114 protein-coding genes, 1 tRNA gene and 3 pseudogenes (2 of these 118 running past the window's edge) are annotated in these 110,077 nt (G+C 59.6%); 64 read left to right on the plus strand and 54 right to left on the minus strand.

The window, feature by feature from the left end; translation table 11 throughout:
- Positions 1–956: the 3' portion of an alanine--tRNA ligase gene (alaS, locus tag AC1DK3_RS19290; protein ID WP_477193862.1), read on the plus strand. 1,744 nt of this gene lie to the left of the window's left edge; 956 of the gene's 2,700 nt are visible here — the last part of the coding sequence; its start codon lies beyond the left edge, outside the window; it ends in the stop codon at positions 954–956.
- A gap of 134 nt (positions 957–1,090) precedes the next feature.
- Entirely contained in the window at positions 1,091–1,564 is a 474-nt protein-coding gene (locus tag AC1DK3_RS19295) for a hypothetical protein (RefSeq protein WP_477193863.1), read from the plus strand.
- A gap of 134 nt (positions 1,565–1,698) precedes the next feature.
- Here the strand turns inward: AC1DK3_RS19295 and AC1DK3_RS19300 are convergent, their stop codons facing one another.
- Positions 1,699–2,061 carry a YybH family protein gene (locus tag AC1DK3_RS19300; protein WP_477193864.1) on the minus strand — a complete coding sequence of 121 codons (363 nt, stop codon included), beginning with the start codon at positions 2,059–2,061 and terminating at the stop codon, positions 1,699–1,701.
- Between the two features lie 274 nt (positions 2,062–2,335).
- A complete protein-coding gene (locus tag AC1DK3_RS19305; protein WP_477193865.1) occupies positions 2,336–3,556 on the minus strand; it encodes an NADP-dependent isocitrate dehydrogenase in 1,221 nt (406 codons plus the stop codon).
- A gap of 204 nt (positions 3,557–3,760) precedes the next feature.
- Here AC1DK3_RS19305 and AC1DK3_RS19310 point away from each other — a divergent pair, with 204 nt between their 5' ends.
- From AC1DK3_RS19310 to AC1DK3_RS19325, 4 genes are all read left to right on the plus strand, one after another.
- Positions 3,761–5,041, plus strand: a complete 1,281-nt coding sequence (locus tag AC1DK3_RS19310; RefSeq protein ID WP_477193866.1) for an RNA methyltransferase — start codon at positions 3,761–3,763, stop codon at positions 5,039–5,041.
- Positions 5,042–5,185: 144 nt separating this feature from the next.
- A complete protein-coding gene (locus AC1DK3_RS19315; protein ID WP_477193867.1) occupies positions 5,186–5,824 on the plus strand; it encodes a hypothetical protein in 639 nt (212 codons plus the stop codon).
- 210 nt (positions 5,825–6,034) lie between these two features.
- Entirely contained in the window at positions 6,035–6,652 is a 618-nt protein-coding gene (gene rpsD / locus AC1DK3_RS19320; protein WP_477193868.1) for a 30S ribosomal protein S4, read from the plus strand.
- 264 nt (positions 6,653–6,916) lie between these two features.
- A complete protein-coding gene (locus tag AC1DK3_RS19325) occupies positions 6,917–8,617 on the plus strand; it encodes an MFS transporter (RefSeq protein WP_477193869.1) in 1,701 nt (566 codons plus the stop codon).
- Between the two features lie 233 nt (positions 8,618–8,850).
- Here the strand turns inward: AC1DK3_RS19325 and AC1DK3_RS19330 are convergent, their stop codons facing one another.
- The gene (locus tag AC1DK3_RS19330; RefSeq protein ID WP_477193870.1) at positions 8,851–9,948 is read right to left on the minus strand and encodes a paraquat-inducible protein A; all 1,098 of its coding nucleotides are present in this window, start codon (positions 9,946–9,948) and stop codon (positions 8,851–8,853) included.
- Positions 9,949–10,093: 145 nt separating this feature from the next.
- Here AC1DK3_RS19330 and AC1DK3_RS19335 point away from each other — a divergent pair, with 145 nt between their 5' ends.
- Positions 10,094–11,200 (plus strand): DmpA family aminopeptidase, encoded by a 1,107-nt coding sequence (locus AC1DK3_RS19335; RefSeq protein WP_477193871.1) that lies wholly within the window; start codon positions 10,094–10,096, stop codon positions 11,198–11,200.
- Positions 11,201–11,265: 65 nt separating this feature from the next.
- Here AC1DK3_RS19335 and grxD read toward each other — a convergent pair whose 3' ends face one another.
- Both grxD and AC1DK3_RS19345 read right to left on the minus strand, forming a co-directional pair.
- Positions 11,266–11,610 (minus strand): Grx4 family monothiol glutaredoxin, encoded by a 345-nt coding sequence (gene grxD / locus AC1DK3_RS19340; protein ID WP_477193872.1) that lies wholly within the window; start codon positions 11,608–11,610, stop codon positions 11,266–11,268.
- Between the two features lie 82 nt (positions 11,611–11,692).
- Positions 11,693–11,929: a BolA/IbaG family iron-sulfur metabolism protein gene (locus AC1DK3_RS19345; protein WP_477193873.1), complete on the minus strand. Its 237-nt coding sequence runs from the start codon at positions 11,927–11,929 to the stop codon at positions 11,693–11,695.
- A 196-nt stretch (positions 11,930–12,125) separates the two neighbouring features.
- Here AC1DK3_RS19345 and pqqA point away from each other — a divergent pair, with 196 nt between their 5' ends.
- A complete protein-coding gene (gene pqqA, locus AC1DK3_RS19350; RefSeq protein ID WP_015598411.1) occupies positions 12,126–12,215 on the plus strand; it encodes a pyrroloquinoline quinone precursor peptide PqqA in 90 nt (29 codons plus the stop codon).
- 160 nt (positions 12,216–12,375) lie between these two features.
- On the opposite strand, the gene AC1DK3_RS19355 is transcribed toward pqqA, so the two are convergent.
- Positions 12,376–13,356 (minus strand): DUF2147 domain-containing protein, encoded by a 981-nt coding sequence (locus tag AC1DK3_RS19355; protein WP_477193874.1) that lies wholly within the window; start codon positions 13,354–13,356, stop codon positions 12,376–12,378.
- Between the two features lie 151 nt (positions 13,357–13,507).
- Here AC1DK3_RS19355 and AC1DK3_RS19360 point away from each other — a divergent pair, with 151 nt between their 5' ends.
- From AC1DK3_RS19360 to AC1DK3_RS19370, 3 genes are all read left to right on the plus strand, one after another.
- On the plus strand, positions 13,508–13,801 hold the full coding sequence (locus AC1DK3_RS19360; RefSeq protein ID WP_477193875.1) for a hypothetical protein: 294 nt from the start codon (positions 13,508–13,510) through the stop codon (positions 13,799–13,801).
- Positions 13,802–14,195: 394 nt separating this feature from the next.
- A complete protein-coding gene (locus tag AC1DK3_RS19365; RefSeq protein WP_477193876.1) occupies positions 14,196–14,516 on the plus strand; it encodes a hypothetical protein in 321 nt (106 codons plus the stop codon).
- A gap of 21 nt (positions 14,517–14,537) precedes the next feature.
- On the plus strand, positions 14,538–14,807 hold the full coding sequence (locus tag AC1DK3_RS19370) for a hypothetical protein (RefSeq protein ID WP_477193877.1): 270 nt from the start codon (positions 14,538–14,540) through the stop codon (positions 14,805–14,807).
- A gap of 192 nt (positions 14,808–14,999) precedes the next feature.
- Here AC1DK3_RS19370 and AC1DK3_RS19375 read toward each other — a convergent pair whose 3' ends face one another.
- The 4 genes from AC1DK3_RS19375 to copM (AC1DK3_RS19390) all read right to left on the minus strand — a co-directional run bounded on the left by AC1DK3_RS19375 (position 15,000) and on the right by copM (AC1DK3_RS19390) (position 19,048).
- Positions 15,000–15,458 (minus strand): FKBP-type peptidyl-prolyl cis-trans isomerase, encoded by a 459-nt coding sequence (locus AC1DK3_RS19375; RefSeq protein WP_477193878.1) that lies wholly within the window; start codon positions 15,456–15,458, stop codon positions 15,000–15,002.
- Between the two features lie 188 nt (positions 15,459–15,646).
- Entirely contained in the window at positions 15,647–17,875 is a 2,229-nt protein-coding gene (gene purL / locus AC1DK3_RS19380; RefSeq protein ID WP_477193879.1) for a phosphoribosylformylglycinamidine synthase subunit PurL, read from the minus strand.
- 213 nt (positions 17,876–18,088) lie between these two features.
- Positions 18,089–18,502, minus strand: coding sequence for a CopM family metallochaperone (copM, locus tag AC1DK3_RS19385; RefSeq protein ID WP_477193880.1), 414 nt, complete (start codon positions 18,500–18,502; stop codon positions 18,089–18,091).
- Between the two features lie 156 nt (positions 18,503–18,658).
- The gene (gene copM / locus AC1DK3_RS19390; RefSeq protein ID WP_477193881.1) at positions 18,659–19,048 is read right to left on the minus strand and encodes a CopM family metallochaperone; all 390 of its coding nucleotides are present in this window, start codon (positions 19,046–19,048) and stop codon (positions 18,659–18,661) included.
- Between the two features lie 313 nt (positions 19,049–19,361).
- Between copM (AC1DK3_RS19390) and AC1DK3_RS19395 the strand changes: the two genes are divergently transcribed.
- Positions 19,362–19,751, plus strand: a complete 390-nt coding sequence (locus AC1DK3_RS19395) for a hypothetical protein (RefSeq protein WP_477193882.1) — start codon at positions 19,362–19,364, stop codon at positions 19,749–19,751.
- A 446-nt stretch (positions 19,752–20,197) separates the two neighbouring features.
- On the opposite strand, the gene AC1DK3_RS19400 is transcribed toward AC1DK3_RS19395, so the two are convergent.
- From AC1DK3_RS19400 to purC, 5 genes are all read right to left on the minus strand, one after another.
- On the minus strand, positions 20,198–20,449 hold the full coding sequence (locus AC1DK3_RS19400; RefSeq protein ID WP_477193883.1) for a hypothetical protein: 252 nt from the start codon (positions 20,447–20,449) through the stop codon (positions 20,198–20,200).
- 573 nt (positions 20,450–21,022) lie between these two features.
- Positions 21,023–21,727, minus strand: coding sequence for a phosphoribosylformylglycinamidine synthase subunit PurQ (gene purQ, locus AC1DK3_RS19405; protein WP_477193884.1), 705 nt, complete (start codon positions 21,725–21,727; stop codon positions 21,023–21,025).
- Between the two features lie 198 nt (positions 21,728–21,925).
- Positions 21,926–22,273 carry a hypothetical protein gene (locus tag AC1DK3_RS19410; protein ID WP_477193885.1) on the minus strand — a complete coding sequence of 116 codons (348 nt, stop codon included), beginning with the start codon at positions 22,271–22,273 and terminating at the stop codon, positions 21,926–21,928.
- A 102-nt stretch (positions 22,274–22,375) separates the two neighbouring features.
- Positions 22,376–22,615 carry a phosphoribosylformylglycinamidine synthase subunit PurS gene (purS, locus tag AC1DK3_RS19415; protein ID WP_477193886.1) on the minus strand — a complete coding sequence of 80 codons (240 nt, stop codon included), beginning with the start codon at positions 22,613–22,615 and terminating at the stop codon, positions 22,376–22,378.
- 59 nt (positions 22,616–22,674) lie between these two features.
- Positions 22,675–23,490, minus strand: coding sequence for a phosphoribosylaminoimidazolesuccinocarboxamide synthase (gene purC / locus AC1DK3_RS19420; protein ID WP_477193887.1), 816 nt, complete (start codon positions 23,488–23,490; stop codon positions 22,675–22,677).
- 378 nt (positions 23,491–23,868) lie between these two features.
- On the opposite strand from purC, the gene AC1DK3_RS19425 reads away from it, so the two are divergent.
- Entirely contained in the window at positions 23,869–24,195 is a 327-nt protein-coding gene (locus AC1DK3_RS19425; protein ID WP_477193888.1) for a DUF1476 domain-containing protein, read from the plus strand.
- Positions 24,196–24,333: 138 nt separating this feature from the next.
- On the opposite strand, the gene AC1DK3_RS19430 is transcribed toward AC1DK3_RS19425, so the two are convergent.
- Complete coding sequence (locus AC1DK3_RS19430; RefSeq protein ID WP_477193889.1) at positions 24,334–24,918, minus strand: RBBP9/YdeN family alpha/beta hydrolase; 585 nt, start codon at positions 24,916–24,918, stop codon at positions 24,334–24,336.
- Between the two features lie 202 nt (positions 24,919–25,120).
- Here AC1DK3_RS19430 and AC1DK3_RS19435 point away from each other — a divergent pair, with 202 nt between their 5' ends.
- On the plus strand, positions 25,121–25,609 hold the full coding sequence (locus tag AC1DK3_RS19435) for a YciE/YciF ferroxidase family protein (protein ID WP_477193890.1): 489 nt from the start codon (positions 25,121–25,123) through the stop codon (positions 25,607–25,609).
- Positions 25,610–25,684: 75 nt separating this feature from the next.
- Here the strand turns inward: AC1DK3_RS19435 and AC1DK3_RS19440 are convergent, their stop codons facing one another.
- The 5 genes from AC1DK3_RS19440 to purB all read right to left on the minus strand — a co-directional run bounded on the left by AC1DK3_RS19440 (position 25,685) and on the right by purB (position 31,449).
- Positions 25,685–27,214, minus strand: a complete 1,530-nt coding sequence (locus AC1DK3_RS19440; RefSeq protein WP_477193891.1) for a glycosyltransferase family 39 protein — start codon at positions 27,212–27,214, stop codon at positions 25,685–25,687.
- A complete protein-coding gene (locus AC1DK3_RS19445; protein WP_477193892.1) occupies positions 27,211–28,380 on the minus strand; it encodes a glycosyltransferase family 2 protein in 1,170 nt (389 codons plus the stop codon). The genes AC1DK3_RS19440 and AC1DK3_RS19445 overlap by 4 nt, the downstream gene beginning before the upstream one ends.
- Positions 28,374–29,252 (minus strand): phosphatase PAP2 family protein, encoded by an 879-nt coding sequence (locus tag AC1DK3_RS19450; RefSeq protein WP_477193893.1) that lies wholly within the window; start codon positions 29,250–29,252, stop codon positions 28,374–28,376. Before AC1DK3_RS19450 ends, AC1DK3_RS19445 begins: the two co-directional genes overlap by 7 nt.
- A gap of 17 nt (positions 29,253–29,269) precedes the next feature.
- The gene (locus AC1DK3_RS19455) at positions 29,270–30,040 is read right to left on the minus strand and encodes a phosphatase PAP2 family protein (RefSeq protein WP_477193894.1); all 771 of its coding nucleotides are present in this window, start codon (positions 30,038–30,040) and stop codon (positions 29,270–29,272) included.
- 101 nt (positions 30,041–30,141) lie between these two features.
- Positions 30,142–31,449, minus strand: coding sequence for an adenylosuccinate lyase (gene purB / locus AC1DK3_RS19460; RefSeq protein WP_477193895.1), 1,308 nt, complete (start codon positions 31,447–31,449; stop codon positions 30,142–30,144).
- Positions 31,450–31,884: 435 nt separating this feature from the next.
- Here purB and AC1DK3_RS19465 point away from each other — a divergent pair, with 435 nt between their 5' ends.
- On the plus strand, positions 31,885–32,088 hold the full coding sequence (locus AC1DK3_RS19465; RefSeq protein WP_477193896.1) for a hypothetical protein: 204 nt from the start codon (positions 31,885–31,887) through the stop codon (positions 32,086–32,088).
- Positions 32,089–32,337: 249 nt separating this feature from the next.
- On the opposite strand, the gene AC1DK3_RS19470 is transcribed toward AC1DK3_RS19465, so the two are convergent.
- Positions 32,338–32,580 carry a CDGSH iron-sulfur domain-containing protein gene (locus AC1DK3_RS19470; RefSeq protein WP_339083423.1) on the minus strand — a complete coding sequence of 81 codons (243 nt, stop codon included), beginning with the start codon at positions 32,578–32,580 and terminating at the stop codon, positions 32,338–32,340.
- Positions 32,581–33,001: 421 nt separating this feature from the next.
- Here AC1DK3_RS19470 and AC1DK3_RS19475 point away from each other — a divergent pair, with 421 nt between their 5' ends.
- Together AC1DK3_RS19475 and AC1DK3_RS19480 are read left to right on the plus strand one after the other, a co-directional pair.
- Complete coding sequence (locus AC1DK3_RS19475; protein WP_477193897.1) at positions 33,002–34,402, plus strand: APC family permease; 1,401 nt, start codon at positions 33,002–33,004, stop codon at positions 34,400–34,402.
- A 236-nt stretch (positions 34,403–34,638) separates the two neighbouring features.
- The gene (locus tag AC1DK3_RS19480; protein ID WP_477193898.1) at positions 34,639–35,640 is read left to right on the plus strand and encodes a magnesium transporter CorA family protein; all 1,002 of its coding nucleotides are present in this window, start codon (positions 34,639–34,641) and stop codon (positions 35,638–35,640) included.
- 56 nt (positions 35,641–35,696) lie between these two features.
- Here the strand turns inward: AC1DK3_RS19480 and AC1DK3_RS19485 are convergent, their stop codons facing one another.
- Positions 35,697–36,071: a hypothetical protein gene (locus AC1DK3_RS19485; protein WP_477193899.1), complete on the minus strand. Its 375-nt coding sequence runs from the start codon at positions 36,069–36,071 to the stop codon at positions 35,697–35,699.
- A gap of 132 nt (positions 36,072–36,203) precedes the next feature.
- Positions 36,204–37,178, minus strand: a complete 975-nt coding sequence (meaB, locus tag AC1DK3_RS19490) for a methylmalonyl Co-A mutase-associated GTPase MeaB (protein WP_477193900.1) — start codon at positions 37,176–37,178, stop codon at positions 36,204–36,206.
- 159 nt (positions 37,179–37,337) lie between these two features.
- Here meaB and AC1DK3_RS19495 point away from each other — a divergent pair, with 159 nt between their 5' ends.
- On the plus strand, positions 37,338–39,344 hold the full coding sequence (locus AC1DK3_RS19495; RefSeq protein WP_477193901.1) for an acyltransferase family protein: 2,007 nt from the start codon (positions 37,338–37,340) through the stop codon (positions 39,342–39,344).
- Positions 39,345–39,360: 16 nt separating this feature from the next.
- On the opposite strand, the gene AC1DK3_RS19500 is transcribed toward AC1DK3_RS19495, so the two are convergent.
- The gene (locus tag AC1DK3_RS19500; protein ID WP_477193902.1) at positions 39,361–40,014 is read right to left on the minus strand and encodes an LOG family protein; all 654 of its coding nucleotides are present in this window, start codon (positions 40,012–40,014) and stop codon (positions 39,361–39,363) included.
- 197 nt (positions 40,015–40,211) lie between these two features.
- Here AC1DK3_RS19500 and AC1DK3_RS19505 point away from each other — a divergent pair, with 197 nt between their 5' ends.
- The gene (locus tag AC1DK3_RS19505; RefSeq protein WP_477193903.1) at positions 40,212–41,927 is read left to right on the plus strand and encodes a LysM peptidoglycan-binding domain-containing protein; all 1,716 of its coding nucleotides are present in this window, start codon (positions 40,212–40,214) and stop codon (positions 41,925–41,927) included.
- 42 nt (positions 41,928–41,969) lie between these two features.
- Positions 41,970–43,877: an ABCB family ABC transporter ATP-binding protein/permease gene (locus AC1DK3_RS19510; protein ID WP_477193904.1), complete on the plus strand. Its 1,908-nt coding sequence runs from the start codon at positions 41,970–41,972 to the stop codon at positions 43,875–43,877.
- 47 nt (positions 43,878–43,924) lie between these two features.
- Here the strand turns inward: AC1DK3_RS19510 and AC1DK3_RS19515 are convergent, their stop codons facing one another.
- Positions 43,925–44,110: a hypothetical protein gene (locus tag AC1DK3_RS19515; protein WP_477193905.1), complete on the minus strand. Its 186-nt coding sequence runs from the start codon at positions 44,108–44,110 to the stop codon at positions 43,925–43,927.
- Positions 44,111–44,481: 371 nt separating this feature from the next.
- Between AC1DK3_RS19515 and AC1DK3_RS19520 the strand changes: the two genes are divergently transcribed.
- The 8 genes from AC1DK3_RS19520 (at position 44,482) to AC1DK3_RS19555 (ending at position 52,149) form a co-directional block, all read left to right on the plus strand.
- A complete protein-coding gene (locus AC1DK3_RS19520; RefSeq protein WP_477193906.1) occupies positions 44,482–45,177 on the plus strand; it encodes a hypothetical protein in 696 nt (231 codons plus the stop codon).
- A 283-nt stretch (positions 45,178–45,460) separates the two neighbouring features.
- On the plus strand, positions 45,461–46,798 hold the full coding sequence (locus tag AC1DK3_RS19525) for a carbohydrate porin (protein WP_477193907.1): 1,338 nt from the start codon (positions 45,461–45,463) through the stop codon (positions 46,796–46,798).
- A gap of 80 nt (positions 46,799–46,878) precedes the next feature.
- Positions 46,879–47,817: a tRNA (adenosine(37)-N6)-dimethylallyltransferase MiaA gene (gene miaA, locus AC1DK3_RS19530; protein ID WP_477193908.1), complete on the plus strand. Its 939-nt coding sequence runs from the start codon at positions 46,879–46,881 to the stop codon at positions 47,815–47,817.
- Between the two features lie 82 nt (positions 47,818–47,899).
- Positions 47,900–49,666, plus strand: coding sequence for an acetolactate synthase 3 large subunit (locus tag AC1DK3_RS19535; RefSeq protein WP_477193909.1), 1,767 nt, complete (start codon positions 47,900–47,902; stop codon positions 49,664–49,666).
- Positions 49,667–49,716: 50 nt separating this feature from the next.
- The gene (locus tag AC1DK3_RS19540; RefSeq protein ID WP_477193910.1) at positions 49,717–50,202 is read left to right on the plus strand and encodes a hypothetical protein; all 486 of its coding nucleotides are present in this window, start codon (positions 49,717–49,719) and stop codon (positions 50,200–50,202) included.
- 5 nt (positions 50,203–50,207) lie between these two features.
- Positions 50,208–50,882: a glutathione S-transferase family protein gene (locus AC1DK3_RS19545; RefSeq protein ID WP_477193911.1), complete on the plus strand. Its 675-nt coding sequence runs from the start codon at positions 50,208–50,210 to the stop codon at positions 50,880–50,882.
- A gap of 34 nt (positions 50,883–50,916) precedes the next feature.
- Complete coding sequence (gene ilvN, locus AC1DK3_RS19550; protein ID WP_291167164.1) at positions 50,917–51,462, plus strand: acetolactate synthase small subunit; 546 nt, start codon at positions 50,917–50,919, stop codon at positions 51,460–51,462.
- A gap of 81 nt (positions 51,463–51,543) precedes the next feature.
- Positions 51,544–52,149, plus strand: a complete 606-nt coding sequence (locus AC1DK3_RS19555; protein WP_477193912.1) for a LysE family translocator — start codon at positions 51,544–51,546, stop codon at positions 52,147–52,149.
- 17 nt (positions 52,150–52,166) lie between these two features.
- Here the strand turns inward: AC1DK3_RS19555 and AC1DK3_RS19560 are convergent, their stop codons facing one another.
- Positions 52,167–52,649 (minus strand): DUF1190 domain-containing protein, encoded by a 483-nt coding sequence (locus tag AC1DK3_RS19560; protein WP_477193913.1) that lies wholly within the window; start codon positions 52,647–52,649, stop codon positions 52,167–52,169.
- 268 nt (positions 52,650–52,917) lie between these two features.
- Here AC1DK3_RS19560 and ilvC point away from each other — a divergent pair, with 268 nt between their 5' ends.
- From ilvC to AC1DK3_RS19575, 3 genes are all read left to right on the plus strand, one after another.
- A complete protein-coding gene (gene ilvC, locus AC1DK3_RS19565) occupies positions 52,918–53,937 on the plus strand; it encodes a ketol-acid reductoisomerase (protein ID WP_477193914.1) in 1,020 nt (339 codons plus the stop codon).
- A gap of 567 nt (positions 53,938–54,504) precedes the next feature.
- On the plus strand, positions 54,505–55,293 hold the full coding sequence (locus tag AC1DK3_RS19570) for an NUDIX hydrolase (protein ID WP_477193915.1): 789 nt from the start codon (positions 54,505–54,507) through the stop codon (positions 55,291–55,293).
- Positions 55,294–55,457: 164 nt separating this feature from the next.
- Positions 55,458–56,369: a PhzF family phenazine biosynthesis protein gene (locus AC1DK3_RS19575; protein ID WP_477193916.1), complete on the plus strand. Its 912-nt coding sequence runs from the start codon at positions 55,458–55,460 to the stop codon at positions 56,367–56,369.
- A gap of 4 nt (positions 56,370–56,373) precedes the next feature.
- Here the strand turns inward: AC1DK3_RS19575 and AC1DK3_RS19580 are convergent, their stop codons facing one another.
- A complete protein-coding gene (locus AC1DK3_RS19580) occupies positions 56,374–56,940 on the minus strand; it encodes a cytochrome b (RefSeq protein ID WP_477193917.1) in 567 nt (188 codons plus the stop codon).
- A gap of 231 nt (positions 56,941–57,171) precedes the next feature.
- Here AC1DK3_RS19580 and AC1DK3_RS19585 point away from each other — a divergent pair, with 231 nt between their 5' ends.
- The 8 genes from AC1DK3_RS19585 to AC1DK3_RS19620 all read left to right on the plus strand — a co-directional run bounded on the left by AC1DK3_RS19585 (position 57,172) and on the right by AC1DK3_RS19620 (position 64,910).
- A complete protein-coding gene (locus tag AC1DK3_RS19585; RefSeq protein ID WP_477193918.1) occupies positions 57,172–57,306 on the plus strand; it encodes a hypothetical protein in 135 nt (44 codons plus the stop codon).
- A gap of 106 nt (positions 57,307–57,412) precedes the next feature.
- Complete coding sequence (locus AC1DK3_RS19590) at positions 57,413–58,984, plus strand: 2-isopropylmalate synthase (RefSeq protein ID WP_477193919.1); 1,572 nt, start codon at positions 57,413–57,415, stop codon at positions 58,982–58,984.
- A gap of 202 nt (positions 58,985–59,186) precedes the next feature.
- On the plus strand, positions 59,187–60,227 hold the full coding sequence (gene mreB, locus AC1DK3_RS19595) for a rod shape-determining protein MreB (RefSeq protein WP_477193920.1): 1,041 nt from the start codon (positions 59,187–59,189) through the stop codon (positions 60,225–60,227).
- Between the two features lie 39 nt (positions 60,228–60,266).
- The gene (gene mreC, locus AC1DK3_RS19600; protein WP_477193921.1) at positions 60,267–61,202 is read left to right on the plus strand and encodes a rod shape-determining protein MreC; all 936 of its coding nucleotides are present in this window, start codon (positions 60,267–60,269) and stop codon (positions 61,200–61,202) included.
- Positions 61,199–61,714, plus strand: a complete 516-nt coding sequence (gene mreD, locus AC1DK3_RS19605; RefSeq protein WP_477193922.1) for a rod shape-determining protein MreD — start codon at positions 61,199–61,201, stop codon at positions 61,712–61,714. The genes mreC and mreD overlap by 4 nt, the downstream gene beginning before the upstream one ends.
- Positions 61,711–63,504, plus strand: coding sequence for a penicillin-binding protein 2 (gene mrdA, locus AC1DK3_RS19610; RefSeq protein WP_477193923.1), 1,794 nt, complete (start codon positions 61,711–61,713; stop codon positions 63,502–63,504). Before mreD ends, mrdA begins: the two co-directional genes overlap by 4 nt.
- Positions 63,501–64,637: a rod shape-determining protein RodA gene (gene rodA, locus AC1DK3_RS19615; protein WP_477193924.1), complete on the plus strand. Its 1,137-nt coding sequence runs from the start codon at positions 63,501–63,503 to the stop codon at positions 64,635–64,637. The genes mrdA and rodA overlap by 4 nt, the downstream gene beginning before the upstream one ends.
- Positions 64,638–64,834: 197 nt before the next feature.
- A tRNA-Lys gene (locus tag AC1DK3_RS19620) sits at positions 64,835–64,910 on the plus strand.
- Positions 64,911–64,970: 60 nt separating this feature from the next.
- Here AC1DK3_RS19620 and AC1DK3_RS19625 read toward each other — a convergent pair.
- Both AC1DK3_RS19625 and AC1DK3_RS19630 read right to left on the minus strand, forming a co-directional pair.
- Positions 64,971–65,240 carry a tyrosine-type recombinase/integrase gene (locus tag AC1DK3_RS19625; protein ID WP_477194009.1) on the minus strand — a complete coding sequence of 90 codons (270 nt, stop codon included), beginning with the start codon at positions 65,238–65,240 and terminating at the stop codon, positions 64,971–64,973.
- Between the two features lie 129 nt (positions 65,241–65,369).
- Positions 65,370–65,675, minus strand: a complete 306-nt coding sequence (locus tag AC1DK3_RS19630) for a hypothetical protein (RefSeq protein WP_477193925.1) — start codon at positions 65,673–65,675, stop codon at positions 65,370–65,372.
- 237 nt (positions 65,676–65,912) lie between these two features.
- Between AC1DK3_RS19630 and AC1DK3_RS19635 the strand changes: the two genes are divergently transcribed.
- Positions 65,913–66,059, plus strand: coding sequence for a hypothetical protein (locus AC1DK3_RS19635; RefSeq protein WP_477193926.1), 147 nt, complete (start codon positions 65,913–65,915; stop codon positions 66,057–66,059).
- Between the two features lie 432 nt (positions 66,060–66,491).
- Here the strand turns inward: AC1DK3_RS19635 and AC1DK3_RS19640 are convergent, their stop codons facing one another.
- The 5 genes from AC1DK3_RS19640 to AC1DK3_RS19660 form a co-directional block, all read right to left on the minus strand.
- Positions 66,492–66,737: a hypothetical protein gene (locus AC1DK3_RS19640; protein ID WP_477193927.1), complete on the minus strand. Its 246-nt coding sequence runs from the start codon at positions 66,735–66,737 to the stop codon at positions 66,492–66,494.
- 60 nt (positions 66,738–66,797) lie between these two features.
- Positions 66,798–67,037, minus strand: a complete 240-nt coding sequence (locus AC1DK3_RS19645) for a hypothetical protein (protein WP_477193928.1) — start codon at positions 67,035–67,037, stop codon at positions 66,798–66,800.
- Entirely contained in the window at positions 67,024–67,296 is a 273-nt protein-coding gene (locus AC1DK3_RS19650) for a hypothetical protein (protein WP_477193929.1), read from the minus strand. The genes AC1DK3_RS19645 and AC1DK3_RS19650 overlap by 14 nt, the downstream gene beginning before the upstream one ends.
- Positions 67,297–67,396: 100 nt before the next feature.
- The gene (groL, locus tag AC1DK3_RS19655; protein ID WP_477193930.1) at positions 67,397–69,031 is read right to left on the minus strand and encodes a chaperonin GroEL; all 1,635 of its coding nucleotides are present in this window, start codon (positions 69,029–69,031) and stop codon (positions 67,397–67,399) included.
- Between the two features lie 40 nt (positions 69,032–69,071).
- Complete coding sequence (locus AC1DK3_RS19660) at positions 69,072–69,386, minus strand: co-chaperone GroES (RefSeq protein WP_477193931.1); 315 nt, start codon at positions 69,384–69,386, stop codon at positions 69,072–69,074.
- A 159-nt stretch (positions 69,387–69,545) separates the two neighbouring features.
- Between AC1DK3_RS19660 and rsgA the strand changes: the two genes are divergently transcribed.
- A complete protein-coding gene (rsgA, locus tag AC1DK3_RS19665; RefSeq protein WP_477193932.1) occupies positions 69,546–70,502 on the plus strand; it encodes a ribosome small subunit-dependent GTPase A in 957 nt (318 codons plus the stop codon).
- 40 nt (positions 70,503–70,542) lie between these two features.
- Here the strand turns inward: rsgA and AC1DK3_RS19670 are convergent, their stop codons facing one another.
- On the minus strand, positions 70,543–70,791 hold the full coding sequence (locus tag AC1DK3_RS19670; protein WP_477193933.1) for a hypothetical protein: 249 nt from the start codon (positions 70,789–70,791) through the stop codon (positions 70,543–70,545).
- A 638-nt stretch (positions 70,792–71,429) separates the two neighbouring features.
- Between AC1DK3_RS19670 and AC1DK3_RS19675 the strand changes: the two genes are divergently transcribed.
- Positions 71,430–71,936 (plus strand): hypothetical protein, encoded by a 507-nt coding sequence (locus tag AC1DK3_RS19675; RefSeq protein WP_477193934.1) that lies wholly within the window; start codon positions 71,430–71,432, stop codon positions 71,934–71,936.
- 147 nt (positions 71,937–72,083) lie between these two features.
- Here the strand turns inward: AC1DK3_RS19675 and AC1DK3_RS19680 are convergent, their stop codons facing one another.
- Genes AC1DK3_RS19680 through AC1DK3_RS19690 form a run of 3 tightly spaced genes read right to left on the minus strand, consistent with a single transcriptional unit; the run spans position 72,084 to position 73,474 of the window.
- Positions 72,084–72,629, minus strand: coding sequence for a carbonic anhydrase (locus AC1DK3_RS19680; protein WP_477193935.1), 546 nt, complete (start codon positions 72,627–72,629; stop codon positions 72,084–72,086).
- 58 nt (positions 72,630–72,687) lie between these two features.
- Positions 72,688–73,218: a hypothetical protein gene (locus tag AC1DK3_RS19685; protein ID WP_477193936.1), complete on the minus strand. Its 531-nt coding sequence runs from the start codon at positions 73,216–73,218 to the stop codon at positions 72,688–72,690.
- 46 nt (positions 73,219–73,264) lie between these two features.
- Positions 73,265–73,474 carry a hypothetical protein gene (locus AC1DK3_RS19690; protein WP_477193937.1) on the minus strand — a complete coding sequence of 70 codons (210 nt, stop codon included), beginning with the start codon at positions 73,472–73,474 and terminating at the stop codon, positions 73,265–73,267.
- Between the two features lie 832 nt (positions 73,475–74,306).
- Here AC1DK3_RS19690 and AC1DK3_RS19695 point away from each other — a divergent pair.
- From AC1DK3_RS19695 to AC1DK3_RS19710, 4 genes are all read left to right on the plus strand, one after another.
- Positions 74,307–75,137: a D-alanyl-D-alanine carboxypeptidase family protein gene (locus AC1DK3_RS19695; protein ID WP_477193938.1), complete on the plus strand. Its 831-nt coding sequence runs from the start codon at positions 74,307–74,309 to the stop codon at positions 75,135–75,137.
- A 151-nt stretch (positions 75,138–75,288) separates the two neighbouring features.
- Positions 75,289–76,182 (plus strand): hypothetical protein, encoded by an 894-nt coding sequence (locus AC1DK3_RS19700; protein WP_477193939.1) that lies wholly within the window; start codon positions 75,289–75,291, stop codon positions 76,180–76,182.
- A complete protein-coding gene (locus AC1DK3_RS19705) occupies positions 76,170–77,417 on the plus strand; it encodes a glycosyltransferase (RefSeq protein ID WP_477193940.1) in 1,248 nt (415 codons plus the stop codon). The genes AC1DK3_RS19700 and AC1DK3_RS19705 overlap by 13 nt, the downstream gene beginning before the upstream one ends.
- 38 nt (positions 77,418–77,455) lie before the next feature.
- On the plus strand, positions 77,456–78,067 hold the full coding sequence (locus tag AC1DK3_RS19710; RefSeq protein ID WP_477193941.1) for a GNAT family N-acetyltransferase: 612 nt from the start codon (positions 77,456–77,458) through the stop codon (positions 78,065–78,067).
- A gap of 574 nt (positions 78,068–78,641) precedes the next feature.
- Here the strand turns inward: AC1DK3_RS19710 and AC1DK3_RS19715 are convergent.
- Complete coding sequence (locus AC1DK3_RS19715; RefSeq protein WP_477193942.1) at positions 78,642–80,201, minus strand: alpha/beta hydrolase family protein; 1,560 nt, start codon at positions 80,199–80,201, stop codon at positions 78,642–78,644.
- Between the two features lie 653 nt (positions 80,202–80,854).
- On the opposite strand from AC1DK3_RS19715, the gene AC1DK3_RS19720 reads away from it, so the two are divergent.
- The 4 genes from AC1DK3_RS19720 to AC1DK3_RS19735 all read left to right on the plus strand — a co-directional run bounded on the left by AC1DK3_RS19720 (position 80,855) and on the right by AC1DK3_RS19735 (position 84,063).
- Complete coding sequence (locus AC1DK3_RS19720) at positions 80,855–81,223, plus strand: VOC family protein (RefSeq protein WP_477194010.1); 369 nt, start codon at positions 80,855–80,857, stop codon at positions 81,221–81,223.
- Positions 81,224–82,289: 1,066 nt separating this feature from the next.
- Positions 82,290–83,234 (plus strand): glutaminase A, encoded by a 945-nt coding sequence (gene glsA / locus AC1DK3_RS19725; RefSeq protein WP_477193943.1) that lies wholly within the window; start codon positions 82,290–82,292, stop codon positions 83,232–83,234.
- A gap of 69 nt (positions 83,235–83,303) precedes the next feature.
- Positions 83,304–83,639, plus strand: coding sequence for an STAS domain-containing protein (locus tag AC1DK3_RS19730; protein ID WP_477193944.1), 336 nt, complete (start codon positions 83,304–83,306; stop codon positions 83,637–83,639).
- Between the two features lie 13 nt (positions 83,640–83,652).
- A complete protein-coding gene (locus AC1DK3_RS19735; protein WP_477193945.1) occupies positions 83,653–84,063 on the plus strand; it encodes an ATP-binding protein in 411 nt (136 codons plus the stop codon).
- Here AC1DK3_RS19735 and AC1DK3_RS19740 read toward each other — a convergent pair.
- A pseudogene (locus AC1DK3_RS19740) lies at positions 84,060–85,377 on the minus strand (PP2C family protein-serine/threonine phosphatase). The gene AC1DK3_RS19735 and the pseudogene AC1DK3_RS19740 sit on opposite strands and share 4 nt — an antisense overlap.
- Complete coding sequence (locus AC1DK3_RS19745; RefSeq protein ID WP_477193946.1) at positions 85,331–86,194, minus strand: CHASE2 domain-containing protein; 864 nt, start codon at positions 86,192–86,194, stop codon at positions 85,331–85,333. Before AC1DK3_RS19745 ends, AC1DK3_RS19740 begins: the two are co-directional and overlap by 47 nt.
- Before the next feature lie 48 nt (positions 86,195–86,242).
- Here AC1DK3_RS19745 and AC1DK3_RS19750 point away from each other — a divergent pair, with 48 nt between their 5' ends.
- On the plus strand, positions 86,243–86,872 hold the full coding sequence (locus AC1DK3_RS19750; protein WP_477193947.1) for a FecR family protein: 630 nt from the start codon (positions 86,243–86,245) through the stop codon (positions 86,870–86,872).
- Positions 86,873–87,236: 364 nt separating this feature from the next.
- Here AC1DK3_RS19750 and AC1DK3_RS19755 read toward each other — a convergent pair.
- Positions 87,237–87,452 (minus strand): annotated as a pseudogene (locus AC1DK3_RS19755) (PepSY domain-containing protein); the annotation flags it as partial.
- 368 nt (positions 87,453–87,820) lie between these two features.
- On the opposite strand from AC1DK3_RS19755, the gene AC1DK3_RS19760 reads away from it, so the two are divergent.
- Positions 87,821–88,510: a glutathione S-transferase family protein gene (locus AC1DK3_RS19760; protein WP_477193948.1), complete on the plus strand. Its 690-nt coding sequence runs from the start codon at positions 87,821–87,823 to the stop codon at positions 88,508–88,510.
- On the opposite strand, the gene AC1DK3_RS19765 is transcribed toward AC1DK3_RS19760, so the two are convergent.
- On the minus strand, positions 88,507–89,430 hold the full coding sequence (locus AC1DK3_RS19765) for a LysR family transcriptional regulator (RefSeq protein ID WP_477193949.1): 924 nt from the start codon (positions 89,428–89,430) through the stop codon (positions 88,507–88,509). The two genes, AC1DK3_RS19760 and AC1DK3_RS19765, sit on opposite strands and share 4 nt — an antisense overlap.
- A gap of 118 nt (positions 89,431–89,548) precedes the next feature.
- On the opposite strand from AC1DK3_RS19765, the gene AC1DK3_RS19770 reads away from it, so the two are divergent.
- The 3 genes from AC1DK3_RS19770 (at position 89,549) to AC1DK3_RS19780 (ending at position 91,468) form a co-directional block, all read left to right on the plus strand.
- On the plus strand, positions 89,549–90,001 hold the full coding sequence (locus tag AC1DK3_RS19770; protein ID WP_477193950.1) for a YHS domain-containing (seleno)protein: 453 nt from the start codon (positions 89,549–89,551) through the stop codon (positions 89,999–90,001).
- 37 nt (positions 90,002–90,038) lie between these two features.
- Complete coding sequence (locus AC1DK3_RS19775; RefSeq protein ID WP_477193951.1) at positions 90,039–90,653, plus strand: pyridoxamine 5'-phosphate oxidase family protein; 615 nt, start codon at positions 90,039–90,041, stop codon at positions 90,651–90,653.
- Positions 90,654–90,949: 296 nt separating this feature from the next.
- Positions 90,950–91,468: a sigma-70 family RNA polymerase sigma factor gene (locus AC1DK3_RS19780; protein ID WP_477193952.1), complete on the plus strand. Its 519-nt coding sequence runs from the start codon at positions 90,950–90,952 to the stop codon at positions 91,466–91,468.
- A 233-nt stretch (positions 91,469–91,701) separates the two neighbouring features.
- Here AC1DK3_RS19780 and AC1DK3_RS19785 read toward each other — a convergent pair whose 3' ends face one another.
- The 3 genes from AC1DK3_RS19785 to AC1DK3_RS19795 are packed head-to-tail and all read right to left on the minus strand — an operon-like array spanning position 91,702 to position 94,024.
- Positions 91,702–93,036, minus strand: coding sequence for a sensor histidine kinase (locus AC1DK3_RS19785; RefSeq protein WP_477193953.1), 1,335 nt, complete (start codon positions 93,034–93,036; stop codon positions 91,702–91,704).
- Positions 93,033–93,698: a response regulator transcription factor gene (locus tag AC1DK3_RS19790; protein WP_477194011.1), complete on the minus strand. Its 666-nt coding sequence runs from the start codon at positions 93,696–93,698 to the stop codon at positions 93,033–93,035. The genes AC1DK3_RS19785 and AC1DK3_RS19790 overlap by 4 nt, the downstream gene beginning before the upstream one ends.
- Entirely contained in the window at positions 93,698–94,024 is a 327-nt protein-coding gene (locus AC1DK3_RS19795; RefSeq protein ID WP_477193954.1) for a PepSY domain-containing protein, read from the minus strand. The genes AC1DK3_RS19790 and AC1DK3_RS19795 overlap by 1 nt, the downstream gene beginning before the upstream one ends.
- Before the next feature lie 161 nt (positions 94,025–94,185).
- Between AC1DK3_RS19795 and AC1DK3_RS19800 the strand changes: the two genes are divergently transcribed.
- The 5 genes and pseudogenes from AC1DK3_RS19800 to AC1DK3_RS19820 all read left to right on the plus strand — a co-directional run bounded on the left by AC1DK3_RS19800 (position 94,186) and on the right by AC1DK3_RS19820 (position 97,922).
- A complete protein-coding gene (locus AC1DK3_RS19800) occupies positions 94,186–94,458 on the plus strand; it encodes a PepSY domain-containing protein (protein WP_477193955.1) in 273 nt (90 codons plus the stop codon).
- A 116-nt stretch (positions 94,459–94,574) separates the two neighbouring features.
- Complete coding sequence (locus AC1DK3_RS19805) at positions 94,575–94,871, plus strand: PepSY domain-containing protein (protein WP_477193956.1); 297 nt, start codon at positions 94,575–94,577, stop codon at positions 94,869–94,871.
- A gap of 5 nt (positions 94,872–94,876) precedes the next feature.
- Positions 94,877–95,440 (plus strand): cytochrome b/b6 domain-containing protein, encoded by a 564-nt coding sequence (locus AC1DK3_RS19810; protein WP_477193957.1) that lies wholly within the window; start codon positions 94,877–94,879, stop codon positions 95,438–95,440.
- Between the two features lie 44 nt (positions 95,441–95,484).
- Positions 95,485–95,604, plus strand: a pseudogene (locus AC1DK3_RS19815) (VIT1/CCC1 transporter family protein); the annotation flags it as partial.
- Positions 95,605–95,816: 212 nt separating this feature from the next.
- Positions 95,817–97,922: a heavy metal translocating P-type ATPase gene (locus tag AC1DK3_RS19820; RefSeq protein ID WP_477194012.1), complete on the plus strand. Its 2,106-nt coding sequence runs from the start codon at positions 95,817–95,819 to the stop codon at positions 97,920–97,922.
- 147 nt (positions 97,923–98,069) lie between these two features.
- Here AC1DK3_RS19820 and AC1DK3_RS19825 read toward each other — a convergent pair whose 3' ends face one another.
- The 6 genes from AC1DK3_RS19825 to AC1DK3_RS19850 all read right to left on the minus strand — a co-directional run bounded on the left by AC1DK3_RS19825 (position 98,070) and on the right by AC1DK3_RS19850 (position 102,343).
- A complete protein-coding gene (locus AC1DK3_RS19825; protein ID WP_477193958.1) occupies positions 98,070–98,891 on the minus strand; it encodes an alpha/beta fold hydrolase in 822 nt (273 codons plus the stop codon).
- 26 nt (positions 98,892–98,917) lie between these two features.
- Entirely contained in the window at positions 98,918–99,250 is a 333-nt protein-coding gene (locus tag AC1DK3_RS19830; RefSeq protein WP_477193959.1) for a nitrile hydratase, read from the minus strand.
- Positions 99,247–99,915, minus strand: a complete 669-nt coding sequence (locus tag AC1DK3_RS19835) for a nitrile hydratase subunit alpha (protein ID WP_477193960.1) — start codon at positions 99,913–99,915, stop codon at positions 99,247–99,249. The genes AC1DK3_RS19830 and AC1DK3_RS19835 overlap by 4 nt, the downstream gene beginning before the upstream one ends.
- Positions 99,916–99,917: 2 nt before the next feature.
- Positions 99,918–100,256, minus strand: coding sequence for an SH3-like domain-containing protein (locus AC1DK3_RS19840; protein ID WP_477193961.1), 339 nt, complete (start codon positions 100,254–100,256; stop codon positions 99,918–99,920).
- 130 nt (positions 100,257–100,386) lie between these two features.
- Positions 100,387–101,280, minus strand: coding sequence for an alpha/beta fold hydrolase (locus AC1DK3_RS19845; RefSeq protein ID WP_477193962.1), 894 nt, complete (start codon positions 101,278–101,280; stop codon positions 100,387–100,389).
- 103 nt (positions 101,281–101,383) lie between these two features.
- Positions 101,384–102,343: an MBL fold metallo-hydrolase gene (locus AC1DK3_RS19850; RefSeq protein WP_477193963.1), complete on the minus strand. Its 960-nt coding sequence runs from the start codon at positions 102,341–102,343 to the stop codon at positions 101,384–101,386.
- A 292-nt stretch (positions 102,344–102,635) separates the two neighbouring features.
- Between AC1DK3_RS19850 and AC1DK3_RS19855 the strand changes: the two genes are divergently transcribed.
- The 3 genes from AC1DK3_RS19855 (at position 102,636) to AC1DK3_RS19865 (ending at position 108,589) form a co-directional block, all read left to right on the plus strand.
- Positions 102,636–103,544: a LysR family transcriptional regulator gene (locus AC1DK3_RS19855; protein ID WP_477193964.1), complete on the plus strand. Its 909-nt coding sequence runs from the start codon at positions 102,636–102,638 to the stop codon at positions 103,542–103,544.
- 547 nt (positions 103,545–104,091) lie between these two features.
- The gene (locus AC1DK3_RS19860) at positions 104,092–107,274 is read left to right on the plus strand and encodes an efflux RND transporter permease subunit (protein WP_477193965.1); all 3,183 of its coding nucleotides are present in this window, start codon (positions 104,092–104,094) and stop codon (positions 107,272–107,274) included.
- 1 nt (position 107,275) lies between these two features.
- The gene (locus AC1DK3_RS19865; RefSeq protein WP_477193966.1) at positions 107,276–108,589 is read left to right on the plus strand and encodes an efflux RND transporter periplasmic adaptor subunit; all 1,314 of its coding nucleotides are present in this window, start codon (positions 107,276–107,278) and stop codon (positions 108,587–108,589) included.
- Between the two features lie 118 nt (positions 108,590–108,707).
- On the opposite strand, the gene AC1DK3_RS19870 is transcribed toward AC1DK3_RS19865, so the two are convergent.
- Positions 108,708–109,583: an SDR family oxidoreductase gene (locus tag AC1DK3_RS19870; RefSeq protein WP_477193967.1), complete on the minus strand. Its 876-nt coding sequence runs from the start codon at positions 109,581–109,583 to the stop codon at positions 108,708–108,710.
- A gap of 217 nt (positions 109,584–109,800) precedes the next feature.
- Between AC1DK3_RS19870 and pdxR the strand changes: the two genes are divergently transcribed.
- Positions 109,801–110,077 carry the start of a MocR-like pyridoxine biosynthesis transcription factor PdxR gene (gene pdxR / locus AC1DK3_RS19875; protein ID WP_477193968.1) on the plus strand. The gene runs 1,145 nt beyond the window's last position, so the window shows 277 of its 1,422 coding nt (coding positions 1–277); it begins with the start codon at positions 109,801–109,803; the stop codon falls past the right edge of the window.

Genomic DNA, 110,077 nt, shown 5'->3' on the forward strand with positions numbered 1-110,077 from the left:
AAGCTTTGCGGCAGGTGCTCGGCACGCACGTTGCGCAGAAGGGCTCGCTCGTTTCGCCCGATCGTTTGCGCTTTGACTTCTCGCACACGAAGCCGATGTCGGCCGAAGAAGTGAAGACAGTCGAGGATATCGCGAACGCCGTGCTGCTCGAGAACACGCCGGTCGTCACGCGACTGATGAACATCGACGATGCGCGCGCGACGGGCGCGATGGCGCTCTTTGGTGAAAAGTACGGCGAGGAAGTTCGCGTCGTGTCGATGGGATCGACGCGCCCCGGCGCCAACAAGGCGTGGTCGGTCGAGCTTTGCGGCGGCACGCACGTGTCACGCACGGGTGACATCGGTCTCATTCGCGTCGTCGCCGAGAGCGGAAGTGCGGCCGGCGTCCGCCGCCTCGAGGCGCTGACGGGCGAAGGCGCGCGGGCCTATCTCGACGAGCAGGATGCGCGCGTGAAGGAAGCGGCGAGCGTTCTCAAGACGCGGCCCGAGGATCTGGTCGAGCGGCTGAAGCATCTCGTCGAGGAGCGTAAGACGCTCGAGAAGCAGCTGGCGGATGCGAAGCGGCAGATCGCACTCGGTGGTGGCGGCGCCGGTGCGGGCGCGGCAGCCAACGGCGAAGCCATTCGCAGTATCGGCAACGTGAAGCTGCTGGCGCGAACCGTTCAGGGCCTCAACCCCAAGGATTTGCGCGGCCTCATCGATGACGGCAAGAAGCAGGTCGGCTCGGGCATCGTTGCCGTTGTCGGCGTGACGGAAGACGGCAAAGCGGGTCTCGCGGTCGGCGTCACCGACGATCTCGTCAAGACATGGAGCGCGGTCGATCTCGTCAAAGCGGGCGCCGAAGCGCTCGGCGGCAAGGGCGGCGGCGGACGGCCCGACATGGCGCAGGCCGGTGGTCCGGATGGCGCGAAAGCGGGCGACGCGCTGAAAGCGATCGAGGCGCGGCTCGCGAGCTGATCCTAACGGATCATCGGCGGGAACATTGCTGCACTGCGAAGCGGCGGAGCCTTACCTTTCGGGCATTTCACTAATGACCGACGGGAAAAATGCGCTATATAGCCGCCGCTTTCCAAACCCGAGGACCACTGCAGATGACACGCACGCGTTCGCTCAGTTTCGCCGCCTTTTTGCTTGTCACGACATCAGCATGGGCTGACGACGCCATCGTCAAGCTGCCGGCGACACCGGCGCCTTCAGCCGGTCCGACGATGTCGGCTGCGACAGAGTTTTGCGGCGACGCTTCCGGTAAGGCGGAAGAATTGATCGCGCGCTATTCGACGAAGTCCGGTTTGAAGCAGGTTTATACGAGCGATCTGTATACGGCCTTCAGCGACGATCCGAAGAACGCGACCGTGATGTACACGTTCACGACCAAGCACAATCCGGCTCATCCCGCCGCTGTCTGCCGCAAGGTGGTGCATGAGGGGAACGCCCTCACGGTGCAGATGAAGGTCGTTTGCGACGGCAAGGACGAGGCATGCGCCAAGCTGCAGAACGACTTCAACGTGATGACGGCGAAGATGCAGGCCGAGGTCGATCAGCAGATCGCGGCGCAGAAGAAGTAAGTTTTTACCTGTGCCTGGCGACGCCGCTTCGCGGAGCCCGCGGCGGATGACAATTGAAAACGCGGCGCACTTTTATGCGCCGCGTTTTTTATTTCTGAGAAAAGTCTTGTGGCGCCGTTGGTGCCGAAGCTTCCTCAGTTCCAGGTGTGGAGGAGGATCTGCAAGTCGCCGCCGTTGCGTTTGACGACATTCACCCAGTTGCCGCCGTACTGCTTTGACGCTCCGTTCTCGCCCGGTCCGTTCAGCTGCCACTTGCCGCTGGCTATCAGCGTGTCGCCGTTTTCGATGACGTTATCGACGGCGATCTTGTGATCCGAGAAGCCGTTGGCTCGAAGATCCTTGAAGAAGTTGCCGATCGCTTCAGGGCCTTTGACCGGCGAGCCGCCAGCGGGAATGACCAAAGCATCGGACGCGTAAAAGCTGCCGAGGCTCACCGTGTCCCCTTGGTTGAATGTGTCGTCCCACTTGGCAGCTTTATTCGCTACTTCGCTTGTCATCGATTTCTCCTTGTCTTCACGTGTAAACTCAAAGAGCCCACTCTAGCGGGGCCTTCGTGCACTTGCCGGATGTAAAGGGGCTCCGATACGCTTCGGCGCGGATCTCCACGAATTGCCGCCGGTGGAATGGAAGGAATAACTCGCGCGGCGGCTATTTGTGCCGCGCGAGCCGTATGTGGCCGACGTGGCGGCGTGCCGGTCATAGAGACCGACGATGTGGTCGTCGCGGATGGCGCGGACGGCTCGCGCTCAAATTGCCGGTGAGGCTTTCTGCTTATGCGGTCTTCGCCATCGCGGCTTTGAGGTTGGCGTCGACCTTTTCGAGGAAGCCGGTCGTCGACAGCCACTTCTGATCGGGGCCGACGAGGAGCGCCAAGTCCTTCGTCATGTAGCCCGACTCAACGGTTGCGATGCAGACGCGCTCGAGCGTCTTGCAGAAGTTCAGTAGCTTTTCGTTGCCGTCGAGCTTGGCGCGGTGTCCGAGGCCGCGCGTCCAGGCGAAGATCGACGCGATCGAATTGGTCGACGTTTCCTTGCCCTTCTCATGCTCGCGGTAGTGGCGCGTGACCGTGCCGTGGGCTGCCTCCGCTTCGACGGTCTTGCCGTCCGGTGTCATCAGCACGCTCGTCATCAGGCCGAGCGAACCGAAGCCCTGCGCAACCGTATCGGACTGGACGTCGCCGTCGTAGTTCTTGCACGCCCAGACGTAACCGCCCGACCACTTGAGTGCGCTCGCCACCATGTCGTCGATGAGGCGATGCTCGTAGGTGAGCTTGCGCTTCGTGAATTCGGCTTTGAACTCCGCCTCGTAGATTTCCTGGAAGATGTCCTTGAAGCGGCCGTCGTAGGCTTTGAGGATCGTGTTCTTCGTCGAGAGGTAAACGGGATAGTTGCGTGACAGACCGTAATTGAGCGAAGCGCGCGCGAAGTCGCGGATCGATTCATCGAGATTGTACATCGCGAGCGCGACGCCCGCGTCCGGCGCCTTGAAGACTTCCTTCTCGATCACCGTTCCGTCTTCGCCGACGAACTTGATCGTCAGCACGCCCTTGCCGGGGAACTTGAAATCGGTCGCCTTATACTGGTCGCCAAACGCGTGGCGGCCGACGATGATCGGCTGGGTCCAGCCGGGGACGAGGCGCGGCACGTTCTTGCAGATGATCGGCTCGCGGAAGATGACGCCGCCCAAGATGTTGCGGATCGTGCCGTTGGGGCTCTTCCACATTTCCTTCAGGTTGAATTCTTTGACGCGCGCTTCGTCGGGCGTGATCGTCGCGCATTTGATGCCGACGCCATGCTTCTTGATGGCGTTGCCGGCGTCGATCGTCACCTGGTCGCTGGTCTTGTCGCGGTTTTCGACGCTCAGATCGTAGTATTCGAGATTAACGTCGAGGTAGGGATGTATCAGGCTGTCCTTGATCAGCTTCCAGATGATGCGGGTCATCTCGTCGCCGTCGAGTTCGACGACGGTGCCTTCAACCTTGATTTTTTGCATGGGATGTCTCGCGAAGAAGAATGGAAGCTGGAAATTAAGACCATAGCGACACGGTCGCGGCTCACGAAGTGAACCTTCGCCGCAGTCGTGCGGCAGATCTCGGACTGGTTCAAGTTCGAAGCGAAAAGAAGCGTGGATGTTGGGCACGATCCCGCCTAATTGTACGCCAACAACGGCAAGCACTTACGGCGCGCGGAGGCGTCATTGAACGTCGAAACCGAAACGATGAAGAACGAGGCCTCGCCCGAGATCCGCATCGGGGGCGGCGTACCTGTGATCGGTCCCCGGGACACTGCGGTCGCCGAGGTCGTGCACGCCTGTCATTCCGCGTCGATCGACCAGGGGCTCGCGGCGCTGGCCATCCCGGGTCTCGACCGCGAAACGCTCGAGCCTTTGCTGCAGTATTGCGCCGGACTGAGGTGCGTCGCGGACAACGTGTCGTGCCCGGGCTGCAAACGGCGCACCGAGGCCCAGGGGATCGAGACGCTCGACCAGTTCATCCTCAGCAAGAAGGAAGTGATCGTCGGGGATGGCCGCGTTCGCCTCAAGGGCGAGGGAACGGAGACGGTTGCGACGCCGTGCCTCGAAACGCTCTCCAAGCAGTGGTCGGGCGAAAATTACTGGTTCTGGGCGCGCCGTGTCATTCGCAAGCTGCGGCATGGGTTGCGGCGCGCGCACATGCGGGGCGAGCCCGTTGCAGCTGAAGGCGAGACGCCGTCCGTCATTCTGATGGAGCCACAACTCGCCGATAACATCGGCATGGTGGCCCGCGCCTGCGCGAACTTCGGGCTCGACGATCTGCGCCTCGTTAGCCCGCGTGACGGCTGGCCGAATGAAAAAGCGCGGATCGCGGCGTCGGGGGCGAACTACATCATCGACGATGCGCGAGCGTTCAGTACCCTGGAAGAGAGCATTGCCGATCTGAACTGGGTCGGGGCCACGACGGCGCGCCAGCGGGATCTTCGCAAACCCGTTCTGACGCCGGAGCAGGCCATCGTCGAAATGCGGAAGCGGATCGGCCGCGGCGAGCGGTGCGGGGTGCTGTTCGGGCGCGAGCGTAACGGTCTCGAGACGAACGAGGTCGCGGTGGCCGACGCGTTCATCATGATTCCAGTAAATTCTCGTTTCGCTTCTCTCAACCTGGCGCAGGCGGTGCTGCTGACGGGATACGAATGGATGCGCAGCGACGCCGGGCGAAGTCTTGGCCGGGTTACAACCTACGAGAAGCCTCTCAGCGAGGGGCTGTACCTCGGACGGGACCGGCCGGCCACCAAGGAAGAACTGTTTGGTTTATTTGAACATTTGGAGCGTGAGCTGGAGGCCAACGGGTTCTTCAATCCCGCCCATCGCAGATCTGCGGTGTCACAAAATCTGCGTACACTCTTGACGAGGCTCAATGCGACAGAGCAGGAAGTCCGCACCCTTCGTGGCATAGTTGCCACTCTTTCACAGGGCAAAGGAAGAGCCCGAAAAGGGGGAGAGTAGGTGCCTTCATATAGCCAAGTTTTGGGCCGAGCGATGCCAAGTCGATAGTCTACTGGCAATATGCAACGTGGCTACTGCAAGGGCCGCGCCTGGATTTCGCATTCACTAAAAAAGAAAATCGAAGAGGCGCTACTGGAGATGTGGATGAACACGAGGGCGGGGGCAGTGTTTGCGGGTGCGATGGCGTTGTCGCTTATGGGTACGGTGGTGCCCGCTGGCGCGCAGGAGCTCAGCGAGCATGCCGTGAGATCATTTATGGAGTATGCGTGGTCGCTTACGCCGCAGCAATTCTCCAAGCCTGACGGGTCGGTCATTGTGATCGACAAAACGAAGAAGGCTGAAGTCGAGGTTCCGCTCGACGTCGCGCGCGATGTGATCAAGGCCGGCCGGCTTTCGGCCCATGCCCAGATCTGCGATCTGCGTGACGATCAGGTGCTCAATCACCGCGCCATGATGCGCCGGGAAGAGGCCAAGAAGAAGTGGACCCAGCAAAACCTGGTCTACATCAGTCAGTTGCACCTGACGACGGTCATGCTTCTGACGGGCCGGATCAAGCTCGTCGAGAAGGAGGGCGACAAGGAAGTCGTCGTCGACGAGAAGAAATCGCCCGCTCAGACGTGCTCGGACGAGCAGCGCAAGAAGGTTAAGGAAATGATTGCGGCTTACGTCGCCGCCAGCCCGCCGCCTAATTTCGCTGCCGCGCCGCCTGCGGCCCCGGCTCCGGGCGCTCCTGTCGCAACCGGCTCGACTTCAGTCACGGAAACGACGATTGATAAGAAATAAGCGGCAGATAGGCCGTTGACGAGGCGGCCGGACGCCGGTAAAACCCTGTCTTCTTCGCGGGTCCTTTGGGGCCCGCGTTTGATTTGTGCGCACCCGTGGCGGGACTGTCGAAGGTCCATGCCTGTCGGCCCTCAAGTTGAGGGATGAGGAGGGGGCGCTCCAAAGTCACGGTTCAACCGAGCCGTGCCATAACTCATGGAGTGCTAGACGATGACTAAGCGCATTCGCGCCAAGCATAAGATCGACCGCCGTCTCGGCGAGAACATCTGGGGCCGTCCGAAGAGCCCGCTCAACCGCCGCGAGAGCCGTCCCGGCCAGCATGGTGAGCGTCGCGCGGGCAAGCTTTCCGATTTCGGTCAGCAGCTCAAGGCCAAGCAGAAGCTCAAAGGTTATTACGCATCGATTTCGGAGCGTCAGTTCCGTGCGGCTTACGATGAAGCTTCGCGCCTCAAGGGTTCGACGTCGGAGCACCTGATCGGTCTTCTCGAGCGCCGTCTCGACGCGCTCGTCTACCGCGCCAAGTTCGTGCCGACGGTGTTCGCCGCTCGCCAGTTCGTCAGCCATGGCCACGTTACCGTCAACGGAAAGCGTGTCACCGTTCCGAGCTATCGGCTCAAGATCGGCGACGTCGTCGAAGTTCGCGAGAAGGCGAAGCAGCTTGCTCTCGTTCTCGAAGCCATCAAGAGCGCGGAGCGCGATCTGCCGGATTACATCAACGTCGATCACAGCAAGATGACGGCATCGCTGACGCGCGTTCCGGCACTGAGCGACGTGCCGTATCCGGTCCAGATGGAACCGAACCTCGTCGTCGAATTCTATTCGCGATAGTCTTTGTTTTGGCGCGGGCGACTCCCCTCCGGGGAGCCGGCCGCCCGCGCCGGGCTCTCGGCCTTCGGCCGAAGTGTCGTCGGATTTTGAAAAGGCTGCCGTTGAGGCGGCCTTTTTTGTTTTTGCCCGCCCGTCCGCGCAATCGAAGCCGTCACCGTCAAAGCTCTCTTCGTCATTTCCTTATGAATAACGGTCACTCGCTCTCGCCGCGCGGTGTGCGTAGAGTTGCGTTCATAAGAACAATGCTCTGTCGGGGGAATACGCATGGCTGTCGCCGAAACGGGAACGGTTGCCGACCGGACGAAAGGAATCAGCGGCGAGGAGCGCCGCGTCATCGTCGCTTCTTCGCTCGGGACCGTCTTCGAGTGGTACGACTTCTATCTGTACGCCACGCTCGCGCCGTTCTTCGCCGCGCTGTTCTTCCCGCCAGGAAACGACACGGCGGCGCTGCTCTCAGCGTTTGCGACTTACGCCGCCGGATTTCTCGTGCGTCCGTTCGGCGCCATCATTTTCGGCCGCGTCGGCGATCTCGTCGGCCGCAAGTACACGTTTCTGGTCACGATCGTGGTGATGGGCTTGTCGACGTTTGCCGTCGGCCTGCTGCCGACGTTCTCGGACTCGACTATCTTGGGCTTCACCGTGCCGGGCATCGGTTGGGCGGCGCCCGTTCTGCTCGTGACGCTGCGACTGCTGCAGGGCCTCGCCCTTGGCGGCGAATACGGGGGCGCCGCGACCTACGTCGCCGAGCACGCGCGGCCGGGTGGACGCGGATACGCGACTTCCTGGATTCAGACGACGGCGACCGCCGGCTTCTTTCTCGCGCTTTTGGTCATCGGCCTCAGCCGATTTTACTTCTTCGATGCACAGACTTTCGCCGAGTGGGGGTGGCGCGTGGCGTTTCTCGTCTCGCTGATCCTGTTGGCGTTCTCGGTCTATATCCGGCTGAAGCTCAACGAAAGTCCGCTTTTCGCGAAGATGAAGTCCGAGGGCAAAGCGTCGAAGGCGCCGCTTACCGATAGCTTTCTCCGCTATCCCAACAATAAGTACGTGCTGCTGGCGTTGCTCGGGGCGACGGCGGGGCAGGGTGTGATCTGGTACACGGGTCAGTTCTATGCCCTGTTCTTCCTGACCATTACGACGAAGGTCGATCCGCTCTATGCCTATTCGCTTGTCGGCCTGTCGCTTATCATCGGGACGCCGTTCTTTGTTTTCTTCGGATGGCTGAGCGACAAGATCGGGCGCTTAAAGATCATCCTGGCCGGCTGCCTGATCGCAGCGCTGACGTACTTCCCGCTGTTTGCGACGCTTGCCAAGGCCGTCAACCCTGACCTTGTCGCCTTCCAGGAGAAGACGACCATAGGGCTGGCCGTCGATCCGGCGCAGTGCAACTTCCACATCTTCGTTGGGCCGTGGTCGAAGTTCACCGAATGCGACAAGGCGAAGGACCACATCATCAAGCAGGGGTTGTCCTTTAAGACGACGGCAGGGGCGCCCGGCTCTCCGGCCGTCCTTACGATCAACGGCCAAGAGGTGAAGCCCTTCACGGCGGATGCCTATAACGAGGCTCTCATTACGGCGGGCTATCCGAACCTCAAGAAGGAGGAGAAGGACGGCAAGACGGTCTACAAGCCGGTACCGGCCGATCCTGCCAAGATCGATTGGGGCACGGCCATCGGGATTCTCTCGCTGTTCCTGATCTACGTTGCGGCGGTGTACGGACCGATTGCGGCGTTCCTCGTCGAGTTGTTCCCGACCCAGATTCGCTACACGTCGATGTCGTTGCCTTATCATATCGGCAACGGCTGGTTCGGCGGCATGCTTCCGCTGCTTGCAACCGCCATCGTGGCATCGGCCGGGAATATCTACGCCGGTCTCTGGTATCCGATCATCGTCGCGCTCGCGACGTTCGTTATCGGTCTTCTCTTCCTCAGAGAGACCAAGGACCGCGATATCTCCGCGATCTGACGGCAAATCGCGGGCGTCGACGCCAGTTGCAAATGGAAAGGCCGCCTCGCTGGCGGCCTTTCTAGGTTTAAGCTTCCGTCATTCTCGAACGGAAGAGGATCGCGAAACCGTTCGGGAATCCAGCGTGAAAAGCGCTGAAGTCCCGACATGGCGTCTTCGACGACTCTTACGCTGGATCCCCGGCCGTCGACGCAGCTTCGCTGCGCTCGGCCGAGGATGACGAAGAGGTGTGATCAGGCCGCGCGTTGGTGGCGGGGGCGGGCGATCGCGACGCCGGGACTTGGCGCGATGGCGGGACCGCCTCCCGCCCTGCGTTTCCGGCGGCCGGACGGAGGCTCGGCGTTGGCCCAGCCGTACGCAAGGATTGTCATCAAGGCCGAGGCGGCGAAGAAATAGACGCCCGGCAATACGCGAGCTTCCGTGTAGCCCGACGAGTTGACGTAGAAGATCATCAGCGCCAGCACCATGACGTCAGTCATCGAATAGCGGCCGATCCATTCCATCGTTGCAAACGACTTTCGGCGGAAATCATCCGGCATGTCGTGCGCGGTAATCAGCGTCAGCAGATAGAAGAGCTTCAGGAATGGGAAGAACACGGACACCGCGAACACGATGGCGCAGAGGAAATATTCGTTGTTCTCGAAGAGCGCGTACATGATCGTCAGGATCGAGTGCTCGTTCGTCCAGACGTAGACGGTCGTGAAGCGGATTGTCGGCAATATGAGGCCGAGCGCGAAGAATACGGTCGCGAGAATGATCAGGAAACTCAGCGCGAAGTTGCGCCAGCCTGATGTCCGGGTCGCTTGGCCGACGTCGGGTTGAGGCAACACGGGGACGAGTTCAGGTGCAGCAGCCATCCCATCAGTGCGTATCCAAGCATAAGAGAGGATCATCAGCATGACGGCGGCCGTGAAGAAGTAGACGCCGTTGAGGCTCGAGGCATCGTAGACGCCTTGGCTCTTGATGAAGAAGATCGTGAGGGCGAGCACGAGCACGTCATGCATCGACCATTTGCCGAGCCATTCGAGCGCGCGCAGGCGGCCCTGGTGGCGGACGATTTCAGCCGGCGGCAAGGTTGAGACGAGCAGCAGGTAGAGAAGCTTCGTCACCGGCAACAGGATCGAGAAGATCAGGACGATCAGTCCGAGGAACGTCTGGCCGTCGTGCAGCAGGACGCCGACAGTCGAGAGCAGCGAATGCTCCGTCGTCCAGAACGAGAAGGTCGTGAGCTTCAGGATCGGCATCGTGATGCCGAGCGCGAGACAGACGCTGGCGGTCAAGATGGTCAGTGAGAGAATGAAGCGCGTGCCGCCCAACCACTTGCCTCGCACTATCCGGCTCCTGTTGCGGCCACGGAGAGCCGTTCCGCTATTCTCGCGAGGCAGCACTTCCGTTCGGCAAAATTGAGACAGCGGCCGGTCAAGCCGGATGCGCGCTGGGGCGGTACGATGGTGCTCGTGTAACGGAGGTGGGATCATGGCTGAGAAAGGGCGTTCGCCGGGGAACTTCAATCCGGCGACGCATGTGCCCGATGGCCGTCCGCGGGCGCGTGGCCTCGAACTGCCGATGCCGGGTGTTACGGGGCCGCTGAATTCCATCACGGATGTCGGCGGGGTGACCGTCGGTTTCACGACGCTTCGCAACAACGGGGGCGCCGTCCATACGGGCGTCACCGCGATCCTGCCGCGCGCGCCGGCCGATCTCCTGCACCCCGTCTGGGCGGGCGTCTTCTCGATGAACGGAAACGGCGAGATGACGGGCGCCCATTGGGTGCGCGATGCGGGGTGGTTCACCGGGCCGATCACGATCACCAATACGTTTTCGGTCGGTCTTGCCCATCACGCAACGCTGAAATGGATGTCAAAACGCTTTCCCGCGCTCGGAGAAGATCTTTGGGCGCTTCCGGTCGCTGCCGAGACCTATGACGGGTATCTGAGCGACATCGCGGGCTTTCACGTCAACGAAGAGCACGTGCTGGACGCGATCGAGGGGGCGCGTTCCGGGCCGGTCGCCGAAGGTTGCGTCGGCGGCGGCGCGGGAATGATCGCTTACGAATTCAAGGGCGGCACGGGAACGGCCTCGCGGCGCACGGCGACGCGTCTCGGAGAACACACAGTCGGTGTGGTCGTTCAGGCCAATCACGGCATCCGGCCGTGGTTGACGGTCTGCGGCAAGCCGGTGGGCGACGCCTTGCCGGGGCGTCGCTGCCATAACGTGGAGCGGGGTTCGATCATCGTCATCATCGCGACCGACGCACCATTGTTGCCCGGTCAACTCGAACGGCTGGCCCGGCGCGCTTCGATCGGCATAGGCCGCGGGGGAACGCCGTCCGGCAACAGCTCGGGCGATATTTTTCTGGCGTTCTCGACGGCCAACGATCCGGGGCCACTGCCGGAGCCGCCGGCGTTGTCGTTCACGGCCGTCAGCAATGACGATCTGGATGGCCTTTATCTCGCCGTCGTGGAAAGCGTCGAAGAGGCGGTGCTGAACGCGATGCTCGGCGCGGATACGACGACGGGCAAATACGGCCGGATCGTCGAGGCGATCAATGCTGAAAAACTAAAAGCGCTCGTGCTTGGATGAAGCAGCGAGCGCTTTGAGTGTAACGTCGACGACTGAAACGCCGGACCCGGCGTCCCCAGAACGCCTTATGCGTGCTGGTGGGAGTGGGGAATGCCCTTCTCGCAGATGAGGTCGTGCAGCTCACCCGCGGAGAACATTTCGCGCATGATATCGCAGCCGCCGACGAACTCGCCCTTGACGTAGAGCTGCGGAATTGTCGGCCAATTCGAGAACGTCTTGATGCCGTCGCGAATGCCTGCATCGTCGAGAACGTTCACGTCCTTGAACGGCACGCCGAGATGCTCGAGGATCTTCACGGCGGTTGCCGAGAAACCGCACTGCGGGAACTGCTTTGTACCCTTCATGAACAATACGACGTCGTTATCGGCGATCGTTTTTGCGATGGTATCCTTGACCGGATCAGAGGCCATCCTGAGGCTCCTTATTGGTGCCGGGGCAGCCCAAACGGCGCACCCGCTTCGTTTTGAGATGTGGGCGAGACAGGCCGTTTAGTCAATCGGGCGGCAGCGCGGTGGTAAGCTGCAGGGCGTGCAGAACGCCGCCCATATTGCCGCCCAGGGCGTCATAGACCATCTGGTGCTGCTGAACGCGGCTTTTGCCTTTGAAGGCGGCTGAAACGACGTGCGCTGCCCAGTGGTCGTTGTCGCCTGCTAGGTCCTTGAGCGCGATCTGGGCGTCGGGAAAGCGGGCTTTTATCATCCGTTCGATGTCGGCCGCTGGCATTGGCATTTACGTGAACTCCGGTTCGTAGCAGGGGGATGGTTTCGTTCAGCAATCTTTGCCCCGTTCGATCAGTTAGGGCAAGGCATGCGATCAGCCAAACTTATCGTATTGTCACGCGATTGCGATTGGACGTTATCAAGGAGCGTAGCTATCTTTCTAGTTATTGGGGACGTCAAGTTCCCGAAGTCTAATGGAGGACACCATGAAGACCTGGACCAAGCCCGCAGTTCGCGAGCAGGAAGTCGGCCTGGAAGTTACGTCGTACCTTCCGGCTGAGATCGACCTCATCTAAGTCGATACTTCGTATTTGAATTCGAACGCGGCGGCAGGAAATCTGCCGTCGCGTTTTTTTGTGCGTGGATATCTCGGGAATACAGAGACACCCGCTGCAGACAGACGCAGCGGGTGTCTCTCTTTGGCCGAGGAGGGGGGAACGCCTCGGTTCTGCGAGCCTACTGCTCGCAATCGATGGTGACCTTCACCCAGGGAAGATCGAGCTTGCATTTTCCGGATTTGGTTCGCGTCAGGACCTTGTCCAGCTGCAAGTCTCCAATCTTCATTTTGCCAAGCGCGCCGCCGATGTCGTCAGCATTGCCTTCGTTGCCGGCGGTGTCATTCTTTGCCGTATCGGCCGTCGCTTCAGATGACGACGGCGCGGGCGCTTTCGTTTCATCGGATTTGTGCGTATCCGCAGCAGGAGCAGGTGAAGCCGGCTCGGCGCTCGCTTCCTTTACTGCAGTGGACGGACCTTCAGCCGACGCAGCCTTCGGTGCAACAGGAGCCGCGGGCTGAGCTAATGCAGCGGTCGCGACATCGGGTTTCTTGGCTGCGGGCGTATTGGCATTTGCGTCGTTCTGATTACCGGGCTCACCACAGAGCTGCAAATCTTGCGGCGCGCGTTTCCAGATCATCGTCTTCGACAGGAATTTCATCCCCGCGTAACCGAGGACCTTGAGGTCACCGTTTTCGAGCGGGGTCAGCTCGACATTGTACTTGCGGCCGCGTTCCGGCGAATAGATCCATCCGTTGTCCCAACGGCCGCCGCCGACGGGGGCAACATCGCCGATGATTTGCTTGCCGCATCCGTCCGCGTCACTTGCCGATTGAACCCAAACGACATTGCCGCAAAGCAAGTCGCCGCAATGCTTGATCTCGACCGCACCGCGGCCGGTATCATTCAACCAGATGCCGGTTGGGTCGGAAGCTGCCGATGCGCTCCCGGAGACGACCGGCACTAAAAAGGCGACGAACGCCGATGCGATGTATTTCCCTGCGCGCATGACATGATCCCTTTGGTGAATGATCTGCTTCGTTTCATCTCTCGGGCCTTTGTGCCTCAATCCTTGCAGGAACGATGTTCCGGAGGAGACAACCCGTTTCGGATCGGACGCCAATATTTCGGTATCGCTGTGCGGAATTTCCCGAATGGGCATGAAACGATCTTCCAGCCCCTAACGTAACGGATTGTGAGAGACCGAAAAACACCGGCGCCCGTTAAAGCGTCGACCGGTCGCACTATTGGCTCGGCGCTTCAATTTCTCGCATTGGAGCGCGGTTTAACCTTTCAAAACAGGAGATTTCCCGATGATGAAGCCATTTCTGGCTGCGACGATGCTTGTGCTGTCGGCCTCGGTTGGGTTCGCAGCAGACGACCTATCGACGAAGGAAATGAAGGATAATCCCGGCGTTTCGGGCGGTGGTTCGACGTCCACACCGACGGCCAAGCCAAATTCAGGCAGTCTCTCGGAAGGTCAAATGCAGCATCAGCCGGGCGTCAACAGCGATAAGACTGGCAGGACCGACATGCCGAACGCGAAGCCGGCCGACAGTTCTCTTTCGCGCGAGGAGATGGATCAGAACCCAGGCGCGCGGAAATAGCGCGCAATGGCGAAACGCCGGTACTGCCACGGTACACGGCGTTTTTTTTCGTAACCATTGTTGAAGTGAGGAGGGAGGCGAGCGCGGAGCGTCGCTTCCTTTTTCTTTTGTGCGAACGAGCTTCGATATCGGGCTCAAGTCCAAGCGAAGCTTCGCTTGGACTTCGCGACCAATCGTTCTGTCGAGAATCGAAAATTCGCGATGCGGTTTAATGCGATGTGCACATCGCATTGCTCCGCGTTTTCGGGCGTTCGGTGAGGCGCCCGTCCCGGTTCCGGACGATGCTCAAGTCGCGCTTATGAGATGCTTATATTTTCGTTCTCGCGCTCCAGTCGAATCTTTATGCGCGACTCCCTACGTTGATCTTGCATCCGATGCGCTGCAGGAGCGTTGAATGGTAATGCCCTTTGATTTTCGTAAACACGCCGATTTTCCGAACCGCTTCACCACCGAAGCGGAGCAACGCATGAAGGAGAAGGAGCGCCACGACCGGCAGGCGGCGCTCATTTTCGCGCTTCTCATCGGGGCCTTCGCGGCGCTCGGCATCCTGTTGGTCATGAACAGTGGTTCGCGGGTCGGGCCCAAGGAGATGAGCGATTGCTCGTCCGTCCAGCCGGAGAGCGCGCGCCTTGCCTGCTTCGACGAACTTTCCCGCCATTCGAAATCCGAGCCCTTCAAGGGCGCGCCGCCAGCGGAGCTTGGCGGCAAGAAATAACTTTCGAAAAGGACATCCCGCATGCCCGCTAGCCGGCGTCGCGCGCAGCTGCTCGACTATTGCATCCTTCCCAACACAGAGTTTCAGGGCCCGGTCATCGGCAGGCTCGATGGACGCGATTTCTCGGAATTCGTTCGTGACGAATTCGGCCGTCTCTTCGTCTATTCCGGCGTTGCGCCGCGCCGGGGCGATGGGCAGTTCGATCAGGACGCTTTGAAAACCGGCGAATTCATCGTCCCGCCGGGTTTGATCTACCGGTACCGCGGAAAAGCGCGGCGACGAGCGGCGTAGAAGAAATACTTAGGCAATATCGATTGCTCATCGGCCGCGATGCAGGGACCTGAGCGCGGTGATTGCGAAGCTCGCAAGCTACCAAGGTTACGGGCAGCTCGCGTTCGAAATATTTGCGCAGCACGCGGATGAACGGACGAGGCGGGATGAAAGCGAGAGTTGACGATTTTTCGCCTACTCTCGCACAAGGCCTTATTTGATATCGAGCAACTCAACGTCGAAGATCAGCGTCGCGTTGGGCGGAATGACCCCGCCGGCGCCGCGTGCTCCGTATCCCAACGCTGCGGGAATGATGAGCGTGCGCTTGCCGCCGACCTTCATAGAAGCGACGCCCTCGTCCCAGCCCTTGATGACGCGCCCTGTTCCAATCGGGAATTCAAATGGGCTGCCACGATCGAGAGACGAGTCGAACTTGTTGCCCTTTTCGCCGTCCTTATAAAGCCAGCCCGTGTAGTGCATGACGCACGTCTGTCCCGTTTGGGGCGAGGCGCCGGTGCCGACGACGGTGTCTTCGAATTGCAGGCCGGAGGGGGTAGTGGTCATTGTCGATCCTTGTGGTTCAGCGAATGCTTGATTTTCGGATGGGAAAGCTCCGCCTAGGGCTAGAGCTGCGGCTATGGCCATCATCGTCGGGAATCGAGAGCGGCGCATTTGGATTCCTTTGTTTTTTGCGTCCTGGCGTTACGCGGCGCCATGTGGTGGCTTTGCGGCTAGGTTGCTGTATGTCCCTCAACGTCATCCCGGCGTAGGCCGGGATCCAGCCAGGCGTCGATATCCGAAATGATGCCCATCGTCTGGGTGCCGGCCTTCGCCGGCATGACGATGCTTGGATATTGAGTTTACACTTCCAACTCGCCCTGCATCAGCTTCGGCAGGAAGCCTTCGTGTGCGCTGCGGAGTTCCGATAGGGGCAACGGCTTCTCACCCTTGAGGCCGATGGCGTCGCCACTGACGCGGCCGACGATGCGTGCGGGCAATTCAAGGAGGCGCGCGCGTTCCAGGACTTCCTCGGCCTTCTGCGGCGTCACCTCGGCGACGTAGCGGCCCTGGTCTTCACCGAACCAGATTGCGTGGGCCGGAAGCTTGCCTTCATAGGGATAGAGTTCGACGCCGAGGCCGTTGTTGGCGCCTGCGAGCGCCATCTCCGCGACGGCGACGAGAAGACCGCCGTCAGCGCAATCGTGAACGGCGAGCACGCGGCCTTCGCGGATCAGCGTGCGGATCAGTCGGCCGGCCTTGATCTCGTCTTCGAGATCGACGGGCGGCGGGGCGCCATCGAATTTGCCGGTTGCGTGCTTCTGATAGAGCGACTGGCCGAGGTGTCCTTCCTCGCGGCCGATCACGATCAGCATATTGCCTTCGCTCTTCAAGCGAATGTCGGCGATCTTCGTCCAATCCGGCACGAGGCCGACGCCGCCGATCGCGGGGGTCGGGGGAATGCCGACGCCGTTCGTTTCGTTGTAGAGCGAGACGTTGCCGGAGACGACCGGATAGTCGAGTGCGGTGCAGGCTTCGGCCATGCCGCGGACGCTTGCCACGAACTGGCCCATGATCTCTGGCCGCTCGGGATTGGCGAAGTTCATGTTGTCGGTGATCGCGAGCGGATCGGCGCCGACGGCCGTCAGGTTTCGCCAGGTTTCGACGACGGCCTGCTTCGTGCCTTCCTCGGGATCGGCGGTGACGTAGCGGGGCGTCACGTCACAAGCGACGGCGATGCCCTTCTTCGTTCCGTGGACGCGGACGACGCCCGCGTCGCCACCCGGGCGGCCGACGGTGTCGCCCATCACCATGTGGTCGTACTGTTCCCAAATCCAGCGGCGGGATGAGAGATGCGGTCCGCTCATCAAATCCTTCAGCGTGCCGAGGATCGAGTTCGGCGCGGGGACCCATTCGGGCAGTATTTTCGATGGCTTCTTCGGCTCGATGTAAGGACGTTTGTACATCGGCGCAGAGTTCGCGAGCACGGGCACGGGCAGATCGGCTTCGACCTTGCCCTTGTGCTTGATGACCATGCGCTGGGTGTCTGTCGTCCGGCCGATCACGGCGAAGTCGAGACCCCATTTGGTGAAGATAGCTTTCGCCTCCTCCTGGCGCTCGGGCTTCAGGATCATCAGCATGCGCTCTTGGCTTTCCGAGAGCATCATCTCGTAAGCGGTCATGCCGGTTTCGCGCTGGGGGACGAGATCGAGATCGAGCTCGATGCCTACGCCGCCCTTGTCGGCCATTTCCGACGTCGACGAGGTGAGACCGGCAGCGCCCATGTCCTGAATGGCGATGATGCTGTCCGTTGCCATCAGTTCGAGGCAGGCTTCGATCAGCAGCTTTTCGGTGAAGGGGTCGCCGACTTGAACGGTCGGGCGTTTCTCATCGCTCTTCTCGTCGAACTCGGCGGAGGCCATCGTCGCGCCGTGGATGCCGTCGCGGCCGGTTTTCGAGCCGACGTAGACGACGGGCAGACCGACGCCCTTCGCGGCCGAATAGAAAATTTTGTCGGTCTTCGCGAGGCCGACGCACATGGCGTTGACGAGGATGTTGTTGTTGTAGCCTTCGTCGAAATTCGTCTCGCCGCCGATGGTCGGAACGCCGGTGCAGTTGCCGTAGTGCGCGATGCCGGCGACGACGCCGCCGACGAGGTGGCGGGTTTTCGGATGGTCGGGCGCGCCGAAGCGCAGTGCGTTCATGTTGGCGACGGGGCGGGCGCCCATCGTGAAGACGTCGCGCATGATGCCGCCGACGCCGGTCGCGGCGCCCTGGAACGGCTCGATGTAGGATGGGTGGTTGTGGCTCTCCATCTTGAAGACGACGGCATCGCCATCTCCGAGATCGACGACGCCCGCGTTCTCGCCGGGGCCCTGGATCACTTTCGGGCCGCTCGTCGGCAGGGTTTTCAGCCAGACGCGCGAGGATTTATACGAGCAGTGCTCGCTCCACATGACGGAGAAGATCCCAAGCTCGCAGATCAGCGGCTCCCGGCCGAGGATTTCGAGCAATCGCTCGTATTCGTCGGGCTTGAGGCCGTGCTCGGCAACGATCTGAGGGGTGATCTTTCGCGTAGTCGTATCGGTCATAAGGATCTCGTCGGGCGCTCGGATTGCGTCCGCTTATATGGGCTCGGGAACGGTTTGTCGCCTTCGCGGTCGGACAGGTCCAACGGCCAAACGTCGCGATAACGCCGGCGCCCTCATAGCGGGATGTGAGGCGGCCGCCCAGCCCTATCGGCGGTCAGCCGTTTCATTTGGCCTTTCTGGCCAAAAAACTCAGCATAAGAGGGCCTATCGGCGTCAGTTGACCGGGCTCGCGGCCTGGCTGTGCTTGGCGAGCCAGCCCTGTATCTCGGCGATCTGCTTGTCCTGGGACTTGATGATGCTCTGAGCCAGCTTTCTGATCTTGGGATCCGTGCCGTACTCGAGCTCAGCCCTGGCCATGTCCAAGGCGCCTTGGTGGTGGGGAATCAGATTGGTGACGAAGTCGACGTCGGCATTGCCCGTGTAGGTCAGCGCGTGCATCGCCTCGTCCATTTTGTAGATCGCGGTGGCCAGCGCGCTCGCGGCAGGCGGCGCCGTAATGGCAGCTGCCGTATCCATTTTGAAGGTCTTGTCTTTTTTCACCCTTTCCGCGGTCATGGCGCGCGGAACGGGAGCGAGGCCCAGGCAAGTCAGAGCTGTGAAGTTTTTCATAGCTGTGAATTTTTTCATGAGCCTTCCTTTCGAGCAAAAGGGCCGCTGGAAGCTCACAGCGCTATCTTACCCGCGTTGGGGATCTTGAAATCTGGACCCTCGCATTTGATCCGAATTTTGCGCGGATTGATACATCGCGGCCGCTCAGGGCCGGGCGCTGACGATGCGCAGCTCTTACTTTTTATGCTTGGCGAGCCAGGCATTCATGCTGGCGATCTCTTGCTCTTGCGCTGCGATGATGTCCTCGGCCAGCTTACGCATCTCCGGGTCTTTGCCGTACTGCAATTCCACCTTCGCCATATCGATCGCGCCCTGGTGATGGGCGACCATGCCGTTGACGAAATCGACGTCGGCATCGCCCGTGTAGGGGATCGACATGGCTTTGTGCATCTTCTGATTGGCGGCTTCAAAAGCCTTCGACGAGTCGGACCCTTCGGCGGTTTTGGCCGTGCCCATGTTCATGTGATCCATGCCCTTCATTTCCATGTCTCCGGCGACTGCGGGCGTGATGGACGCGAGGCCGAGGCAGATGAGGGCCGCGATATTTTTCGCGATATTTTTCATGGCCGTTCCTTTCGGGAATCGTCGTGCGCGAAGGCGGAGGGGACGCGATCTATCTGGTGGACGTAAGGCACATCGCAAACTCGCAATTTCGAATTTGAAGATTCTTCTGCGCGCATTGGATGTGGCACTTTCCGTCCTACCCGTCCGGGCTGTGACCGTTCCGCGCTGCAAAACTCGCAGTTCGGAATTGCGCAGTATGGGGATTTTTCGCAAGGAGTCAGTACCTTATCTGTGATCTCCAGCGACGACGTCACGTCCAGACAATTGTGCGCGGATTTGAACTCGGACGCTCTTGGACGGTGGAGATACTGTCATGACACGTTCCGCAAAACTCACGGGTATCGTGCTTCTCTCGAGCTTGGCTTTGCTTCCTGGTGCCAACATTTCGTCTGCTGACGAGGCACCCGGGTATCGCGTTGAGCCGCTTAAGGGCATCACCTYGGCGGTCGGGCAGAAGCGTGCGGTTGGCTATTACAAGAATGCCGGCGGTTCCTGCCATCTGACGCTCATGTTGGCGGATCCTTATTCCGAATCCGACAGGTCGGCGTCGGAGCCGGTACGGGTCAATTTGACGGTTCGGGAAGGCACGTCGGCGCAGGTCGACGCTCTGAAAGGATCAGTTGCGTTCGCATGTTCCACCGGCGCGTCAACGATGACCATACAACCCGTTCAGCAGTTCGCGTATAGCGCAGTTGCGAAATAAGTCAGAAGAGTTCCTCGTCGGTTTCAAGTCCACGCTTGCAAACTGTTCGAGTTGGGGCGGGAGCTACAACTCCCGCCCTCTTTTTTGATTTGCTAATGCGTTGTAATTGCGAACGATTTCATGGTTTTCTGGGCATTGTGCGGTGCGCATAAGAGACCTGCCATTTTGCCCCCTGGCGCACGTCGTGCGGATCACATATCTACACCGTAGAAGAGGCGACCCGGGGGCCTATCCCGGGAGCCGGCTTGGGATTGAGCCCAGCCGGTTAGCTCCAGACAGGTGATGTTATGAAGGCCTTCGTGTTCGCTATATTTAGCTCGATGAGTTCTGCGTACGCAGACTCTCACAAATATCAGCGGCGCGGGAACATCCGCTAATAAGCGGATCGTTCGACTGCATGGAAAAGGGGCCTCTAGGCCCCTTTTTTGTTGCTTGCTCGCTGGAAGTTACCAGCGGCCCGAATACGCGGGACCGGAGTGCGCGGAGTGGAAGATCCGTTCGGACCTGAAGCGCGGCGCCGATGCCATCCTGATGAGCTGTTGCTTCGTCATGCGGCGAAGCTTTTCGGAAAGGCTGAGATAGAGCTGCTTCATGCGGATGAGGCGTACGGGGCTCGCTGCGTTCGAACGCTGCTCGCGGTCGATCATTTCACGAACGCGGCTGACGCGTTCGAGAAGGGTCATAAAACGTCGGGACATAAATTTTCCTCCGGATCGAACTGGAGGTATGTCCGGGGCAATTCGACTCAGCACCGGGCACACCCGATGCGGTCCGACATCGCAGCACCGTTATGGCGCTGCCAGAGGGGCCCGGCCCCGCAATCATTAAACAGATGGGAAGGGTGGCGGCGGCGGCCAAGAGGGCAAACGAAAATGCCACGAAATGATCACAATGAACGACGGAAGCCCATAGTTGTGCAGTCGGGGCCAGCTGAGTACCCAGCCCCCCCGTCATCATCGTCATTCTCGATCGAGCGGAAGCGAAGATCGGGAATCCAGCGTGAAGGTAGTCGAAGACGCAATAATGAGCCTTCGGCACGTCTAACGCTGGATCCCCGGCCATCGACGCAGCTCCGCTGCGCTCGGCCGAGGATGACGAAGAAAGAATACGCACCGTCATCCCGGCGAAGGCAGGGATCCATGCAACGGGCAGCGGACTTGTGCGCGCGGTCCACGCTGATTAGGCCGCGCCTATCGTTTTGCTGAAGCTTGACTGGATCCCGGCCTGCGCCGGGATGACGGTGTTGGGTGTTATGGAGTGCGACGACTCAATCAAGCTGCGGCTTCGAGCGTGGAGAGCAGCATGCTTTCGAATACGCGCTTGCCGTCCGTGCCGCCGAGCGCTTTTTCATAGAGACGTTCGGGATGGGGCATCATGCCGAGTACGCGGCCCGTTTCGTTGACGATGCCGGCGATGTTGCGCTGGGCGCCGTTCGGGCAGCTCTCGAGCGTCGTTTCACCTGCCTCGTTGGCATAGCGGAAGGCTACGCGGCCTTCGCCTTCGAGGCGGTCGAGCGTCTCGCTGTCGGCAAAGTAGTTGCCTTCACCGTGCGCGATCGGAACCTTGATCACTTCGCCCTCGCGATAGCACTTGGTGAAGAACGTCTGATCGTTCTCGACCTTCAGGAACACGTCGCGGCAGATGAAGTGCAACGATGCGTTGCGGAGCAGCGCTCCGGGGAGCAGGCCCGACTCGCAGAGGATCTGGAAGCCGTTGCAGATGCCGATAACGGGCGTTCCGGCTCTCGCCTTGGCGACGACGTCCTTCATGATCGGCGAATGCGCGGCCATCGCACCGCAGCGAAGATAGTCGCCGTAGGAGAAGCCGCCGGGCAGCACGATGACATCGGAAGAGGGAACGCTTGCGTCGCCGTGCCAGATCATCTTCGGCGCGAAGCCTGTCACCCGCTCAATCGCGGTCTGAACGTCGCGATCGCAGTTCGATCCCGGGAAAACGATGACGGAAGCGCGGAGCATTCGGCGTTGCACCTTTTGGAGAGCGTTGGCTTGTTACGGACCTAAATATAGGGACTCGAAATCCAAGTCACGGGTGTTCCTGGCAACGAACGTCATCCCAGCGAAAGCCGGGATCTATCCAGGCCAGATATTTGCGCTGAACCTCGACTTGGACGGATCCCCGCCTGGGCGGGGATGACGTCGGAATTGATGCGGCCCTTACGGAGAGCCGAGCGGCGAAAGCTTTTTCTTTTGTTCCTCGACTTCAGCCCGGGACAGGTTGGTCAACCGGCTATCTTCTGCTTTCGCGGCCGCGACGAGCGCGGCGAAATCAGTCTGGTTGCCATAGCCACAGACCTTGCTCTGGGCCGTCCAAACGCCTGTCACCTGCTTGACGAACTTGCGCAAGGTGACGGCGGGGTGCGCGGATTCGCCGGGCCCGGTGAAGGTGATCTCGACGCGCCAGACGTCCGGCTGCGCGACCGTGACGACGTTCGGGTTGCTGCCGCTTACCTGTTCGGCTCCGGGAACCCAGGCAGCCCAGTTGCGGAGCGCCTCGAATCCCATGCTGCAATCGAGATCGGGTGGCGCAAGCGCGGGCTCAGAGAGCGCAGGCCAAGGCCAGAGCGCGACCAAGGCAAGCGCCATCCGCAACCTTGGCGACATCGCTCAACCGATTTCGTAGCTGTAATTCTCGATGACAGCGTTGGCGAGCAGGTCCTTGCACATCTGCTCGACGATGGCTTTCGCCTTCGCCGGGTCGCTCTCGGCAAGATCGACCTCGATGTACTTGCCCTGACGGACGTCACCGACGCCCGTGATGCCTAATCCCTTGACTGCGCCTTCGATGGCTTTGCCCTGGGGATCGAGCACGCCGTTCTTCAATGTGATTTTGATGTGGGCTTTCATGGCGTCCTTTATTCTCTCTCCCCGCGCGAAGCAGGGAGAGAGAACAGAGTGTCAGTTCGTTAGTTCGGCTTGCCGTTTACGGGCGTGACCGGACCGTTGATCGGCGTGTTCGAGGCGACGAGGACCGGACCCGCACCGCGCGGACGCGGTGTTTCGGTCAGCACGCCGAGGCGGCGAGCAACTTCCTGGTAGGCTTCGAGAACGCCGCCGAGATCGCGCCGGAAACGGTCCTTGTCGAGCTTGTCGCCCGACTGGATGTCCCACAGGCGGCAGCAGTCCGGGCTGATCTCGTCAGCGAGGACGAGGCGGATCTGCTCGTTGTCGTAGAGACGGCCGAATTCGACCTTGAAGTCGACGAGGCGGATGCCGATGCCGAGGAAGAGACCGACCAAGAAATCGTTGATCCGCAGCGCGAGCTGCATGATTTCGTCGATCTCTTGCGGCGTTGCCCAACCGAACGCCGTGATGTGCTCTTCCGAGACCATCGGGTCGTTAAGTTCGTCCTTCTTATAGTAGAACTCGATGATCGAGCGCGGGAGCTGCGAGCCTTCTTCGAGACCGAGGCGCGTCGACAACGAGCCAGCAGCAACGTTGCGCACGACGACCTCGAGCGGCACGATCTCAACCTCGCGGATCAACTGCTCACGCATGTTGAGACGCTTGATGAAATGTGTCGGCACGCCGATCTCGCCGAGTTTCGTAAAAATGTACTCGGAGATACGATTGTTCAGAACGCCCTTGCCCTCGATCAACGCATGTTTCTTTGCGTTGAAGGCGGTCGCGTCGTCCTTGAAGTGTTGGATGAGGGTGCCCGGTTCGGGACCCTCATAGAGGACCTTTGCTTTGCCCTCGTAAATTCGCCGACGCTTGTTCATTCCTGGACCTCTGAGGATCAACAGCTTGCTCTCACTCATTGCGATACACGGATCTTTTCACGAGTTCGTACACGGACGCTGACGCCTTGATTTTCCAACGTGTTTTCTTCATGTCGGGAAGGAAGCGGCGCACCTTTCGCGCTCGGATGTCTTGGCCGGACACTAGCCGAAGGAGGGGGGCGACACAATGTAGACCATGAGCCGCAGCACCTCTTATGGTGACCGGGGGCCAAGCCGTTGATTTACCTCAGGGCGGGCGGTAACCCTGGCTTGAGATATGCGTTTGGCGAACGTCTGCAATACGCGCACAGCGTGCAATCGCTGTCGATACAACCAAAAGTCCACACCGGCTGGCAGCCCGGACGAGGAGATGACCTGATGACGACTTTCGACAACCGCGAGCGGGGATACGAAAGCAAGTTCGCCCATGACGAAGATCTGCGCTTCCGCGCCGAATCTCGTCGCAACAAGGCGATTGCGGAGTGGGCTGGTGCAAAGCTCGGTCTCGCAGGAGACGCGCTCGAAGCTTACGTGAAGGAAGTTCGCAAGGCCGATCTCGCCGAAGCGGGTGATGACGATGTCTTCCGGAAAGTGAAAGGCGATCTCGACGCGAAGGGTATCGCTGTTTCGGACACCGAGATCCGCGCCTTCATGGCGGAAGCCTTGGCGAAGGCGGTGAGTGACATCGAATCAGCGAAGAGCTGAAAGTCGTTGGTGGGCGTTGGCTGCTCCGCTTGGCGGAGCCGGCCGCCAACGCCGGAAGCGCCGGGAATTTTTTGCGGGACGGGGCTCATGCGAGCCCCGTTTTCGTTATCCGGTGCCAAGCCAGCGCGACGGCGTTGGTCACCCGAGCTTTTTCAGAAACTGACCGAACTGCAGAAGGCCTTCAGGCCATGGTCCGTGGCCCGACTCGATATTGATGTGTCCGCTTTCGCCCGCGTCGCTCAGCGAAGCGCCCCATTTTCCGGCGAGATGTTCGGCCCGCGCAAAGCTGCAATAGAGGTCGTTGTTCGCGACAATGACGTGTGAAGGAAACGGCAGGCGCCGTTCCGGCATCGTTTCAAAACCTCGCGTGCCTTTCTCTGGCGGCCAGCGCTGACCTCCGGTGTCGGGCCAGAAATGGGCATGGTCGAGATCGGCGGGCGCGACAAGGAACGCGCCGATGACGCGGTTCCGCTTCAACTTGTCGGCCGCAAGGGCCACGGCCGCAACACCGACCGAATGAGCGACGACCACGACGGGCTGCGTTGCGCCGCCCGCGAATTTCGCCATGCGGTCGCCCCAGGTTTCGACGTCGGGATTTTCCCAGTCCTGTTGGATGACCCGGCGCGCCGTCCTGAGATTTCGTTCCCAGCGGCTCTGCCAGTGATCGGGGCCGGAGTCCTGCCAGCCGGGCACAATGAGAATGTCGACTTCCGATGTTTTCATGCGGAAATCTGATTAACGGACGGCGCGCGCGGAGGGAAGAGCGGCAGAGCGACCGGGGAGGGGCGGCTCCAACGAGACATCGCTATCGCACCCCATATCGATCCGCCGTCGGCGGATGCTTCATCATGGGAACCGCGAGCGAGGCGCGGCGTTGGCGAATTACGCAACTTCCGCGGTCTAAAGTCTGAGGAGAACGTCCCCAATGAAAATCGCAAATCTAGAAGACCTGTTCAATCATACGCTTGAAGATATTTATTACGCCGAAAACAAACTCGTTAAGGCGCTGCCGAAAATGGCGAAGGCATCGGATTCGCCGCAGCTCGCAAAGGCCTTCACGAGTCATATGGAAGAGACCAAGGAACACATCACGCGTCTCGACGAAGTGTTCAAATCGCTTGGCCGCAAGCCCAAGGCAACCGAGTGCCCGGCCATCAAAGGTATTCTGGAAGAAGGCGAAGAGCTGATGTCGGAGATCAAGGATCCCGATACGCGCGACGCCGCGATGATCGCTGCCGGACAGGCGGCAGAGCATTACGAAATTACGCGCTACGGCACGCTCGTCTCGTGGGCGAAGCTCTTGGGTCACAAGGAAATCGCGACGATCCTCGAGAAGACGTTGAAAGAAGAATACGGCGCCGACGACAAGCTGACGAAGCTTGCGGAAGGCCGTCTCAACAAGGAAGCCGCGTAGGTTTTGGTCTCGGTGCCGGCGGGCCGTAACCATCCGGTTCGCCGGCGTTGAGCGTCGTCGTCGAACGTCGCGGCGTCAGAGCGGCGGTGTGGGCGGATCGGAGAGCAGGTAGACGACGTACGTCGCGCCGTTGGGGCTGCCATTCGCGCGCGTCAGGGTTCCGAGCGGCTCGATCTTGCGGAACTTCTCGCGCATCAGCGGGAGATCTAGGCGTCTTTCGAGTTCGACGTAGAGGGCGGGTTTGGCGAGCACCGATGCCGGGAGCGGGGCCAAAAATTCATAGCGAATGCGCTGATCGAGCTGCGCGACTTCGCTTCTTCCCTTGAGCCCCATCGCAATCTGGCCGGTCGTCGCGTAGCTCGACGTCGCGATCCAACCGGCGCCGGTTTCCAGGCGCTTCGCTTCGATGGCGTCGGCGAGTGCGGGCCAGCCGCGCATCTGTTCCGTCGGGTCCTTCGCGGCCGCCACCAATGGATGGAGCGCGTGGGCGTAGATGCCGGCCGTCATCGTGAAGCCGAGCCCTAAGGCGGTGAGGAATGTCGTCCGTCGCCAATCCGGCGAAACGGCTTCGAGCGCGAGGGCTGCGCAGATCGCGAGAGACGGATAGAGCGGCGCGGGCCAATTGCCCTGCACGCGATCATGCAAGGCGTGAGCGGTAAAGTAGATCAGCATCGGGAGGATGGCCGCTGCCAGCAACACATCGCTGCGGCTCCGGCCGCGGCTGACGTGTGCCGCGCGCGTGACCCTGACGAGGCCCCATATGGCGAGAACGGCGATCACCGGGCTCGCGAGCGCGAGAAATGTGCCGATGAATTCGAGGAGGTAGTTCAGTCCGCCCGAGCCGCTATGTCCGACGCGCCCGAATTGCTTCGTGAAGGACGCCCAGTCGTGTTGCGCGTTCCAGATGAATACGGGGCTTGCGACGATGCCCGCGATGATGCCGCCGATCCAAAGCTCGGGTGATCGAAACCATTTGCGGTTCTCGGGCGCCGCGATCAGCCAGAGAAGGATCGTGCCGCCGAGAAACAGGTTCGTATATTTCGACAGAAAGCCGAGGCCTGCGAACAGGCCGATGGCCAGCCACCATTTGGCGTTCTGGCTGCGGTCGAGTTCTGCGAGCGCCCAGATGACGAGCCCCGCGAAAAGCACCGAAGGCAGATCAGGCGTAACGATGATGCCGCCGACCGCGAGAAGCGGCATCGCCAGCATGATCCAAACGGATCGACGCGCGATTTCCGGCCCATAGAGAAGATATGCGGTTCGCCAAAGGACAGCCGCGCCGAGCGCAACGATGAGCGGCGCGAGGAGGCGAATGCCGAGATACGTATCTCCGGCGAGTGCCCGGCCTGCGCCGATGATCCAGGCGATCATCGGCGGGTGATCGAGATAGGAGAGCGAGAAGCCAAGCGACCAAATTCGGTAATAGGCTTCGTCATCGACGAGCCCGATGGCGCTTGCGAGCGCGAGGCGAATGGCGGTGAGCGCGAGGACGGCTGCCAGAAGGATGCTGTTGGCCGTCCGGTTGTCGAGCGGCGGCTTTGAAAGCGCGCGTTTGGGGTCCGCGGGCCGGGTTGCCGCTTCGGGGGTGATGAGACTAGCCGTCATCGGCGCCAGGTGAATGCAGAGCTGACAGCGTAGTTGAAGACGGCCGCCATCAGTGCGCCTGCGATGCCGGCACGCCACCACGTTGCGTCGTGGCTATAGACGAGATCGGCAACGCCGATGTTGGCAAGCGCGCCGACGCTGCACACGGCATAGAAGATCAGCAGCCCTTTGATCGCTTGGAAACCGCTGAGGCGGCGGTCGCGGAACGTCAGCACGTTGTTCAGGAAGAAGTTGAACGTCATGGCAACGAACGACGCGAAGATCTGGGCCGTATTGAAAGACGCATCGCCGACGACGATAGCGCTTCTGAGCGCGAAGAGGTGGACGACGAGGCCCAGCGTTCCCACGAGCGCGAACAGGAAAAACCGCGGCGGCACCCAGTTCCCCGCGAGCTTGGAAAGAAGCAGGCCCACGAAATCGGCGATCACGAGCCCATCGAGCTTCGACTTTCCCACCCGGCGCGGGCGGAACACATAAGGAATCTCGCGGACGCGCATGCCGGCGGGCGCGGACGCCAGAATGTCGAGCAGCAGTTTGAATCCGCCAGGGGAAAGGTTCGGAGCGATCGTGTCGACGAGCTCTCGTCTGATCATGAAGAAGCCGCTCATCGGATCGCTGACGTTCGTCCGGAGGAGGAGGTTCGAGAGGCGCGTTGCAAGCTCGCTCGATAGGCGGCGAGCGGTCGAAAAGCCTTCGCGCGCCTCGCCCGACTGGCTGTAGCGCGTGCCGATGACAAGGTCGGCTTCGCCGCTTTCGATGTCGCGCAACATGCGCGGGAGTATTTTTTCATCGTGCTGGAGATCGGCATCGACGACGGCCACGATGTCGGCACCGGACGCGAGCATTCCTTCGATCACCGCACCCGCCAAGCCACGGCGGCCAACTCTGCGCATGGCGCGCACGCGATCGTCGCTTTCGCCGAGAGACCGGATGACGCGCATCGTTCCGTCGGGGCTGTCGTCGTCGACGAAGATGACTTCCCAGCGGATGCCGGCGAGGGACGCATCGAGGGCCGCGATCATGGCGGCGATGTTGCCGGCTTCGCAATAGGTCGGCACGATGACGGAGAGGCGCGGCCGGGAATTGGCGATCACGCCACGTGATCCGGAGGGTGAGATCACGGTATCGAAGTTTTGAGATCCGGCTTCAAGTTCGGACGTTACCATGAGCACCATCGGGCCAGCGGATTAGGCGGGCCGGTCGCTGGATCGGTTCCGCCGCCTGTCCGCGCAATGAGATCGAACAGCAGGTAGATGGCGGCTACGGTTGCGGCCATGACCACGCCCGCAAAGACGACGTCGGATAGAAAATGCGCGCCTTGCGACATGCGCACCGCGCCCGAGAACAGCCCCGCGAGGACGCCGGCGCAAATGAGTCTGGTGCCCATGCCCGCGAAGAGAAATGCAGCGGCGAAGAACGTTGCGTAGGCCATCGATGCTTCGCCCGCGACGAACGAACAATTCTTCTCGCACTGATTGGATGGGAGAAGCGGGGGTGAATACGCTTTGTTGCCGCCGAAATCGGCGAGGTGAACGGGCCGCGCGCGCCCCCAGTTGTCTTTCAGGATGGCGTTGCTGACGACGCCCGGTCCGATGACGAGGCACGCGGTCAGAAAGAGCCATTTCGGGGCCGTGAAACCGAGAAACGCGCGCCCGCGAAGGACGGTCGCGGCTAGTCCACAGGCGGTGACGATACCGACGCCGACGAAAGCCAGAAAGAGCACGAAGCGGATGAGGTCGGCTGCGGTCGACGACTTACCGTAAAAGATGCCGCCGCCACCTTTTCCGGAAAATACGCCGTTGCCTTCATAGAAAAGCGCCGCCGCCTTCATGTCGATTTCCGGGAATGCGCTGAAGACGATGCCAGCGATGACACCGACGATCGCGGCGCCCCAGAGAAGCAACGCAACGTTCCGGCTTTTTTCTCGCGTACCGAACTCGGCCTGCGGCTCTGCCGCCATCATTATTCCCATCGGACTCAAAGCTTTCCGCCCGAGGCTCGGTTGGACTTCCGCTTTACGGATGTCACGTAGCAGCATTCGACCGCGCCGGTCACTTACGCCGAACTCGGTTCGATTGAATTTTTACGGTCGGACTCCAATGTGTCGAAAAGGAGTTGCAAGCTTGCACCGGTCAACGCCATCAGCACGCCGGCGAAGATAACGTCGGATAGAAAATGTCCGCCTTGAGCCATTCGCGTCAGACCGGCGAGGCCGCCGAGCAGGATGCCCAGTGTGACAAAGTTGCGCGACAGGGATTTGAACAGCAATGCAGCAACAAACAGCACCATGAACACGGACGAGGCCTCTCCCGAAACGAACGAGCAATTGTAATTGCACTGGTTCGTGGCGGGGAAGGGCGCGGTGAATGCCTTGCTGCCGGCAAATTCGATGACGTCTCGCGGGCGGGCGCGGCCCCAATGATCCTTAAAGCCTATGTTGGCGACGACCAGGGGGCCGGTCAGGAGGCAGACGGCAATGAAGAGCCATTTCCGTAGCCCCAAGCCCAGCCAGCTGGCGGCGGTCCGCGCGGTGATGACCACGCCGACGGCGGTCACCGCGCACGTCAGATAGAACAGGCCGTTGAAGGTGAAGCGCAGCATTCCGAATATAGCCAGCTGGTTGCCGATGAACTGGCCGTTTCCGGCGTAGAAGAGACGCGCGATCGCGAGGTCTATTCCTGGCGCTAAGCTGAACACCGCGAACGCAAGGACGCCGACAGCGACGGCGCCCTTGAGCAGGCTGATTGCGCCGATGACGGGCTGTTCTTCAGCCGCGTCACCTTCGTGGCGCTCTTCCGTCCCGAAAGCAAAGCCCGGCGCCGACATCCCACCACCCCGACATATCTCGATTGGAAGCCTATCGGCAGTCGAGATGGCAGCGGCACGTCAGTTTCGTTACACTTCGGTGACGATGTTAAAGGACGCGTTCAGGCGTTGCCGAAGACGCGCCGGAAAATCGTGTCGACGTGGGCGGTGTGATAGTCGATGTCGAACATCGCCTCGAGAGCGGCGGCCGGCACCTTGGCGGTCACGTCCTTGTCCGACTTGAGCTCGGTTAAGAAATCCTTGCCCAATTCCCAGGTCTTCATGGCGTTGCGCTGGACGAGCGAATACGCGTCCTCGCGGCTGACGCCGGCCTGGGTCAAAGCCAGCAACACGCGCTGGGAATTGTGCAAGCCGCCGAGCTTTTCCATGTTCCGCTTCATCGTCTCCGGATAGACGACCAGCTTTTCGATGACGCCGGCGAGGCGCGCCAAGGCAAAGTCGAGCGTCACCGTCGCGTCAGGTCCGATCATGCGCTCGACGCTCGAATGCGAGATGTCCCGCTCGTGCCAGAGGGCGACATTTTCCATGGCGGGGAGCGCGTAGGCGCGAACCATGCGGGCGAGACCCGTCAGGTTTTCCGAGAGCACGGGGTTGCGCTTGTGCGGCATCGCCGACGAGCCCTTCTGGCCCGGCGAGAAATATTCTTCCGCTTCGAGCACTTCCGTCCGCTGGAGATGCCGGATCTCGATGGCGAGGCGCTCGACGCTTGAGGCGACGACGCCGAGTGTCGCGAAGTACATGGCGTGACGGTCGCGCGGAATGATTTGCGTCGACACGGGTTCGGGAATGAGCCCCATCTTCTCAGCGACGTATTCCTCGATCCGGGGATCGACGTTGGCGAAGGTTCCGACCGCGCCCGAGATAGCGCACGTCGCGACTTCCTTCCGGGCGGCGACCATGCGCTCGCGCGCGCGCTCGAATTCGGCATAGGCGTAGGCGAGCTTGACGCCGAACGTGGTCGGCTCGGCATGGATGCCGTGGCTGCGCCCGATGGTGATCGCATCTTTGTATTCGAACGCGCGGGTCTTGAGGGCGGCGAGAAGGCGGTCGAGGTCCGCTATCAAAAGATCGGCGGCGCGCACCAATTGGACGTTCAAGCAGGTGTCCAGCACGTCGGACGATGTCATTCCCTGATGGATGAAGCGAGCGTCCGGGCCGACGTGCTCGGCGAGGTGCGTCAAAAAGGCGATCACATCGTGTTTCGTAACCGCCTCGATTTCATCGATGCGGGCGACGTCGAAGGTCGCGGCCGAACCTTTTTCCCATATGTTTTTTGCCGCAGCCTCCGGAATGATGCCGATCTGGGCGCTGGCGGTCGCGGCGTGGGCTTCGATCTCGAACCAGATTCTGAAGCGGGTTTCAGGCTCCCAGATGCGGGTCATTTCGGGTCGTGAGTAGCGGGGTATCATAGAGCTAAATCCTTGATGCAACGCGGGAGGCGTAGCAGACGGGCCACTGCGCATCAATCACTGGAGGCCGTTCCGGCCGAGGCATAGGAGACTTCGCTCAGGTCCGGGCGTTTTGCTGCTCTGCAGCGAATGCTTTGCAACAATTTGTGAAGCGATGTTCCAATTGTCGCCAGTCTATCGCCACGAACTGCTGACCAAGTTTCCACATTACGAGCGGGCATTTCTGTTTTTCGTTCAGGTGTTATTCAGGGCAGTTAAGTCACACTCGTGAAATTCGTCGGTCTACGTTCGAATTAGCGCATTCTATTCGTGCACGGGTGGGCCTACATAGAAATACCCAAGGATGTAATTGAGTCGCGAAGCTCTTTCCGGGTGGCAACAATAATCCCCGGTTCGAACTCCGCGATAAAAACCACAGCGGGAGACTTGAAGAACATGTCGCAACAGATGGGCAGCGGGGAGCTGGCTGAATTGGTCCATCAGATGGAGCAGTCGGAAGACGATCCGCGCCAGTGCTACGCGCTCGTGAAAGAGCGGATCACAGAGTTTCGGGATTCGGGCCGGGATATTCCGGACGTATTGAAGAAACTGGAAAGACGGCTAATAACGGAATGCATGCTGGCTTCCCAGGGGCGCTAATCCAGGGGCGCTAATCCTGGGTCGCTAATCCTCGGCCTCAAATTTTGAGCCGCTAATTCCGCTGAATAGCAAAGCTGGGAATACCAGCATTTCAGCCTCGTCCCATTGGTGGCCTTGGTGTCATCAGGTCGGCTTGCGCAATCTGGCGCGAGGCGGCCTTTTTTTTATCTGACCGGGGCTTTTTATGTGGGAGGGGCGGCGGCGTTGTCAGCGCAAGGTGCCGGGGAGCCACCTGTCGTTGCTCGGTTGCTACAAGACGTTATGGGTGCCGTCGCAATAGGGTTCGTCGTCGGTCGCTTTGCAGCCACAGAGGTTAAAGGTGCCCGTGTGGTCTGGAACGAACCGCATCGGTTCAAAGGACGTGCCTTCGTGCGAGCCGTCGCAAAAGGGCTGGGTCTTGGACCTTCCGCAGCGGCAATACCAATATTCCTGGCCCTCGGTGAGATCGACCTGATAGGGCCCGGTTTGGGCGACTACGGCGTCGTCAGACATTGTCGTACTCCATCTCGCGCGACTGGCTCGCTCGACTGACCCGCCCGACTGGCCCGTTGAACCGGCCCGCTGAACTGGCTCGCTGAACTTGGCTGGTTTAATTCGGCTCGACGAACCGAGCTGGTGCAGCCCCTCGTTTTTTGACTCGCTATCGGGTTTAGGAGCGACGGGCAAGGGCTCGTGCTGTTCTGCTCAGCAGACCGGCGTCGCCGTTTCGCGGCACTCTGCCTAACAAGTGGGCGGGCAACATTTTTCGGCAACGGCATCCTAGACATCGGCAAACGGCTGGGCGAAGGTCGCAATGAAGCGTGTGGAGTCCTGACGGGCGTGGCGGCGGGGGAATTGCCGTCCGAGCGGGGAAGGTCATCCAGCGCCAAAATGTCCTGTGACCAAAGACGTCCAGATCATGAGGGACCCGCGCATGGCCGATCTCTTTCGTAAGAAATCTGTCGCCTACGACGACTCGGACTTCGGTATGAAGCGGGTCTTGAGCGCGCTCGATCTGACGCTGCTCGGCATCGGGGCGATCATCGGAACCGGTATTTTCGTCCTGACCGGGGTGGCGGCGGCAACGCAGTCGGGCCCTGCCGTCGTGATGTCCTTCGTCGTCGCGGGATTGGCGTGCGGATTTGCGGCGCTGTCCTATGCCGAGCTTGCTTCAAGCGTCGGCGGTTGCGGCAGCGCCTACGGCTACAGTTACGCGGCCTTCGGTGAACTCATCGCCTGGATCATCGCCTGGGACCTCATCCTGGAATATGGCGTGTCGGTTGCGGCGGTCGCCAACGGCTGGTCAGGCTATTTCAACAACGCGCTGACGGCCATCGGCCTCGGGCTGCCGCCGGAGCTCACGAAGGGGCCCTTTGCGGGCGGGATCGTGAACCTTCCTGCGTTCGGCATCGTCTTCCTGTTGATGATCATGCTGATCGTCGGGGTGAAGGAGACCGCGCGGATCAATGCGGCGATGGTGGCGGTGAAGCTTGGGACGATCGCGATTTTTCTGGCCGTCGCTATCTTCAATATCCACCCCGAGAACTGGACGCCGTTCGCACCGTTCGGCTGGTTTGACCACAATGCAGAAGGCAGGCCGGTCGGCATTCTGGCGGGCGCGTCTCTCGTCTTCTTCGCCTACGTCGGCTTCGATGCGGTGTCGACGGCAGTCGAAGAGGCCCGGGACCCGCAACGCGACGTGCCGCGGGGCCTGATAGGCTCGCTGATCTTCTGCACGATCATCTACATCGTCGTTTCGGGGGTGTTGACCGGCATCGTCAATTACACCGAACTCAATGTGTCCTCGCCCGTTGCGTTCGCGCTTCAAAAGATCGGGTACAACTGGGCTTCGGCGCTGGTGGCCGCGGGCGTCATCACGGGGCTGACGACCGTCATGCTCGTCCTCTACTACGCTCTGACGCGCATCATCGTCGGCGTGTCGCGAGACGGACTGCTCCCGCCATATTTTTCCGTGGTCAACCGCCGTACGCATACGCCCGTTCGCACGACGGTCATCGTCGGCTTCGTCATGGCGATCATGGCCGGCTTCCTTCCGCTCGGCATTCTCGCGGAGCTCGTGAACATCGGGACGCTCGCGGCGTTCGTTCTCGTGTGCGCGGGTGTGATTGCGCTCAGGATGTCGCATCCGGATCTGCCGCGGCCCTTCAAGATGCCGGGCGGCCTCATCATTCCCGTGCTCGGCATCCTTTCCTGCGGCGCGCTGATCGGCTTCCTGCCGTTCGAAACGCACCTGCGTTTCATCGTCTGGCTGGCGCTCGGGCTCGTCATCTACTTCGCGTATTCCATCAGGCACAGCCGGCTCGCGGTGGCATAGGCCGATTAACTCTCAAGACCCCCCTGGAAAAAGACAAAGCGCGAGAGTAGGTTCCCGGCCGACCGCGGTCGCCTGAAAGCATGCCTGCTCTTCCGTCGGCCCGGATACGAGGATCAAAACAAATGGACTGCGACAGTCGAAGCGATACTTCGATTTCGCCCGTATCCTTCCAGCTCGCCTGATATCGGGCCCGCTTGGACGGCTGCGCGGCGGCCGAGAACCGGAAGGGCCTATACATGCTGCGCAGCTATCGCCGCGAAAATTCGCATCTCGTTTTGGCGCAGGAAGGCATTGAGGCCGATGCGGGGGTGATCGATCTTCCGTTTTGGATCGATCTCTATAATCCGGCTCCGCAGGACAACCGCTATGTGGAGCAGTTGCTCGGAATTTCGCTGCCGACGCGGGAGGAGATGCAGGAGATCGAAGTCTCCGCCCGGCTCTATCAGGAGGACGGCGCCGAGTTCATGACGCTGACTGCTGCGTCTCAGCTCGAAAGCGACGAGCCGATCAACACGCCGATCACGTTTGTGCTCAAGGGCACCACGCTCGTGACCGTTCGCTATGCGGAGCCCAAGGCCTTCGCCAATTTCGTCGTGCGCGCGCAGCGTTCCAATGCCGTGCCCGTCGGGAACGGCGAGCAGATCATGATGGGCTTGATCGAAGCGCTGCTCGATCGCATGGCGGATGCTCTTGAGCGCGTTGGAACAGGGATCGATCAGGTTTCGCGGCAAGTGTTTCGCAGGGGCGGGAAGGCGAAGGAAAAGGCATCCCCTTCCAGCGACGATCTGCAAGCGGCGATCGAGAGGATCGGCCAGGACGGCGATCTGTTGACGAAGGTCCGCGAAAGTCTCGTCAGCATCAACCGCGTGCTGACCTATCACACCAGCGTCGATCAGCAGGACAAGAAGGTTACGAAGGACGCCAAGGCGCGCAGCAAGGTTTTGTATCGGGACGTGGTCGCGTTGACAGATCAGGCGACGTTCCTGTCGAGCAAGGTCAATTTCCTGCTCGACGCGACGCTCGGGCTCATCAATCTGCAGCAGAACCAGATCATCAAGATCTTCTCGGTCGCGGCCGTGGTGTTCCTGCCGCCGACGCTGGTCGCATCCATCTACGGCATGAACTTCGCCGATATTCCGGAGCTCAGGTGGGGCCTCGGATATCCGTTCGCGCTGGGCATGATGGTCGTCTCGGCGATCCTGCCGTATCTCTATTTCAAGCGGCGCAGGTGGCTTTGATATTGGGCGTTGGCGACTCCCGTTCCGGGAGCCGGCCGCCAACGCGAGACGAGCGGTTAGTACGCGGTGCCGGTCATGCCGTCGTTGCTGGCCCAGCGAAGCGTCGAGCCTGTGCGCGTGACGGAGAAGCATTGCTCGCGGCCCGCCTGCCAGAGGTTCCAGCGCTGGCAGAACTGGTTGCCGGAAATGCGCCAGGTTCCGCGGTCTTCGCTGATGCCGCCAGAGAGGACGGCCATCGCTTTTGATTTGGCGCTCATCGTGCCGCCGGGATTGTAGCGGATGGGAACCGATCCGAACGGCGCCGAGATGTAAATCGTCCGTCCAGCGAGTAGCCCTCGCAGCTCGATGCCAGTGAGATTGTCGGCTGCTGCCTGACCGGCCGATGCCATGATCGCTGCTGTCGCCAACCCGGCGAGAACGCCTCGTCGCATGTTTATTTACCCCCGTCTCGAAATCAGAAAACTCGATCGGGCACGATTAGCAAATTGCTGCGTGCGCTGCGCGACAAGCCTGTGGAAAAAGTAAAGATCGGGCGCGGATTGTTGCCGAGGTGGCCCGATTCGCTATTCGAGCAAGCGGCGTGCTGCCTTGTCCGGTGTCATCGTGCCTGAGAGAACGGCATCCGCGAGCGGATCGAGACCTTCCTTGCCGCCGGACTTGATGCGTGCGGCGACGATGTCGGCGGCGGCGCGCGCGATCAAATAGCGAGCCCTGCGACGCCTTCTCGTGATCGCGCCATCGGCGATCACGCGCGTGCCGATTTCGTCGAACGCTTCGACGAGTGCGGGAACGCCATCGCCGCTCAGCGCGCTCGTCTTCAACACGGGGACTTTTTCGGCCGCCATCGCGCGGATCGACAGTGCGCCGACAAGTTGCTGCATCGTTTGTTCAGCACCGGGGCGATCGGCTTTGTTGACGACGATGATGTCGGCGATTTCCAGAAGGCCGGACTTCATCGCCTGAATGTCATCGCCCATTCCAGGCGCGGCGATGACGACGCGGATGTCGGCAACTTCCGCGACGTCGACTTCGTTCTGTCCAGTGCCGACGGTTTCCAGCAGCACGATATCGAAGCCCGCGCCGTCGAGTGCGTCGATGATGCGGACGGCAGCAGGTGAGAGGCCGCCGAGATAACCGCGCGAGGCGAGTGAGCGTACGAAGACGCCGTCGTCATCCAACGCCGCCGTCATGCGGATGCGATCGCCGAGTATAGCGCCGCCCGAGATCGGGCTCGACGGATCGACGGCGATAACGCCGACGGTCCGGCCGTGCTGTCTCAGATGCGCGATGACGGCGTTGACGAGTGTCGATTTGCCGGCGCCGGGCGGCCCTGTGAATCCGACGACGAGCGCGTGTCCGAGATGCGGCTGCAGCGCCTGAAGTAATCCGGGTGCGGCTTCTGACAGCCGTTCAAGTTCGGTGATCACCGTTGAGATGGCGCGGCGTTCGCCCGCGCGCATGCGGTCGATGTAGCTCGCGATGTCGGCGGCTGGGATGCGGGCAACGGGCGGGAGCGGATCTGCGGTCGTTTTGGCCATACGCGCTGATAGAAGGGAAGCGGCCCGCACGCAACTGTGTGGTCGGTGCGCAGCGCTTCTTGCCATGCACTTAACCACAAGCAAGCCCCTTTAGAGCTGTCCCTCTCCGGAACTCTATGCAAACTTCTAACCAGGGGAGCTGGGGAAGGGTCGGAGGCGTTGGACAAGGGCCGGGGGATTTTTCAGACCGCGCTGTTATCCACTAGAGCGCATCGCGCCGACATCGACGGTCTGCGCGCCGTCGCGATTTTAGGTGTGCTGGGCTATCACTTCGGCCTCGCCGTTCCAGGCGGATACGGCGGCGTCGATGTCTTCTTCGTCATTTCGGGTTTTTTGATTGCCGGGATCGTCAAGTCCGAACTCGAGGCCGGCACGTTTTCCCTGACGCAGTTCTACGTTCGGCGCATCCGCAGAATATTGCCGGCTCTCGTTGTCTGCCTTTCGGTGACGACGCTCGCGGCCTTGTTCGTTCTTTTTCCGCTGGACTACAAGAATTATGGCCGCAGTCTGCTCGCAGCCGTTCTTTCCGTGTCGAATTTTTATTTCCAAAGCCGAAACGGCTACTTCGACGGCGCGGCGACCGAAAAGCCGCTTCTCCACACATGGTCGCTTGGAGTCGAGGAGCAGTTCTATATCGTGTTTCCGCTGACGCTTCTCCTGCTCTTCAAGTTCGCAAGAAAGCGTCTATCGCCGCTGTTCTTGGCGGTTGCGGTGCTTTCACTTGCGTACAGCGGCTTCAGTGTAGCGCGCGCACGGGAACCCGCCTTTTTCTCGACCTTCGGTCGGGTTTGGGAGTTAGGAATAGGAACGCTGCTTGCGTTTGCTGCTCTGCCGCCGCCGTCGCGCCGCTGGGCAATCGAGGCCGAAGCGGCGACGGGCGTGTTGCTAATCGCCTTCAGCTATTTCTTTTACGATGATGATACGCTGTTTCCCGGACTGGCAGCAGTGCCGCTCTGTTTGGGGGCTGCTCTTATCATTCATTCCGGCATGACGCCCCAAAAGTCGTTCGTGGCGCGCCTGCTCTCGTCGTCACCGATGATTGGGATTGGGCTGATTTCCTATTCCATCTATCTCTTGCACTGGCCATTACTGGTGCTCTGCCAATATCGTTTTCCGGATGTCTTCGGAGCCGAAGCACCGCACGCGACGGACGCGCGTATGGGCCTTGCCGTAGCGAGCGTCTGTCTCGGGGCCTTGTCTTGGCGTTTTATCGAGGAGCCCTTCCGGCGCTCCGGCGCCATTTCGACGAAAACGGTGTTCCGTGCTGGAGCCACCGCTGTCCTAACGCTCGTTGGGGCATCTGCCGTCATCATCGTCCGTCCGCACTGGCTGCAAAGCTGGCCGGCTGCGATCGATGCGATGCAGTTCAGGAGAACGGTTTCGGGGCGTGTGTTGGGATTGAAGCGCCAGCCAGGGTGGACTCACGATACCTATCTCATCGGCAACGATGGCAGCACGCCTGACACCGTCTTGTGGGGTGACAGTTTCGCCCAGGCCCTCATCCCGGGCTTTATTAGCTTTCATAGCAAGACCGGCCAAGGCGCAGTCATAGCGGCAGCCCCGGGATGCCCCCCGCTGCTTGGAGTCACGTTCTACCGACGCTTGGCGAGCAGGAACTGCCGCCCTCACAACGAAGCTATTTTCAAAGCCATCGGTGAGCCTGGTATCCGGCGTGTCATTCTTGTGGCGCGATGGTCGGCATTCGCGAACAGCACGGTGCGCGACGGCAGTGGAAATCCCGTTGTGTACGGGACGCGCGTGCTCGCGGATGGCTCAGTTTTCGGCGGCGTACTCGAGGAGATCGTCAACCGCCTCGTTGCGCAAAACAAGGAAGTCGTCCTGGTGGGTCCGGTTCCGAACCAGAAATTCGCTGTTGGCCCGGCTATGGCGCGCCATATCGCGTGGAATCTACCTCTACCTCCGGAACTGACATTGCGGGAGTTTGCCGAGCATGAGCGTCTCGTTCTTCCCTTGCTAGCGCGGCTAGCGACGATCCCTCACGTCCGCGTCGTCTATCCGCACCTTAGTTTATGCGATCCGAACGCTTGCCATTACAGCATCAATGGCAAGGCAATGTATTCGGATGACGGTCATCTCTCGCCAGACGGAGTCGCGACGCTCTCAAGTATGTTCGACGAGCTTTTTCACAGCGCGGAGAAGTCGTAGCCGTCCCTTTGTTTCGTCAGAACCTATCAAGCACTTGCTCTTCCCTGTCAGGTTTTTGCAGCTTCGCAGCTTTGAGGATCGCGGGGAGGATGTCTTCGGCCTTATCGACAACGGTGAAGCGCACGTCGAGGCCGTCGCGAATGAATGTCTCCTGCTTCATGTGCTCGAGAAGCTTCAGGAACTGATTCCAGAAACCGTCGATGTTGGCGATGACGATCGGCTTCGCGTGACGGCCAAGCTGGGACCACGTCAACTGTTCGACGAGTTCCTCGAGCGTGCCGACGCCGCCGGGAAGCGCCACGAATGCGTCGGCGCGATCGAACATCAGCTGCTTGCGCGTGTGCATGTTCTCGACGACGATCAGCTCGTCGACGTCTCTCAGCATCAACTCGCGGTTGCCGAGGAATTCGGGGATGATGCCCGTGACCTTGCCGCCGGCACCGAGCGCGGAGCGGGCGACCTCGCCCATCAGGCCGAGGCTGCCGCCGCCGTAGATCAGGCGGATGCCATTGTCGGCGAGCGCCTTGCCGAGCTTGCGTGCGGCCACGGTGTAAGCGGTGTTCAGGCCCTTTCCGGAGCCGCAATAAACGCAGACGCCTTCGATTGTTGAGGGGGGTGTGGAATTATTATCGCTGGCCGGTGTGCCGGCCATTTTTGTCATTTCATTCATTCTCGATCCATTCTCAAACGATGTAGCATCAGTATTTGGGGGTTCGCTGCCGGGCCACCAGAGTATGAATAGGACGCATGCCGCTTTTGCGGGGCGCGCGGTGCGTTCAAGAGGAATTTTCACGCTGTCGTAGCTCTGGGGCTTGGCGAGAGCGTGACACGTGTGCTTAGTTCATAGTCGAGTTAAAAGGCGATGTTATGAAAAATGACGAAGCCACGGTTTCCGCGAAGAAAACCGCGATCGTAAGCGCGCGGGCTGGCGCCGTCGCCGCGCTTCTCGTCCTTGCCGGGCTGCTGCCGCTGCCGCTCGGGGCCGCCATTGATCGGGGGGATACGGCGTCCAGYGGTACAACTGTCATCATCGCCGGCGAGTTTCCCCCGGTCGCGATCGATAGCGAAGATACGCTCGATGCCGAAGATCTGCTTCCCGTGCTGGCCGAGGACGTTTCGCGCCGGCCTGACGCGCCGACAGGCTCCGATGCTACAGGCTCCGATGCGCGAGAGATCGATGTCCGGCCGCCCGAGACTGATCCCTCCGACGCCGACGTTTCGTCCGAAAAGGACAGCGATCTCGCTCAGAGCGTATGGCCGCCGAAGGATCTTGGGATTGCCGATCGCGTGCAAGACTGGCTGGCGCGCGCCAATCGCGAATTTCAGTCGACGATCATTCGCCGGTTGTCGACGCCGTCGGCTGTCGCGGGCGATGCGATCGCGCGCAAGGTCGAAGAGGTGAAGGACGAGGACGCAGCGGCTGCTGCGGCACGCGCGGAAGAGGCGATCAGTACAGCGCAGGCCAAAATGGCGGCCGAGGCTGAAGCCAAGCATCAGCGCGACCTGTCCGATGCCGCCGCGAAGGCTGCGGAGGAAGCCAAGGCGCGCGAAGCGGAAGTGGCTCGTATCGACGAGGAGCGGAAAGCGGCGGAAGAAAAGCGGCGCGCGGAGGAGCAAAAGCGGCAGGCTGAACTTCGGCTCGCCGAGGAAGAGAAAGCGGCGAAGCAAAAGGCGGCGGAGGTCGCGGCTGCGAAGGAGGCAGCTCAGAAAGCGGCCGCGGCGGCAAAAGAGCGAGAGAGCGCCGAGAGGCAGGCGGCTGAAGCGGCTGCTGCTCAAAGAGCGGCGGAGGCAAAGGAGGCGGAAGCCAAGCAGCAAGCCTTGAGAGAAGCCGAGGCAGCCAAGGCTGCGGAAGAAGCCAAGGCTGTGGAAGAGGCGAAGGCAAAGGCAGCGGAAGCGAAGCGGCTGGCGGATGAGGAAGCCGCTAAGGCTGCGGCCGCTCAGGAGGCTGAGGCCCGGGCAAAGATTGCCGCCGCAAGCGAGGCCGCAGAAAAAGAACGCGCGGCGGAAGTGGCCGCCAAGAAAGACGCGGAAGCCAAGCAGGCACTCGCTCCGCAGGCACTCGCCCCTCAGACCCCGGATCCGAGCAAGCAGGCGATGGTCGAGGACGAGGCCGAGGAAAAGGACGAGACCAGCGTCGCGGCTGCGCCGAGCGCGACCGAGCAGCCGTCGGTCAGTGGCGTGCAGCCCGCGAAGAAAGTCGAAGGTAAATCCTCCGACGAAAGCGATGCCAAAGTGGCAGAGCGCAAGCCGCGCCCTCATCACGCTCGCCTTCACAGGCAAGCGAGCAATCGCTCAGCCATTCGCTCAGTCAACAGGGGGGCCAATCAATCGGCGCATAAGCGTGGTCCGGTCGTGAAGCGCTGGGTCAGGCAACCGCGGCAGGGCCGCTGCCGGCTTGCGGGCCACAAGGTCTTGCTGCCCGGCCGCTATACGGTCGCACGCGGCGACAACCTGTGGCTCATCGCCCTTCGGCACTATCACGACGGTTGGTATTTCCGCCGGATTTACCGCGCGAACCAGGACGTTATCCGCGATCCCAACCTGATCCATCCGTGCGAGCGGCTTTATCTGCCCCGGCGGTAACTGTGATGGACTTTCGCGCCGCGTGATCCTATCTGAAGCCCAATGCAAAGCGCCTTTGTCAATTGGTGCGCGGCGGTCCGCGATGGATTGCTGGCGCGCATTACCCCATCCGCCGAGACATCTCGGGTTCTGAAAGCTCTCTGGCCCTATGTTTGGCCCGAGGACCGGCCGGACCTCAAGCGGACGGTCCTCTGGTCGTTCGCCATTATCGTCATTGCCAAGGGCGTGACGGTCACGGTGCCGTTCACGCTCAAGTGGGCGACGGATGCGCTCGTCGCGTCGACCGGCGGCCACGTGTCGAGCAGCCAGACGCTGCCCTGGCTCATCGGCGCGCCGGTGGTGGCGACTATTCTCTACGGCATTGCGCGGATCGTGATGTCGCTGCTCGTGCAGGTCCGCGAAGGCATGTTCGCGCGCGTTGCGATGCATGCGGTCAGAAAGCTTGCGCTGTCGACATTCGAGCATATGCACCGGCTGTCGCTGCGGTTCCACCTCGAACGCAAGACGGGTGGACTGACGCGCGTTCTGGAGCGCGGCCGGACGGGGATCGAGAACATCAGCCGCATGGCGCTGATGACGCTCATCCCGACCATCGTCGAATTTCTGATGATCATCGCCGTCTGCGCTTACGAGTTCGACTGGCGCTACATCGCGACCATCGTGCTGATGATCGCCGCCTACCTGTGGTTCACGGTGAAGGCGACGAACTGGCGGCTTTCGATCCGCCGGGCGATGAACGAGAGCGACACGGACGCCAACACGAAGGCGATCGACAGTCTTCTCAATTACGAGACCGTGAAATACTTCGGCGCGGAAGGGCGGGAAGCGGCGCGCTACGATAGGTCGATGGCCGCTTACGAGAAAGCGAGCATCAAGACCTACACGTCGCTCGCGGTTTTGAACTCCGGCCAGGCGGTCATTTTCACAATCGCGCTGACGATCTGTCTCGTGATGTCGGCGACAGACATCGTGGCCGGCAAGGATACGGTCGGTCATTTCGCGATGGTCAACCTGCTGATGCTGCAACTCTTCATGCCGCTCAACTTCATGGGCATGGTGTATCGCGAGATCAAACAGGGGCTGACCGACATCGAGCGCATGATGGAAGTGCTCGAGCAGAACCCCGAGGTCGCCGACAAGCCCGGTGCGAAGGAACTCAAAGTGTCGGGCGGAGCGATCCGGTTCGATCACGTCGGGTTCGCGTACGATCCGGAGCGCGTGATTTTGAAGGACGTTTCGTTCGATGTGCCGGCGGGCAAGATGGTCGCCATCGTCGGGCCGTCGGGGGCGGGCAAGTCGACCGTCGCGCGGCTGCTGCTGCGTTTCTACGACGTGACGGGTGGCCGGATCACGATCGACGGGCAAAACATTCGAGACGTGAGCCAGCATTCGTTGCGGGCTGCCATCGGAGTCGTGCCGCAGGATACGGTGCTGTTCAACGATACGATTTTCTACAACATCAAGTACGGCCGGGCCGATGCTACGGACGCGGAAGTCTATGCGGCTGCCAAGCTCGCGCAGATCGACGATTTCGTTCGCGGGCTTCCGGATGGATACAACACGATGGTCGGTGAGCGGGGGCTCAAACTCTCGGGCGGCGAGAAGCAGCGCGTCGCGATTGCGCGTACGATTTTGAAAGCGCCGCCGATCCTGTTGCTCGACGAGGCGACGAGCGCGCTCGACAGCCATACGGAACGGGAAATTCAGGACGCGCTGGACCGCGTTTCGAAAGACCGGACGACGGTCGTCATCGCGCACCGTTTGTCGACGATCATCCATGCGGACAGCATTCTGGTCTTGGAGGCGGGCCGCGTGGCGGAGCAGGGCACGCACGGCGAGCTGATCGCGAAGAACGGGCTTTACGCGAGCCTCTGGGCGCGTCAGCGGCAGGCCGAGAAGGCACGCGAAGAACTTGCGCATGCGCTCGAAGAAGCCGGCGAGCCGGCGTAAAACCGAGCGGCGGCTTTCGAGCGGCGGCGATCAATCAGCGAGTGGCGCTAGGCTTCGACGACTTTCCAGCCGTCGGGACGGGGCAGTTTTTTCCGCTTCGTCTCGGCTTCGTCGCGCGTTGTGAAACGGATCGCCAGGGAGCGCGGGACGAACACGTCACCGTTGCCCAGATAGGTGTGCTGTCCCGTGGCGCGGTATACGTCGTGCCGCTGCTCTTCCAGTAAATATGCCATTGGCCGAAATCTCGCGTTCGCCCCGGTGAGCCGGGGAAGAGTGACCGCAACTTTCGGCAAAAAACTAGCCCCGAGATAGGGGCCGGGAGAGCCATCTCGGGGCTAGTTGCGAGTTCAGCCTTTAGCCGTTCTGGGAAGCGTGTGGCTTAGCTCTAGTACTGGACCCTATTCTATACGGAAAAAGTAATCAATCATGGAGATGGACGTGCAGGTCTTTTTTGCGCGGCGCGTTGACCTGGGTTTTGGGTAAGAGCCTGTCGCGAGCGGGGGCTTGGCATCAATTCCGGCAAAACTTATCCCCGGTTCATCATCGGGTGTTAAATTTGGCCTTTCGACCGGCGGTGTCCGGTTTTTTGCAAGGAATTGGACGCTTGGACGGTCAGGAATTCAAGGAGACGGCAGGGCGGGTTCTGAGTGCGATCTGGCGCGGGTCGGTCATTGCGCTTTGGACCATGCGCGAGCTTCTGAGGACCTTCTGGTCGATCGTGCGGGGACCATTGATCGCCGCCCTCAATGTCGTCGCGGCGCTGATCATCCTCTTCGAGGAATGGGGATGGCGCCCGCTTTCCGAGCTTATCGGGCGGCTCGCGAAATTCGCGCCAATCGCGGCGGTGGAGCGGTTCGTCGCCGGGCTGCCTCCCTATGCGGCCCTCGTCGCGCTGGCGCTGCCGACATCGCTGCTGCTGCCGCTGAAGTTCGTCGCCGTATGGCTGCTCGCCAACGGCCATTTCGCGACGGCGACGTTGTTGTTCATCGGCGCGAAGCTGGCTTCGACGGCGATCCTTGCGCGGATCTTTATTCTGACGAAGCCGTCGCTCATGCAGATCGGTTGGTTCGCCCGTGGCTTCAATTGGCTGATGCCGTGGAAAGACGCGCTGTTCGCGCAGATACRGGCGTCGTGGGTCTGGCGGTACGGGCGCATCGTCAAGGCGCGGGTCGTGGCGAATGTCCAACGAGCATGGAAGCGGCTCCGCCCGCGCGCCTCGGACCTATGGTGGCGGCTGACTGGACGTGAACTGCCATTTGGCAAAACGCCACCCGGAGAGCGCGATCTTTCGATAAAATGATTCGGGATTGCGACAGGCGGTGCGCAGTTTTGTGACGCGGACCGGGAGTTTCTCCTGCGACTTCCGGGCACTGCTTTTCCGTGCCCGGACAAAACAATGGCAAAAGGGCAACAGCGCATGACCCGAGAATGTTGCGCTCATAGCATTTCCGCGATCCAATGTTGACGAGAGTGGTCAAGTATCTTCTTCTAAATCGGAGTTGAGCCCGCGGCAGGGTTCGAGGGGGTGGGGTTCGCGTGCGGCTTGTTTATGTGCCGGGCGTTGACTTCTTGGGGGTACATCGATGCGATTGAGAGTTTCGTCCGGCCTTTTGCCGGTCTTGGCGTTGGGCACGCTGACCGCGGCAACCGGGGGCATAGCAACCGGGGTCATGTCTACTGAGGCACGGGCGGAAGAGGCATCCATCAGCGGCGTTCCGGAAGACTCGTTCGCTGCCGGCTGGAATGATCCGGTGCGCGCCGCATTCGCGAGCCGCGGCATCACGTATGGCGTCAACTGGATTGGCGAATACTGGAACGTTGCGTCGGGCGGCAACTCGCAGGGCTCGAACTTCGACGGCCGTTTCGATGTCCACACCGACATCGACCTCGAGAAGCTCGTGGGCTGGAAGGGCGCCGTCATCCACGCCAACGCATTCTATATCCACGGCATCGGTGCTTCAACCGAGCGCGTCGGCAACATCTTCGCGGTCAGCAATATCGAGGGCTACGAAACGTTCCGGCTCGACGAACTGTGGCTGGAGCAGTCGCTGCTGCAGGACAAAGTGAAAATCAAGGTTGGTTCGATCGCCGCCGATACCGAATTCTTCATCAGCGACACGGCTTCGCAGTTCATCAACGGCACGTTCGGCTGGCCCGGCATTACGGCTGCGGATCAGGCGGCGGGCGGACCTGGGTATCCGCTGGCTTCGCTTGGCGTGCGATTGCAGTACCAGCCGACCGACAACCTCAACATTTTGGCCGCCGTCTTCAACGGCAGCCCGGCCGATCCTTTTTCGGAGAACCCGCAAAAGGACAACAATCACGGCGTGGAATTCCGTCTTCAGGACGCGCCGCTGCTGATGGTCGAAGCGCAGTTCAAGTATGATGCCGGCCTGCCCGGCACCTTCAAGCTCGGTGGCTGGAAGCAGTTCAATCACTACGCGCCGGAGTTCCTCAATCCGACCGTTCTCGACACCAGCTACGGAATCTACGGCATCATCGACCAGCAGATCTGGAAGGGTGCGGACGATAAGGCGGTCAATGCGTTCCTGCGGCTGTCGGGTAGCCCGGACAAACAGAACCTGATCGATACGTATGTCGACACGGGCATCGTCTTCACCGGCTTCGTGCCAGGGCGCAAGGAAGACGCCTTCGGCGCCGCGTTCGGCTACGGCCACATCTCGAGCAAGCTCAGCCAAGCGCAGACCGATCCGGACGGCGACTTCACTTCGGACGTGATCTCGAATTTCGAGTCCGTGATCGAACTCAACTATCTCGCCAAGATCCGTCCTGGCTTCGCTATCTCGCCAGACTTCCAATACATCTGGAACCCCGGCGGCCGCGTCGGCAGCGATGCCGACGATCTGAAGCAGATCCCCAATGCCGCCGTTGTCGGCGTCAGGACCATTCTGAATTACTGAGCCTGCTTCAGGGCTTTCAGATCGCGATCTGACTTGGGCCTCCTAGCGCCGCCCCGATGGGTGCGCTAGGAGGCCTTTGCATGAGCGCAGCCCAAAATCACACAAAGCCTATTTTGATCGCGGGGCCGACGGCGAGCGGCAAGTCTGTGCTTGCGATGGCGATTGCCGAGCACACCGGCGGCGAGATCATCAACGCGGACAGCATGCAGGTCTATCGGGAGCTGCGCATACTCTCGGCGCGGCCGTCAGTGGAAGAAGAAGCCCGCGTTCCTCATGCGCTCTACGGGTTCGTGCCGGCGGGGGAAGCCTATTCCGCGGGGCGCTTCGTCCGCGACGCGGCAACGGCCATCGCCAAGGCGCGGAGCGAGGGGCGGCGTCCGGTCATCGTCGGGGGCACGGGGCTCTATTTCAAGGCGCTGATCGAGGGGCTTTCGCCCATACCCGACATAGCGGCCGACGTTCGCGACTACTGGCGCAGGGCGGGCGAGGAGCGGGGCGCGGGAGCCTTGCACGGCGAGCTTCTGCGGGTCGATCCGGTCATGGCGGAGCGCCTGGCTCCGACCGATACGCAACGGATCGTACGGGCGCTCGAGGTTATCCAATCGACCGGGCGATCGCTCGCCGAGTGGCAATCATTGCGGGGCGAGCCGGTGATCGATGAAACCGAGACGGTTCGCTTCGCGGTTTCTGGCGACCGCGCCGAACTCCATGCGCGGGCTGATGCTCGTTTCGATCGGATGATGCGGGAGGGGGCGCTCGACGAGGCGCGGGCGTTGTCGCTTCTGCAACTTGATCCTGAACTTCCGGCGATGCGGGCGATCGGCGTCCGGCCGCTTTTGCGGCTCGTTGCGGGTGAGATCGGCGAGGATGAGGCGCGGGAGCTCGCAAAAGCGGAGACCCGGCAATACATCAAACGGCAGGAAACTTGGCTCAAGAGAAATATGATTACGTGGAGTTGGGTCTCGACGAAAGAAACGGCAAGTTCATTGCGCGATATTTTCGCATTTATTCAGCGTTAGCGTTGACCAATTAGGCTCGGACCCCTACTTTCCCCCGACCTTTGAAACCGCCTGCAGGCTTTTGCCGGCGAAGGAGTTATTCATGGCACGCACGATGACCGGCGCCGAAATCGTTTTGCAGGCTCTCGCCGATCAGGGCGTCGAGCTGATCTTCGGGTATCCGGGCGGCGCCGTCCTTCCGATCTACGACGAGATCTTCAAGCAGGAGAAGATCCGGCACATTCTCGTTCGCCAGGAAGGCGGGGCCTTGCACTCGGCCGAAGGCTATGCGCGGTCGACCGGGAAGGTCGGCGTCTGCCTCGTAACGTCGGGGCCGGGCGCGACCAATGCCGTGACGGGCCTGACGGATGCCTTGATGGATTCCATTCCGCTCGTGTGCATCACGGGCCAAGTCGCGACGCATCTGATCGGCAACGATGCCTTCCAGGAATGCGATACCGTCGGCATCACGCGGCCGTGCACCAAGCACAACACGCTCGTCAAAAGCGTCAACGACCTCGCGCGGATCCTGCATGAGGCGTTCTACATCGCGCGTACGGGCCGTCCGGGTCCCGTCGTCGTCGACATTCCGAAAGACGTGCAGTTTGCGCTCGGCAACTACGTCGGCCCGTCGAATATTCAGCATAAGACCTATCGGCCGAAGCTGAAGCCGGAACAGACGGCCGTGCGCGAAGCGGTGGATCTCATCGCCAATGCTAAAAGGCCGGTGTTCTATACCGGCGGCGGCATCATCAACTCGGGTCCGAAGGCGAGCCAGCTGTTGCGCGAGTTCGTGCGGCTGACGGGCTATCCGATCACGTCGACCCTGATGGGCCTCGGCGCGTATCCCGCATCCGACAAGCAGTGGCTCGGCATGCTCGGCATGCACGGGACGTACGAAGCCAATCTCGCGATGCACGATTGCGATGTGATGATCAACATCGGCGCGCGCTTCGATGACCGCATTACCGGCCGCGTCGATGCTTTTTCGCCGGGATCGAAGAAGATCCACGTCGATATCGATCCGTCGTCGATCAACAAGAACATCATGGTCGATGTGCCGATCGTCGGCGATTGCGCCTACGTTCTCGAAGACATGCTGCGGATCTGGAAGGCGAAAGCGCCGACCCTCGACAAGGCGGCGCATAAGACCTGGTGGAAGCAGATCGATGGCTGGCGCGCGAAAAAATCGCTTGCGTATAAGAACTCCAAAGACATCATCATGCCGCAGTACGCGTGTCAGCGTCTGCAGGAGCTGACGAAGAATCGCGACACGTTCTTCACGACCGAAGTCGGCCAGCATCAAATGTGGGCGGCGCAATTCCTCCAGTTCGAGGACCCCAATCACTGGATGACGTCCGGAGGATTAGGCACGATGGGATATGGATTGCCTGCTGCTATCGGCGTCCAGCTTGCGCATCCGCGGTCGCTCGTCATCGATGTTGCGGGCGACGCGTCGATCCTGATGAACATTCAGGAGTGCTCGACGGCAGTTCAATACCGCCTGCCGGTCAAAGTTTTCATCATGAACAACGAGTACATGGGCATGGTGCGCCAGTGGCAGCAGCTGCTGCACGGCAACCGCTTGTCGGAAAGCTATACCGAGGCGCTTCCGGATTTCGTGAAGCTTGCCGAAGCCTATGGCTGGAAGGGCATGCGTTGCGAGGATCCGGCGGATCTCGACGATGCGATCAAAGAGATGATCAATACGGACGGCCCGGTGATGTTCGATTGCCGTGTCGCCAAGCTCGCGAACTGCTTCCCGATGATCCCATCGGGCAAGGGCCACAACGAGATGCTGCTCGGCGAGAACATTACCGACGAAGAAGTCGAACGGGCTATCGACGATGCAGGAAAGGTACTGGTTTGAGAAGCGGGGGCTCTGGCTTCGGGGTTGGTATCATTGTGGCCGCTATTTGCATGGCGACCCTTGTTTCCATGCCCCAGGCGTCGGCGGCCAAGGAAACTTGGGACCACGCCGCCAACATCAAGGACGCCGCAAAGCGCCTTGCCGAACTGCATCGCCGCGAAGGTTCTCAGGGCGTGCTGAAGTTCCTCGACGCCTGCTACCGGACGCAAACGCTCGCCAGCAACTATTCGGCGGGCCTCGAGTCGTGCATGGCGCAGGACTACATGCACAGCCAAGTGCTGGCGCAGATCTATGCGCGCATTCCGCAAGCCGATCGCGTCCGCATGGGCACGCCGGCGCCGGAAGATATTGCGCGTGGCATGGGGCAGCGGTTCGTCGCCACGTTCAAGCAGTATAATATTTCGGTCAAGGAAGCCGAGAGCTTCAAGAAGATGGTCGATACGAATGGCATGCCGATCTTCCTGAAGTCGGTCTTTCCGGGGAAGCCGGGCGAAGCGGGCTCAGCTGCCGATCCCGGCAAGGCCAGCGACCGTTAGCGACAATGCTGAAGCTCGTCATTGCCAACAAGCTTTACTCGTCGTGGTCGCTCAGGCCATGGCTTCTGCTGTCGGCTTTCAACGTCCCGTTCGAGGAAATCATCATTCCTTTGCGGACGCCCGAGAGCCGCAGCCTCGTGCTCGAATATTCGCCGTCTGGCAAAGTGCCGGCGCTGGTCGACGGCGACGTGTCGGTTTGGGAAAGTCTCGCCATCATCGAATATCTGGCGGAGAAATTTCCGGAGCTTCCGATCTGGCCGCGCGATGCCAAAGCCCGGGCGCACGCCCGCGCGATCTCGCACGAAATGCACGCCGGATTTCAGGCGCTGAGGCAGGGATGCCCGATGCATCTCGGCGCTCGTTTTGCGACGCCGCCGTTAACCGAACCGCTCCAGGCATGCATCGATCGCATCGAAGATATCTGGTCGGAGTCGCGCAATCGCTTTGCGGGCAGCCAGCCTTTTCTCTACGGTGCGTTCTCGGCGGCCGATGCGATGTATGCGCCCGTCGTCACGCGCTTCGACACCTATCAAATTCCCGTGCGGGAGACGACCCGAGCCTATATGGATGCCGTTCTCGCGCATCCCGCTTTCGAGGTATGGCGGGCGGCAGCGCTGGTCGAGCCGTGGCGCATTCCGGAATATTCGGCCGGCCACACGCCGGTCGAATCCTTCACCTGATTCAAACTTCCACCCGATACCCAAGAGACCGACGATGTCCGACCTAACGAAGCAAATGCCGCCGCCGAGCGTTCTCAGATCGCAGGAGATCGTGTCGCGCACGCTCTCGGTCGTCGTCGATAACGAGCCGGGCGTACTGGCGCGGGTCATCGGCCTTTTTGCAGGCCGTGGCTACAATATCGACTCGTTGACCGTGACCGAGGTTGAGCACGAGAAGCGCCTGTCGCGCATTACCGTGATCACGAGCGGCACGCCGGCGGTGCTGCAGCAGATCAAGCATCAGCTCGAACGGCTCGTTCCGGTGCATCGCGTGCGCGATCTGACGGAAGAGGGCGGTTCCATCGAGCGGGAACTCGCGCTCGTGAAGGTCGCGGGCAAGGGCGACAAGCGCATCGAAGCTTTGCGGCTTGCCGAAATTTTCCGTTCCAAGGTCGTCGATACGTCGATCGAGCATTTCGTTTTCGAGGTCACGGGCAAGCCGTCGAAGATCGAGACGTTCATTCAGCTCATGTCGGAGCTTGGGCTCGTCGAAGTTTCGCGTACGGGCATTGCGGCTATCGGGCGGGGCGCCGTCGCCTGATCCTTACTGTCGATCCCGCGACGTGGCCCGTGATGTCTTAGTCCAAGAGGGGGCACGCGGTTTGCCGCGCTGTCGCAGCATTTGTCTCAGCACCTCATTCTGTCGCTCGTGACGTTTGCATTCGTCTCGGCGATGACGCCTGGGCCGAACAACACGATGCTGCTGACGTCCGGCGTCAACTTCGGCTTCAGGCGAACGCGTCCGCATGTCTGGGGTGTGGTGATCGGATTTACGATCATGATCCTGGCCGTTGCGCTGGGTGTCGGGCGCGTATTCCTGTTATTTCCAACGCTTTTTACGACGTTGCGGGTCGCGAGCATCGGGTATCTGCTGTGGCTCGCGTGGCGCATCGCGACGGCCGGCACGAGCAACCCAATCGTCACGGCAGAAGCGCGGCCGATGACGTTTTTTGAAGCGGCGCTCTTTCAGTGGGTCAATCCGAAGGGGTGGATGGTGGCGTTGAGCGTTGCCGCCAACTTCGTTTCGCCGGACAGCCTTTGGTTCGACGCCGCGGTGCTGACCGCAATCTTTCTGGCGGTCTCGCTGATCTCGGCCACGACGTGGGCATTCTTCGGCACGTCGCTCAGGCCGCTGCTCACGGACGAGAGATCGATGCGGATTTTCAACGTGGCGATGGCCGTTGCGCTCGTTGCGTCGCTGTGGCCGCTCGTCCACGAAATGATTTGAGAGATTGACGCCGCGCGTCAGCTCTTCTTGGCAAGCCGGGCGTTCTCGTGTGCCAACGCCTCGGCCGATTCCGAGAAAGTGTTTCGCTCATCTTTCAGTCCAAAATTCTGCTTGTCGAGCCCTTTGAACCCGGACGAGCCGTCCGACGTCGCGTAAAGCGGCATCGCGCTCGGCGGTTGGCTGAACGTGATCAAAAATGCCTGGAGTTTCGGCTGGTAATTGCCGTCGACGCCCTTTGCGCAGCGGTCCGGGCCTTCGGCGGCGGCGCAAGCGGAGAGGGAATTGTAGGACAGGGCCCGGCTCTGATGCAGTGCAACCGCTGTATCGATCGCCTGTCCGCACTCATCGATGGTGAGCTTCTGGCGGCCGGCGCAATCTCCGGAGGAAATGAAGATCCCCGTTTCGGCCTTTGCCTTCGGCGCGACAGGCGCCGCGCTGTTGCCGCAACCGGCAAGTGCTACAGCGGCAGACAAAATTCCGAATAATGCGATCGTTCGCATGGGGCGGGTCCGAATTGGGCGTCAGATATCGCAAATCTGCGCTTTTCCCAGTTAGGGTTCGGTTAATTGTTGCACGGGGCGACGAGAAAAAGGGGCGGAGAAATATTCGTGCTAGGGCAGTCGGTAGCACCCCGGCCCGTTGAATCCTTATCCCGATCTCTGTAGGTTCCGCCCAGATTTCAGGGCCCCGGCTCATAGCTGATCCGGGCCCCTTGCTTTCAACCCAGCCCGACTGTCGATATCGACCGGGGAACCCGAGAGGCCGCCCATGCGCGTCTATTACGATCGTGATGCCGACATCAACCTTATCAAATCAAAAAAAGTCGCTGTCGTCGGCTATGGCAGCCAGGGCCATGCGCACGCGCTGAACCTCAAGGATTCGGGCGTCAAGGACATCGTCATTGCGCTTCGTAAGGGTTCGGGTTCGGCTCAGAAAGCCGAGCAGGCCGGTCTCAAGGTCATGGAAGTCGCGGACGCGGCCAAGTGGGCCGACGTCATCATGATGCTGACGCCGGACGAACTGCAGGCCGACATCTACAGAGAGCAGCTCGAGCCGAACATGAAGAAGGGCGCAGCTCTTCTTTTCGCGCACGGCCTCAACGTGCATTTCAATTTGATCGAGCCGCGTGCGGATCTCGACGTCGGCATGGTCGCGCCGAAGGGCCCCGGTCACACGGTGCGCGGTGAATATCAGAAGGGCGGCGGCGTGCCGTGCCTGATCGCTGTACACCAGGACAAGAGCAGCAACGCGCACGATCTCTTTCTTTCTTATGCGTCGGCAATCGGCGGCGGCCGTTCGGGCGTGATCGAGACGACGTTCCGCGAAGAATGCGAGACGGATCTCTTCGGCGAACAGGCCGTGCTTTGCGGCGGTCTCGTAGAGATGATCCGGGCCGGCTTCGAGACGCTCGTCGAAGCGGGCTATGCGCCGGAGATGGCGTACTTCGAATGCCTGCACGAAGTGAAGTTGATCGTCGACCTCATCTATGAGGGTGGCATTGCCAACATGAACTACTCGATCTCGAACACGGCCGAGTACGGTGAGTACAAGACGGGTCCGAGAATCATTACGCCCGAGACGAAGGCCGAGATGAAGCGCGTGCTGGCCGACATTCAGACCGGCCGCTTCACGCGCGACTGGATGCTCGAGTGCAAGGCGGGGCAGCCAAACTTCAAGGCGACGCGCCGCTTGAACGATAGCCATCAGATCGAGGAAGTCGGCGCGAAGCTGCGCGCGATGATGCCCTGGATCTCGAAGAACAAGCTCGTCGATAAGGGCAAGAACTAATCGCGGCAGCGGCTGACGGGCGGGTTTCCCACAGCGGGAACCGCCCGCACTACTGCGCTTTGGGGAGGGTTAACGTGCGGCAGCGCGGGCGGTCTACGTCAAATCCAGCCAACTGACCTTTCGGACAATTGACTGGGACTAACGCGGGCGGCAGAGGAGCGGGGACCTCTGCCGCCCGTTTCCGATTCTGCCGCTTGCACGGCTTCTTCGGATAGATAGGGGCTCTGACGCAGCGCGGCCGCTGCGTGAGCCCGATGGTGTTTCCATCGGGCGGCAGGTGATCCATCATCACACCTCGCCGCAATGAAACCTGGTGCAACACCAGGATGCTGAAACCGGCTAAGAGGTGCTGGGAGATCTTGACTGTCGCCCCCCAGCGACGCTGTCGTGAGTGTCATATGCGTGCCGAATCTTGGCCGGGTCATGACGAAACTTGGCTGAACCCAAGGCTAGAACGTTTTTGTGCAATTGGAATTCACATCGATAAATGCCGAACATATTTGTGCTTCGAGCATTTGAAAGGGAGCTGAAATTGCCGGTGCGAGTTCTAGTCAGACGGAGACTTATTTGTGTCTCACGTGCTCGCGCATCTCGTTTCGCGGTGGCGCTCCCGTGATAGCGCGCGCGATGCCGAACGCCGGCTTTCCTTTCGCCAACGGCGTTAAATCCGTTTCGAATTGCTCGTTAAAGCTTTCAGGCGAAGCTTGGCCTTTTGCGCAAGAGCATGCGAGCGAGATCGATGAACACTGGCAGGCGGCGACGAAAACGAACCCTGCGTACTTCAACGGCATCGTGCATCTGATCGACAGTGTACAGTTCGTCGACGGCGCGCTTTACGCAACGCTGACGCGCACGGAATTCAAGAGCTATCTCTACTGGCGGATGCACGGCTTTCCCGAAGCCGGCGTTCTCGACGGATTTGGATCGGCGCTCATTCGGTCATCGGACGGCGAGTACCTGCTCGGACAACAGATGCCGGGCAACGTGAACTACGGCTTCGCGTGTCTGCCTTCGGGCTTTATCGACGAACGCGATGTGCTTCCTGACGGCACGATCGACATCACACGGAGCATCGAACGGGAGATTGCAGAAGAGATGGGGGACGTCGCGAAGCTCGTTCAAAGGGAGGAGGGCTTCATCGTCACGCGGTCGGATACGCAGATGTCATTCGCGGTTCGTTTTTCTGCGCCCGTGCCGACAGTCGAGCTTGTGCGCCTTGTCGAGGAACACAACGCGACGTGTGACGATCCCGAGCTGCAAACGATTATTCCCGTCGCAAATCGCGACGATCTCGAGCGCCTCAACATGCTGCCTTCGACCCGGGCGACGATGGAAGCGCTTTTCGCCGCGCACTGAGGCCGTTCCGCTGGCCGAAAAAGGGCTTGGCTGCGGCTGAGGCTTGCCGCATGGTTCCGCCCGCTCGCGTTGACGGCTACGGTCCATACTCGCGCTGGGCTCACTTAGGGTATTCGCGCCGTTCGCGCGGCGGGCAGGCAAAGCAGCGGGGAGTACGGCGCACGATGGCGCTCACGTATCATGTCTTGGACGTTTTTACGGAACGGCCTTTCGGCGGCAATCCGCTCGCAGTCGTGCTTGGCGCCGACCGCCTCAGCGCTACCGAAATGCAGACGATCGCCCGGGAGTTCAATCTCTCCGAGACGGTCTTCGTGTTGGCAACGACGACGCCTGGGCATACGGCGCGCATCCGCATTTTTACGCCGAGCCGGGAGCTGCCGTTCGCGGGGCATCCGACGATCGGCACGGCAGTGCTATTGGCAGAGCTTCGTGCGCTGCTCGGGAACGGCGAGAGCGACGCGATCATCGCGCTCGAGGAAGAGATCGGCAGCCTGCGCGTCGGCATTCGCATGCGAAGGGGCGGGGCATCATTCGGCGAGTTCGACGCTCCGAAGCTCAGCTGCGTTCCGGAAATCATGTCGGAGCCGGAGCAGATCGCGGCGGCCGTTGGGCTCAATCCCAACGAGATCGCCTTTGAAAACCATAAGCCCACGCTCGTGCAGAGCGTGCCGTCGTTTGCGTTCGTGCCGGTGTCGAACCTCGACGCCATGGCGAAGGTGAGGATTGCGCCCCAGCATTGGGCGCGGGCGTTCACCGATCGCGGTGTCAACGGCGCTTATCTCTACACGCGCCAGTGTGTTCGCGGTCAATCGGCTTTTCATGCGCGGATGTTTGCGCCAGATCTCGGCGTCGGCGAAGATCCGGCGACCGGGTCGGCGGCGGCAAGCTTCGCCTACGTCATCCAAGAATTCGACGCCCTGCCCGACGGCGTGCATAAGCGCGGCATCGAGCAGGGGTTCGAAATGGGTCGTCCGAGCGCGATCTCGCTGACGATGACAATAGCGCGCGGCAAGCTCGATGGTGTGCGGATCGGCGGTTATGCCGTGCGCGTCGCCGAGGGCACGCTCCAGATCTGATCTCTTATTTGCGCGTCGCCTGCGGCAACATGCGGTGAAGCGTGTTGTCCTTGAATACGTGGTGATGTGCGAGCGCTGCAATCGCGTGCAGGCCGATGACGTAATAGAGCGCGCTGCCGATGAACTCGTGCACCTCTTTGAGGGTGCGCGCGAGATCTTTGTTCTCGCCGATGATGAAGGGGAGTTCGAGGCCGAAGAAGGGCGCCGGGCGGCCGGCGGCATTCGACATCAGCCAGCCGAGCAGCGGCATTGCGATCATCGCCGCATAGAGCGCCGCATGGGTGCTGTGGGCGATCGCCGTCTGCCATGCCGGGGGCACGGGAATGATCGACGGCGCCGGGTTGCGGCTCCGGATAAAGATGCGGACGACGACCAGGAACAGGATCGTGAGCCCCAGCGATTTGTGGACAAGCATCAGCAGGTCGCGGGTCGGATCGCCTTTGGGATAGAACTCGTGCAGCTCGACGGCGGCGAAAATCCCCACGAACACCAGTGCCGTGATCCAGTGGAGCGCGATGAGGGCCGGCGGATAGGTGGTTGCCCGCGTAGATGGCTCTATGGCTGTAGTCACGCGATCGTCTCCCCCGAAAATGGTCGTTTGCCGGTATGGCATCCCCTGAACGGCTTTTGCGGCCATTATCCGTTGGGCGGCAATGAAAATTGCCGCAGGCGGCGGGTTTTAGCCGGGCTGAAGCGCCGCGACGGTCGAACGGCTTGATTTTGGGGAGCCAGATCGGTTATTCAGCCCGGACTGGATTGTTCGGCCGGATCATTCGGCCAACTCGTTGGATTGTCTGCCTTCATGGCGCGCGCGACCGACATTGCTGCTGATTTTGTGTTTGATTCCGGTGCCTTCGCGCATGGCGAGCACGGCAGCTCGATCGCGCCTCATCTCCTGCTTTCGGCTCTTCTCCTTATCGGCCCCTGGGCCGCATGACACCCGGCCGTCGCCGGGTTTGTGCCCAGGGGATGAGACGGTCACCGATTGAGCTTGATAGCGAGCGTGGCAGACCCGAGGGTCGCCCGGCAAAGGATGAAAAGCGATGACTTCCCCGACCAAAGCCGCGCCGAAGCGCGACGAAGACAAGATTATCATTTTTGATACAACCTTGCGCGACGGCGAGCAGTGCCCCGGCGCAACGATGACGTTCGAGGAGAAGCTGCAGGTCGCGGAGCTTCTCGACGAGATGGGCGTCGACGTTATCGAGGCAGGTTTTCCGATCGCATCGGAAGGCGACTTCGAGGCGGTGACCGAGATCGCCAAGCTCGCCAAGCAGTCGGTCATCTGCGGCCTCGCTCGCGCGAACTTCAACGACATCGACCGGGCAGGCGAAGCCATCAAGCTGGCGAAGCGCGGCCGCATTCATACATTCATCGGGACGTCGCCGCTTCATCGCCAGCATCAGCTGCAGCTCACTCAGGAGCAGGTGTATGAGCGTGTCGTCGCGTCGGTGACGCGGGCGCGCGGCTACACCGACGACGTCGAGTGGAGCGCGATGGACGCAACGCGCACCGAACATGATTATCTCTGCCGGGTCGTCGAAGCGGCGATCAAGGCGGGCGCCACGACGATCAACATTCCCGATACGGTCGGCTACGCGTTGCCGGAAGAGTATTTCGACCTCATCACGATGCTGAAGACGCGCGTTCCCGGCATGGACAAGGTCGTCATCTCGACCCATTGCCATGACGATCTGGGTCTGGCCGTCGCCAACTCGCTCGCGGGCGTTCGCGCCGGCGCACGCCAGATCGAATGCACGATCAATGGTCTCGGAGAGCGGGCAGGCAATGCCGCTTTGGAAGAGATCGTCATGGCTGTCCGCACGCGTCACGATCTCCTGCCGTACAGCACGGGCATCCAGTCCGAGATGCTGGCGCGTGCTTCGAAGCTCGTTTCGGCGGTGACGAATTTCCCGGTGCAGTACAACAAGGCGATCGTCGGCCGGAACGCTTTCGCGCACGAGAGCGGCATCCATCAGGACGGCGTTTTGAAGAACACCGAGACCTACGAGATCATGACGCCTGAGTCCGTCGGCGTTGGAAAATCGTCGCTGGTCATGGGTAAGCACTCGGGGCGGGCGGCGTTCAAGTCGAAGCTGAAAGAGCTCGGCTATACGCTCGGCGACAATGCGATGGAGGATGCCTTCAATCGCTTCAAGGCGCTCGCCGATCGCAAGAAGCATGTCTACGACGAGGATATCGAAGCTCTGGTCGACGACGGCATGGCGCACATGAACGACCGGGTAAAGGTCACGGCTTTGACCGTGATCGCGGGCACGATGGGGCCGCAATCGGCGACGTTGACGCTCGACATCGACGGGCAGTCGAAAACGGTGCAGAGCATCGGCAACGGACCGGTTGATGCAACTTTCAATGCGATCCGGCAGCTCATTCCGCATAACGCGCGGCTCGATCTCTATCAGGTACACGCGGTAACGGAGGGCACCGACGCACAAGCCGAGGTGTCAGTGCGTCTTGAGGAGGACGGCCGCGTCGCCACGGGGCGCGCCGCCGATCCCGATACGCTCGTTGCGTCCGCCCGGGCTTTTGTCGCCGCGCTGAATAAGCTTGTCGTGAAGCGGCAGAAAACCGCCCAGGCTCAGCAGGCAATTTAGGCGAATTAGCAGATTTTCGCTTAACTTTTAAGCGGGGTCGCGTGCAGCAATGTGCGCTACCCCGCGCCGTTTGTCTGTATAACAACGGAAGCCGCAGCCAGTTACCAATCGCTGAGAAGCCTTGCTTTGGACAGGCCGGCCATCTTGTATAACGCCTTCCACACCATAAGCTGGGCGGCACTAGATTAGGCCAGGTACGCGAATGTTCGGTTTAAGCTTCGGCAGCGTACTTCCCGATAACATTGCGATTGATCTCGGCACTGCGAACACGCTCGTTTACGTCGAGGGTCGCGGCGTCATCATCAACGAGCCGTCCGTCGTCGCCATTCGTTCGCGCGGCGGCGTCCGCGATGTGCTGGCGGTCGGCGAGAAGGCGAAGCAGATGCTTGGGCGGACGCCGGAAAGCATCGAGACGATACGGCCGCTGCGCGACGGCGTGATTGCCGATTTCATCGCGACCGAGGAAATGCTGCGGCAGTTCATCGGGCGCACGAGGTCGCTCATCGAATTCGTTCGCCCGCGGATTTTGATTTGTGTGCCAGCCGGCGCCACGCCGGTGGAGCGGCGTGCCGTCTACGAGACGGCGCTGTCGGCCGGTGCGCGGAAGGTATTTCTCGTCGAGGAGCCTGTCGCGGCGGCGATCGGGGCGGGATTGCCGATCGATGAGCCCAAGGGATCGATGGTGGTCGATATCGGCGGCGGGACGACGGACATTGCGGTTCTGTCGCTCGGCGGCGTGGTGCAGGCGCGCTCAATCCGCTGCGGCGGCACGACGATGGACGATGCCATCGTCCGCTACGTCAGGCGCAAGCATCAACTGGTGATCGGCGAAGCGAATGCCGAGCGCATCAAGATCGAGGCGGGTTCGGCGTCGCGCATCATCAACGGCGAAACTGCCGAAATTTTTATTCGCGGCCGGGAGATCAGGGAGGGGAAGGCGAAGACGGTCGTTCTCGGGCCGCACGATATTGCGGAGGCGCTCGAGGGAACTGTCGAGCAGATCGCCGAATTCATCCAGCACGGAATTGAGGATCTGCCGGCGGAAATTTCGACGGATATTTGCGAGCGCGGTATTCACCTTTCGGGTGGGGGCGCCAAGCTCGCCAAGCTCGACGAGGAGCTGGAACGCAGGATCGGCGTCAAGGTTCATTTACCTGAGCTGCCGGAGCAATGCGTCATTGCGGGGACGGCTGCGATATTGCGCTCACTCAAGGAACGCGAGCATCTTTTGATCAGGCCTTGACCTGCGCCAGCGCAGGTCGAGAGCAGCGGACGAATTGTTATGGCCCGGCTGAAGGACGACAACCTTTTTCTGCGGCGCGGCGATAGCGCGACGGCGGGAAAGAGCGCGCGGCCCGTGCTGCTGCTTCTTGTGTTCGTCGCCGCCGGCTTAATGTTGCTCAGCCGGCTCGACCACGGGATGCTCGGCGACGTCCGCTGGCGGGCTGCCTCCTGGCTGACGCCAGTTCTGCAAGGCGCGATGATACCGGCCGAGCCGGTTCGCGAAATCGGACGGACGATATCGACGCACGTCGATCTCGGAAACGAACTCGCGCGCCTCAGGCAAGAAAATCAAAAGCTCGAGAGCTGGAAGTGGCGGGCGCGTCAACTCGAAGCGAAGGTTGCCGATCTCGAAGCATTGGCGAAGGTTGTCCCGGAGCAGAAGCTCGATTTCGTAACGAGCCGCGTCATCGCGGAGTCGAGCGGCGCGTTCGGGCGCAGCGTAACGATCGATGCGGGGCGAGCGCGACACGTCAAAGAGGGTTATCCGGTCATCAACGCCGACGGACTTGTGGGGCGTATCGTCGACACCAGCCAGAACGTTGCTCGCGTGCTGCTTGCGACAGATCTCAACAGCCGAATTCCCGTTCAGATCGGCCCCAATGCCGTCCGCGGAATTCTTGCCGGAGATAACAGTTCCCGTCCGAAAATCATCTACGTGCCGGAAGGCGCCAACATAGCGGTCGGCGACGACGTTGCGACGTCGGGCACGGGCGGGTTGTTTCCCGCCGGTCTTCGCCTCGGAGCGGTCGCGGGAAATCTATCGGACCCGCGCGTCCAATTGCGCGCCGACCTCGACCGTTTGGACTACGTGAGCGTGCTCTTCTATGCCGATCCGTTCCGTGACCTCACCGACGATCTCGCGAACCGCAGGACGGCAGGGGAAGCCAGCAACGTCGCTTCGCCGGGTTTTACTCCGGCAGGGAAACCAAAATGATGTGGCTTCGCTTTCTGATGCCGGTCATTTCCGTCGGAGTGCTGATGCTCGCGGCCGTGCTGCCGTGGGGACTGGCGGCTGAAGACCGTTTCGTGCTGCCGCTGTTGCCCGTCATCGCGATTTACCGGTGGACGCTCGACGCGGACGCGTGGCTGCCGGAGTGGGTGGTCTTTCTCACCGGCTTGACGCTCGATGTGTTGACGCAAGGTCCTCTCGGATATTGGGCGCTCGTCTATCTCTTTGCCTACGCCGTCGCGCTCTTCGCCTCGCGTGTGAGGGTCGAGAGCGCCTTCGGCAGAATGGCCCTTCTCGCCGGTGCGATTGGGCTGGTGACCGCTTTCGCCTGGCTATTGGCCTCCCTCTATTTTCTGCGAATGCTTGACTGGGGACACTATGCGCGGAGCGCGATTGTCGCGATGTTCGCCGCACTTTTGATTTTTCCGGTGCTCGGGATTATCCGATCCGTGTCCAAGCCGGCGCGAGATATCCGTCTCACTCGAGGCAACGGATGACGGAAACCTCCGATCGGGGCCCACGGCAACAGGATCAATTCACGCGGCGAAGCCTGCTGCTCGGCGGCGTGCAAGCGGCGGGCTTGGGCCTTGTCGGTTGGAGGCTGTTCGATCTGCAGGTGATGGGCGCTCACCGTTACGGACCGCTCGCGGAGAATAACCGTCTCAATCTGCAGGTCGTGGCGCCCAAGCGCGGGCGCATTCTCGATCGCACCGGACACGTGCTCGCCGACAACGAGCAAGTTTTTCGCGTTACGATCACGCCGGCACTCGCAAAGAACGTTGGCGGCGTTCTGAGGCGCGTCAGCCGTATTCTGCCGCTTACGGACGATGAGATAGCGAAGATCGTTGCGCGGGCGCGGAAGCAGGGGCGGAGCGTTCCGACGACCGTTGCTTCGGATTTGAGTTTCGAACAGGTGGCGCACCTCAATCTCGCCGCGCCGAGCCTTCCGGGCATCAACACCGAATTCGCGTTGCGGCGTCGCTATCTTGGCGGGTCGGCGCTCTGCCATGTCGTGGGATTTGTCGGCAGCGTCGAGCGGTTCACGATCGACGATGATGCCGTTGCGCGGCTGCCGGAAATGCGCATCGGCAAAAGCGGCGCCGAATTGGGGTTCGATGGCGATCTCCGCGGCACGGGCGGGACGCAGAAAGTCGAAGTCGATGCGCGCGGGCGTGTCGTCCGCAATCTTGAGACGGTCGATGCGGTTGCGGGCCGCGATGTGACGTTGACGATCGATTCCGAATTGCAGCGGCTGGTCGGCGACCGGCTGCAAAGCGGAGGCTCTGCGGCGGCTGCCGTGCTGCTCGATATTCAAACGGGCGGGATTGTTGTCATGGCTTCCGCTCCGGGGTTCGACCCGGGAGCGATTGCGGGTGGAATAACGGCCGCCGACTGGCAGAAGCTCGCGCAGTCGGAAGACAAGCCGCTTCTCAATCGTGCTGTCGCTGGTCAGTACGCGCCCGGTTCGACCTTCGTTGTCGTGACGGCGCTCGCCGCGCTGGAAGCTGGTGTTCTTTCGCCGAGCGAACGCATCGTCTGCGACGGAGAATACGAATATCGCGGAGACGTGTACCGCTGCTCGAAGCGGGGAGGGCATGGAAGTCTCTCTCTTCATGAAGCGATGAGTTCGTCTTGCGAAGTGTTCTTCTGCGAAGTTGCCGCCCGGTTGGGTATCGCGCGGCTCTCGACTGCGGCGCGCGCGTTAGGGCTTGGAGCGACGTGGAACTTCGGGCTCAGCGAGGAGAAATCCGGGCTTGTTCCGGATCCCGATTGGAAGCGGGGAAATCTCAATTCGGCTTGGCTCGGCGGCGAGACGGTACTGACGGGCGTTGGACAAGGCTACGTGCAGGCGACGCCGTTGCAGCTCGCAGTGATGTCGGCGCGGATTGCCTCGGGGCGGAGCGTCGTTCCCGTGCTCGAGAAGCGTGACGGCATATCCCAGTTCGCGCCGCTCAATTTCAGCGAGGCGCATTTCGACGCCATTCGTCAGGGCATGGCCGCGGCCGTCAACGAGCAGGGCGGGAGTGCGGAGGAAGCCAAGCTCGAGGCGGGCAGGCCGGTTGTTGCCGGCAAGGCCGGGGCATCGAAGATTTTCATCGGCTATGAGCCGGCGGAGGCGCCGCGATATGCCATCGCAACCGTTGTCGAGCGCGGCAACGGGTCGGCGGCGCTTCTTGCGCACGATATTCTGAACTTCGCCGTCGACCGCGCGGATCATGCCGGCGGCAAGTCTCCGCAAGGCGACGTCGTTTCCCCCACGGGTGACAACACCGGGAAGGCCGGATGATGGACGCGTTGTTTTCCGCTTGGAGCATGAGCCGGCCGCTGCGTCTCAGCGAGAAGCTGTGGCGCATTCACTGGCCTGTGCTTCTGACTGTGTGCCTGCTCGCGGGTATCGGCACGGCGACGCTTTATTCCGTTTCCGGCGGTTCGTTTCAGCCGTGGGCGGAACGGCATACGCTGCGCTTTCTCGTCATGCTCGGCATTGTCGTCGCCATGGCGACCGTTCGCCTCGATTTATGGATGAAGATCGCTTATCCGGCTTATCTGGCCGCGCTTGCGATGTTGGCGCTTGTGCCGTTTGTCGGCTCGGAGGCGCTCGGCGCAAAACGATGGATCGACGTTGGTCCGATCTCGTTTCAGCCGTCGGAGCTTATGAAACTCGCCCTCGTTGCGGCGCTCGCGCGTTTTTATTTCCAACTTCCACCCGAGAAATTTGGGAAGCCTCAGTATGTTCTGGTGCCGCTGGCGATGATCGGGGTGCCGGTGTTTTTGACGATGCAGCAGCCCGATCTCGGATCGGCTTGCCTGTTCGTCGCGCTCGGTTTGGCGCTGATGTTTCTGGCGGGCGTTCCGCTTCGCTATTTCGCGTTCGGCGGGCTGATCGCCATTGCCTCTCTGCCGGTGATCTGGTCGGGAATGCACGACTACCAGAAGCGCCGCGTCGAAGTTTTCATCAATCCCGGCATGGACCCGCTGGGCGCGGGCTATCACATCACGCAATCGAAGATCGCGCTGGGCGCGGGAGGCGTTGCGGGCAAGGGCTTCATGCAGGGCACGCAGAGCCAGCTCGACTTCGTGCCGGAGAAACATACCGATTTCATCGCGAGCATCATCGGCGAAGAGTGGGGCTTCAAGGGGATGCTGGTCCTGATCGCGATTTACGCCCTGCTCATTGTGATGATGATGATCATGGCGCAGCGGTGCGAGAACCGTTTCGCGCGCCTCGCCATTGCCGGGTCGGCGACGACATTTTTCCTCTACGTCTTCTTCAATCTCGCCATGGTCACCGGGCTCGTTCCGGTCGTCGGCATACCGCTTCCGCTCGTCTCGTACGGCGGCACATCGATGACGACGCTGATGATCGGTCTCGGGTTGGCGATGTCGGCCTACGTCCACGGCCGGGCCGACAGGCGCTGAGCGCGGCGCCCCTAGCCGATGGAGTGCTTCGGGACCCCGCAAAATCAGCGTTTATTTCATAGGGCTGTTATAGTTTGGGGAGGGGGGTGGACAGCGCCCCCGGCCGATGCTATTCGCTCCTCCGAAGGGGCCCGCATTCGGGCCCCTTCGCCGTCCTTTGGAGCTTCGGCTCCCTTCGTGAGGCCGGTCATTGGTACGGGTGATTAGCTCAGTTGGTAGAGCAGCTGACTCTTAATCAGCGGGTCCACGGTTCGAGCCCGTGATCACCCACCAAATATTTCAATGACTTCCGCACTTTAGCCCTTCAGTGTTTTACACTTTTAAGGGCTAGTTTTACACCGCGAGTTTCACAATCGTTTCTGTTCCTTCGGCGAGCTTCTTGGCGCCCGATAGCGCGAGCTGTTTCCGCCGAGCCTCTTTCGTGTAATGAGCGGCCATCTGTGGAGTAACGTGGCCGAGCTGCGCCATGATCTCGTGCTCGCTACAGCCGGCTTCGGCCAATTCCATTCCGCGCTGGTGTCGGAGTCCGTGAATTGTGTAGCCCTGCACGCCGAGCCCTTTCAGGTGCTTGCGCATCCGCTTGGCGAGGGTGTTGGCGTCGATCGAAAAGTCCCATCGTCGCGTACGACGTACAGCAGGGACTTGGGGAGTGCTTCCAGATAAGTCCGTAGCTCCGCTCCGATCGAGGCGTAGGCATCAGCGCCAGAAGATTTCTCCGTTTTTCCGCATCGATCACAGCAGTTCAATCGCCTGCGATCGCACGACAACCTGGCTTTGCCGGAACGTCACTTCCAGCTTAACGCGGAAATCTCTCCACCAAGCTTTGTCGAGCGCTGCAACCATGACTTCGATGACGAGCACGTCGTCATGCTGGGTTTGACCGCTCTTTTCCCAGCGGCCTTCTGCTGGCGCCCGACTGTAAGCGGTTATGCCTCCGAACTTCTTCGACAAAGTCCAAGCGACCTCCTCAAATGGATGAGGGCCGAACGGTCTTCCGTCATTGTCCCGCACCGGTAGCAAGATTTGGATCAAATTCACGGAAGACCTCCTGTGGCTCGTGGTTTCCGAAGTCCCTGCCGCAATATCGGATTGTCCCCGGTCGCAGTCGTCGTCGCCACCCTGCTTTTGCACTTTGTTGTGGGGGCCGGTTGATCTGATTTTGGCAACGCCTCTGACAGTCTTCCTTAGGGCTCTTGGAAAGCATGTAAGTTCTGTTCAGAGACGAACCTGCGCTCATGCCCCACGAAAGGTTCCACCAGCGAGTGCTCGCCGGCGATGCAGTTGAGGCTATCAAAGGCGGCCGAGCAGAGCGTGAAAGACATGCCGTTGCTTCAATGCTACGACGACATCGCGATCACGGTGCTCTCGATGGTTTACGAAGACGCAGCCAGCGGCCGGCGAGGTCACGGTTTTTCCGGCTGAGAGCACGGACCGGATGAGATGCTCCGGGGCCTCCCACTACTCGAGTCTATTCGCGCTCAATGGCGTACCAAATCGGCAAGCGCAAATCGCTTAAGACGCGGAAGATCGCGCACACTGTTAGCCGATGCATCTATGATGCGAAGCGCAACCACGAGGCAGGTGTTATCGCTAGGCGGCGCGGCACCTGTTCGGTTTTTCTGATATTGGATGTCTAGCAATGCCGAAGTATACGCGCGGCAACACAGCCCGAATTGATCGGGACTAAATGCGGGATGAGGGTACATGGCTCCTCCTTGTGCAGGCGGGAGCACGAGCCTCTCTCAGCCATCGGTGCCTGTGAAACGTTACCGACGATGTCGTCACACTGTGCGCTCGTGGACCGCATAGCTAGCTTTATTTGGCACTCGCCAATTTGCAGTCTCTAGCGCAACATCAGGCTTCGGCCCGATGGGCGTCCAGATCTATGACGTTGCCGTCTGGGCCGTTTACCGTGGAAAAATCCGACACCTTATTTGAGTCACAGACATAGATCCACTTCGCATCAAAAAGCTCGCCGTCACAAATGTAGCCAAGCGTCGCCCCTTTCTTGGGGCGCCAGAAAAGCACTGGGGGCAAGGCGGTCCCGAGTTTCACCCAGTTGGGCTCGACGTACTCTCGGATGGGCTTCCAATGGATCATCCGTTATCTTTCGCCTCCCTCGTTGCAGCCGCTCGTCGTCGGGATTGCCTACGCTATCAATCAGAAGACAGCAGAGTTCATGGGGTCCCCGGACGCCGCCAGCAACTCGCTCTCACGTGCCACGCGCTCGAATATTTCGGCAATCGTCTTTATGCGGTAAAGACGCTCGCGACCTTCGGTGGGTAGTACTCGCGTGACCTTGTAGAGCCTTGCCGATGCAGCGAGCCCTCGCAACGAGGGAGAGAAGTCGACCGTTTGTCCGACTTTGAATTTTGAAATCGGCACTCTAGGATTTGCCATTGCCTGTCTCCAAATCTCGCGCCAACGCTGCTTCCAGATCGGCGGGTTCAATCTCAACGATTTGCCGCGACACGTACGCGGTGTTCGAAGGCAACTCGATGGTGGTCTGTGTTCGCCGGTATCCGACGAACGACATGCCTTCTATAGGCTCTTCGGATACTTCAATTGCGTAAGTGCCTGGCGGATAGGTTCCATCAACTCCGCTGAGGTGGAAAGGGTAAGCGAAACTCACCGTCGATCGGGTTGTTCGTTCCATCATGATTGACCTTATGTCGTTCGAAACGGACGATTCCTGACGAAAGAGCGCCGGCCGCCAGAAATGGCCCAAGCGGCCGGTATGGGGAACCCACGCTCTCGCGTTAGAAACCCATCCCGCCGCCGCCCATCGGCGCGGAAGCATGATCGGTGTCCTTGTCCGGCAAATCCGCGATCATGGCTTCGGTCGTGATCAGGAGACCGGCGACGGAAGCCGCGTCCTGCAGTGCGCAGCGCACGACTTTAGCGGGGTCGATCACGCCCTGAGCGACGAGATCGCCATAGGCGCCAGACTGAGCGTTGAAGCCGAATGCATACGAAGCGTTATCGAGGATCTTGCCGACGATCACTGACCCGTCCTCGCCGGCGTTGGTGAAGATCTGGCGCGCCGGAGCCTGCAGCGCTCTTCGTACAATCGATACGCCTGTCTTTTGGTCCTGGTTACCGGACTTGAGCGCGTCGAGCGACTCGATAGCCCTGAGCAAAGCCACACCTCCGCCGGGCACGATACCTTCTTCAACAGCCGCGCGGGTCGCGTGAAGGGCGTCATCGACGCGGTCCTTGCGCTCCTTGACCTCCACCTCGCTACCGCCGCCGACCTTGATAACAGCGACGCCGCCGGCCAGCTTTGCCAGACGCTCCTGCAGCTTCTCCTTGTCGTAGTCCGATGTCGTATCTTCGATCTGCGCCTTGATCTGATTTACGCGTGTCTCGATATCCGGCTTTTTGCCGGCACCGTCGATGATCGTGGTGTCTTCCTTGTCGATCGTGACCTTCTTGGCGCGGCCAAGCATATCGAGAGTCACGTTCTCGAGCTTAATGCCGAGATCCTCTGAAACCACGCTGCCGCCAGTGACCACGGCAATATCCTCGAGCATCGCTTTGCGCCTGTCACCGAACCCTGGAGCCTTGACGGCAGCAACCTTGAGACCGCCGCGCAGCTTATTGACGACAAGGGTGGCGAGCGCCTCGCCTTCGACGTCCTCGGCGATAATGAGAAGAGGCCGACTTGCCCGCACGACCGCTTCAAGCAGCGGCAGCAGGGCCTGCAGACTGCCGAGCTTCTTCTCGTGGATGAGGATATAAGGGTCCTCGAGCTCGACGGTCATCTTTTCGGCGTTGGTTATAAAATAGGGCGAGAGATAACCGCGATCAAATTGCATTCCTTCGACCACGTCGAGCTCGGTTTCGAGGCTCTTGCTCTCTTCGACCGTGATGACGCCCTCGTTGCCGACGCGTTTCATAGCTTCAGCGATCTTGGCGCCTATTTCTTTATCCCCGTTCGAGGAGATCGTGCCGACCTGGGCAATCTCTTCGTTCGACGTGACCTTTTTGGCTTTTGACTTCAGCTCTTCGACGACGGCAGCGACCGCCTGATCGATACCGCGCCGCAGGTCCATCGGATTGGCGCCAGCCGCAACAGACTTGGCACCTTCCCTGATGATCGCCTGAGCAAGCACAGTTGCTGTCGTTGTGCCGTCGCCGGCGATGTCGGAAGTCTTAGAAGCGACCTCCTTGAGCATCTGCGCGCCCATATTCTCGAACTTGTCCGTAAGCTCGATTTCCTTGGCGACCGTCACACCATCCTTAGTGATGCGCGGCGCGCCATACGACTTTTCGAGCACGACGTTACGGCCCTTGGGTCCGAGTGTGACCTTCACTGCGTTGGCAAGGATGTCGACGCCGCGCAGCATGCGATCGCGCGCGTCTTGACCGAATTTGATGTCTTTAGAGGCCATGGTGAGCAACTCCTGGATTGGGGGATGGGCGTCGATGGGTCTAGGCCGCAGCCTTGACCTTGGTGCTGCCCTCGACCACGCCGAGGATGTCGCTCTCTTTCATGATCAGCAGATCGGCGCCGTCGATCTTGACCTCGGCACCCGACCACTTGCCGAACAGCACGATGTCGCCGAGCTTGACATCTGGCGCGTTGATCTTGCCGCTCTCATCGCGCGCACCTGGACCGACGGCCAAGACTTCGCCTCGCGACGGCTTTTCCTTGGCGGTATCCGGAATGATGATGCCGCCCGCGCTCTTGCTGTCCTCTTCGAGCCGTTTAACAACGACGCGGTCGTGCAAGGGCCGGAATTTCATTGAAATCCTCAAATCTTCTGATTTTTGGCTGGTGTGCGGCCTTGGAGCGTCGGCAGACGACGCGCCTCAAATGCACGGATCATTCTTTTAGCACTCTATTCGCTTAAGTGCTAATGATGATCGCCCAGACGAGCACGCTCGTCGGCTGAGGAACGAGATATGTCATTGGACGCAGTGGGTTGGAGTGGCCAGCGGCAGACGGAATTCGGTGTGCATGCCGCAAACGGACTGATTCCGGGCCGCATCGTTAGCGAACATCGCAGCCACTACAGGGTCGCTACCAATTCTATTGAGCTGTCCGCCGCAATGACCGGACGTCTGCGCAACGCCGCTACTCAGCGCTCCGATCTCGCAGGTGTGGGTGACTTCGTGGCTCTACGCCCGGCGGCGGGCGATGGTGCCGCTACGATCGAGGAAGTCCTTCGTCGCACCAGCGCTTTGGTCCGCAAAGCATCGGGCGAGCAACGTCCGCAGCTTTTGGTGGCGAACGTCGACGTTGTGTTCATTGTCACCGCTCCGGATGGCGATTTTAATCTGCCACGGATAGAGCGATTGTTGGCGTTGGTGCGCGATAGCGGCGCCGCCCCGGTCATCATTCTCAACAAGGCGGACCTCGCTGATGATGTGCACGGTGTAGTCGATCAGATCGTGGCGTTTGCTCCAGGCGTCCCAGTTCATGCGATCAGCGCCCGCTCCGGCGGCATCTCCGATATCGAGCGATATTTCGATGGCAACCAGACGGTCAGCCTCATCGGTTCGTCGGGCGTCGGCAAGTCGACACTGACGAACAAGCTAACGGGATATGCGGAGCAGGCGACGCAGGAAGTCCGTGCTCACGATAGCCGAGGCCGGCATACGACAACACATCGCCAGTTGTTTATCCGTCCGCAAGGTGGCTCCCTCATCGACACGCCAGGAATGCGAGGGTTGGAGCTTTGGAAGAGCGAAGACAAGGTCGAGTTGGATTTCGACGATATCGAAGCCTTGGCGAGCCGGTGTCGATTTCGCAATTGCAGGCATGACCGTGAGCCGGGCTGTGCGGTGCGCGCTGCCCTAGAGCGAGGCGATATCGAATCTGCGCGCCTCGCGAGCTACGTCGCGCACGCGCGCGCGTAATAATCCATATGGGCCGTTCGACAGGCGCTGATCACCGAGATCAAGTCTCCGCCGAAAACACCCCGGCTGTTTGCTCGACGATGATATAGCCTCTGTCCCTGAGCGCCTTGAGATAATCCGGACGAAGATTTTTAAACTCGCCGCTCTTCAGGTGCTGCCACGGCGTCTGACGGCGGATGCTCTCAGGCAGTTCATCGAAGCCGCCTTCCTCGAAGATGAGATGCCGGTTCCTCTCGTTCATCGAGCGGGAGATGCTGTATCGCGACGATGTCGCGGCAGAATCGAACATGAGCGTTTTACCTCAGGAGTCCGGGTCGTCGGTTTGAACTGGCTGCTCTTCATACGTTCCGGTGAACCAGAAATAGCCACCAGCGAGTGCCGCGACGAAGAGCATGATGACGACGACACGGGGCATGGAACTCTCCTGGCATGTGTCCATAACACGAGTTGAGTCAACGGACGTCACCCAAAGCGGCCGAGGTCGTCGGAACACCCAGCACGGCGTTGGAGTAGCCCGCTCTTACTCCGATAGCGGACATGAGTGTGGAGGATGGTTGACGTCAGCTTTGGGCCGGTAGCCGACATCGCGGCAAATGCGAGATCGCTCGCCGGCAGGAGCGCTTCTATACAAAAGCCGACATCGCCGGCTTCCTGGAACTGGGTACCGCTGGAGTGCCAAGCGACGTCCGCTTTCGAAGGACGAGCCGCCGCTAAAACGCTTTCTGAAACGACCGCAAGTGACCAAAGCGCACGCAGTCGATAGCGTCAAAGTCTCTTCGGGGCCGCGCTTAGTCAAACCGAGCGGCATTCAGTGGCGTCCTAAATGGTGGCAAAAACGACCTACCCAAAAATTTGATTCCCCTTGAAGTATCTGAAAGTGCTCTCAAGCGCTCCTCGTAGACCCATTTGGAATCCATAAGGGGCGACATGAACGAGTTTTTGCTTTTCGGATTGTCCGTGGCACTCAGCTTTTGTGCGTGGGGCTATTTGTCTATCAACTATGTCTGGCCATGGCTCAGCCAACTGCCGCTGGCGTCTGCGGCACGGCCTATTCTGGCCGTGAACCTTTTCCGTTTCGTAGGCTTGTCCTTTCTGTTTCCCGGCGTTGCGGGCCTCACGCCGAGCGCATTCGCGATTCCTGGAGCGTTTGGCGATCTTTTGGCCGTTGTTCTCGCTTGGATTGCGTTATTCTTGCTGAATCGCCCAGCAGGTGTCGTCGCACTTTGGATTTTTAATGTGTGGGGTACGGTCGATCTGATCTTCGCATTCTATCAGGGCATTTTTGGTCCGGACTTCCGCCCTTCCGCACTAGGAGCGACCTTCTATATTCCGACGGTGTATGCACCGATGCTTTTGAGCGCGCACGCAATGCTCTTCATTCTTCTGATGAGGAGGCGGAAGACCACTGCTGACGCATCTGATGCGCTAGCTTAAGCACAGTCCGCATTGCAATTCTCGAGTGTCCGCTTCTGGCCCCTTAGCGAAAGTCAATCCACGAGAGGACGGTCGCTGCGCGGCTGGCGATTTGTCTGAGGCCAAGCGGAAGACATACTTGCCACGTCGGTGTCGACTACGCCGCCGTCAAATTTTGTCTGGTCGGAGAAGTTCAGGTGGAACGATCGTTTCAACCTTTCCGGTTGCGACGTCATAGACGAGGCCCGAAACCATAAAGCCACCGGGAAGATTGGGGTTGGATTTCAACTTGGCCACATCAATGGCCACCGCTTTGAAGGGGTTGGTGATCGCCAAGTCTTTAAGGTCTTCCGGCGTGACGCCCATATGCTTCGCCAACATTTCAGGCGCATGATTATAGCAATGGGTGATGCCGCAGTCGGTGTGATGCAGCACGATGAGGTTCCAGCCGGAGCCAACCTCTTGTCCCGCTACGCGCGACACCACTCTCAATATGCCCATTGTCTCAAAGACGGATGGCGTCATTCGCCCACCGACGTTGCGGATAATTGCTGCTTCGCCCGACTGCAGTTTGAAAAGCTCCATCGGATCGACGCGCGGATCCACACATCCAATGATCATCGTCCGCCGGGACGGTATCATTTTCAAGTTCGGTGTCACGCCAATCTGCGCGAAGTCCGCATTGCGCTCGATTAGCGTTTCGAAGAACTCCATCGGGATCTCTTTCATTAAATTCGGGCTGGTCTCAAAGCATCGTGGTCGGATATCATCGTCAAATCTTGGAAGCCGACGTTTTTCGGGAGTTCGGAAAAGACATCTCTTCCGAATGATACCTGCGCACCGCCAATGCTCCTAGGATGAGAAAGGCTGCCATAACTCCGACTTGAGCGACGATAAATGGTGCTTCCGACTGGGTAGGGGCAAGCGCCTGAAGGGTGGAAATCTTTTGAAAGGATTGGACCACCGCGACGAAGACATTGAGGTAAAGCGCCGACAGCGCACTTGCGACATAGATCCAGCGCCACGCGCCGTCGCCATGTCGAGCATAATACGAGATCAGTGCAACGGCCAAAACCGCTAGCGAAATGATGCCGACGATGTGTGAAGGCAAGAGCCTGTCGCGGAGAAAGAAAAAGCCGGTCACGCTTGTAAAAATTGTCGTTACGAATAATATGCCGGTCCAAGACTTGAAATTTCTCGACGTCAGCATGCCGTACAGCACGATGAAACCCGATATTATCCCGATCAAGCTGATGACGACGTGAAGCGTCGTGAACTCGGAGACCGACAATCCTAAAATCATACTGGCGAACCTTTTCCGTTTGGCGTTGACGATGCACTGGCTCCGATCAGCGTCGGCGATCTCCGAGACGGCGTTTGGCGGGGCGAAGCATTTCCGAGGTAAAGCCGTGCGCGAACAGCGCGACGAGCACCGCTGGAATGACGATGATTCCGAGTATGAGAGCGAGAATATTCGACCAGCGCAGCGGTCCGGTTTTCCGGCGGACGAGACTGGGCGCGCCACCGCATTCCGGTCTATCGGCGTCAGTATTCGCCATGCTCATTCGCCGCTCTCTGGGTAAGCTTCATCGAATTCAATTTCCGAAGCTAGCGCGGACGTGCGCGCATTCGCATCATTTCGATGGATCGGTCAGGAGCACGCGAAGTGGCGGGAGTCTGCGCAACTTTGGTCATCGCTGCAGGGCTGCTGGGTAGCGCGATATCCTACTGCTGCCACGCAAAACACGGAAATCGGTACGGACCTTCGCGGTCGCTGGCCAGCTTCTGGACCTGAAGTCGACAATCGATTGATGTCCGCGGTCGGATTAGCATCGAGCAAGCTTTCAGGCGCCGGGAACTGATCAAAAGTCTGCTCCTCAAATGTCCGATTTTCTCTGCAAAGAACCCATCGAGCGTTGAAGAGCGCGATGAAAGCCGACGTCAGCTTTGGGTCAGAAGTGGACGTGCCGACGCGAGTGCGACTACCGCTCTTACTTCGTAAGCAGACGTCGCCGATGATAGTTGTTCGTCCTAGCTGTTCGCGATATCGACGTCGGCTAATGGGATTTTTCGGACGAAGTGTCTTTGTCCGCTTTGGGCCAAGAGCTGCTACTCGCAAATCAGATCTGAATTCGGCGTGGGACCGACGCTACCGGCGTACTCAAACGGGACCAACATTTTGGTGCTAGCCTTAAGTATCTGTCGCCCAATGGAAATAATATTTTGAACAGATAGTGCACAAGTAAATCGAGGAGCCGACTTCGTCGGCGATAGAATCGCCGGTAAGCAAGGGGGGTTTGCGCGCGTGAACAGGGATTTGCGTCCGGTATGGCGAGGGAGAGCGAGATTTCGGGTCTTGGTGTTACCGTTGCGGAGCCTTTTGCAGAACGAATGCTGACTAAGCGATCGTTGAGACTTCCGACGTCTCTGACGACAAACTTCGCGGCGCTATCGATTACAGCCGAGCGGGTAATCGTCATCGAGCCGGGAAGCAATACAGTTCTCTTTGCAAAAAATCCCTCCGTCCGCCGTCCCATCGCCAGCATTCAGAAATTGCTCACGGCCCTACTCGTTATCGAAAGGGGACCGTCGGACGAACTCATCGAAATATTGCCTGAAGATCTGCCGGCAGATGCGCGATGCCTCCCAATGACGGCAGGTCTGCAGCCGGGCCACGCCTATTCGCGCCAAAGCTTGCTGACTGCAATGCTGGTCGGTAGCGCCAACGATGCCGCGAGCGCCTTGGCTCGTGACCATTCCGGCAGCGTCGAAACTTTCGTAGACGCGATGAATGTGCGGGCGAAGAAGTTGGGAATGAACAACAGTCGGTTCTGCAACCCAGGTGGCCTCCCGCATGAAGGACAGTTTTCGACAGCCGAAGATGTTGCCGTCCTTGCAAGAAAAATCGACGAGATTCCCGGCTTGCGAGCCATCGTCGCCACACCCGCCTGCGATTTAACACACGGCGACGGATCAACGGTGTGCTTGAAGAATACCAATCGCTTGCTGCGTACAATGACTGAATGCGACGGCATGAAAACGGGTTTCACCCGGGCATCGGGCCACTGCCTCGTCGCGTCCGGTTCTTTCAGAGAAATACGGCGCATCGTTATCGCGCTGAACAGCACCGCAGATCAAATTTGGAACGATGCCCGGCAGCTTTTGACGTCCAGTCTCGGCATCCCTGACCCACCCAGCGGAGCAGCGCTTGTTTCAGACTGATCACCGCCGCGCGACTCTGACCTTCGCCAACCGGAACAGTGAGCACCAAACGCACTTGCGTGATTTGGCGCTGGCACTATCGGGACCCGATGTACGCGGGCAGGCGCGCTTATACAGTCGCGGAAGACGATGGAAGAAGACGGCCAGACAAATGGACGATGAGTTTGCCTCGTTTCAACGAACGTTCGGATTGCCCTTTAAAACCTGGGCTGAAAGCAATTTCGGCGAGCGTCGCGCCCCCACGACGGTATTCTATCCCTTTGGCGGCCCTGATTTTTGTTTTCCCTACTACCTCTTCCCAAATGCACGCGATTACATCCTGGTCGGCTTCGAGCCATGCTCGCTTTGGCCACTTGACGAGTTGTCGCCGGCGTTTGAACTCGCCGGCACGCTTGAGGCGATGCGCCATTATCTTTCCTTTTCTTACTTCATCACAAAGGACCTCCACCGCAGCTTGGCCGGGACTGACGTGCGCAGCGTGTTGCCGTTGCTGCTGATACAGGTTGCCCGTTGTGGCTTGCCTCTGCTCTCGGTCGAGCCAATGAACGACGGAGCAGAAGGCCTGTGCATTGAGTTCGGCGAGACGGATGACCCTCGGCGCCTGCATTACTACCGCCAGGATTTGCGAGACGTTCATTGGAATGAGGGCAACAGCCTGTATCGCCATCTTCGGGCGCCCTCGCGTCTAGCCGTGTTCGTGAAGAGCGCGAGCTACCTGCTGCATGAACCGCCGTTTGAACGGCTCCGGCGAGTGATCCGGGATCACGCCTCCGTATTGGTTCAGGATCCAAGTGGCGTTCCCTATGATGTGTTGCAAAAGTGGCGTTGGAGTGCTGGTCTTCATGGCCAATTTACATCTGACATTCCTGTCTTCTCTCGATATGACCAATCGAGCCTCGCGCGCGCATATCTGGCCTCGACTGATAGTCAGCGGCTTGAGTTCGGAATTGGCTATTTGACCACTCCATCCACTTCGAGCCTCGTCGTGGCCAGTCCACCGGAGCGCGCCTTCGTATCGCACCGGGAGGTCGCATGCGCATCCTGATGACGCAGCGTGAGCTGAGCAATGTCGCCGGCTCAGAAATGGTGACTGTTGAGGTGGCAAAAGCTTTGGCTGGTCGCGGGCATGAGATCGCGGTGTACAGCCCCCAAATCGGCGCCATCGCCAAGCTGCTCCTGCCAAGCGGCGTGCAAGTCGCGCGCGAACTCCGCGATGCCCCTTGGACACCGGACGTGATCCACGGTCAGCACCACTTGCCTGCAATGGCCGCGATTGCGCGCTTCCCGGCGGCATCGGCAATCTATTACTGCCACGGTACGCAGCCCTGGGTCGAACGGCCTCCCGTCCACAGCAGGATCAGCAGATATGTGATGATGTGCGAGTGGATGGTGCTTCGCGCTCGGGCGGAACTCAGACTGGCGCCTGAACACGTTACGTTCATCCCGAACTTCGTCAATACGACGCGTTTCTCTGAAGTGCGCCAAGCGCCGGCGCAAATTCGTAGCGCACTGTTGTTCGGGGGATCGCGTCTGCCAGAGTCGCAGCTTCTTCAACTGGAGGCCGCATGTGCCGCTCTTCACATCAAGCTCGACAAAATCGGTCACGCTTATAAAAACCACCGCCCGCGCCCTGAGGTCTTCCTTCAGCAATATGATCTTGTCTTCGCCATCGGCAAATGCGCGCTGGAAGCGATGGCAACGGGCTGCGCCGTTGTGCCAGTCATCCCGGGACAGGCCGGCGCACTTGTAACGACCGATACTTTCGATGAATGGGCCTTCTCGAATTTCGGACCACGCTATTTCATGTCGTCTAGCCAGATCAACGAGCGGTGGCTTCGGAAACAGCTCGACACTTATTCGGCTTTAGATTTGGAGCGGGTCACGGCAAAGGTTCGAGGTAAATGCACGATCGATGGCGCCGTTGACAGGCTGGAAGCCATTTATCGCGAGGCGGCACAGGCGAAGCCAACGACTCTCGTAGCGGACGATTCTTTTGCGCCCTATCTCGAACAGCTCGCGAATGAAGTGGACCCCATGTGGGCCGAACTGGAAGGCATCCACGGTAAGCTCAAGAAAATCACGGACATGAAAGCGAAGTTGCGAGAGAGCACTAGGGCACAAGAGTGCCTGCAAGCGGAGTTGCTCGCGCTCTACCGCAAACTTAACGGCAATCATGCCCCTCAACACCTGCGCTATCGAGAGATCATTCACCGCATATGGGCGCGCTTGCGAGCGCAACGGTCGCGGAGGCGTTACAGGCACGCGATCCCGACGGAGTAAAATAGCCCCGGCAATCATTTGGCACTGGCGGTTTGAGCATGACGCATATGATCAGTTTCGATTGGCCCCGGACAATGGTCTCTGCCGTTGCGCCATCAGCACCGCTTCATCCAAGCATCGTCGATGGCGCGACAGCCCTTTGTCCGTTCAATGATGACACGCCTAAACTGTTCGAGCGCTGGTTTGCAGACCAAGAGCTTATTGGCGTCATGGGCGACTGGGAATTCCTTCCTCTGCCCTATTATGACCAGACGCCGGACGAATTCGTGCGTCGAACACGTCGCAGCACCTGGCTGGTCTGCGCTAGAGAGAACGAAAGCCTCGTCCCGATCGGATATACGGGACTTTATGTGCAGCCGCGCCATCGTGTCGGGATATTGAGACTGGCGATCGCTGAACCGAAATATCGCCGGCAGGGTCATGGGCTGCGAGCCACCCGAATGGCGATCGATTGGGCGTTCCGGTCATTGGATCTCTTCACGCTGCATCTTTCAGTGACCGCCGCAAATCAATCCGCGGTTGAGCTTTATCGCGGATGCGGCTTTCGCGAATGCGGCCGTTATCAGCTCTCGCGATTTTCTCGGGATGGCCGATCCGATGAAGTGCTGATGGAGCTGATGCGTTCCGATTGGCTGCCAGTCAACCGATAACGAGGAGTAACTCCGGCTCGGCGCCAACGCCAGAAATTAGATGGCGCCCCCTAGGAGAGAGATCAACAGATTCTAGCTCCGTTACCGCATCGACGACAAACCGATAAGAGTACATCACACCACGCGCCGAGGTGCAGCGTGGTCATGCGGCTCAGGTGAGCTTGTGCATGCCGGCTTAGGTCGTGGAGAGGAGCGAAGGACGAAAGTCTGCTTCTTTCTGTGTGCGAAAATCGAATGAAGCGAAGTCCGCTTAGGGTCAGAAGCGGGAGTCAGTGACAAACCCGTCTTGGCTGAAGCTCACACATTCGACTTTACGGCCAACGCAGCACCCATGCGAAGAGGGGGCTGTTAACGAGCAACGCAATCGCCACAATCAGAAGCTCATGCAGGGCGGCTATCGAGGATTAAAGAAAGCTTCAGGCAGGATGTGCAGGAGCCAATCCCTTCGCGCCACCCCTAGAAGAGCACCACATAACCTAGAAACGCCAACGGCCCGCCCGGATCTCTCCGCGCGGGCCGATCTTGGCTCCCCATAGCCGTCCGAGGGCTGTCGATTGATCAGTAGAAAATCATCTTATTTTTTGCCCTTGCCCTTACCTTCATCAGCGGTTCGTTTGCACGCAATCGCCTTTTTCATCTTGGGGATGTGAGCCTTGCTCCAATTCAAGATCATTTGCATTACGTCGCTGCTGCTGTAGCCACCACCCTCATTGCTGCCGTCCATCATCATGTGAGTGATGCCCTCCATGACGGGCCGTTTCAGCTCATAGGGCCAAGCGTTGGCAATATTCGGCGCCTCGTCGAGCCTGATGTACTCGACGGCGGCGGTGCCTTGGCCAGCCTTGCGGCGAGCAATGACCGCGTCGACGATGTCCCGAGATTGCGTGCTTATGGCCGTATAGTCACCCTTTACTACCAACTGCGGGACGGTGTCGAAATCCGCCGCCGTCAAACCGGCTTGGGCAAGAGTTACCCCGGTGCCTTCGACGGTAATCAGGCCCTTGAGGTAATTCAGAGTGCCGTGCTGCTTCAGGTAGCGCATGGCATGGTACCCGGTCGGACCACCTTGGGAATGCGTCGCGACGATAGCCCCGCCATAGATCTTGCCGAGCTGCTCAACCAGCTCCGCGATATTCACTGGTGTCCACGTGTGTCCCGATGCAAACCCGCCAGCGCTGATCGTCGTCGGTACGCATGTGTCGCACGTGCCACCCGGAAGCGTCATCTCCGAATTGGGCACGAGCTCGCGCCAGTAGTTGAGATGATAGAATTCCGACGGGCCTGCAATGGTGCAGACGGGCACCTCGCCCTTTGGAATGAGATTGGGCGGAATGATCTCCGGGCTCGTCGCGTGGATCGGGAACTGCGGCATCACGCCCGGCCTGTGACCGGTCGTGGGGTTGTCCGGATCGAGCGAGCTCCACCCATGCGGCACCAGCTGATCGACGCATATGTTGGCCGTCCCTGGCCCATTGGTCGGCTGGCCAGTCGCCGGATTGACGAGATGCCCGAACGTACCGGACCACCAGTCGGCCGTCCCCAGGATGAGCATGTCGGGGATGAGAGCACGTCCTGCGGCTTGGTCTGCGGGGTTGCCACTGCTCAACAGGGCTTTCCCTTCGTGAATGGCGGTGGCGTCGAAGCCAGATCGCCCGCGCCCCGACTGGTCGACGACGAAGGTCGGAATGTTATTGCGTAGGGCCTGTGGGGCCCAGCCTTCGCGGCCGTCGGGCGTCGATTCAAGGCTCGCCCCCGTATGCGCGCCACCGCTCACGAAGATGATCGGATAGTCGTTGAACTTGATGGGGATCTGGAACTGGACATACATCTGCCCGATCATCAATGCTTTGGGATAAGCGCTCCGGACCGAGGAGAAGTAGTGGGTGGTCTTGAGCTTGCCCCCGACGAAAAAACTGCCCTGATCGCAGACGCTCACGCTGCTTTTCAGGTAGTGGCGCGTGGGCGTCGGGTAGAACGATGGGATGGTGGGATCGTCATTGGGAGGGTTGTTGGGAGGGTTGTTGCCCTTCTTGTCCGCCCAGGCGCCCGTCGTAGCCGTCGCGCAGACAAGGGCACCGGCAAGCGCGCATACCCACCCTCCACTCACCGTAAACTTCTTGTTTCTCGGCAGCATGGAATCCTCCGGTTTTTTTGCGACGCACGCTTCTACGTCGGCCCGCGATCGCCTTTCGTGGCGGACTTTATTAAACTGCCACTTTGAGATTTGGCTTGGCACCGGGAGAACAGGCTTGGCGCAGGGGGAATTAGTTCAACAGCCTTTCGATCGCTCGTTGTAATTCGCGGTTGCTTGTCGCCCCCGCGTCGACCTGGAAGCGCGACAGTCCATGTCGTTGCTGATGGGTGTAGATCGGCCCCCAAAAACAGACCCATCATCGGCGCGCGATAGCGCCAACCCTTCCGGCGCTACGCTGCGGATAAAAGGCTGAAGATTTGGAAGGGCCAGGGATAAGCGAAGCCCTCAAGGTTCACCCCGAAGATCGGCTCAGGGCTAGCGGCCACGCGGAAAAATCGCATTGAATTCGCTGTGTTTTTTGTCCCACCAAAATCCGGGAGTGTCATTCGACTTCCCAGCACACCACGACCTATGGTCGGATGACATCTCCGAGCCAAAGTAGCCCTCGACTAGTTACGTAATGTCTCGAGCATGAGAGGGGAGTCTGTGATGTCGTCAGAATTCTATCGACCGAAAGGTCTATCGAGTGCCGTTTTTACCAAGACCCGAAAGCGGCATATCGGTGGCTCGAAAAAGCGTTCGGTTTCGAACCGCTGTTCGTCCTTCTCGATTCCAATGGCAATCTTGCTCACTCCGAAATGACGTATGGAGCGTCGGTCGTCATGATCGGGAGTGAGTGGAGCGACGATCACAAGAGCCCAAGATCAGTCGGCGGCAAGAATACGCAGACAGTTCATGTCCAAATTGCGGAGGCCGCGGACGTTGATGCGCATTGCGAACGCGCTCGTAACGGAGGCGCGCAGATTGTGCAGGAGCCTACAACTCAGTTTTATGGTGATCGAAGTTGTCGAGCAAAGGACCCTGATGGCCACATTTGGACCTTCAGCGTAACCGTCCAAAAGATGACCCCTGATCAGTGGGACGCCGCCAGCGGCCTCACCACGCGCAAGCGTCTCGATTGATCACAATGAGCTGAGGATCATTGTCAGCTTCTATACACAAGCTGATATTTCTTTGGTGCACGATCGCGCAGACCACTGCGTCCCCTCCAGATGTCTGCTTCAAGTATAGAGCGGAAGTCGCGCTGGAATCCCATAGTTCCGCTTTTGACCCTAAGCGGAAATTTCAAAATTTAAGAAGCTGCAATCGGTCTTGTCCGCATTGCCGAGAATGCGGACATTGGCTTGGGCATGCGGTGTCGCCTGTTCGACGCGAACGTCTGTCCGATGCTCCACCGCAAGCGGACAAAAGCAGATTTTTCGCTATAGGACTGATGCGGGCTATTCGACCGCAATCTCCCTATCGCACAATAGCAGAAACTCTTTTGATCATGACTAGATGGCCAATCAGTCTTCAATTATCGCGGTGCCCGCTTTGGAGATTTTTACCGGTCTACCGGTGAACGCAAAACCGCGGGCCGTCTGAAAGCGGACATCCTCGAAAGACGTCCATTTAAGAGCAAACCTGCTCAGCGCGAGTACCTCGCGTAATCGCTCGTAGCCCCGATGTCCGTAATTGGAGTCACGCCGCCAACGGATAAACCAGCCAACGGCCAATAGCGCCACGGAAGGCATTCGACCTAGTCATCGAAATCGGGGTCGGTTGTCGCCCCAACGGGCGCTTCGACATGCCGTAAGCGCCTATCCAATAGCCAATGTGCGAACGCTGACCGCGTCGGCTGGCATAGATATTGCGCACCATACGAAGCTGTCGGCGGGGCGCTTTCCTGAAAACTCCAATACCTCGCGGCACTTGCAGCAGATGATCGACGCGCGCGGCTCATTGCGCGTTTCGCATCCTTGCCAAACTTGTGCGCAGGCGCGGTCATAGTTGAACAAGAACTGAGCACATTCAGCGAGCCGAAAACAATGTTCTGGAAAAAGCGGCCGAGCGGGGACCCATCTCATCAAATGGAAAATGCGATTTTATCCGGGGGGACGATCGCGGCGCCGGAAGCAATTCATGCGACTACTGCCGATCTCGCGCCGAATTCCATTTCGCAAGTCGATCAGATGCTCGCCTACGTCTATGAGCAAACGCGACCCATCACCGACGGGAGTTCTGGCAGACTATATTCCGGAGCTCGCAAAGGTTCCGGCCAATTCCTTTGGCATTGCCATGGCCACGACGAAGGGCAAGATCCATAAGGTGGGCGATGCCGACGTCGAATTCACGATCCAGTCGACATCGAAGGCGCTTACCTATTGCATGGCGCTTGAACTCGTCGGCCGCAAAGAGGTTCTATCGCGCGCCGGAGTGGAACCTAGCGGCGATCCGTTCAATGCCATTGAATTCAGCCCAGAGACGCGGCGGCCGTTCAATCCGATGATCAATGCCGGTGCCATCGCCATTTCCGGATTGCTCCGCGATATCCTCGGCGAGCAGGCATTCGATCTCGTTCTCGATCGATTTTCTCGAGCCGCAGGACGTCGACTGTCGCTCAATGAAAGCGTCTATCGTTCCGAAGCGGCGACGGGACATAGTAACCGGGCGATCGGCCATCTTCTTCTAAGCGTCGGAGCCATGACCGAGCCGGTGGAGCCCGCACTCGACCTCTATTTCAAGCAGTGCTCGATCATGGTGACGGCAACGGATTTGGCCCGTATCGGCGCGACGATTGCCAATCTCGGAGTCAATCCAGTCACCAACGAGCAAGTCTTCGATATCGACGCGGTGCGCGATACGCAGTCGGTGATGTTTACCTGCGGAATGTACGACTACTCCGGCGGCTGGGCCTACGAAGTAGGGATTCCCGCAAAGAGCGGTGTTGGGGGCGGCATCCTTGGCGTTGTGAACCGGCAAATCGGTATAGGCACATATTCCCCCCGCCTCGACAGCAACGGCAACTCGGTGCGAGGTGTCGCGAGCTATCGAATGATGTCCGATAGCCTCGGTCTGCACTCGTTCGACCTGACGAACACGGGTTCGGGTTTCGTGAGTTCGTTTTTCACCTCAGACGCAGCTGAAGGCTGAAGCATACATAAGTATCGGACAGGCCAAGAAAGCCCGGAAAAACGGTGCGAAGAGTCGGGGGAGAAAAAAATGCGTTTGGATCAAGTCGGGCTGCCAGGCGGCATACTTAAGGTAAAACTGAGCGGGCCACTCGATATTGCCGGCGCCGGGGAAATCGAAGCGCCCTTTAGCGCCATTTCGAGCAAGAGTGATAAGGTCATTGTCGACTTCAAGGACGTTACGTTTCTCGCCTCAATCGGAATTAGGTTACTCGTGAAAGCTGCAAGGAATATTGCCAAAAGAAACGGGCGGCTTGTCGTTTTCAGCGCCACGGATGATGCACGAAAGGTTCTGCGCTCAACCGGTATAGACAGCATCGTTCTCGTCGTAGTGGACGAGGCGGCCGCGATCGCAACGGGTGGGTGACAGTTGAGCGTCAATGCAATTCGCAGGTCAGATCAGTCTCCAGCCTACGCCCTCCGACGTTACGCGATTGAATGCTTGGCTCGACCGGACGTTCGTCGAAAGCCGTATCGAAAAATCGTTGGCGGCCGATCTCAAACTCTGTCTCAACGAGATCGTCGCCAATCTCATCAGCTACGGACTCAAGGATAGTACGGACCCGCTCATACATATCGACATCAATCTTCAACCGGGCTGCGCCGAGGCGACCGTCAGGGACAACGGTGCCTATTTCGACATCCGGGAATGGCCGCTTCCTAAGGATCGGGATTTGATGTCGGGCGAGCCCGGCGGATTCGGTGTTGCGCTCATTCGAGAACGCGCAAGCCGGATCGACTACGCGCGCGAGGGAGAGTTCAATCGTCTCGATATCGCATGTGAAGGCTAACCTCGAAAGCGGAGCGCCACGCACGTAATGTCGTCGGACTGCTCGGTGCCTTCTGCGAAGCGTTCCACCTCGGCGGTCAAATGTTGAACTATGTCGGCCGACGCGACGTGCTTTCGCTTGTTCAGCCATTTCGCGAGCCGCTCGGAGCCAAAGACCCGGCCGTCGATGTTGAACGCCTCCGTGATCCCGTCGGTGAGAAGAACGACAGTGTCGCCTGGTGAAAGGCGGCGCATCCCGGTCGGATATTCCGGATCGTCGAACAGGCCAATCGCGGGACCCATGTGATTTATTTGTTCGAGATCTTCGATGCCGGTCAACAATACAGCATCGTCATGTCCCGCTCGAGAACGTCAAGACGCCGGTCTCGAGATCGAGCACGGCATAGGCGATCGTGACGAACATGCCTTCGGTATTGTCGCGCGCCAGAATGGAATTGACCTTGGACAACAYGTGCCCCGGCTCATCGTTCTCAAACGCAATCGTCCGCAGCACGGTTCGCGAGACGCTCATGAAGAGCGCGGCGGGCACGCCCTTGCCGGAAACATCGCCTACCAGGAAGCCGAGCCTTTTATCGTTGATCAGGAAATAATCGTAGAAATCCCCCCCTACAGACTTGGCGGGCTTCATGATGGCAAAAATATCGAACTTGTGATCGAGCGGACCGGTCGGAATAGCTTGCGGAAGAAAGGTCCGCTGGATCTGCGCGGCTGACTCCATTTCCTGTGCGATGCGCTGTAGTGCCTGACGGCCGCGGTTGCGTTCGCTTTCGGCCTCGAAGTAGAGGTAGCCCGTTCCCAATATGTAGGCGGCGGAATTCGTCATAATCGGGAACACTGCGTCCAGAAGCAACCCATGGGAAAAAGCCCAGAGGCTGCCCAAGAGAAACAGACAAACCGTAGCAAATCCGACGATGGCAGCAATGCTTGCGCCCCAGAGATAGATCATCGCCGCCAGCAGTAGAGTCGAGATCACGGTGACGGCGATTTCCATTCCCTTCGCATAGTCTGGACGGACGAGTGGGGCATTCTCGATCAACTGTTCTAATGCCTGCGCATTGATTTCGACGCCGGAAATGACGGGATCGAGCGGTGTCGCGCGCAAGTCGAGAAGTCCAGGCGCGCTCGTGCCGATGATTGCGATGCGGCCATCAAGGCTGCCGGGCGGCACCGCGTCTCGAAGCACGTCGGCCGCCGAAATCGAGCGTTTCGGATCGTGCCGCGAGAAGTGAATCCATAGCTGGCCATCGGCATCGGTTGGGATGATTGCGTCACCGATTCCGACCGTCGTAATGCCCGTATTTCCCGTAAAGCCCACCCTCTCCGGCGGTGCGCACGCGGATCGTCTTAGCGCCGGTGAGCACTCGTAGCGACTCCCCAACGAGCGAGGGGTAGAGTTCGCCTGCTACGCTGACGAGCAACGGGATACGGCGGAGGATTTGGTCGTGGTCCGGAAACCAGTTCAACGCACCGATGCCGGCGGCCTCGCGTGCAAGAACGGGGATATTGCCGGATGCGCCCGGGAACCCGTGAGCAAAGGCAGAGGCATTTTCGCCGATCGTTGCGAACGATGCCTTTGCCTGTGAGGTGAAACCAATATTCCTGGACGTGCCGATGATGCCGAGCACGACGGGGTGGCCGCTTAGCGATTTCGCCATCACATTGTCCGGGGACGGTCCTTCGGAATACGTGTCGAGCAGTGGCTTTAACTCGGGGGCGCTGCGCAATGGTTCTGGCAATTGGTCCAAGACGCTCGGCGTCTGGTCCGGAAAAACCATGTCGAATGCAACAACGCGGACGCCGGACGCAAAAAGCTTATCGATGAGACGAGCGAGGACATCTCGTCTCCACGGCCAATTGCCGAATGTCTTTATCGAAAGTTCGTCGACATCGATGATGCGGACCGGATAATCAGCATTCACCGCGCGTGGCAGTGTTTGCTGCAGGACGTCGAAGCTGAGCAATCGCAAACGGGCGACAAATTCCGGGTCTTTCTCGCGCAGTTGTACACTTGCCGCCAATGCGCCGGCGATCAGCAGCCAGTACGTCGCGCGAATGCTCAGCCAACGATCGCGAGACGCCCAATTATGCGGCATGTCGATTAAAAAAGCCCCGTGGTGGATTTCGGGCGCCATGATACATAACGCTCAAAATGAGGGAAACCCTTTATTCGGATATTGCGCATGCGGAGCAAGTTGCCGCCAAGCATTCGACGTGCTGGGCAATTCGTCGTCGTAGTCGCGGCGATGTCGCTGGCGTTCGATTGGTCGGCCTTTGCTGGCGACGTGGCGCCAGAGATCGGCACGGCCGTAACGATCAAGCGCCAGGTCGTGGCAACGCTCGGCGAGGAAAAACGAGATTTGCAGGAAGGTGGCCGGGTTCACCGCTCGGAGTATCTGGAGACAGGAAACGAGGCGCAAGCGGAGCTGAAGCTCGACGACCAGACAAAGCTTGCTCTTGGGCCGAACGCCGGTTTGAAGCTCGATGATTTCGTAATTGGAAATTCAGGTGGCGTGACGAGCATCGGGGTCAATTTCATCAAGGGCACGTTTCGCTTCATCACCGGCTCGGAAAAGAAAGATGCCTATCGCATCGACACACCGTCAGCGACTATCGGTGTGCGCGGAACTGTGTTCGATGTCTATGTCGATGGTAATGGCGATACCCTCGTCCTTCTTCAGGAGGGCGAGGTAGATATATGCACGAAGACGCACACGTGCCGCCGTCATAACACGGTCGGGCGGATCGTTCGGGCGACGGTCGGAGGCATACTTTCAGCGCCCCTCAAGTTTTCAAAAGACCTCATCCCGTGACTGGGAGTCGGCACTGCATTTCCGTTTGTCGGCAAGACCCTCCGTATCGATCCAATCCGGCGATTAAAATCGGCCGACATCATCGCCGATCCCGCGACAAAGGCGGGACGCTCCATCACGAAGGAAGCAGGCGATATAGGTCGATCGCTTCGGAAAGCCATCCCATTTTAGATTGATTGGCATGCATCAGTGGAGACCGCTTTGGAGTAGACACTGCCTCTGGCGCGCCAACTCACATGTCCGGTCAGGCCCGGAAAGCGGACGGCTCGTCGAGGTAGTCTCTAGAGCGCTCTTCCCTGCAACGGAGGTCCGCTACTGGGATAGAGGGCCATTCTAATTACCCCCGCCTCAATCTCGCGCGATGTCAGCTGTTGGCCCAAAGAGGACAGCCAAACGCGCCATGGCGCAGGCTCCAATCTGACGCTGTCTGATCGCCTCGCCCGCGCCAAACGCTTTTTAACCAGATCACGATGCCGGTCAGTGACAGAGCGGCCACCACGATGCCCATCAGAGACAACGGGATGCGTCCCGGGAGCCCCGCGATGCGCCCCGAATGCAGAGGAAATTGCAGCTGCATGAAGCTGACGCGAGTTCCGGAAAAAGTCTGCTTTGGCTTTAAATGCGGGCACGGATAAACTGAGCGATCAACGTCCGCTTTGCGCCAAAAGCTGAAATAGCAATTCGGCGCTTGCCTAAATTACGGACCAACCAACGGAACACCGCCAATGGTAATACCGAGGGCGTCGGCATTGCGATCAAGCCGATTATTAGAAATTTCCACTCACTGAGATCAAAGCCTCCTCACCTCAGTGCCGAGAACGAGAGAATGGTGGCGAGGGACCTGTGAGAAGATGGGCCAAGATCGCTATATCTCCCGCGTGCTTTGTGTCGTAGCGCTTTAAACTCTGAAGTCCATTGAAAGTCCTTCGCGCGCATGGGGGTGCATCTATGCCTTTTGCAGCAACACCAGAAATGATTACTTTGTGCGGCTTTGGCGTCAGCAACTATTATAATAAGATAAAGTTGATCCTTTTGGAGAAGCAAATACCTTTCCGGGAACGCTTGGTGTTTCCTTGGGAGCGCGAGACGTTTCGTCAAAGCTCGCCGCTTGGAAAAATACCATTCATTGAAACTGCCTGGGGCGGACTATCGGAATCTCAGGCTATTTTGGAATATTTGGAAGACCGCTTTCCGGAAAAGCCTTTGTACCCACAGGATCTGTTTGCGCGCGCCAAGTGTCGAGAGATCATTCAGCACATTGAACTCAACGCGGAATGGACCGCAAGACGGCTGTACAAGGAATCGTTTTTTGGCGGGCTAGTGTCCCAAGAGACAAAACTCGAAGTCCGCCACAGGCTCATACTTGGATTGGCAGCGGTGGAAAGGCTATCGCGTTTCCGCCCGTATCTCCTTGGAGAAACGTTCACCGCCGCCGACTGCGTCGCGTTCTTCCATTTTATCATGATCGAACAGACGACGAAAAAGGTGTATGGCGAAAACATGGTCGCGCAATTAGTGCCAAACGCGCCTGCATTTATGGACCTTGTAGCTAATCGTCCGTGCGTGAAAAACGTCATGGCGGACCGGGCCGCGTCGATCGAGGCGTTTCAAGCGTCAAACGTAAAATACGATGGCTAAAGATCCACCGTCTTAGTAAGGCCCTTCTCTGAAAGTCTTGATTTTAAGCGCGAATATGCAAAGTCGAGAAATGCGCGTCGCTTCATAGGAAAGACGCCTTGATCGTCATAGACGAGGCTAACCGGTGAAACTTCAGGCTCAAAGTCTTGAAGGACTCGGACGAGCGCTCCCGTCCTTTTTGCATGCTCAATCTGGTAGGACAGGAGGCGCGTGATACCAAGTCCGGCGATCGCCGCATTGCTGGCGGCCTCTGCTGTGTTAACAGTCAGCCGAGAGCGTATAGGGATTTGTTGGACCGTTTTGCCCGACTTAAACGCCCAAGCTGTCGGGGATGCCAGCCTGTCGAACGTGATGCAATCATGTTGCTCGAGATCCGCTGGCTTCTTGGGTGTATCCCGCAGAGCTAAATAGGAAGGGCTCGCGCAAGTTACTAAGCCAACTGATCCGACGCGGCTGGCAACTAGCCTGCTATCCGCGAGTCTGCCGATGCGAACAGCGACATCGACATGGTCCTCCATGATGCTGATGACTGTGTCGCTTAGGGCCAAGCGGATGTCGATATCCGGATTATTCTTGAGAAACTCTGTTACGATTGGCAGGACGTGCAAGCGGCCGAACACGATCGGTGCCGCGATTACCATATTGCCCTTTACCGCATTGTATTCACCGGTGGCCGCACGCTCGGCTTCGTCAACTTCTTCAATGATGCGCTTGCAAGCGGCCACATAACCGCGACCGGCGTCAGTGAGTTCGAGGCGCCGGCTGGTTCGCGTCAGAAGCCGCGTACGCAAATGTGCCTCCAATTCCGAGACCTTCCTGCTCACGGTCGCGAGCGGCATTCCCAATTTGCGCGAAGCCCCAGACAGGCTGCCGGTCCCTACTGCCGCGAGCAGCGTTGACATCGCGTCCAAGCGATCCATTGAGACTCCCAATTTTCGAGAGGAAAGCTATCGAAAATAGCCGATACCACCGAAGATTGGAAGGAGCTATCGGTTGGTGGCCGAATGAACCAGCGATTTAAATCAAGGAGACGCCCTCGTGAACACAGCCGGCTTGTTATTTCCTGCGACGGTTCCCGTGCCTGAGGATCGAAACACCTCACGTGGCGCAACACTAGCTGGACCCGGCTTAGCCGCGCACGGCTACGATGTAATTTCATTTTTCCAGGGTACCCCGGCCGTTGGCAGCGATAGGTTTGCTCTTGCGTACGGGGGCGCCGCATATCGATTTACGACCCAAAAAAACCTCGACACCTTCAAAGCCGATCCCTCGCATTACGAGCCGGCATACGGAGGCTTCTGCGCCTACGGCACAGTGCTGGGGAAGAAATTTGACGGTGATCCACGTTACTGGAAGGTCGTGGATAATCGCCTCTTTCTGAATCTGAATTCCGACATTCAGTCGAAGTGGTCCGAGGATATTGCCGGCAACATTAGGAAAGCTGACGAGAACTGGGCCAAGCTGAAATCGGTCGCGGTCGAGCACCTCTGAGAGGAAACGAAACTGACCAGGGTGCGCGGAGTGATACATGGGCCATAGATATTGCGAACTCACGTTCACTAAGAACGTGAAGGCGGTTCAGGAATTGAAGGGGAGCCGGCGGGCATATTCCCGAGTGGAAACCGGCGAAGCCCACCATAACGTCTTGGGTGCCACGGAGACCGCTTTCGTCACTGCACGCGATAGCTTTTACATGGCAACGGTCAGCGAGACTGGCTGGCCGTACATTCAGCACCGTGGCGGACCGCCAGGATTTCTGAAAGTTCTGGACGAACGCACGCTCGGCTTCATCGATCTTCGCGGCAATCGCCAGTATGTCAGTGTTGGCAATCTAATGAATGAAGAACGTGTCTCGCTTTTTCTTATGGACTATCCGAACCGCGCCCGTCTCAAAATTCTCGGAAGAGCAAAGATTATCGAAGTCAACGAACGCGAAGTTCTTAAACGAATGTCTATGCCGGGACTTGAGGCGCGGGCTGAACGGGGCATCCTCATAAGTTTGGACGCGTTCGACTGGAATTGCTCGCAATACATCGCACAGCGATTCACGCTTGCTGATATCGAGGCAATCACGGCTCCGCTCCGCGCACGCGTTGCCGAGCTCGAGAAGGCGACGATAGATCGCGAAAGCGGGCCCCCTTAGCATAATGCGGGATTTCGATATGCCAGCATCACTCACGACATCGCGTCGGTTGCGGGGCAAGAGTTTGCTCCATTCGAAAGAGTCCATCCATGACAGCTAACTTAGCCCTTGCAGTTGAGCTTCCCCGACCAGCAACCACATTGGTCGGATTGGCGTCGGCAACTTGCAATGTCGCAGTTGGATTAGCGGGCGCGAGATCAACCAGCCGCCGCTACAATTCGCTAGCCACCCCCGAAAATGTCACCGGAGACTCTAGGTCGTCCAACAAGGCACGGGACAAGATTTGGAGTGACCAGATGCGCGCGGCCATTGCAGGTGATGAGGCGTCATACCGCAACGTTTTAACAGCTCTTGCTCCGGTCATCCGTTCAGCGACCCGTTCTGGCTATGCCCGTTTCGGCTTACCAGCGAACGACGTGGAAGACGTTGTGCAGGAAACGCTGCTGGCAGTCCATCTGAAACGACACACGTGGGACAAGAGCGAACCTCTCACACCCTGGGTGTTTGGGATTGCGCGAAACAAGTTGATCGATCATCTGCGCCGGGGCGGAAGGGCCGTCAAGGTGCCGCTCGACGACGTCATCGAAACGCTTCAGACCGATGAGGAAGACCAGCAGCTCGACCCTCAAGAATTGACGATTATGCTCAACGCGCTACGGGCGCGTCAGCGTGAAATCGTGCGACTAATCACACTTGAAGGCATGGCCATCAAGGACGTCGCAAGCCGCTTAGGCATCAAGCAAGGCACTGTGCGCGTTGTCCTGCATCGGAGCCTGAAGGCGATGGCGCAGATTTACCGGAGCAAACTGGCGTGACAACGGACAACCACGAAGCTCAACGGCGGGATGTTTCTTGAAGACCGCGTCAAAGCGATCATTCGCGATGGCGGTATAAGCGGTCACGGAACAATGCGTTTGCTCGCGTGGGAACGTTACTTCAAGAGGGACACTTCGCCGGAACGGGCCGACCAAGTTATCGATGACCTCGTTTCTTATCTCGAGAGGCATCAAGCGCGTTGAATTCTGAGCTGCAGTCGGAAGGCCGAGTTCTAGAATACGGCTCGGAGTCCGCCGAAGCTCGAAGTCTCGAGCGTCAGTTTGCGTCCGTAGGCGTCGAGCACCTCCTGGACAATGGCCAAACCTAGGCCCGAGCCGTCACCCTTTTCGTCGAGGCGCTTACCGCGTTCAATGGCATTGGCGCGGTCAGCTTCTGCTATGCCCTGGCCATCATCTTCCACGTATATCATCCCGTCGCCACGGCATCCGATACGAACGCGAGATCGTGCATGCCGGCCGGCGTTCTCGATGAGATTGCCCAACACCTCCGCCAGGTCAGACTTGTCGATTCTAACGCCCGGCTCGCCGCTAAAGTCGGTTTCAAATGAGAGCGATTTGCCGTCGATGGAACGTCGTTGGATCGAAAGCAGCGATTCGACGAGGGGCCGGATGGGCGTCGGACTGATGCCGCCCAGGCCACGGGAGCCGCGAATACGAGCACGGGCCAATTCACGGTCGACGTGCCGGCGCATCGCTTCACTGACTTCCATCAATCGGGCTGCGCCTTCGCGATCTCCTTTTTCCTGAAGAACCCTCGCATCAGCGGCCAGCGCTGCGAGCGGGGTCTTGAGGCCGTGTGCCAGATCTGCAGCGCGTCCGCGCGCGCGCTCGACTTCGAGCGTCCGCGCAATGAGTAAACCATTGATCTCGTCGACCAATGGTTCAATCTCACTTGGAACCGGTCCTTCCAATCGCGCGGATCGGCCTTGGCGCACGGCAGCAATCCGGTCGCGCAGGCGCTCCAAGGGCTTGAGACCCAAGCCGATCTGGATCCAGGTTGCTGCACCGAGAACAAGGCCGAGCAATGCGAGCGCCGGGACGAGATCGCCGACAAACGCGCGACGAGCCTCGGCAATACCTGCCATATCGGCCGCAAATATGAGCCGCACGGGAGACGCATTATTATTCATGCTCACGACGACGGTCCGCTCGACAGCGATCAAGTCGGCGTTCCTGGGGCCAATGACGCGATGATAATGAACGTCGCCGGGAGCCAGGGCATCATGGGGAAGGGGCAGCTTGGAATCCCATAGCGACCGCGATCTCGTCATCCCGCCAGCGGCAGTACTGATTTGCCAATAGAGGCCAGACAGCGGCTCCGAAAAACGCGGGTCGGATGGCTCGCGTTTCAGCAGAGGCTGGCCGCCAGCGTCGATTTCCAAGGACCCGATCGCCTGGCGCAAATCGACTTCAAGATCGTTCGTGAGGGATCGTGTGACATGGCGCTCGAAAAGCAGCGCCAATCCGATGCCGGCAACAACCAGCGCCACGATAATAGCCGCTGCGCCTCCAGCGATAAGGCGAAGCTGTAGTGATCCAGCGGTCATGAACCTGGCTCAGCGATGATGTAGCCGAAACCGCGCCGGGTTTTGATCACATCACCGTCAATCTTGCGCCTCACACGAGCGATCAGGGCTTCGATCGCATTCGAATCATAAGCATCTTCCGTTCCGTGAATGTGCTCGCTCAATTCTGCTTGCGAGACCACGCGCCCTTGATTGTGCATGAGATAGGCAATGGCTCGGTATTCCAGCGGCGCGAGATCGACTGGAACGCCCGCCAAGCTTAGCCGCATTTGCCGCTCATCAAGAGATAGGTCGCCGACAGTGAGGAGGGGAGACCCATGCCCTGCGGAACGCCGGACCAGAGCGCGCAAGCGCGCTACGAGCTCCTCCATGCGAAACGGCTTCGGCAGGTAGTCGTCGGCTCCAGCATCGATGCCTTCGACCCGTTCCATCCAGCTCCCGCGAGCGGTCAGCGCGATCACAGGCAGGTTCCGTTTAGCCTCCCGCCATTTCTTAAGTACCGTCAAGCCGTCCATATGCGGAAGCCCGAGATCAAGAACGACGGCATCGTAATCCTCGGTGTCTCCGAGAAACCAGGCATTCTCGCCATCGGACGCCGTCTCGGTGACGTAGCCTGCAGCCCGCAGCGCCTTGCACACGTCTGCTGCGATCCGAGCGTCATCCTCAACAACCAGCACCCGCATCATTTTTCCTTAGTCTTCAGGATTTGAGCGGTCGCAGCGTCAACGTAGACGTCAAACAGGCGGCCCTTCTCTCCGGCTACACGAAACTCGTATATCCAAACTCCTTGTTCGCGCTCGATCTCAATGCCGACGACCTCACCTGGAAGTTTCGACTGCACAGCCTGCAGCACCACGGAAAGCGGCTTCAGCTCGCCCCGTTCGACCGCTGCTCGTACGGCTTCGCGCTCGCTTCTGTCGTCATCGTGGTCGTCGTCTCCGATCGCGCGCGTCGCCGCACCGACCACCATAAGAGCAACCATAAAGATTTTAATGGCATGCAGGGTCATCGGTATTGATCTCGCGCAAAAAGCCCAGGGCGGGACAGGATATAACCCGCAAGATGATGGGATGCTGACATCAGCCGTCAGCGTTAACTCACTTCAGTTCCTGCAGAGTGCAGTCATGGCGCCGAATTGTCTGGTGCCAGAAATACTCTGAGGAGAGAACCATGCGCACTCTATTTCTTGCAGCCCTCCTGCCCGTGCTGGCCGTCGGCCCTGCCGCCTACGCCAAGGACGACGAACCCTGCACACGCGCCCCAAAGGAGCAATGGCTATCTACCGAACAGCTTAAGACCAAGCTCACCGAACAAGGGTTCACGGTCTCCAAAATTGAGATCGAGGACGGCTGCGCGGAGGTCGATGTCAGGGGCAAGGACGGTAAGGAGTCCGAGCTTCATCTCGATCCTGTGACCGGGAACGTCGTCGAGATTGACGATTAGGCACCCACTAGCGCCGACAGCAAACATCAGGATGCCATCATCGCGAACGCCGCAGAATCGGATGGCTGGTGCCTGATGTTTGACTGAACATCCTACAACTTACGAAGGAAGCCAAAATGAAAGCGCTGCTTATCACCACCGCATTGCTTGTCGGATCAGTGACGAACGCCATGGCGGGAAGCTATGGCAAACCGTGCACGACCGAGCCCAAAGAGAAGTGGATGACGATCGAGGCAATTGAGAAGGTGGTCAAAGACCATGGCTACGAGGTTGCCAAGTCCAAGATGAAGGGAACATGCGCTGAGGTTTACGCTCGCGGCACGAAGCAAGGTACGCGCATCGAATTCTTCATCGATCCTGCAACGGGAAATCCTGTCGGCACGGACTGGAAGAACCAGAAGAGCAATGGGTGAGATCCATGAGTCACTCTGACAGTCTGCATGAGGCCGGCGGCATTTCACCGCCGGCCACTGTAAAGATCTGGGGTCCTTTCATCCGCGTGTTCCATTGGAGCCTTGTCCTCCTATTTGCCATCGCCTTCCTGACGGGGGACGAGATCGAGTGGATGCACTTGTGGGCCGGATATGCCATCGCGGCGCTTGTCGCGTTGAGAATCCTTTGGGGGTTCATCGGGTCTCGTCACGCCCGTTTTTCAGATTTCGTGAAAGGGCCGAGCACCGTCTTCCAGTATCTCAAACAGAGTACGCGGCTGGAAGCGCCGAGATATGTCGGGCACAATCCGGCAGGCGGCGCAATGATCGTGCTGCTGATCGTCATGCTCATTGGGCTGTCATTCACCGGATACCTGATGACCACCGATGCCTTCTGGGGTTCTAAACCAATGGAGGAGGTTCACGAAGCCTTGGCCAACATCACGCTTGGTCTTGTGGCGTTGCACGTTGTTGGAGTTATTCTGGCGAGCCTTGAGCACGGTGAGAATCTCGCGAAGGCTATGATCACGGGGCGAAAGCGCTCGCCTTGATGCGTTCTGACGGTTCATACGTGCACAAACGAATGAGAGCAAAAATGAGCAGACTCCACGCCCATCCCGAAAGCCACCTGGTCGATCGGATCGGGTGGCTGCGCGCCGCCGTGCTAGGCGCCAATGATGGTATTGTCTCGACGGCGAGCCTCATCGTCGGGGTTCGGATTTACGAGGCTTGACTGTGCCCATTGCCCTTACTGAACGACTGCAGCGGCGTGCACTTATTGCAATCGCACTGATCGGGTTGACATTCGGCGGACTGCTTTACGCGGCGGGCCATGTCATTGCCGCGAAATGGTTTTGGGCGGCAGGGACGGTGCCGGTCGTCATCGGGCTATTCGTGTCCATGGTTCGCGACCTCATGGCCGGCCGCATGGGTGTCGATGCTGTTGCATTCATCTCAATGTCGGCGGCGCTACTGCTGGGTCAGCCCCTTGCCGGTGTCGTCGTGGCGGTCATGTATGCGGGCGGGAATCTGTTGGAGGACTTTGCCGTCGCGCGCGCCGAACGCGATCTCAAGTCTCTGACCGACCGCGCGCCGCGCATCGCCCATCGGCGCCGCGGAGACTCGTTAGAAGACGTCGCGATCGAAGACGTCGCCGTCGGCGATACCGTACTGGTGCGCGCGGGCGAAGTCATTCCGATTGATGGCGTCATCCTCGCCGCGTCAGCAACGCTCGACGAGGCGGCGTTGACGGGCGAGCCCATTCCCGTGACGCGCTCGAAAGGCGATCCCGTTCACAGCGGGACGATTAACGCGGGTGAAACGTTTGAAATGAGGGCGACAGCGAGTGCCAGTGAAAGCACTTACGCTGGCATCATCAAACTCGTAACCGCTGCGCAGACGGCGAAGACGCCGTTCATCCGGCTCGCGGATCGCTATGCGTTGTTGCTGCTGCCGGTAACGCTAGTGTTGGCGGCGGCGGCTTGGCTGTGGTCGGGCGATCCTATTCGCGGCCTTGCCGTTCTCGTGGCATCAACTCCCTGTCCGCTCATTCTGGCGGCTCCAGTTGCCTTTATCGCCGGTATCTCCCGTGCGGCCCGTCGCGGCGTCCTCGTCAAAGGCGGTGCTGCGATTGAAGCGTTGGCACGAACGCATACGGTGATGTTCGATAAGACTGGCACACTGACTGTTGGCGGCGCGAGACTCGTTGCCATCGAAACTGCGCCGCATCAGTCGGCCGACGAGATCATGCGCCTTGCGGGCTCTCTTGAGCAGGCCTCACACCATGTGGTCGCGGCGGCTATCGTTGCCGCAGCGCGTGCACGGGGACTGGTGCTTTCTCAGCCGACAGAGGTCAAAGAGACGATGGGATCGGGCCTTCAGGGTTTGGTCGAAGGCCGCCAAGTACGCGTGGGTTCATTCGACTTAGTGTACGGCGAGGGGCGGCCGCCACCTTGGGCGGTGCGCGCGCTTCGCCGGGCATCTTGGCGATCCGCGCTGAGTGTATTCGTGTCGGCGGACGGCACAACAATCGGTGCGATCCTATTAGCTGACGAACTGCGGCGCGAGACGCCTAGGGCTGTGCAAAATCTGCGCGCCGCTGGCGTGAAGCGCATTATGATGGTCACTGGAGATCGCGCCGAGTCTGCTGATACAATCGCTGCAGCTCTCGACCTCGATGCGGTGCTGGCCGAACGAGTCCCGTCTGACAAAGTTGAGGCTGTTGTCGTCGAACAGCGGCTTCATCCGACGGTCATGGTGGGCGATGGCATCAATGATGCGCCTGCTCTTGCGGCCGCCGATGTCGGCATTGCGTTGGGAGCTCGTGGCGCCAGCGCGTCCTCAGAGGCTGCCGACGTCGTTATCCTCGTTGATCAGCTTGATAGGGTTTCCGATGCAGTTGCGATTGCTCGACGAACGCGCCGCATCGCTATTCAGAGCATCGCCGCCGGCATGGGCATGTCGGGCTTGGCGATGATCGCTGCGGCGTTCGGATATTTAACGCCGGTGGAGGGCGCACTTACACAGGAGGCAATCGATGTCGCGGTCATACTCAATGCGCTACGTGCTCTGACCCCGGGATGGAGATTTGGACAGCAGCATCTCCAGACGGCTGCCAGTCGTGCTCTTCGGCAGGGTCACACCGATCTTCAAGCGTGCCTCGATCGTCTGAGGGAGATTGCGGATGCGCTCGACGAAGCATCTGCTGATTGCGCGGTTCCGCTGATCCTTGAGGCCAACGAACTGATTGCCCGGAACATCGTCGAACACGAACGCGACGATGAGAGCAACGTCTATCCGCGCATTGCCAAGATCCTCCATGACACTCCTGGACTTGTTGCCATGAGCCGTGCGCACCGCGAAATTCTTCATTTGTCGCGATTGCTTTCGAGATTGTCGAACGGCCTAAAGATCGAGGCCGTCGACAAATATCTCATCCGGGATGCTCAGCGGGTGATTGAATCAATCGAATCCCTAGTCCGCATGCACAATGCGCAGGAGGATGACATTTACGAGCAAGCGGCGGCGGGCTAACGCTGAAAGAGCGCGCTGCCCACGTTCCCACCAAACGTCTGCAAAATTGGCGATTTTTATCGAGCAAGTTTTATATTTGCAGCTGACTCCGGGAAATTCTCAACTATCGCGCCTTCTGCTCTTCGTCCGAAATCAGAGCTCTGATTTTCACGTCTTCAGAAACGCCAACAGATCGGCGTTGATCGTCTCGGCTTCCGTCGTCGGCATGCCGTGCGGGAAGCCCTTATAAGACTTGAACGTGCTGTTCTTCAGCAATTTGGCCGAAAGCGGACCCGAAGCAACGTAGGGAACGATCTGGTCGTCCTCGCTGTGCATCACAAGTACGGGCACATTGATCTTCTTCAGGTCTTCGGTGAAATCGGTCTGCGAAAACGCGACGATACCGTCGTAGTGCGCCTTGGCGCCGCCCATCATGCCCTGCCGCCACCAATTGGCGATGGTCGCCTCGGCGGGCTTGCCGGTCTTGTTGTAATTGTAGAAGGGACCGGAAGCGACGTCGCGATAGAACTGCGCACGGTTTGCTGCGAGCGCAATCATGAAGTCGTCGAACACCTTTTTGGGCAGCCCGTTCGGATTGGCCGGCGTCTGCACCATCAACGGAGGCACAGCGCTGATGATGGCGGCCTTCGATACGCGGCTCTCGCCGTGGCGCGCGATGTAATGCACGACTTCTCCGCCACCCGTCGAGTGTCCGACGTGGATCGCATCCTTGAGGTCGAGATGCGCGACCACGGCCGCAAGATCGTCGGCGTAGTGATCCATGTCGTGCCCGTCCGCGACCTGCGTCGACCGGCCGTGACCGCGCCTGTCATGTGCGACGACGCGATAGCCCTTGTTGAGGAAAAACAAGAGCTGCGCGTCCCAATCGTCGGCCGAGAGCGGCCAACCGTGGCTAAATACGATGGGCTGGCCGGTGCCCCAATCCTTGTAGAAGATTTCGACGCCGTCTTTCGTTTTGACTGTGGGCATTAGGGCAGTTCCTTTGTCGTCGGACTCTAGTGACCGGCTGAATATCGCGCCTCAAGTTCTTTCATTTTGAGAGCGACCTCGGCCGGCGTCAGAATGCCTTTGCGGAAAAGGATGTTGGCGAAGGCAACGATCCATCGCTCGTAGTAGCTGAGGTTCCCAACCAAATCGGTCCCAAGTGCCTCGACCCCGCAGCGCTTCTCTTCGGTATTGATGATCTTGTGAAAGTCGAGAACATCGGCCAGCGCGTGACAGCGCTTTTCCCAAGGCTCGAGTTCGTGATCGACGCGCTTGATGGGGTCGGCCGGCAGGCCGCCAATATCGTTGGGAAGCCGCTTCACCAATTCCGAGCTGTCGGTCATTGTGCGGCACTCCTGACTTCGATTTTCGGTTCAACGACGCCGATCATCGTATCGCGCGTGACGAGGCAAGCAAGCTCTTCTTCGGTGAACGTGTCCGTGCCCTTCGGTCTTTTCGGCAGCACGAGATAACGCACGACAGCCGTTGAATCACTGACGCGGACCTCGACGTCGTTCGGAATGCTGGTGCCGAATTCCGCGAGCACTTTTCTCGGCTCCGACACGGCACGCGCGCGATAGGGCTTCAGCTTGTACCAATCGGGCGGGAGCCCCAGCACCGGACGGGGATAGCAGGAGCAGAGCGTGCAAACGATGAGGTTGTGTACCTTGTCCGTATTCTCGAGCACGATCAATTCGGTGTCGTCATAGAAGCTGATACCGAATTCCTCCTCGCACGCGGTCCGGCCGTTGGAGAGGAGGCGCTTCCTGAAGCCGGGATCGACCCAGGCGCGGGCGACGACCTTGGCGCCGAGCGCTGGCGTACGAGAATCGAGAACCTCGATCTGTCGGCGGATCTCGTCGGCGCCGAAGAGTTTCTTGTCGATCAGCAGCTCGCGGACCGCCGTCTCCAGCATGTCATAATAACCCGGCTTCCCGGTCTGGCCGATCTCGGCATGCGGGTCGTTTCCGTCATGATCATGATCGTGGTCGTGGTCAGCATGGGTCATGGTCACATCCTCTCGAGCCAGCTTTCGCACACCTCGATGCGCAAGCCGTCTTTCGGTGAGCCGGCATAATTGGGCCAAAGCTCCGTCATTGGGAACGCGATCCGATAATAATGACGTTTGGAGCCGGCGTTGCGGCCGAAGCCTTCTTCCTCGTTGTCGATGAAGGCCGGCTCGATCACGGACTCGATGCGCCCGAGCTTTCTGCGCAGATAGCGGGGCACCCGATAATGTCCGATGGGCCACCTGTCGGCGATGCGGATCGGGTCGCCGGGCTTGAAAATCGGCTTCTCGCCGAACGCGGTTACGATGTGCGTGGGATCGTGAGAGGATCGCGTGGTCATCGCTGTCACCTTCTGAGAAACGCGTCGGCTGGAATAGGGGCCAGGGATTTGACGAGCATCAGTCGTTCATAAAAGAAAAGATGAAATCGGGCGGCCATTGCGGTCATCAAGGTTGCGTTCGTGCCGCCCCTCATGGGCCTCCCTTCGGAGCAAGATTGCGATCGAGGAAGTCATGGATCAGGGGGACCATTTCATCTGCTTTGTCCTCGAGCGCGAAGTGGCCGGTGTCCAGCAGATGAAACTCGACCTTCGGTAGATCGCGCTTGTAGGGATAGGCGCCGTCGGCTGGAAAGATCGTGTCGTTCTTTCCCCAGACGATCAGCGCAGGTGGCTGCCGCTCCCGAAAGAATTCTTGAAACTTTGGATAGAGTGGCACGTTCGTCCCGTAATCATGAAACAGATCAAGCTGGATATCCTTATTGCCCGGCCGATCGAGGAGGGGCTGATCGTGGCCCCAATTATCGGGGTCTATGCGCGTCACATCGCTGACACCGTCGGTGTATTGAAATTTCGTTGTCTCCGGCTTCACGAGAAAGCTCAGCGCCTCCCGGTGCGCGTCGGAACCATCGGCCCAATAGGCCTTGATCGGGTCCCAGAATTTCTTGAGGCCCTCCTCGTAGGCGTTGCCGTTCTGGATGACGAGTGCTGTGACGCGTTCCGGATGCTTGATCGCAAGCCTGTATCCGACGGGTGCGCCGTAATCCATCAGATAGAGCGCGTATTGCTGAATGCCGAGCTTGGCGACCAAGCCGTCCATGAGATCGGCATAGTGGGCGAACGTGTAGGCGAATTGCTTATGATCGGGCGCAGCGCTCTCGCCGAAGCCCGGATAATCCGGTGCAATGACGTGATAGCGGTCGGCGAGGGCCGGGATAAGGTTGCGGAACATGTGGGACGACGTTGGAAATCCGTGCAGCAATATCACGACGGGCGCATCGGCGGGACCGGCCTCGCGATAGAAGATGCTGACGCCGTCGACGTCGGCGGTACGGTAGTGGGTCACGGGCGTGGCCGCTGCAGCCATCCCGGCTCCGAACAAAAGGGCAGACAGCGTCATCCAGGCTCGGTGGCGGCAGGCTCGCACGTGCATGGCGTGGTTCCTTGTCGGAATTGAACCCGCGGGCGTGTCAGACGCCCTCGTAGACCAGTCGAGTGAAAAATCCCGGATCGATGACGAAATTTCCGTATTTGCCGTCGAACGCCGCCGTCGGCTTTGCCGCGACCGTCTCTTCCTTCGAGCGGCCCTGCATTTTCAGCGCAGCGACGTTCTCGCGAACGGCGACGAGCATGTCGCGGAAGTTTTTCATTTCGGCCTTGTTGCTGACGGGCTGACCGTGGCCGGGAATGATGATCGTCTGGTCCCCCGAGACAGCGAGATTGGCATCGGCCGCCGAGATCATTCCATCGATGCTGCCGCCGGTCGAATAATCGATGAACGGATAAACGCCGTTCCAGAAGGTGTCCGCGACGTGCAATACGTCGGCCTCGGCGAAATGCACGGAAATGTCACTGTCCGTGTGCGCGGGGCCATAATACTTGAGCGCGATCGTCTGGCCGTTAAGCTTCAGTGTGCGATCGGCCGCGAAGACGTCATCGGGGATGCCGGAGGGACCAAGGGCGAGAAAATTATAATCCCAGTCTTCGACGCGCTGAACCTGAGACAGGTATTTACGCGTGTTCTCGTGGGCGGTGATCTTGGCACCTGCCGCGTGCAGCCACTCGTTGCCATCGGCGTGGTCGAAATGCCAGTGCGTATTGATGAGATGCGTGATGGGATCTGTGCTGAGAGTGTCGAGCGCCTTCGTCATCTGGGATTGCGATACGCGAATGCCGGCGTCGATAAGAACTTTTCCGTCTGGGCCGGTCAGCACGGCGACGTTCCCGCCCGAGCCTTCCAGAACGCTGACATTGCCGCGGACATGGTGAACGGTAATGGCTGAGACAGCGGCGCTGTCCTTGATCAGGCTGACGAGGCCCCGCGCCTCGGCATAAGCCGCGCGTGGCGTCAGCCAGCCAGCCAAACCCACCTGCGCCGCTCCAGTGCAGCACAGGCAGAAGCCGCGCCTCGAGATGTTAGCCCGATCCATATTGGGCTCTATGCTGAATGATGAAGGATTGCGCAATGCATACCTTGGTTTTGGTTTATGCACATTTCCTGGGCATCCTCGGCAAGAGCGAGCGGCTGTAACATAATCGTCGCAATAATTCCCGGGGCGGAAGAAATCCCGAATCTGCTGGTTGCCTGTCACCAGCCCCTTGCCAATCGGCACCGTCAGTGACTTCATCGCATTCCACCGTAATGACGATGAAGTTACGCAACTCTTTCAGCAATCCGCTAAATTCGAGACATTGTTCTCGATAATTGGAAAGCGCGCGCCGATGGATCGCCTGGACGCGATGTCCGTTTTCACGTCGATCGTCGAGGCGGGAAGCTTTTCAGAGGCGTCGCGGCGTCTAGGCATGCCGTTGGCGACGGTTAGCCGTAAAGTCGCAGAGCTCGAGGAACATCTCAAAACGCAGCTCATCAAAAGACCTGCGCGCAAATTGATTCTGACGGAGGCCGGCCGCTCCTACATGGCTGCGTGTAAACGCATCGTCGAGCAGGTGGACGAGGCCGAGAGGGACGCTTCGGGCGAGTACCGTATTGCGATGGGGGAATTGGCGGTGACCGCGCCGAGCCCCCTCGGTCATATGCATCTCCTGCCAATAGCCTTGGAGTTCATGGAAGCCTACCCGCAAATTCATTTGCGGCTTCTGCTGAGCGACCGTGTCGTCAACATGCTCGAAGAAAATGTCGACGTGGCGATCCGCATCGGCGAGCTTCGGGACAGCAGCATGATCGCGACACGGATTGGGTCCATCCGCAATGTCGTCTGCGCAAGCCCAACCTATCTCGCGTCACACGGACTGCCGCAAAAGCCCGAGGACCTTGCAGAGCATGAGTGCATCACAATCGATAGCGTGGAATCGCAGCGCAGCTGGAAATTCACGAAGGGAAGCGAAGAGGTCGGTGTCCCGGTAAAATCCAAGATGGACGTCAGCTCGTCCGAAGCCGCGATCACGGCCGCAATCGCCGGAGTGGGCATTACGCGCGTGATGTCCTACAAGATGGAGGAAGCAAGGCGGGCCGGAAAACTCGAGATTCTTTTGGAACATTTCGAGCCGACGCCTTGGCCGGTGAATATTCTCTATCCATCGCGCCGCCTCGTGCCGCTAAAGCTGAGGGCCTTCATCGACTGGTCGGTGCCACGCCTTCGCGCCCGGCTCGGTCAGCCGAACGGCGAGTGATACCGACGCAGGCGGGACGATGTCATCGTGGGTATCTTTTGAAGTGAATTTGATCAGATGAATTGGGCAGTCATTCAAGAGCTGTCTCGTTACGGGCGATAAGAGCAGGACATGCAGTAGGATTGAACAGTCGAGGCGCGCTGCCGCCCCCGCGCGTCGTTGATTATCAATATGGCACCGAAGCAAAACAATTATTTGCCTCGGGCAAGCGGATCGTTTGAATTTTCGCGCATTATCGCTTCACCGTTCGGCGCCGGTACGTGCCCAAGGAAGGGCATCGGACTGGGCGGGGTCCTTGAAACCCCCGAATGAAGGATGATTTGATCAGAGTCGTTACGATCGATTTTTTCGGTCGCGCTTGCGTCAGGGCGGTGAGGTCGTCGCTGCAAGCGAAGGTGGGTTTACCAATATGCCGTACACGGCTTGTGGAAGTACTGCCGACGCACTTGGCGGCTCAGATTCCTTTGGAAGCCTTGTGTAGCGAGAGCCAAGTCCCGTTTGGGCCTTGCTCGGGTCCCAAGATCCCTTCGTAACCGGGAGGTAGAAGTTGGGCATCGTCCGCTTCGCGCTGAGGTTTCCGTATACTTTTTACGTCCTCGCCGCCTTCATCGTCTTCATCGGTGTGACTGCAATCCGCACGATGCCGACCGATATCTTTCCGGAGATCAACATCCCGGTTGTCACCGTGATCTGGCAATTCACCGGTCTCAGCACGCCGGAAATGGAACAGCGAGTCACCACCTACAGCCAGTACGCGATTAGCGCGAACGTCAACGGCATCAAGAATATGGAGGCGCAGACACTGAACGGGCTGTCTGTGCAGAAACTGTATTTTCAGCCGGATGTGAACCTCGACCTCGCGATCGCTCAGATCGTCTCCGCGACGAACGCGATCCGTGCGCTGCTGCCTGTTGGAATTGAGCCGCCGATCGTCGTGCAGTTCAATGCTTCGAGCGTTCCAGTTCTTCAAATCAGCCTCAGCTCGGACACGCTGAACGAACAGCAGCTTTACGATTACGGCATCTACCGTGTGCGTCAGCAGTTAGCGCCTATTGCCGGCCTGACGCTGCCGACCCCGGCCGGTGGAAAGTACCGGCAGATCATGGTCGATATCGATCCTGATAAGCTGCAGTCGCGCGGCCTGACGCCGCTGGACGTCGTCAACGCGGTCAATACGCAGGCCCTGACGTTGCCTTCCGGAACAGCGAAGATCGGCGATACGCAATACACGGTCCGTACGAACGCAATGCCATTGAGTATCGATGATCTGAATAATATTCCGATCAGGTTTACCAACAACGCCACCGTCTTCATCAAGGACGTCGCCCAGGTCCACGACGGTTGGTTGGTCCAGCAGAACATCGTGCGTGACGACGGCAAACGCTCGGTGCTCCTCAGCATTATCAAGAATGGCAATGCCTCGACGCTTGATGTGGTCAATCGGGTCAAAGCAGCGTTGGTGACGATGCGCCTTTCGGCGCCGCCGGGCATGAAATTCAGCGAGTTGTTCGATCAATCTAAATTCGTCACCTCGGCAGTGCAGGGGATTCTTCGCGAAGGTGCGATCGCGGCCGGGCTCACTGCGCTGATGATCCTGCTGTTTCTCGGCTCTTGGCGGTCGACGCTGGTGGTGATGATCTCGATCCCGCTCGCGATCCTCTCGTCGCTGGTCGTTCTGTATTTCCTCGGAGAGACGCTCAATACGATGACCCTTGGCGGGCTCGCGCTTGCGGTCGGCATTCTCGTCGATGACTCCACCGTGACGATTGAGAATACGCATCGGCTGCTCAACGAAGAGCACATGCCGCTGCCCGAGGCGACACTTCACGGGGCGGCCGGCATCGCTATACCGACGCTCGTATCGACTCTCGCCATCAGCTGCGTGTTCACGTCCGTCGTCTTCCTCGACGGCCCGGCGAAATATCTGTTTACCCCACTCGGGCTTGCGGTCGTCTTCGCGATGCTCGCCTCCTACGGGCTCTCGCGCACGCTCACGCCCATCACAATCGGACTGCTCCTAAAGAGCGAGCATCATGGACCGGATGATGGTGGCCGGAGAAGTTGGGCGCGCCGTTTTCATGCGGCCTTCGACCGCGGCTTCGAACGCATGCGCATCGGTTACGTGGCGCTGCTGACGACGCTGATGAAAAAGGGTTTTATAATTCCGATCGTGCTCGTGCTGATCCTCAGTCTCGGAGCCGCCATGCTTTTCATGGTTGGCCGTGATTTCTTTCCGATCATCGACGGCGGACAGATTCAGCTTCATGTCAGAGCCCCCGCCGGGACGCGAATTGAAACGACCGAGCGAATCTTCCAGGCCGTCGAGAATAAGATTCGCGAAGTCATTCCGGAGAACGAGCGCGAACTGATCGTCGATAATATTGGACTGCCTGCGCGCGCGTACAACTTGGCGTTCACAGATGGTTCGACGATCGGAGTGAATGACGGTGTCATTCTGGTGGCACTCAAAGATGGCCACGCACCGACAGCCAATTACGTCCGCCAACTTCGTGAGGAGCTACCCGCCGCGTTCCCGGAGGAGGTGTTCTATTTCCAACCTGCCGACATCGTCACGCAGATTCTCAATTTCGGTCTTCCTGCTCAGATTGATGTGCGGACGGTCGGCTACGACCGGACCACGAACCTTCATGTCGCGCAGGAATTGCGGAAGCGAATGGCGGCCATTCCCGGCATCGTCGATGCGCATCTGCAGCAGGAGGTCTATGCGCCGGCATTCTACGCGACGATTGATCGGGCTCGCGCCCAACAGCTCGGCCTCAACGCGAACTCGGTCGCAACCAACGTCAACATCAGCTTGAGCTCTTCCGAACAGGTTTCTCCGAATTTCTGGACCGATCCGAAATCGGGCATTCCATACTACCTCGCGGTACAAACTCCGGAGCCGCGGATCGCGTCGTTGAACGATCTGGCCAATACGCCGGTGTCCTCCGCGATATCGGCTGCAGGCGCTCTGATCCCGGGGCTGCTCAGCAACGTCGCGACGTTCAAGCGCGACACGGTGCCGACCAACAGCAACCAGACCAACATCCAACCGGTATACGAGGTTTACGCCAGCATCGAAGGCCGGGATCTCGGTGGTGTCGCCGCCGACATCAACAAGATTGTCACGGATCTTCAGAGCCAGCTATCACCAGGGAATACGATCCAAGTGGTGGGACAGATCCAAAGTATGAAGGCCTCGTTCCGAAATCTCGGCATCGGCCTTCTGTTTGCGGCCGTGTTCGTCTATCTTTTGATGGTCGTAAATTATCAGAACTTCGGCGATCCCTTCGTCGTGATCCTGGCGCTGCCGGTGACGTTCTGTGGCATCCTTACGATGCTGTTCGTTACTGGAACGACGCTTAACGTTCCGTCCCTCATGGGCGCAATCATGGCCGTGGGCGTGGCGTCGGCGAACTCAATTCTGCTTGTCACGTTCGCCCGCGAGCAGCAGCTTGCAGGAAAGCACGCGAGCGAGGCTGCGATCGATGCCGGGCGTACCCGTATTCGTCCGGTGCTCATGACTGCGGCGGCAATGATCGTCGGCATGATTCCGATGGCGATAGGCGGCGCTGGCGACGAACAGAACGCCGTGCTGGCTCGCGCCGTTATCGGCGGTCTCTTGTTTGCGACCCCAACAACGCTACTCGTTGTTCCGTACCTATTCGCCAAGCTGCGCAAGCGTAACGACGGAAAGCCCGCCAAGGGCGTGTTTGAAAGGCAAGTCTAACGTGACCGATTCAAACGACACGATATCGATCCAACCAAAGGATGAGAGACGCGAGAAGAGCGACCAGCCTGATGTTGCCACCCCGGCACCAAAAGGTCATGGCGGCCTTTGGCTTGGACTAGGAATTCTCTTGCTTCTTGTCGGCGCATTGGTCGTTGGCGGCATTAATGCCCGCGCGCTGCGACAACAGACTTTGGCCACGTCCGAGCGCCATCGCAACTTCGTGCCGAAAGTCCAGGTGGCGCCGGTGAAAGCCAGCAGCGACATCAATACCGTGTCGTTGCCGGCGACGACGTTGGCATTCACCACAGCGAACATCTTCGCCCGCGCCAGCGGTTATATCGGAAAACGCAATGTCGATATCGGCGACCGCGTCAAGAAAGGACAGCTGCTGGCGGAAATCGTCGCCCCCGAGCTCGATCATCAGATCGCGCAAGCGCAAGCCACTCTCGACCAGAACAAAGCTACGCTGCGCCAAAACGTGGCGAACCGGGACCTCGCCAAGATCACGTGGGATCGCGATAAGCCGGTGGTTGCCCAAGGCTGGGTGACGCAACAGCAAGGCTCAATCGATGAGCAGAATCTCAAGGCGCAGATCGCGGCGGTCGGCGTCGCTGAGCAAAGCATTGCTGCGCAGGAAGCGACGATCAAGGTTCTTCAGCAGCAAAAGGACTATCAGAGTGTCGTCGCTCCGTTTAATGGGGTTGTCACCCAACGCAACATCGATGTCGGAAGCCTGGTGCAGGCCGATACGACGAGCGGCACATTCATGTTCAATCTCCAGCAAACCGACATCATCAGAACCCAAGTTTATGTTCCTCAGGATGAGGCGGTCGGGATACGGCCTGGCGTTGAAGCCGTTGTGCGCATTCCGGAAATTCCGAACCGTACATTTCCTGGAAAGGTTACGCGCATTGCCGATGCGTTGGACCCGATCACCCGGACTTTGTTGACGGAAATTGACGTTCCCAATCCGGACGGGGCGATGTCTGCCGGCGTCTACTGCACCGTCGAGCTTCATATTCCGCGCAAGGTGCCTTCACTCCTGATTCCGGCGGACGCGATCGTATTCGATCGCAACGGCCTGCACGTGGCAGTCGTCCAAGACGGAATTGTCAATCTGCAAAAAGTTTCAGTAGCACGGGACCTAGGGACGGAAGTCGAGGTGCGCGACGGCGTTAAGAAGGGCGATTTGGTGGTTCTCAATCCACCGGTCGACTTAACCCAAGGAAGTAAGATTGAGGCGCGGTCCGGCGCATCCGATAAGACCGCGAGTGAACCAGCATCGCGACCGCCAACGAAAAATCGCTCGTGATCGGGCTGCCTGATCTCGATGTTGAGGCAGCGCGGAGGGCGTTTGACGTCAGGACCAAAAGCGGTTGTCTGCTGAACACACATTTGCATCGGCTCAAGAGTGTTTCGGCGTGTGTCGCCTAAGCGCCGAGGGCGATCGCCACAGATTGGGCCATGGTGGTCGTGGGCCGGCCGATGAGCCTGCTCAGCTGTCGGCTCTCATCGTAAAGAGAGCCGTTCGCAGCTTTCGCGTCAGAGTCTGCATAGATCGCCGCGAAGATCTCGGGTAGCCCGATGGATTGCAACGCGCTCTTGTAGTCGGATTCGGGCAAGTCATTGTACGTTACCGTCTGGCCGGACTGCCTGGCGACCTCAGCCGCGAATTCCGAAAGAGTATAAGCCGTGTCACCGGCGAGCTCGTAGACTTTGCCTGCGTAAGTGTCTTGATCCGCGAGCACGGCCGCAGCGGCTGCCGCGAAGTCCGCACGCGCAGCAGACGAGATGCGACCCTCTTTTGCTGCCCCCATGACCGCCCCGTTACGAATTGCGGCGGCGATACTTTCCGTATAATTCTCGGAGTACCATCCGTTGCGAAGCAGCACGCACGGAATACCCGATGCCCGAATTAGAGCTTCCGTCTCACGGTGCTCTGCGGCCAATGCCATCGGGTTCGTGTCCGCGTGCAGCATGCTGGTGTAGCCGAGCAGTTTAACGCCCGCCGCCTTCGCCGCATCAATGACATTGCGGTGCTGTGTGACGCGCCGCCGCCCAAGCTCGCTCGACGAGATCAGCAGCAACTTTTGCGCGCCTTTGAACGCAGACGCTAAGGACGCGGGATCGTCGTAGTTGGCGACGCGGGGCACTGCGCCGTTCTCCGCCAAGCCCTTCGCTGCGGCAGGATTGCGAACAATACCTATCACATGGGCCTTTGGCGAGATCCTCAGGACCTCAGCTACGACAAGGGCGCCCAACTGACCTGTCGCGCCCGTTACGACGATGCGTTCAGAATGCGCCATTTTGTTCTCCGCAGTATAGAACGTGGTCGGCTGCCAGCGAAATGCGAACTCCTGCGGCTGGCAGGAAATTTCGCGGCGGTCATCCGTTGTGTGAAGATTAAGGATGGCACGGCCTATATCCAAGGTCCATAAACGGAATTGGCGGCTGGTCCATGGTCGTAGCGGGTGGGCTTGCTCGCCATACGCTGCGCTATTTCCGTACGGAGGGTCATAGTCCATGGCGATCGCGAAGCCCCGCAGCATCTCGCCGTTGGATTCCACGGCGGCCGCACCTTTCTACCGACAAATCTACGATCGGTTTCGCGGCGCTATCGATAGCGGGGTGTTGAAGCCGGGGGATCGCATTCCCTCCGCACGTGCGCTGACTAAGGAATTAGGATTGGCGAGAGGCACCATCGAAGCTGCCTATTCGTTACTCGCCGCTGAGGGGTACATTCAAGCTCGCGGGCAGGCCGGGACCATTGTAACGCCGGACCTCAAACCGCGAGCACCGG

The sequence above is a fragment of the Hyphomicrobium sp. 01T421 genome (genome assembly GCF_056398805.1).

Coding starts and splice junctions, on each gene's coding strand:
- AC1DK3_RS19295 (WP_477193863.1), top strand. CDS start 1,091: ATGACACGCACGCGTTCGCTCAGTTTCGCCGCCTTTTTGCTTGTCACG.
- AC1DK3_RS19300 (WP_477193864.1), bottom strand. CDS start 2,061: ATGACAAGCGAAGTAGCGAATAAAGCTGCCAAGTGGGACGACACATTC.
- AC1DK3_RS19305 (WP_477193865.1), bottom strand. CDS start 3,556: ATGCAAAAAATCAAGGTTGAAGGCACCGTCGTCGAACTCGACGGCGAC.
- AC1DK3_RS19315 (WP_477193867.1), top strand. CDS start 5,186: ATGAACACGAGGGCGGGGGCAGTGTTTGCGGGTGCGATGGCGTTGTCG.
- rpsD (WP_477193868.1), top strand. CDS start 6,035: ATGACTAAGCGCATTCGCGCCAAGCATAAGATCGACCGCCGTCTCGGC.
- AC1DK3_RS19325 (WP_477193869.1), top strand. CDS start 6,917: ATGGCTGTCGCCGAAACGGGAACGGTTGCCGACCGGACGAAAGGAATC.
- AC1DK3_RS19335 (WP_477193871.1), top strand. CDS start 10,094: ATGGCTGAGAAAGGGCGTTCGCCGGGGAACTTCAATCCGGCGACGCAT.
- grxD (WP_477193872.1), bottom strand. CDS start 11,610: ATGGCCTCTGATCCGGTCAAGGATACCATCGCAAAAACGATCGCCGAT.
- AC1DK3_RS19345 (WP_477193873.1), bottom strand. CDS start 11,929: ATGCCAATGCCAGCGGCCGACATCGAACGGATGATAAAAGCCCGCTTT.
- pqqA (WP_015598411.1), top strand. CDS start 12,126: ATGAAGACCTGGACCAAGCCCGCAGTTCGCGAGCAGGAAGTCGGCCTG.
- AC1DK3_RS19355 (WP_477193874.1), bottom strand. CDS start 13,356: ATGCCCATTCGGGAAATTCCGCACAGCGATACCGAAATATTGGCGTCC.
- AC1DK3_RS19360 (WP_477193875.1), top strand. CDS start 13,508: ATGATGAAGCCATTTCTGGCTGCGACGATGCTTGTGCTGTCGGCCTCG.
- AC1DK3_RS19365 (WP_477193876.1), top strand. CDS start 14,196: ATGGTAATGCCCTTTGATTTTCGTAAACACGCCGATTTTCCGAACCGC.
- AC1DK3_RS19370 (WP_477193877.1), top strand. CDS start 14,538: ATGCCCGCTAGCCGGCGTCGCGCGCAGCTGCTCGACTATTGCATCCTT.
- AC1DK3_RS19375 (WP_477193878.1), bottom strand. CDS start 15,458: ATGCGCCGCTCTCGATTCCCGACGATGATGGCCATAGCCGCAGCTCTA.
- purL (WP_477193879.1), bottom strand. CDS start 17,875: ATGACCGATACGACTACGCGAAAGATCACCCCTCAGATCGTTGCCGAG.
- copM (WP_477193880.1), bottom strand. CDS start 18,502: ATGAAAAAATTCACAGCTATGAAAAACTTCACAGCTCTGACTTGCCTG.
- copM (WP_477193881.1), bottom strand. CDS start 19,048: ATGAAAAATATCGCGAAAAATATCGCGGCCCTCATCTGCCTCGGCCTC.
- AC1DK3_RS19400 (WP_477193883.1), bottom strand. CDS start 20,449: ATGTCCCGACGTTTTATGACCCTTCTCGAACGCGTCAGCCGCGTTCGT.
- purQ (WP_477193884.1), bottom strand. CDS start 21,727: ATGCTCCGCGCTTCCGTCATCGTTTTCCCGGGATCGAACTGCGATCGC.
- AC1DK3_RS19410 (WP_477193885.1), bottom strand. CDS start 22,273: ATGGGATTCGAGGCGCTCCGCAACTGGGCTGCCTGGGTTCCCGGAGCC.
- purS (WP_477193886.1), bottom strand. CDS start 22,615: ATGAAAGCCCACATCAAAATCACATTGAAGAACGGCGTGCTCGATCCC.
- purC (WP_477193887.1), bottom strand. CDS start 23,490: ATGAACAAGCGTCGGCGAATTTACGAGGGCAAAGCAAAGGTCCTCTAT.
- AC1DK3_RS19425 (WP_477193888.1), top strand. CDS start 23,869: ATGACGACTTTCGACAACCGCGAGCGGGGATACGAAAGCAAGTTCGCC.
- AC1DK3_RS19430 (WP_477193889.1), bottom strand. CDS start 24,918: ATGAAAACATCGGAAGTCGACATTCTCATTGTGCCCGGCTGGCAGGAC.
- AC1DK3_RS19435 (WP_477193890.1), top strand. CDS start 25,121: ATGAAAATCGCAAATCTAGAAGACCTGTTCAATCATACGCTTGAAGAT.
- AC1DK3_RS19440 (WP_477193891.1), bottom strand. CDS start 27,214: ATGACGGCTAGTCTCATCACCCCCGAAGCGGCAACCCGGCCCGCGGAC.
- AC1DK3_RS19445 (WP_477193892.1), bottom strand. CDS start 28,380: ATGGTAACGTCCGAACTTGAAGCCGGATCTCAAAACTTCGATACCGTG.
- AC1DK3_RS19450 (WP_477193893.1), bottom strand. CDS start 29,252: ATGCTGCTACGTGACATCCGTAAAGCGGAAGTCCAACCGAGCCTCGGG.
- AC1DK3_RS19455 (WP_477193894.1), bottom strand. CDS start 30,040: ATGTCGGCGCCGGGCTTTGCTTTCGGGACGGAAGAGCGCCACGAAGGT.
- purB (WP_477193895.1), bottom strand. CDS start 31,449: ATGATACCCCGCTACTCACGACCCGAAATGACCCGCATCTGGGAGCCT.
- AC1DK3_RS19465 (WP_477193896.1), top strand. CDS start 31,885: ATGTCGCAACAGATGGGCAGCGGGGAGCTGGCTGAATTGGTCCATCAG.
- AC1DK3_RS19470 (WP_339083423.1), bottom strand. CDS start 32,580: ATGTCTGACGACGCCGTAGTCGCCCAAACCGGGCCCTATCAGGTCGAT.
- AC1DK3_RS19475 (WP_477193897.1), top strand. CDS start 33,002: ATGGCCGATCTCTTTCGTAAGAAATCTGTCGCCTACGACGACTCGGAC.
- AC1DK3_RS19480 (WP_477193898.1), top strand. CDS start 34,639: ATGCTGCGCAGCTATCGCCGCGAAAATTCGCATCTCGTTTTGGCGCAG.
- AC1DK3_RS19485 (WP_477193899.1), bottom strand. CDS start 36,071: ATGCGACGAGGCGTTCTCGCCGGGTTGGCGACAGCAGCGATCATGGCA.
- meaB (WP_477193900.1), bottom strand. CDS start 37,178: ATGGCCAAAACGACCGCAGATCCGCTCCCGCCCGTTGCCCGCATCCCA.
- AC1DK3_RS19500 (WP_477193902.1), bottom strand. CDS start 40,014: ATGAATGAAATGACAAAAATGGCCGGCACACCGGCCAGCGATAATAAT.
- AC1DK3_RS19510 (WP_477193904.1), top strand. CDS start 41,970: ATGCAAAGCGCCTTTGTCAATTGGTGCGCGGCGGTCCGCGATGGATTG.
- AC1DK3_RS19515 (WP_477193905.1), bottom strand. CDS start 44,110: ATGGCATATTTACTGGAAGAGCAGCGGCACGACGTATACCGCGCCACG.
- AC1DK3_RS19525 (WP_477193907.1), top strand. CDS start 45,461: ATGCGATTGAGAGTTTCGTCCGGCCTTTTGCCGGTCTTGGCGTTGGGC.
- miaA (WP_477193908.1), top strand. CDS start 46,879: ATGAGCGCAGCCCAAAATCACACAAAGCCTATTTTGATCGCGGGGCCG.
- AC1DK3_RS19535 (WP_477193909.1), top strand. CDS start 47,900: ATGGCACGCACGATGACCGGCGCCGAAATCGTTTTGCAGGCTCTCGCC.
- AC1DK3_RS19540 (WP_477193910.1), top strand. CDS start 49,717: ATGGCGACCCTTGTTTCCATGCCCCAGGCGTCGGCGGCCAAGGAAACT.
- AC1DK3_RS19545 (WP_477193911.1), top strand. CDS start 50,208: ATGCTGAAGCTCGTCATTGCCAACAAGCTTTACTCGTCGTGGTCGCTC.
- ilvN (WP_291167164.1), top strand. CDS start 50,917: ATGTCCGACCTAACGAAGCAAATGCCGCCGCCGAGCGTTCTCAGATCG.
- AC1DK3_RS19560 (WP_477193913.1), bottom strand. CDS start 52,649: ATGCGAACGATCGCATTATTCGGAATTTTGTCTGCCGCTGTAGCACTT.
- ilvC (WP_477193914.1), top strand. CDS start 52,918: ATGCGCGTCTATTACGATCGTGATGCCGACATCAACCTTATCAAATCA.
- AC1DK3_RS19575 (WP_477193916.1), top strand. CDS start 55,458: ATGGCGCTCACGTATCATGTCTTGGACGTTTTTACGGAACGGCCTTTC.
- AC1DK3_RS19585 (WP_477193918.1), top strand. CDS start 57,172: ATGGCGCGCGCGACCGACATTGCTGCTGATTTTGTGTTTGATTCCGGT.
- AC1DK3_RS19590 (WP_477193919.1), top strand. CDS start 57,413: ATGACTTCCCCGACCAAAGCCGCGCCGAAGCGCGACGAAGACAAGATT.
- mreB (WP_477193920.1), top strand. CDS start 59,187: ATGTTCGGTTTAAGCTTCGGCAGCGTACTTCCCGATAACATTGCGATT.
- mreC (WP_477193921.1), top strand. CDS start 60,267: ATGGCCCGGCTGAAGGACGACAACCTTTTTCTGCGGCGCGGCGATAGC.
- mreD (WP_477193922.1), top strand. CDS start 61,199: ATGATGTGGCTTCGCTTTCTGATGCCGGTCATTTCCGTCGGAGTGCTG.
- mrdA (WP_477193923.1), top strand. CDS start 61,711: ATGACGGAAACCTCCGATCGGGGCCCACGGCAACAGGATCAATTCACG.
- rodA (WP_477193924.1), top strand. CDS start 63,501: ATGATGGACGCGTTGTTTTCCGCTTGGAGCATGAGCCGGCCGCTGCGT.
- AC1DK3_RS19635 (WP_477193926.1), top strand. CDS start 65,913: ATGCAGTTGAGGCTATCAAAGGCGGCCGAGCAGAGCGTGAAAGACATG.
- AC1DK3_RS19640 (WP_477193927.1), bottom strand. CDS start 66,737: ATGATCCATTGGAAGCCCATCCGAGAGTACGTCGAGCCCAACTGGGTG.
- AC1DK3_RS19645 (WP_477193928.1), bottom strand. CDS start 67,037: ATGGCAAATCCTAGAGTGCCGATTTCAAAATTCAAAGTCGGACAAACG.
- AC1DK3_RS19650 (WP_477193929.1), bottom strand. CDS start 67,296: ATGATGGAACGAACAACCCGATCGACGGTGAGTTTCGCTTACCCTTTC.
- groL (WP_477193930.1), bottom strand. CDS start 69,031: ATGGCCTCTAAAGACATCAAATTCGGTCAAGACGCGCGCGATCGCATG.
- AC1DK3_RS19660 (WP_477193931.1), bottom strand. CDS start 69,386: ATGAAATTCCGGCCCTTGCACGACCGCGTCGTTGTTAAACGGCTCGAA.
- rsgA (WP_477193932.1), top strand. CDS start 69,546: ATGTCATTGGACGCAGTGGGTTGGAGTGGCCAGCGGCAGACGGAATTC.
- AC1DK3_RS19670 (WP_477193933.1), bottom strand. CDS start 70,791: ATGTTCGATTCTGCCGCGACATCGTCGCGATACAGCATCTCCCGCTCG.
- AC1DK3_RS19675 (WP_477193934.1), top strand. CDS start 71,430: ATGAACGAGTTTTTGCTTTTCGGATTGTCCGTGGCACTCAGCTTTTGT.
- AC1DK3_RS19680 (WP_477193935.1), bottom strand. CDS start 72,629: ATGGAGTTCTTCGAAACGCTAATCGAGCGCAATGCGGACTTCGCGCAG.
- AC1DK3_RS19685 (WP_477193936.1), bottom strand. CDS start 73,218: ATGATTTTAGGATTGTCGGTCTCCGAGTTCACGACGCTTCACGTCGTC.
- AC1DK3_RS19690 (WP_477193937.1), bottom strand. CDS start 73,474: ATGGCGAATACTGACGCCGATAGACCGGAATGCGGTGGCGCGCCCAGT.
- AC1DK3_RS19695 (WP_477193938.1), top strand. CDS start 74,307: ATGCTGACTAAGCGATCGTTGAGACTTCCGACGTCTCTGACGACAAAC.
- AC1DK3_RS19700 (WP_477193939.1), top strand. CDS start 75,289: ATGGACGATGAGTTTGCCTCGTTTCAACGAACGTTCGGATTGCCCTTT.
- AC1DK3_RS19705 (WP_477193940.1), top strand. CDS start 76,170: ATGCGCATCCTGATGACGCAGCGTGAGCTGAGCAATGTCGCCGGCTCA.
- AC1DK3_RS19710 (WP_477193941.1), top strand. CDS start 77,456: ATGACGCATATGATCAGTTTCGATTGGCCCCGGACAATGGTCTCTGCC.
- AC1DK3_RS19715 (WP_477193942.1), bottom strand. CDS start 80,201: ATGCTGCCGAGAAACAAGAAGTTTACGGTGAGTGGAGGGTGGGTATGC.
- glsA (WP_477193943.1), top strand. CDS start 82,290: ATGAGCAAACGCGACCCATCACCGACGGGAGTTCTGGCAGACTATATT.
- AC1DK3_RS19730 (WP_477193944.1), top strand. CDS start 83,304: ATGCGTTTGGATCAAGTCGGGCTGCCAGGCGGCATACTTAAGGTAAAA.
- AC1DK3_RS19735 (WP_477193945.1), top strand. CDS start 83,653: ATGCAATTCGCAGGTCAGATCAGTCTCCAGCCTACGCCCTCCGACGTT.
- AC1DK3_RS19745 (WP_477193946.1), bottom strand. CDS start 86,194: ATGGCGCCCGAAATCCACCACGGGGCTTTTTTAATCGACATGCCGCAT.
- AC1DK3_RS19750 (WP_477193947.1), top strand. CDS start 86,243: ATGCGGAGCAAGTTGCCGCCAAGCATTCGACGTGCTGGGCAATTCGTC.
- AC1DK3_RS19760 (WP_477193948.1), top strand. CDS start 87,821: ATGCCTTTTGCAGCAACACCAGAAATGATTACTTTGTGCGGCTTTGGC.
- AC1DK3_RS19765 (WP_477193949.1), bottom strand. CDS start 89,430: ATGGATCGCTTGGACGCGATGTCAACGCTGCTCGCGGCAGTAGGGACC.
- AC1DK3_RS19775 (WP_477193951.1), top strand. CDS start 90,039: ATGGGCCATAGATATTGCGAACTCACGTTCACTAAGAACGTGAAGGCG.
- AC1DK3_RS19780 (WP_477193952.1), top strand. CDS start 90,950: ATGCGCGCGGCCATTGCAGGTGATGAGGCGTCATACCGCAACGTTTTA.
- AC1DK3_RS19785 (WP_477193953.1), bottom strand. CDS start 93,036: ATGACCGCTGGATCACTACAGCTTCGCCTTATCGCTGGAGGCGCAGCG.
- AC1DK3_RS19790 (WP_477194011.1), bottom strand. CDS start 93,698: ATGCGGGTGCTGGTTGTTGAGGATGACGCTCGGATCGCAGCAGACGTG.
- AC1DK3_RS19795 (WP_477193954.1), bottom strand. CDS start 94,024: ATGACCCTGCATGCCATTAAAATCTTTATGGTTGCTCTTATGGTGGTC.
- AC1DK3_RS19800 (WP_477193955.1), top strand. CDS start 94,186: ATGCGCACTCTATTTCTTGCAGCCCTCCTGCCCGTGCTGGCCGTCGGC.
- AC1DK3_RS19805 (WP_477193956.1), top strand. CDS start 94,575: ATGAAAGCGCTGCTTATCACCACCGCATTGCTTGTCGGATCAGTGACG.
- AC1DK3_RS19810 (WP_477193957.1), top strand. CDS start 94,877: ATGAGTCACTCTGACAGTCTGCATGAGGCCGGCGGCATTTCACCGCCG.
- AC1DK3_RS19820 (WP_477194012.1), top strand. CDS start 95,817: ATGGGTGTCGATGCTGTTGCATTCATCTCAATGTCGGCGGCGCTACTG.
- AC1DK3_RS19825 (WP_477193958.1), bottom strand. CDS start 98,891: ATGCCCACAGTCAAAACGAAAGACGGCGTCGAAATCTTCTACAAGGAT.
- AC1DK3_RS19830 (WP_477193959.1), bottom strand. CDS start 99,250: ATGACCGACAGCTCGGAATTGGTGAAGCGGCTTCCCAACGATATTGGC.
- AC1DK3_RS19835 (WP_477193960.1), bottom strand. CDS start 99,915: ATGACCCATGCTGACCACGACCACGATCATGATCATGACGGAAACGAC.
- AC1DK3_RS19840 (WP_477193961.1), bottom strand. CDS start 100,256: ATGACCACGCGATCCTCTCACGATCCCACGCACATCGTAACCGCGTTC.
- AC1DK3_RS19845 (WP_477193962.1), bottom strand. CDS start 101,280: ATGGCTGCAGCGGCCACGCCCGTGACCCACTACCGTACCGCCGACGTC.
- AC1DK3_RS19850 (WP_477193963.1), bottom strand. CDS start 102,343: ATGGATCGGGCTAACATCTCGAGGCGCGGCTTCTGCCTGTGCTGCACT.
- AC1DK3_RS19855 (WP_477193964.1), top strand. CDS start 102,636: ATGGATCGCCTGGACGCGATGTCCGTTTTCACGTCGATCGTCGAGGCG.
- AC1DK3_RS19870 (WP_477193967.1), bottom strand. CDS start 109,583: ATGGCGCATTCTGAACGCATCGTCGTAACGGGCGCGACAGGTCAGTTG.